Origin of the sequence: Jeotgalibacillus campisalis (assembly GCF_000829515.1) — a bacterium.
Taxonomy (GTDB): Bacteria; Bacillota; Bacilli; order Bacillales; family Jeotgalibacillaceae; genus Jeotgalibacillus; species Jeotgalibacillus campisalis.
The window spans coordinates 1-115,343 of sequence record NZ_JXRR01000021.1; the positions used below are offsets into that span (position 1 = coordinate 1).

The 115,343-nt window shown below is 41.8% G+C and carries 116 protein-coding genes and 2 riboswitches; of the genes, 33 read left to right on the forward strand and 83 right to left on the reverse strand.

The window, feature by feature from the left end; genetic code table 11:
- Positions 1-446: 446 nt before the first annotated feature.
- Positions 447-701, reverse strand: a complete 255-nt coding sequence (locus KR50_RS15245) for a DUF1871 family protein (RefSeq protein ID WP_041060653.1) — start codon at positions 699-701, stop codon at positions 447-449.
- Positions 702-779: 78 nt separating this feature from the next.
- Here KR50_RS15245 and KR50_RS15250 point away from each other — a divergent pair, with 78 nt between their 5' ends.
- Positions 780-1,937: a MalY/PatB family protein gene (locus KR50_RS15250; RefSeq protein ID WP_041060656.1), complete on the forward strand. Its 1,158-nt coding sequence runs from the start codon at positions 780-782 to the stop codon at positions 1,935-1,937.
- 46 nt (positions 1,938-1,983) lie between these two features.
- Here KR50_RS15250 and gntK read toward each other — a convergent pair whose 3' ends face one another.
- From gntK to gnd, 3 genes are all read right to left on the reverse strand, one after another.
- On the reverse strand, positions 1,984-3,519 hold the full coding sequence (gene gntK / locus KR50_RS15255) for a gluconokinase (protein ID WP_041060925.1): 1,536 nt from the start codon (positions 3,517-3,519) through the stop codon (positions 1,984-1,986).
- Between the two features lie 200 nt (positions 3,520-3,719).
- Positions 3,720-5,060 (reverse strand): GntT/GntP/DsdX family permease, encoded by a 1,341-nt coding sequence (locus KR50_RS15260; RefSeq protein WP_041060658.1) that lies wholly within the window; start codon positions 5,058-5,060, stop codon positions 3,720-3,722.
- Positions 5,061-5,072: 12 nt separating this feature from the next.
- The gene (gene gnd, locus KR50_RS15265) at positions 5,073-5,972 is read right to left on the reverse strand and encodes a phosphogluconate dehydrogenase (NAD(+)-dependent, decarboxylating) (RefSeq protein WP_041060660.1); all 900 of its coding nucleotides are present in this window, start codon (positions 5,970-5,972) and stop codon (positions 5,073-5,075) included.
- A gap of 165 nt (positions 5,973-6,137) precedes the next feature.
- Here gnd and KR50_RS15270 point away from each other — a divergent pair, with 165 nt between their 5' ends.
- Positions 6,138-6,992, forward strand: coding sequence for a MurR/RpiR family transcriptional regulator (locus KR50_RS15270; RefSeq protein ID WP_198134265.1), 855 nt, complete (start codon positions 6,138-6,140; stop codon positions 6,990-6,992).
- Between the two features lie 67 nt (positions 6,993-7,059).
- Here KR50_RS15270 and KR50_RS15275 read toward each other — a convergent pair whose 3' ends face one another.
- From KR50_RS15275 to KR50_RS15285, 3 genes are all read right to left on the reverse strand, one after another.
- Entirely contained in the window at positions 7,060-7,266 is a 207-nt protein-coding gene (locus tag KR50_RS15275; RefSeq protein WP_041060663.1) for a hypothetical protein, read from the reverse strand.
- 206 nt (positions 7,267-7,472) lie between these two features.
- The gene (locus KR50_RS15280) at positions 7,473-8,711 is read right to left on the reverse strand and encodes an aminopeptidase (RefSeq protein ID WP_041060666.1); all 1,239 of its coding nucleotides are present in this window, start codon (positions 8,709-8,711) and stop codon (positions 7,473-7,475) included.
- Between the two features lie 115 nt (positions 8,712-8,826).
- Entirely contained in the window at positions 8,827-9,606 is a 780-nt protein-coding gene (locus KR50_RS15285) for a peptidylprolyl isomerase (protein ID WP_084215631.1), read from the reverse strand.
- 94 nt (positions 9,607-9,700) lie between these two features.
- Here KR50_RS15285 and kapB point away from each other — a divergent pair, with 94 nt between their 5' ends.
- Complete coding sequence (gene kapB, locus KR50_RS15290) at positions 9,701-10,099, forward strand: sporulation phosphorelay system protein KapB (protein ID WP_198134266.1); 399 nt, start codon at positions 9,701-9,703, stop codon at positions 10,097-10,099.
- Positions 10,100-10,206: 107 nt separating this feature from the next.
- On the opposite strand, the gene kapD is transcribed toward kapB, so the two are convergent.
- Positions 10,207-10,827 carry a 3'-5' exonuclease KapD gene (gene kapD, locus KR50_RS15295; RefSeq protein WP_041060672.1) on the reverse strand — a complete coding sequence of 207 codons (621 nt, stop codon included), beginning with the start codon at positions 10,825-10,827 and terminating at the stop codon, positions 10,207-10,209.
- A gap of 396 nt (positions 10,828-11,223) precedes the next feature.
- On the opposite strand from kapD, the gene KR50_RS15300 reads away from it, so the two are divergent.
- On the forward strand, positions 11,224-12,426 hold the full coding sequence (locus tag KR50_RS15300) for an MFS transporter (RefSeq protein WP_041060675.1): 1,203 nt from the start codon (positions 11,224-11,226) through the stop codon (positions 12,424-12,426).
- 22 nt (positions 12,427-12,448) lie between these two features.
- Positions 12,449-14,305 (forward strand): transglycosylase domain-containing protein, encoded by a 1,857-nt coding sequence (locus tag KR50_RS15305; protein ID WP_052477153.1) that lies wholly within the window; start codon positions 12,449-12,451, stop codon positions 14,303-14,305.
- Positions 14,306-14,671: 366 nt separating this feature from the next.
- On the opposite strand, the gene KR50_RS15310 is transcribed toward KR50_RS15305, so the two are convergent.
- The gene (locus KR50_RS15310) at positions 14,672-15,241 is read right to left on the reverse strand and encodes a DUF5366 family protein (RefSeq protein WP_041060678.1); all 570 of its coding nucleotides are present in this window, start codon (positions 15,239-15,241) and stop codon (positions 14,672-14,674) included.
- A 705-nt stretch (positions 15,242-15,946) separates the two neighbouring features.
- On the opposite strand from KR50_RS15310, the gene KR50_RS15315 reads away from it, so the two are divergent.
- The 8 genes from KR50_RS15315 to mnhG all read left to right on the forward strand — a co-directional run bounded on the left by KR50_RS15315 (position 15,947) and on the right by mnhG (position 22,780).
- Positions 15,947-16,432: a C1q-like domain-containing protein gene (locus KR50_RS15315; protein WP_052477154.1), complete on the forward strand. Its 486-nt coding sequence runs from the start codon at positions 15,947-15,949 to the stop codon at positions 16,430-16,432.
- Positions 16,433-17,012: 580 nt separating this feature from the next.
- Positions 17,013-19,418 carry a Na+/H+ antiporter subunit A gene (locus KR50_RS15320; protein WP_041060681.1) on the forward strand — a complete coding sequence of 802 codons (2,406 nt, stop codon included), beginning with the start codon at positions 17,013-17,015 and terminating at the stop codon, positions 19,416-19,418.
- Positions 19,415-19,840: a Na(+)/H(+) antiporter subunit B gene (locus tag KR50_RS15325; RefSeq protein ID WP_041060684.1), complete on the forward strand. Its 426-nt coding sequence runs from the start codon at positions 19,415-19,417 to the stop codon at positions 19,838-19,840. Before KR50_RS15320 ends, KR50_RS15325 begins: the two co-directional genes overlap by 4 nt.
- Positions 19,840-20,181: a Na(+)/H(+) antiporter subunit C gene (locus KR50_RS15330; RefSeq protein WP_041060687.1), complete on the forward strand. Its 342-nt coding sequence runs from the start codon at positions 19,840-19,842 to the stop codon at positions 20,179-20,181. The genes KR50_RS15325 and KR50_RS15330 overlap by 1 nt, the downstream gene beginning before the upstream one ends.
- Positions 20,174-21,655, forward strand: coding sequence for a Na+/H+ antiporter subunit D (locus KR50_RS15335; protein WP_041060690.1), 1,482 nt, complete (start codon positions 20,174-20,176; stop codon positions 21,653-21,655). Before KR50_RS15330 ends, KR50_RS15335 begins: the two co-directional genes overlap by 8 nt.
- A gap of 6 nt (positions 21,656-21,661) precedes the next feature.
- Complete coding sequence (locus KR50_RS15340; protein ID WP_041060693.1) at positions 21,662-22,138, forward strand: Na+/H+ antiporter subunit E; 477 nt, start codon at positions 21,662-21,664, stop codon at positions 22,136-22,138.
- Complete coding sequence (locus tag KR50_RS15345; RefSeq protein ID WP_041060696.1) at positions 22,138-22,422, forward strand: Na(+)/H(+) antiporter subunit F1; 285 nt, start codon at positions 22,138-22,140, stop codon at positions 22,420-22,422. The genes KR50_RS15340 and KR50_RS15345 overlap by 1 nt, the downstream gene beginning before the upstream one ends.
- Positions 22,406-22,780 (forward strand): monovalent cation/H(+) antiporter subunit G, encoded by a 375-nt coding sequence (gene mnhG / locus KR50_RS15350; protein ID WP_084215633.1) that lies wholly within the window; start codon positions 22,406-22,408, stop codon positions 22,778-22,780. The genes KR50_RS15345 and mnhG overlap by 17 nt, the downstream gene beginning before the upstream one ends.
- A gap of 16 nt (positions 22,781-22,796) precedes the next feature.
- Here mnhG and KR50_RS15355 read toward each other — a convergent pair whose 3' ends face one another.
- The 5 genes from KR50_RS15355 to KR50_RS15375 all read right to left on the reverse strand — a co-directional run bounded on the left by KR50_RS15355 (position 22,797) and on the right by KR50_RS15375 (position 27,127).
- Complete coding sequence (locus tag KR50_RS15355; protein ID WP_041060699.1) at positions 22,797-23,168, reverse strand: DUF2188 domain-containing protein; 372 nt, start codon at positions 23,166-23,168, stop codon at positions 22,797-22,799.
- 57 nt (positions 23,169-23,225) lie between these two features.
- Complete coding sequence (locus KR50_RS15360; protein ID WP_041060938.1) at positions 23,226-23,609, reverse strand: hotdog fold thioesterase; 384 nt, start codon at positions 23,607-23,609, stop codon at positions 23,226-23,228.
- A gap of 135 nt (positions 23,610-23,744) precedes the next feature.
- The gene (locus tag KR50_RS15365) at positions 23,745-23,987 is read right to left on the reverse strand and encodes a hypothetical protein (RefSeq protein WP_052477155.1); all 243 of its coding nucleotides are present in this window, start codon (positions 23,985-23,987) and stop codon (positions 23,745-23,747) included.
- A 90-nt stretch (positions 23,988-24,077) separates the two neighbouring features.
- Positions 24,078-25,400 carry a Na+/H+ antiporter family protein gene (locus tag KR50_RS15370; protein WP_041060702.1) on the reverse strand — a complete coding sequence of 441 codons (1,323 nt, stop codon included), beginning with the start codon at positions 25,398-25,400 and terminating at the stop codon, positions 24,078-24,080.
- Positions 25,401-25,618: 218 nt separating this feature from the next.
- A complete protein-coding gene (locus KR50_RS15375; protein WP_041060705.1) occupies positions 25,619-27,127 on the reverse strand; it encodes a leucyl aminopeptidase in 1,509 nt (502 codons plus the stop codon).
- A 144-nt stretch (positions 27,128-27,271) separates the two neighbouring features.
- Here KR50_RS15375 and KR50_RS15380 point away from each other — a divergent pair, with 144 nt between their 5' ends.
- The gene (locus KR50_RS15380; protein ID WP_041060707.1) at positions 27,272-27,751 is read left to right on the forward strand and encodes a divergent PAP2 family protein; all 480 of its coding nucleotides are present in this window, start codon (positions 27,272-27,274) and stop codon (positions 27,749-27,751) included.
- A gap of 26 nt (positions 27,752-27,777) precedes the next feature.
- Positions 27,778-28,587, forward strand: coding sequence for a cobalamin-binding protein (locus KR50_RS15385; RefSeq protein ID WP_041060711.1), 810 nt, complete (start codon positions 27,778-27,780; stop codon positions 28,585-28,587).
- A gap of 34 nt (positions 28,588-28,621) precedes the next feature.
- On the opposite strand, the gene KR50_RS18830 is transcribed toward KR50_RS15385, so the two are convergent.
- From KR50_RS18830 to KR50_RS15405, 5 genes are all read right to left on the reverse strand, one after another.
- Positions 28,622-29,278 (reverse strand): 3D domain-containing protein, encoded by a 657-nt coding sequence (locus tag KR50_RS18830; protein WP_269746101.1) that lies wholly within the window; start codon positions 29,276-29,278, stop codon positions 28,622-28,624.
- Between the two features lie 168 nt (positions 29,279-29,446).
- Positions 29,447-29,773 (reverse strand): YuiB family protein, encoded by a 327-nt coding sequence (locus tag KR50_RS15395; protein WP_041060712.1) that lies wholly within the window; start codon positions 29,771-29,773, stop codon positions 29,447-29,449.
- A 255-nt stretch (positions 29,774-30,028) separates the two neighbouring features.
- Entirely contained in the window at positions 30,029-30,151 is a 123-nt protein-coding gene (locus tag KR50_RS18655) for a YuiA family protein (RefSeq protein WP_198134267.1), read from the reverse strand.
- Positions 30,152-30,343: 192 nt separating this feature from the next.
- The gene (locus tag KR50_RS15400; RefSeq protein ID WP_052477156.1) at positions 30,344-30,835 is read right to left on the reverse strand and encodes an NUDIX domain-containing protein; all 492 of its coding nucleotides are present in this window, start codon (positions 30,833-30,835) and stop codon (positions 30,344-30,346) included.
- 126 nt (positions 30,836-30,961) lie between these two features.
- The gene (locus KR50_RS15405) at positions 30,962-32,176 is read right to left on the reverse strand and encodes an NAD(P)/FAD-dependent oxidoreductase (protein WP_041060718.1); all 1,215 of its coding nucleotides are present in this window, start codon (positions 32,174-32,176) and stop codon (positions 30,962-30,964) included.
- A gap of 364 nt (positions 32,177-32,540) precedes the next feature.
- On the opposite strand from KR50_RS15405, the gene KR50_RS15410 reads away from it, so the two are divergent.
- Both KR50_RS15410 and KR50_RS15415 read left to right on the forward strand, forming a co-directional pair.
- Positions 32,541-33,536, forward strand: coding sequence for an NAD(P)/FAD-dependent oxidoreductase (locus KR50_RS15410; RefSeq protein ID WP_041060721.1), 996 nt, complete (start codon positions 32,541-32,543; stop codon positions 33,534-33,536).
- Positions 33,537-33,605: 69 nt separating this feature from the next.
- Positions 33,606-34,256, forward strand: a complete 651-nt coding sequence (locus tag KR50_RS15415; protein WP_041060723.1) for an SDR family oxidoreductase — start codon at positions 33,606-33,608, stop codon at positions 34,254-34,256.
- A 107-nt stretch (positions 34,257-34,363) separates the two neighbouring features.
- On the opposite strand, the gene KR50_RS15420 is transcribed toward KR50_RS15415, so the two are convergent.
- The 3 genes from KR50_RS15420 to KR50_RS15430 form a co-directional block, all read right to left on the reverse strand.
- Entirely contained in the window at positions 34,364-34,609 is a 246-nt protein-coding gene (locus KR50_RS15420; protein ID WP_041060726.1) for a type B 50S ribosomal protein L31, read from the reverse strand.
- A 286-nt stretch (positions 34,610-34,895) separates the two neighbouring features.
- On the reverse strand, positions 34,896-35,258 hold the full coding sequence (locus KR50_RS15425; protein ID WP_041060729.1) for a HesB/IscA family protein: 363 nt from the start codon (positions 35,256-35,258) through the stop codon (positions 34,896-34,898).
- Between the two features lie 164 nt (positions 35,259-35,422).
- The gene (locus tag KR50_RS15430; RefSeq protein ID WP_041060732.1) at positions 35,423-35,659 is read right to left on the reverse strand and encodes a YuzB family protein; all 237 of its coding nucleotides are present in this window, start codon (positions 35,657-35,659) and stop codon (positions 35,423-35,425) included.
- A 253-nt stretch (positions 35,660-35,912) separates the two neighbouring features.
- Between KR50_RS15430 and KR50_RS15435 the strand changes: the two genes are divergently transcribed.
- Positions 35,913-36,980: an NAD(P)/FAD-dependent oxidoreductase gene (locus KR50_RS15435; protein ID WP_041060735.1), complete on the forward strand. Its 1,068-nt coding sequence runs from the start codon at positions 35,913-35,915 to the stop codon at positions 36,978-36,980.
- A 252-nt stretch (positions 36,981-37,232) separates the two neighbouring features.
- Here KR50_RS15435 and KR50_RS15440 read toward each other — a convergent pair whose 3' ends face one another.
- The 4 genes from KR50_RS15440 to KR50_RS15450 all read right to left on the reverse strand — a co-directional run bounded on the left by KR50_RS15440 (position 37,233) and on the right by KR50_RS15450 (position 39,394).
- Positions 37,233-37,610 carry a spore coat protein gene (locus tag KR50_RS15440; protein WP_041060738.1) on the reverse strand — a complete coding sequence of 126 codons (378 nt, stop codon included), beginning with the start codon at positions 37,608-37,610 and terminating at the stop codon, positions 37,233-37,235.
- A gap of 814 nt (positions 37,611-38,424) precedes the next feature.
- Positions 38,425-38,652, reverse strand: coding sequence for a hypothetical protein (locus tag KR50_RS15445; RefSeq protein ID WP_041060741.1), 228 nt, complete (start codon positions 38,650-38,652; stop codon positions 38,425-38,427).
- 165 nt (positions 38,653-38,817) lie between these two features.
- Positions 38,818-38,961, reverse strand: coding sequence for a hypothetical protein (locus KR50_RS18575; protein ID WP_156969542.1), 144 nt, complete (start codon positions 38,959-38,961; stop codon positions 38,818-38,820).
- Positions 38,962-39,040: 79 nt separating this feature from the next.
- A complete protein-coding gene (locus KR50_RS15450; RefSeq protein ID WP_041060744.1) occupies positions 39,041-39,394 on the reverse strand; it encodes a YuzD family protein in 354 nt (117 codons plus the stop codon).
- A 98-nt stretch (positions 39,395-39,492) separates the two neighbouring features.
- Between KR50_RS15450 and KR50_RS15455 the strand changes: the two genes are divergently transcribed.
- On the forward strand, positions 39,493-39,729 hold the full coding sequence (locus KR50_RS15455) for a NifU family protein (protein WP_039810717.1): 237 nt from the start codon (positions 39,493-39,495) through the stop codon (positions 39,727-39,729).
- A 97-nt stretch (positions 39,730-39,826) separates the two neighbouring features.
- Here KR50_RS15455 and KR50_RS15460 read toward each other — a convergent pair whose 3' ends face one another.
- The 3 genes from KR50_RS15460 to KR50_RS15470 all read right to left on the reverse strand — a co-directional run bounded on the left by KR50_RS15460 (position 39,827) and on the right by KR50_RS15470 (position 42,082).
- Positions 39,827-40,786: a 2-hydroxyacid dehydrogenase gene (locus KR50_RS15460; protein WP_041060747.1), complete on the reverse strand. Its 960-nt coding sequence runs from the start codon at positions 40,784-40,786 to the stop codon at positions 39,827-39,829.
- Positions 40,787-40,802: 16 nt separating this feature from the next.
- Positions 40,803-41,570 carry a TIGR01457 family HAD-type hydrolase gene (locus KR50_RS15465; protein WP_041060749.1) on the reverse strand — a complete coding sequence of 256 codons (768 nt, stop codon included), beginning with the start codon at positions 41,568-41,570 and terminating at the stop codon, positions 40,803-40,805.
- A 74-nt stretch (positions 41,571-41,644) separates the two neighbouring features.
- Entirely contained in the window at positions 41,645-42,082 is a 438-nt protein-coding gene (locus tag KR50_RS15470) for a DUF86 domain-containing protein (protein ID WP_041060751.1), read from the reverse strand.
- A gap of 136 nt (positions 42,083-42,218) precedes the next feature.
- Here KR50_RS15470 and KR50_RS15475 point away from each other — a divergent pair, with 136 nt between their 5' ends.
- A complete protein-coding gene (locus KR50_RS15475; protein WP_041060944.1) occupies positions 42,219-42,455 on the forward strand; it encodes a hypothetical protein in 237 nt (78 codons plus the stop codon).
- Between the two features lie 33 nt (positions 42,456-42,488).
- Here the strand turns inward: KR50_RS15475 and KR50_RS15480 are convergent, their stop codons facing one another.
- Complete coding sequence (locus KR50_RS15480) at positions 42,489-42,770, reverse strand: YutD family protein (RefSeq protein ID WP_041060753.1); 282 nt, start codon at positions 42,768-42,770, stop codon at positions 42,489-42,491.
- Positions 42,771-42,886: 116 nt separating this feature from the next.
- On the opposite strand from KR50_RS15480, the gene KR50_RS18055 reads away from it, so the two are divergent.
- A complete protein-coding gene (locus KR50_RS18055) occupies positions 42,887-43,564 on the forward strand; it encodes a YhcN/YlaJ family sporulation lipoprotein (protein WP_052477157.1) in 678 nt (225 codons plus the stop codon).
- A 60-nt stretch (positions 43,565-43,624) separates the two neighbouring features.
- Here the strand turns inward: KR50_RS18055 and lipA are convergent, their stop codons facing one another.
- The 28 genes from lipA to KR50_RS15615 all read right to left on the reverse strand — a co-directional run bounded on the left by lipA (position 43,625) and on the right by KR50_RS15615 (position 73,767).
- Positions 43,625-44,548 carry a lipoyl synthase gene (gene lipA, locus KR50_RS15490; protein WP_041060755.1) on the reverse strand — a complete coding sequence of 308 codons (924 nt, stop codon included), beginning with the start codon at positions 44,546-44,548 and terminating at the stop codon, positions 43,625-43,627.
- Positions 44,549-44,866: 318 nt separating this feature from the next.
- The gene (locus tag KR50_RS18580; protein WP_156969543.1) at positions 44,867-44,974 is read right to left on the reverse strand and encodes a MetS family NSS transporter small subunit; all 108 of its coding nucleotides are present in this window, start codon (positions 44,972-44,974) and stop codon (positions 44,867-44,869) included.
- A gap of 14 nt (positions 44,975-44,988) precedes the next feature.
- Entirely contained in the window at positions 44,989-46,512 is a 1,524-nt protein-coding gene (locus KR50_RS15495) for a sodium-dependent transporter (RefSeq protein WP_041060756.1), read from the reverse strand.
- Positions 46,513-46,849: 337 nt separating this feature from the next.
- Positions 46,850-48,451: a Na+/H+ antiporter NhaC family protein gene (locus KR50_RS15500; RefSeq protein ID WP_041060758.1), complete on the reverse strand. Its 1,602-nt coding sequence runs from the start codon at positions 48,449-48,451 to the stop codon at positions 46,850-46,852.
- A 118-nt stretch (positions 48,452-48,569) separates the two neighbouring features.
- Positions 48,570-48,756, reverse strand: a riboswitch (Lysine riboswitch).
- 67 nt (positions 48,757-48,823) lie between these two features.
- On the reverse strand, positions 48,824-49,582 hold the full coding sequence (yunB, locus tag KR50_RS15505) for a sporulation protein YunB (RefSeq protein WP_232304297.1): 759 nt from the start codon (positions 49,580-49,582) through the stop codon (positions 48,824-48,826).
- Positions 49,583-49,670: 88 nt separating this feature from the next.
- Positions 49,671-51,038, reverse strand: a complete 1,368-nt coding sequence (locus tag KR50_RS15510; RefSeq protein ID WP_041060762.1) for a bifunctional metallophosphatase/5'-nucleotidase — start codon at positions 51,036-51,038, stop codon at positions 49,671-49,673.
- Positions 51,039-51,060: 22 nt separating this feature from the next.
- Positions 51,061-51,885, reverse strand: a complete 825-nt coding sequence (locus KR50_RS15515; RefSeq protein ID WP_041060764.1) for a sulfite exporter TauE/SafE family protein — start codon at positions 51,883-51,885, stop codon at positions 51,061-51,063.
- Positions 51,886-51,962: 77 nt separating this feature from the next.
- A complete protein-coding gene (locus KR50_RS15520; protein WP_041060766.1) occupies positions 51,963-52,811 on the reverse strand; it encodes a DUF72 domain-containing protein in 849 nt (282 codons plus the stop codon).
- Between the two features lie 244 nt (positions 52,812-53,055).
- Complete coding sequence (sufB, locus tag KR50_RS15525) at positions 53,056-54,453, reverse strand: Fe-S cluster assembly protein SufB (protein ID WP_041060768.1); 1,398 nt, start codon at positions 54,451-54,453, stop codon at positions 53,056-53,058.
- A gap of 96 nt (positions 54,454-54,549) precedes the next feature.
- Positions 54,550-54,987 carry a Fe-S cluster assembly sulfur transfer protein SufU gene (gene sufU, locus KR50_RS15530; protein ID WP_041060770.1) on the reverse strand — a complete coding sequence of 146 codons (438 nt, stop codon included), beginning with the start codon at positions 54,985-54,987 and terminating at the stop codon, positions 54,550-54,552.
- The gene (locus tag KR50_RS15535) at positions 54,977-56,206 is read right to left on the reverse strand and encodes a cysteine desulfurase (RefSeq protein WP_041060771.1); all 1,230 of its coding nucleotides are present in this window, start codon (positions 56,204-56,206) and stop codon (positions 54,977-54,979) included. The genes sufU and KR50_RS15535 overlap by 11 nt, the downstream gene beginning before the upstream one ends.
- Positions 56,206-57,513, reverse strand: coding sequence for a Fe-S cluster assembly protein SufD (gene sufD, locus KR50_RS15540; protein ID WP_041060773.1), 1,308 nt, complete (start codon positions 57,511-57,513; stop codon positions 56,206-56,208). The genes KR50_RS15535 and sufD overlap by 1 nt, the downstream gene beginning before the upstream one ends.
- Before the next feature lie 17 nt (positions 57,514-57,530).
- On the reverse strand, positions 57,531-58,313 hold the full coding sequence (sufC, locus tag KR50_RS15545; protein ID WP_041060775.1) for a Fe-S cluster assembly ATPase SufC: 783 nt from the start codon (positions 58,311-58,313) through the stop codon (positions 57,531-57,533).
- A gap of 182 nt (positions 58,314-58,495) precedes the next feature.
- Positions 58,496-58,654, reverse strand: coding sequence for a hypothetical protein (locus tag KR50_RS18660; RefSeq protein WP_198134269.1), 159 nt, complete (start codon positions 58,652-58,654; stop codon positions 58,496-58,498).
- A gap of 130 nt (positions 58,655-58,784) precedes the next feature.
- Entirely contained in the window at positions 58,785-59,147 is a 363-nt protein-coding gene (locus tag KR50_RS15550) for a carboxymuconolactone decarboxylase family protein (protein WP_052477158.1), read from the reverse strand.
- A 1,829-nt stretch (positions 59,148-60,976) separates the two neighbouring features.
- Positions 60,977-61,828 carry a MetQ/NlpA family ABC transporter substrate-binding protein gene (locus KR50_RS15555; RefSeq protein WP_041060777.1) on the reverse strand — a complete coding sequence of 284 codons (852 nt, stop codon included), beginning with the start codon at positions 61,826-61,828 and terminating at the stop codon, positions 60,977-60,979.
- A gap of 25 nt (positions 61,829-61,853) precedes the next feature.
- Positions 61,854-62,522 carry a methionine ABC transporter permease gene (locus tag KR50_RS15560; protein ID WP_041060779.1) on the reverse strand — a complete coding sequence of 223 codons (669 nt, stop codon included), beginning with the start codon at positions 62,520-62,522 and terminating at the stop codon, positions 61,854-61,856.
- Positions 62,515-63,540 (reverse strand): methionine ABC transporter ATP-binding protein, encoded by a 1,026-nt coding sequence (locus KR50_RS15565; protein WP_041060782.1) that lies wholly within the window; start codon positions 63,538-63,540, stop codon positions 62,515-62,517. Before KR50_RS15565 ends, KR50_RS15560 begins: the two co-directional genes overlap by 8 nt.
- Before the next feature lie 127 nt (positions 63,541-63,667).
- A riboswitch (SAM riboswitch) is annotated at positions 63,668-63,775 on the reverse strand.
- 190 nt (positions 63,776-63,965) lie between these two features.
- Positions 63,966-64,286 (reverse strand): thioredoxin family protein, encoded by a 321-nt coding sequence (locus KR50_RS15570; protein ID WP_332307481.1) that lies wholly within the window; start codon positions 64,284-64,286, stop codon positions 63,966-63,968.
- Positions 64,287-64,649, reverse strand: a complete 363-nt coding sequence (locus KR50_RS15575; protein ID WP_041060785.1) for a toprim domain-containing protein — start codon at positions 64,647-64,649, stop codon at positions 64,287-64,289. It lies immediately after the preceding gene.
- A 280-nt stretch (positions 64,650-64,929) separates the two neighbouring features.
- The gene (gene gcvH / locus KR50_RS15580) at positions 64,930-65,313 is read right to left on the reverse strand and encodes a glycine cleavage system protein GcvH (RefSeq protein WP_041060788.1); all 384 of its coding nucleotides are present in this window, start codon (positions 65,311-65,313) and stop codon (positions 64,930-64,932) included.
- A gap of 87 nt (positions 65,314-65,400) precedes the next feature.
- Positions 65,401-65,757 (reverse strand): arsenate reductase family protein, encoded by a 357-nt coding sequence (locus KR50_RS15585; protein ID WP_041060790.1) that lies wholly within the window; start codon positions 65,755-65,757, stop codon positions 65,401-65,403.
- 30 nt (positions 65,758-65,787) lie between these two features.
- Positions 65,788-66,090, reverse strand: a complete 303-nt coding sequence (locus KR50_RS15590) for an ArsR/SmtB family transcription factor (RefSeq protein ID WP_041060792.1) — start codon at positions 66,088-66,090, stop codon at positions 65,788-65,790.
- Between the two features lie 29 nt (positions 66,091-66,119).
- The gene (locus KR50_RS15595) at positions 66,120-66,890 is read right to left on the reverse strand and encodes an SDR family NAD(P)-dependent oxidoreductase (RefSeq protein ID WP_041060795.1); all 771 of its coding nucleotides are present in this window, start codon (positions 66,888-66,890) and stop codon (positions 66,120-66,122) included.
- 264 nt (positions 66,891-67,154) lie between these two features.
- Positions 67,155-68,939 carry an acyl-CoA dehydrogenase family protein gene (locus KR50_RS15600; protein WP_041060797.1) on the reverse strand — a complete coding sequence of 595 codons (1,785 nt, stop codon included), beginning with the start codon at positions 68,937-68,939 and terminating at the stop codon, positions 67,155-67,157.
- 34 nt (positions 68,940-68,973) lie between these two features.
- Positions 68,974-70,152 (reverse strand): acetyl-CoA C-acetyltransferase, encoded by a 1,179-nt coding sequence (locus tag KR50_RS15605; RefSeq protein ID WP_041060800.1) that lies wholly within the window; start codon positions 70,150-70,152, stop codon positions 68,974-68,976.
- Between the two features lie 137 nt (positions 70,153-70,289).
- Entirely contained in the window at positions 70,290-72,671 is a 2,382-nt protein-coding gene (locus tag KR50_RS15610; protein ID WP_041060954.1) for a 3-hydroxyacyl-CoA dehydrogenase/enoyl-CoA hydratase family protein, read from the reverse strand.
- 178 nt (positions 72,672-72,849) lie between these two features.
- Complete coding sequence (locus KR50_RS15615; RefSeq protein WP_041060803.1) at positions 72,850-73,767, reverse strand: proline dehydrogenase family protein; 918 nt, start codon at positions 73,765-73,767, stop codon at positions 72,850-72,852.
- 186 nt (positions 73,768-73,953) lie between these two features.
- Between KR50_RS15615 and KR50_RS15620 the strand changes: the two genes are divergently transcribed.
- Complete coding sequence (locus tag KR50_RS15620) at positions 73,954-74,175, forward strand: hypothetical protein (RefSeq protein ID WP_052477160.1); 222 nt, start codon at positions 73,954-73,956, stop codon at positions 74,173-74,175.
- A gap of 15 nt (positions 74,176-74,190) precedes the next feature.
- Positions 74,191-74,508 (forward strand): spore coat protein, encoded by a 318-nt coding sequence (locus KR50_RS15625; protein WP_041060958.1) that lies wholly within the window; start codon positions 74,191-74,193, stop codon positions 74,506-74,508.
- Between the two features lie 39 nt (positions 74,509-74,547).
- On the opposite strand, the gene KR50_RS15630 is transcribed toward KR50_RS15625, so the two are convergent.
- Both KR50_RS15630 and KR50_RS15635 read right to left on the reverse strand, forming a co-directional pair.
- Positions 74,548-74,820, reverse strand: a complete 273-nt coding sequence (locus tag KR50_RS15630) for a DUF2573 family protein (RefSeq protein WP_041060805.1) — start codon at positions 74,818-74,820, stop codon at positions 74,548-74,550.
- An 84-nt stretch (positions 74,821-74,904) separates the two neighbouring features.
- Entirely contained in the window at positions 74,905-75,732 is an 828-nt protein-coding gene (locus KR50_RS15635; RefSeq protein WP_041060807.1) for an ABC transporter ATP-binding protein, read from the reverse strand.
- Between the two features lie 294 nt (positions 75,733-76,026).
- Between KR50_RS15635 and KR50_RS15640 the strand changes: the two genes are divergently transcribed.
- The 3 genes from KR50_RS15640 (at position 76,027) to KR50_RS15650 (ending at position 80,757) form a co-directional block, all read left to right on the forward strand.
- Entirely contained in the window at positions 76,027-76,347 is a 321-nt protein-coding gene (locus tag KR50_RS15640; protein ID WP_041060809.1) for a thioredoxin family protein, read from the forward strand.
- A gap of 349 nt (positions 76,348-76,696) precedes the next feature.
- On the forward strand, positions 76,697-77,452 hold the full coding sequence (locus KR50_RS15645; protein ID WP_041060811.1) for an HAD family hydrolase: 756 nt from the start codon (positions 76,697-76,699) through the stop codon (positions 77,450-77,452).
- A 221-nt stretch (positions 77,453-77,673) separates the two neighbouring features.
- Positions 77,674-80,757, forward strand: coding sequence for an efflux RND transporter permease subunit (locus KR50_RS15650; RefSeq protein WP_041060813.1), 3,084 nt, complete (start codon positions 77,674-77,676; stop codon positions 80,755-80,757).
- Between the two features lie 157 nt (positions 80,758-80,914).
- Here the strand turns inward: KR50_RS15650 and KR50_RS15655 are convergent, their stop codons facing one another.
- Complete coding sequence (locus KR50_RS15655) at positions 80,915-81,901, reverse strand: class F sortase (RefSeq protein ID WP_052477162.1); 987 nt, start codon at positions 81,899-81,901, stop codon at positions 80,915-80,917.
- A gap of 235 nt (positions 81,902-82,136) precedes the next feature.
- On the opposite strand from KR50_RS15655, the gene KR50_RS18665 reads away from it, so the two are divergent.
- Positions 82,137-82,310 carry a hypothetical protein gene (locus KR50_RS18665; RefSeq protein WP_198134268.1) on the forward strand — a complete coding sequence of 58 codons (174 nt, stop codon included), beginning with the start codon at positions 82,137-82,139 and terminating at the stop codon, positions 82,308-82,310.
- Between the two features lie 95 nt (positions 82,311-82,405).
- Here the strand turns inward: KR50_RS18665 and KR50_RS15660 are convergent, their stop codons facing one another.
- Positions 82,406-83,698: a DEAD/DEAH box helicase gene (locus KR50_RS15660; protein ID WP_408606161.1), complete on the reverse strand. Its 1,293-nt coding sequence runs from the start codon at positions 83,696-83,698 to the stop codon at positions 82,406-82,408.
- A gap of 120 nt (positions 83,699-83,818) precedes the next feature.
- Here KR50_RS15660 and KR50_RS15665 point away from each other — a divergent pair, with 120 nt between their 5' ends.
- Together KR50_RS15665 and KR50_RS15670 are read left to right on the forward strand one after the other, a co-directional pair.
- Entirely contained in the window at positions 83,819-84,862 is a 1,044-nt protein-coding gene (locus tag KR50_RS15665; RefSeq protein ID WP_041060816.1) for an SDR family NAD(P)-dependent oxidoreductase, read from the forward strand.
- Between the two features lie 309 nt (positions 84,863-85,171).
- Positions 85,172-86,584, forward strand: coding sequence for an alanine/glycine:cation symporter family protein (locus KR50_RS15670; RefSeq protein ID WP_041060819.1), 1,413 nt, complete (start codon positions 85,172-85,174; stop codon positions 86,582-86,584).
- An 81-nt stretch (positions 86,585-86,665) separates the two neighbouring features.
- Here the strand turns inward: KR50_RS15670 and KR50_RS15675 are convergent, their stop codons facing one another.
- The 3 genes from KR50_RS15675 to KR50_RS15685 form a co-directional block, all read right to left on the reverse strand.
- Complete coding sequence (locus KR50_RS15675) at positions 86,666-87,379, reverse strand: DsbA family oxidoreductase (RefSeq protein WP_041060821.1); 714 nt, start codon at positions 87,377-87,379, stop codon at positions 86,666-86,668.
- 207 nt (positions 87,380-87,586) lie between these two features.
- The gene (gene ilvD / locus KR50_RS15680) at positions 87,587-89,278 is read right to left on the reverse strand and encodes a dihydroxy-acid dehydratase (protein ID WP_041060823.1); all 1,692 of its coding nucleotides are present in this window, start codon (positions 89,276-89,278) and stop codon (positions 87,587-87,589) included.
- A 291-nt stretch (positions 89,279-89,569) separates the two neighbouring features.
- Entirely contained in the window at positions 89,570-93,799 is a 4,230-nt protein-coding gene (locus tag KR50_RS15685; RefSeq protein ID WP_041060825.1) for a phosphodiester glycosidase family protein, read from the reverse strand.
- A gap of 508 nt (positions 93,800-94,307) precedes the next feature.
- Between KR50_RS15685 and KR50_RS15690 the strand changes: the two genes are divergently transcribed.
- Complete coding sequence (locus KR50_RS15690; protein ID WP_041060827.1) at positions 94,308-96,161, forward strand: polysaccharide biosynthesis protein; 1,854 nt, start codon at positions 94,308-94,310, stop codon at positions 96,159-96,161.
- A gap of 98 nt (positions 96,162-96,259) precedes the next feature.
- Here the strand turns inward: KR50_RS15690 and KR50_RS15695 are convergent, their stop codons facing one another.
- From KR50_RS15695 to KR50_RS15735, 9 genes are all read right to left on the reverse strand, one after another.
- Positions 96,260-97,279, reverse strand: a complete 1,020-nt coding sequence (locus tag KR50_RS15695) for a Rossmann-fold NAD(P)-binding domain-containing protein (RefSeq protein WP_041060830.1) — start codon at positions 97,277-97,279, stop codon at positions 96,260-96,262.
- Between the two features lie 79 nt (positions 97,280-97,358).
- Positions 97,359-98,513 carry a DegT/DnrJ/EryC1/StrS family aminotransferase gene (locus KR50_RS15700; RefSeq protein WP_041060833.1) on the reverse strand — a complete coding sequence of 385 codons (1,155 nt, stop codon included), beginning with the start codon at positions 98,511-98,513 and terminating at the stop codon, positions 97,359-97,361.
- 12 nt (positions 98,514-98,525) lie between these two features.
- Positions 98,526-99,464 carry a glycosyltransferase gene (locus KR50_RS18065; RefSeq protein ID WP_052477164.1) on the reverse strand — a complete coding sequence of 313 codons (939 nt, stop codon included), beginning with the start codon at positions 99,462-99,464 and terminating at the stop codon, positions 98,526-98,528.
- A gap of 22 nt (positions 99,465-99,486) precedes the next feature.
- Positions 99,487-100,146: an acetyltransferase gene (locus tag KR50_RS15710; protein WP_041060970.1), complete on the reverse strand. Its 660-nt coding sequence runs from the start codon at positions 100,144-100,146 to the stop codon at positions 99,487-99,489.
- Positions 100,147-100,179: 33 nt separating this feature from the next.
- On the reverse strand, positions 100,180-101,313 hold the full coding sequence (locus KR50_RS15715) for a glycosyltransferase family 4 protein (protein WP_041060835.1): 1,134 nt from the start codon (positions 101,311-101,313) through the stop codon (positions 100,180-100,182).
- Positions 101,310-102,602: a hypothetical protein gene (locus KR50_RS15720; RefSeq protein WP_041060838.1), complete on the reverse strand. Its 1,293-nt coding sequence runs from the start codon at positions 102,600-102,602 to the stop codon at positions 101,310-101,312. Before KR50_RS15720 ends, KR50_RS15715 begins: the two co-directional genes overlap by 4 nt.
- A gap of 62 nt (positions 102,603-102,664) precedes the next feature.
- Complete coding sequence (locus KR50_RS15725; protein WP_041060841.1) at positions 102,665-104,134, reverse strand: oligosaccharide flippase family protein; 1,470 nt, start codon at positions 104,132-104,134, stop codon at positions 102,665-102,667.
- Between the two features lie 70 nt (positions 104,135-104,204).
- Positions 104,205-104,819 carry a YveK family protein gene (locus KR50_RS15730; protein ID WP_041060844.1) on the reverse strand — a complete coding sequence of 205 codons (615 nt, stop codon included), beginning with the start codon at positions 104,817-104,819 and terminating at the stop codon, positions 104,205-104,207.
- Between the two features lie 53 nt (positions 104,820-104,872).
- Entirely contained in the window at positions 104,873-105,481 is a 609-nt protein-coding gene (locus tag KR50_RS15735) for a sugar transferase (RefSeq protein ID WP_041060847.1), read from the reverse strand.
- Between the two features lie 375 nt (positions 105,482-105,856).
- Here KR50_RS15735 and KR50_RS15740 point away from each other — a divergent pair, with 375 nt between their 5' ends.
- A complete protein-coding gene (locus KR50_RS15740) occupies positions 105,857-106,258 on the forward strand; it encodes a secondary thiamine-phosphate synthase enzyme YjbQ (protein WP_041060849.1) in 402 nt (133 codons plus the stop codon).
- Between the two features lie 53 nt (positions 106,259-106,311).
- Here KR50_RS15740 and KR50_RS15745 read toward each other — a convergent pair whose 3' ends face one another.
- Both KR50_RS15745 and KR50_RS15750 read right to left on the reverse strand, forming a co-directional pair.
- Positions 106,312-106,680 (reverse strand): PilZ domain-containing protein, encoded by a 369-nt coding sequence (locus tag KR50_RS15745; RefSeq protein WP_041060852.1) that lies wholly within the window; start codon positions 106,678-106,680, stop codon positions 106,312-106,314.
- A gap of 107 nt (positions 106,681-106,787) precedes the next feature.
- Positions 106,788-107,150, reverse strand: coding sequence for a winged helix-turn-helix transcriptional regulator (locus tag KR50_RS15750; RefSeq protein WP_041060855.1), 363 nt, complete (start codon positions 107,148-107,150; stop codon positions 106,788-106,790).
- A 161-nt stretch (positions 107,151-107,311) separates the two neighbouring features.
- Between KR50_RS15750 and hxlA the strand changes: the two genes are divergently transcribed.
- Positions 107,312-107,944, forward strand: a complete 633-nt coding sequence (gene hxlA, locus KR50_RS15755; RefSeq protein WP_041060857.1) for a 3-hexulose-6-phosphate synthase — start codon at positions 107,312-107,314, stop codon at positions 107,942-107,944.
- A gap of 6 nt (positions 107,945-107,950) precedes the next feature.
- A complete protein-coding gene (hxlB, locus tag KR50_RS15760; RefSeq protein WP_041060859.1) occupies positions 107,951-108,508 on the forward strand; it encodes a 6-phospho-3-hexuloisomerase in 558 nt (185 codons plus the stop codon).
- 60 nt (positions 108,509-108,568) lie between these two features.
- Here the strand turns inward: hxlB and KR50_RS15765 are convergent, their stop codons facing one another.
- From KR50_RS15765 to KR50_RS15800, 7 genes are all read right to left on the reverse strand, one after another.
- Complete coding sequence (locus tag KR50_RS15765) at positions 108,569-109,339, reverse strand: arylamine N-acetyltransferase family protein (RefSeq protein WP_041060861.1); 771 nt, start codon at positions 109,337-109,339, stop codon at positions 108,569-108,571.
- A 209-nt stretch (positions 109,340-109,548) separates the two neighbouring features.
- Positions 109,549-110,619 (reverse strand): 23S rRNA (adenine(2503)-C(2))-methyltransferase RlmN, encoded by a 1,071-nt coding sequence (gene rlmN, locus KR50_RS15770; RefSeq protein ID WP_041060862.1) that lies wholly within the window; start codon positions 110,617-110,619, stop codon positions 109,549-109,551.
- A 215-nt stretch (positions 110,620-110,834) separates the two neighbouring features.
- Positions 110,835-111,461 carry a class I SAM-dependent methyltransferase gene (locus tag KR50_RS15780; protein ID WP_041060866.1) on the reverse strand — a complete coding sequence of 209 codons (627 nt, stop codon included), beginning with the start codon at positions 111,459-111,461 and terminating at the stop codon, positions 110,835-110,837.
- Between the two features lie 164 nt (positions 111,462-111,625).
- The gene (locus tag KR50_RS15785) at positions 111,626-112,492 is read right to left on the reverse strand and encodes an alpha/beta fold hydrolase (RefSeq protein ID WP_041060869.1); all 867 of its coding nucleotides are present in this window, start codon (positions 112,490-112,492) and stop codon (positions 111,626-111,628) included.
- 599 nt (positions 112,493-113,091) lie between these two features.
- On the reverse strand, positions 113,092-113,757 hold the full coding sequence (locus tag KR50_RS15790; RefSeq protein WP_041060872.1) for a PIG-L deacetylase family protein: 666 nt from the start codon (positions 113,755-113,757) through the stop codon (positions 113,092-113,094).
- Positions 113,754-114,677: a methionyl-tRNA formyltransferase gene (locus tag KR50_RS15795; RefSeq protein WP_084215639.1), complete on the reverse strand. Its 924-nt coding sequence runs from the start codon at positions 114,675-114,677 to the stop codon at positions 113,754-113,756. Before KR50_RS15795 ends, KR50_RS15790 begins: the two co-directional genes overlap by 4 nt.
- Positions 114,674-115,342, reverse strand: a complete 669-nt coding sequence (locus KR50_RS15800) for a sugar transferase (RefSeq protein ID WP_052477165.1) — start codon at positions 115,340-115,342, stop codon at positions 114,674-114,676. Before KR50_RS15800 ends, KR50_RS15795 begins: the two co-directional genes overlap by 4 nt.
- Position 115,343: the final 1 nt, after the last annotated feature.

Here is a 115,343-nt window from a genome sequence, read left to right on the forward strand (position 1 = left end):
GTAAAAAAGAATAGGTTCATTGCAGTGGAAGGCGGGGACTCCAGCGGGATTAAGCGGGAAGGGTGAGACCATGCAGATGCGACAGCATCAAAGGGGCTCACCTCCCGCCCCGCGGAAAGCCTCCGCCTGTAGCGGAAATGAACCGGTCTTCTTCTAATTCTATAAAAGAAGAACAATTGCTAGTCAGAAGTTTTGGGTTAAGAAGACCTGAAGGTATCTGATAAGCTTTAAAAAGAATAGGTTCATTGCAGTGGAAGGCGGGGACTCCAGCGGGATAAAGCGGGAAGGGTGAGACCATACAGATGCGACAGCATCAAAGGGGCTCACCTCCCGCCCCGCGGAAAGCCTCCGCCTGAAACGGAAATGAACCGGTCCCCTTTTAAATATAAAAAACGATCCGCCTGACGATTGTTCGTTCGTCAGGCGGATCGTTTTGAGCTTGCTTACTATACGCCCGCTTCCATTTTAACTGCTAAAAGCTTATAGGATATTTTCGTGCAATCCTGAAGGGGAATCCACTGTTTATAGGAGTATTCATATATGGCTTGAATGCGTTTAGCTAAGTCTGAGGGGTGGTGATGGTCGTCAACAGCTTGAAGTACATCGTCTATTTCTGTTTCATATTCTTCTTCCCCTATTTTAAACGGATCCCACTCTTGTAATAGGGCAACTAATTTATAATTCATCTCTTTTGTAATCATATGTCCCACCTAATCATTTTGAAAATATGTGAATCTATCATACCATAGAAGAGAGAAATGAAAAGGATGTGATTTATAGTGGAACAATTTGATCAACCGATTAACCGTGCAGGTACTTCTTCTGTGAAGTGGGATATGCTGAAAACGGTTTTTGGCAGCGAGGATCTGCTTCCAATGTGGGTGGCAGATATGGATTTCAAACCGCCTCAAGCAGTACTGGACAAATTGGAAAAGCGACTGAAGCTGCCTCCTTATGGCTATACCTTCGTTCCGGATTCGACCGGAAGAGCAGTTGCAGGATGGATGGAGCGAAGACATGGGTGGAACGTGAAACCAGGTTGGATCATGTATTCAAATGGCGTTGTTCCTTCAATTTCAACCGTCATACGGGCTTTGACCAAGCCAGGGGATCAGGTGCTGACGCTTACACCGGTTTATACCCCCTTTTTTCAAATGATTGAATTGAATGACCGTAAACTGGCTTCCTCTCTATTAGTTGAGGAGAAGGGCCGTTATGAAATAAACTGGACTGATTTTGAGGAAAAAATAAAGAATTCCTCACTATTTCTTTTGTGCAGTCCGCATAATCCTTCAGGGCGAGTTTGGTCTGAAGATGAATTAAGCCGAATCAGCGAACTGTGCAGAAAGCATGATGTTACGCTCGTTTCTGATGAAATTCATTCTGATTTGCTTTACAGCCACGCTGAGCATATACCTGCGGCCCACGCGGCAAAGACTCAGTCAGATCACATTGTCACGTTGGCAGCACCGAGTAAAACATTTAATTTAGCCGGTCTGCAGGCATCCGTTATCATTGCTGAGAGTGAAGAAATGAGAGAGAAAATTCAAGCAGAGCAAACGAAGCAGGGATTTTTCACTTTAAACACATTTGGCATAGCAGCGATGGAAGCGGCGTATGAAGAAGGCGAAGAATGGCTTCAATCGCTCATGGTTTATTTAGAGGGCAATCTGAAACTCGTTCGAGAAGCCGTTCAAGAGATCCAAGGCGTAACGTTAATGGAGCCTGATAGCACGTATTTATTATGGCTGGATTTTCGCAAAACGGGTAAAAGTGATGAAGACGTGCAGGAAGCCCTGCTGAAAAAAGCCAAGCTGGCATTAGAGCCTGGTGAAAAGTATGGAGAAGGCGGAGAAGGACATGTTCGGATGAATATCGCCTGTTCAAGAGATCTCGTCAAAGAAGGCATTAAACGACTAAAGCTTGCATTTGAGTAATTACTACTAAAACAGCCGCACTCGGGATTCCTTGTGCGGCTGTTTTTTATTCCAACTCTTTTTGCAAGCGTGCAATTTCCTCATATTCTTGTGAAAACAATCGGGACAAACGGATAAACATCGGCAGTACTCTGTGATAAGTAGAGACAGCTTCCTGATTTGGCTGATGAGTGTGCACGGAACCGACAAGAGTGCTTACCTCTTCAAGGCTCTTCATTTCACCTGTTGCGTATAAACCAAGTACACATGCTCCAAAACAAGAGCTTTCAAAGCTTTCAGGAACAACAACTTCCTGATCAAAGATATCTGCGATCATTTGTCTTAAAATAGCTGACTGAGCAAACCCTCCTGTTGCCTGAATGCGTTTTGGTTCTCCAATCAGTTCTTCTAATGCCAAAAGCACACTGTAAAGATTAAACAAAATTCCTTCCAATACAGATCGTACCATGTCTTCTTTTTTATGATTTAAGCCTAATCCAAAGAAAGACCCTCTTGCATTGGCATCCCAAATCGGAGCTCGTTCGCCCGCCATATACGGATGAAAGATCAACCCGTGAGAACCTGGAGGTACACTGTCTGCTATCTTGGTAAGCGTGTCATAAGGATTCGATCCATTAACAGCTGATTCCTGTACAATGTCCTGGCATAATTCGTCCCGCAGCCACCTGAAGATCATGCCGCCGTTATTAACAGGCCCTCCAATTACCCAGTGATCCTCCGTTAATGCATAGCAGAATATACGGCCTTTGGGATCGGTTACCGGCCGGTCGGTTACCGTTCTGATTGCTCCGCTTGTTCCTATCGTAATAGCGACCGAACCTTTATCCATTGCATTTACACCTAAATTAGACAAAACTCCGTCGCTCGCTCCAAGATAAAAACGAGTATCAGCGTGCACACCCATTGTTTGGGCATGCTCAGGGGACAATCCTGACATAAAATGAGTGGTGGAGACAGGGGTGGATAATTGATCACGTGACACACCCGCTACTTCAAGCGCTTCCTTATCCCATTCCAAAGAAGCAAGATTAAAAAGTCCGGTTGCAGAAGCGATGGAATAATCAATTTCGTAACGGCCGAAAAGCTTGAAAAATACATATTCTTTTATTGAAATAAACTTTGCTGTCTTCCGGCACAGCTCCGGATGTTCTCCATTAAGCCACGCAAGTTTGGATAATGGAGACATTGGATGAATCGGCGTTCCTGTGCGGAGATAGATCGCATGACCATTGTTTTCTTTAATTTTCTTTGTATATTCATTGCTCCTGTTATCCGCCCAGGTAATTGAGTTTGTCAGCGGCTTGCCTAATGCATCCACAGCAATGACGCTGTGCATGGCAGAACTAAAGGAAATAAAGGCGATCGCATCAGCCGTTAATCCGCTTTTTTCAATGCTTGAACCGATTGCTTTTAAAACAGCGATGAAAATTTCTTCCGGATCCTGCTCTGCTGTCCCCGGCTGAGGTGTGTAAAGAGGATATTCAATGTTTTCTTTAGAGACAAACTCTCCTTGTTTAGTGAATACCACGGCTTTTGTGCTCGTGGTACCGATATCTACCCCAATCATATGCGTATGCTGCATCATGCTTGTCCTCCTGTCTTTTCAACTGTTTCGATAAAACAATATGCAATAATCAATGTCTGCAAATAAAGACTCATTAACCTGTATAGTTTCTGTTTATTCTACTACAAACCGGTCAGAACAAATAAGTAAGAGCTGACAAAGTAACTGTCAGCTCTCTTAAGTTTCATGTCTATAAGACTAGTATACTTCTTCTACTATTATATAAACAGACTGATAATGAATACAACTGTGAAGCCTACTACCCCGATAATGGTTTCCATTACCGTCCAGGTTTTAAGCGTGTCTTTCACGTCCAGTCCAAAATACCGGTTTACCAGCCAGAAGCCTGAGTCATTTACATGGGATACTGCTGTTGCACCTGCTGCAATCGCAATAACGATAAGTCCAAGAATCGGGCCCGCATAACCCACTGTTTCAATAACTGGTGAAATGAGTCCCGCTGCTGTAACCATTGCAACGGTTGCAGAACCTTGCGCTACACGAACGAGCAATGCAATCGCAAATGCCATTAAGATGGGAGGAAGTGAAGAGTTTGCCATCATTTCACCCAGCACTGCCCCTACGCCGGAGTCGATGAGAATTTGCTTGAATACACCACCGGCACCCGTCACAAGAATAATAATACCGGCTGGCTCCAGAGCTTTTGTTGCAATGCTTTGAACCTCATCACGCGTATAGCCGCGGCGGGTTCCAAGCAAAATGAAGGTTAATAGAGTTGCAATTGTTAACGCCACAAACGGATGTCCAAGGAATGTTAAGAAAGAACGCACTGTATTCCCTTCATCCAATAAAACGCCTGACAAAGTGTTTGCTAAAATTAAAATTAATGGAATAAATACTAGAAAAGCAATTAACCCAAAGCTTGGCAGATCACGGTCAGGATCCGCTTCTTCTACTTCCATATATTCCGGTACAACAACATGAATTTTGTTGGCTATATACTTACCAAAGATCGGTCCCGCAATGATCATTGAAGGGATACCGGCTAAGGCACCAAACAGGATAACCCATCCAAGGTCCGCTTGAATAATCGAGGCCACAGCGATTGGGCCAGGTGTTGGCGGAATATAAGCATGCGTTACGGCTAATCCAGCTAACAAAGGAATTCCATAGAATAATAGAGACTTACCTGTTTTTCTTGCCAGGCCATAAATAATTGGAACTAATATGATAAAACCAACATCAAAAAAGACGGGTATAGCTACGATAAAACCTGTAATTCCAAGCGCCCACTGGGAATTTTTTTCACCAAATTTCCCGATCAGCGTTTGCGCCAGACGCTCTGCTCCGCCTGAAACTTCAAGCATTCTACCGAACATCGCTCCTAAACCGACGACAACTGCCACAAATCCAAGGGTACCGCCCATCCCTGCTTCTACTGACGCAAGAACATCGCCAAGCGGCATTCCCGCTGCTACACCAACCAATAAACTGACAAGCAAAAGTGCCACAAACGCGTGAAGTTTTACGCCCATTACCAGGTAAAGCAATAAGAATATCCCGGCAACTGCAATTAAAATTAACATTGAACCATCCATTTTACGTTCCTCCTATTCGCTTTTTTCTACAGCGTGACCGCCAAATTCATTTCGCAAAGCTGCAACGACTTTTCCTGAGAATGTATCTGTTTCAAGAGACCGATAGCGCATCATTAAAGATAAAGCAATAATCGGAGTAGCTGTTTGAAGATTCAACGCTTCTTCAATGGTCCACTTTCCTTCACCTGATGAATGCATAATTCCTTTTATTGAAGATAAGTCCTTGTCTTTTGAAAAAGCCGATTGTGTCAGCTCCATCAGCCACGAACGGATAACGGATCCATGATTAAATACGCCAGCTACTTCTTCAAACTGATAAGGAAAAGGGCTTTTATCGAGAACTTCAAACCCTTCTGCAATCGCCTGCATCATGCCATATTCAATCCCGTTATGAACCATTTTTAAATAATGACCACTGCCAGCAGGCCCCGTATGTAAGTAACCGTTATCAACAGAAAGTTCTTTAAAGATCTCTTCTATTTCTGCGAATTTTTCTTTGTCTCCTCCTACCATCAGGCAGGCTCCATTACGTGCACCTTCTGTTCCCCCGCTCGTTCCGCAGTCAAAGAAGGAAATGCCTTTTTGAGAGGCCTGTTCATCTCTGCGCATTGAATCCTTATAGTGAGCATTGCCTCCATCGATAATAATGTCACCTTCTCCGCACTCTTTGAGCAGCTGCTCGAAAACAGATTCTGTTGCATCGCCCGCCGGAACCATCATCCACAAAATCTTTTTGCCTTCAAAAGCCTGTACCAATGACGAAATTGAACGATGTGCTGAAATACCTTGTGAAGAAATTTTTTCGATAGCGTTTTCATTTAAGTCAAACGCTTCTACCTCAAATTTTCGTTCATGTAATTGCAATGCTAAATTAAAGCCCATTTTTCCTAACCCGATCATACCGATTTTCATATAAAGCACCTGCCTATTTCGAAATATTTTTCATCTACTAGTCATTATAAAGAAAAAAATTCTTTTTGCAATCGCTTTCAATGAAAAAAAATTTATTTTATAATGAAAGTGGAGAATAACGGCGTACGAAGATGCAAAATCCATTAAAGATCTGAGGTACTCAAAATGATTACAGACAACAGACTATGCTTAGCTAAGATCCGATCTTTATATCCAAGCTTCAGTACAAAAGAATTAAAAATAGCTGACTTCATCTTAAATGATCCACAAAACATTATTCATTTAACGATTACCCAATTTGCTGAAGAACTTAACGTAGCTGATTCCACGGTTTTTCGTTTTTGTAAGCGAATTGGCTTCACCGGCTATCAATCCATGAAAATCTCATTGGCTTCAGAAGTGGTCACACCGATAAAAAATATCCATGACGAAATTACTGAAGCGGATGATATGAAAACACTGGCTGAAAAAGTATTTCGTTCGAACATGAAAACCCTTGAAGATACCATGCAAATCATTGATGCGGCTCAGCTGGAAAAAGCGGCTCAATTTATCTTGGAAGCTAACAAAATTGAATTTTACGGAAGCGGCGGTTCCTCTATTCTGGCAATGGATGCGTACCATAAATTTATCCGGACTGGATTGTTTGTCTCAGCACCTCCGGATTCCCATATTCAGCTGATGAGTGCGTCACAGCTTCAAAAAGGCGATTGCGCGATTTTCCTGTCTCATTCCGGTTCCACTAAAGATATGTTGAAAACCTGTCAGATCGCTAAAAAGTCCGGAGCTAAAACGATTGCCATTACAAACCTTGCTAAGTCGCCACTCAGCACACTGGCCGACCTGTCCCTTTACACGCTGTCCGATGAAACAGATCACCGCTCAGAGGCATTGTCATCCCGCATCGCTCAGCTCAGCTACATTGATGCGTTATATGTCAGCGTAATGCGTTCATTAAAAGAGAATGGGCAGACTGCTCTTGAAAAGATGCGAAACGCCATTTCAACTAAAAGAATCTAAAAAAACCGAATTACGGACTCTATTCGAGCTTTGTAATTCGGTTTATCTTAAATTTATGGCTTTAAAATCATTGCTTTTGCTGCTGTCTTTCGCGATTAATTTCTTCTTCAAATTCTTTTGTTTTTTCTTCCTGCCTTTTGGAGACACGCACAATCCATCTAAATGTAAGAACGGTTAACACAAGAAACAACAGCATCCAAAAAGTTGCTGGAATGTATTCACTTTTATCTTCCGGGAAATACAAAAATAATTGCAGTAAAAATAAGCCAGTCATGCCTTATCATCCTCTCAACGCATGTTTGGCTCCATTATAACAACACATCTCCATTCATACCACTTCAGGAGAGTGAACGTTTCGTGACACACTGCGGGCTAGGAACCACTTAATTACGATGCCGTAACCAGAATACTTCCTGGTCATTCCCTTTATACAATCCACTGACACCTTATCCCGCTAACCGGTCTGTTTTAGCAGTCTTTTTAAAAGGCCCAGTTTCCTTTTCTGAATACCGGCTCAATGGTCCCATCCCTATGAATTCCATCAATATCCATTTCTTCTGATCCGATCATAAAGTCTTCATGCACCACACTGTCATTTAAGCCGTGAACTTCCCTTTCCAAATCATTCATGAAAATTCCGCCTTTTACACATGTAGGGTAGCAGGAACCGAGCGCAAAATGATTTGAGGCGTTTTCATCAAATAACGTATTGTAAAATAGAATGCCAGTGCTGGAAATAGGTGATTGATGGGGGACGAGAGCAATTTCTCCCAAATAGTCGGATCCATCATCCATATAAACGATTTTCTCAAGCAGTTCAAGGCCAATTTCAGCTTTGATGTCCACTACCCTGCCTTCTTCAAACGTTAAGGAGAAACCATCAATTATATTCCCCTGGTAAGCTAACGGTTTGGTGTTTGAAACTACCCCATTTACCCCGAGACGATGAGGAACTGTATACACTTCCTCTGTTGGGAGATTTGCAATAAATGGGTGGCCCTGCTCATTTTTACTGGCACCTGTCAGCCAAATATGATCTTCAGGCAGTTCTACAGTAATGTCCGTCCCTTTACCCTTATAATGCAGCTTGGCGAAATTTTTCTCCGTCAGCTGAGCGGCTCTTTTTTGAAGCAATTCTATATGGCTGTTCCAAGCTTCCACAGGATTTTTCTGGTCAATCCGCACTGTTCGGGAAATTGCCTGCCATAACTTTTCAACCCGCTCATTTTGGGAAACATCAGGAAACACCTTATCTGCCCATTTTTGAGAAGGAAGAGCTACAATTGACCAGCTGATTCCATCTTTTTCAAGCACTTCGTAAAAATAGTCCAGCGATTCTGCTTTCACTTTAGCATATGAAGTAATGCGGTCTGTTGAAATTCCCGCAAGTAAATCAGGGTTTTCTGATTCAATGCTGAGAATTGCTCCTTTTTTGTCGATCACTTCTTTATGAGCTTCCACAAGCCATGGAGGGTAAAAATTAAATTCATCCTCAGGGGCGTGTTCATAAAAGCTGCGCGTCACTTCCTCGTCACTCCACTGCACATGTACGTTTCCGGCACCGGCTTCATATGCCTTTTTCACGACTAAGCGTACAAAATCCTCGGTTCCAATTGAAGCTGCTACCCATAGGTACTGACCAGGCTGAATGTTAACACCGACTTTCACGGCCAGCTCTGCGTATTTTTCCAGAGAATGATCATATTGCGCTGTATTCATTTCGTTTCCCCTTTCTTTAAATAAATTGTCTAGATAAAAATTAAAAAACGGCGAAGCTTCCGTTAAGACGAAAGTTCCACCGCTTGATTAAATCAGGATTGGCTTCTCGCCATTTTTACTCTTGAATAATCTCAATCGATTCGATGATAACATCTTCTTCCGGTTTATCACTTTCATCTTTTTCTACCGAAGCGATTTCATCCACGATTTCCATGCCTTCAATCACTTGTCCAAAAACGGTATGTACGCCATCAAGCTGAGGCGTTCCGCCATTTTCATCATAAGCGGCAATCACATCTTCCGGGAAATCCGCCTCTTCCATTTGACCCGTGAATCCTTCGGGTAATTCTTTATTTTGTACGATGAAGAATTGACTGCCGTTCGTATTCGGTCCGGAATTGGCCATCGAAAGAGCACCGCGGACATGGATTAAAGAAGGGGTAAATTCATCTTCAAAAGCCTCACCATAAATGCTTTCTCCGCCTCTTCCTGTTCCTTCAGGGTCTCCACCCTGGATCATAAATTCATCGATCACACGATGAAACGTAACACCATCATAATATCCATCTTTACTGTGCGTCAGAAAATTTTCAACCGCTTTAGGTGCATATTCCGGGAAAAACTTAATCGTGATTTCTCCTTTATTTGTCACCATTTTTGCAACGGGTTCCTCATCAGTTGCCTCTTCATTCAACTGCGGGTACTCAACCGGTTCATTTGACCCAGCTTCTGCTGATTCATCTGCCTCTGTTGATTCATCTGTTTCTTCAGTTTCAGTGGTTTCTTCTGTTTGTTCTTCTTCTGACCCACCTGTGACTGCCTCTTCTTCATTTGAACCGCAAGCTGAGAGCATCAGGATAAAAATCAGGAAAATTCCAAGTAATTTAATTTTCATATTATTCGCCTCCATCCTTACTTTAACCTAAAAAGAACAAAAAATCATCCGTTTGTTTTACAATAGAAGGAAGTAAAGATGGGAGTGATTCATGATGTCACAGATTGAAGTCGGACAGATGGTTAAGGCATTTTACAAAACAGGTGCTTATATTGGAAAATTGACCGAAAACAAGGGCAGCCACGCAGTTGTTCAAATTAAAGAAGTCCTAAAGCATCCAAAACAAGGTGATCTTCATCATCCTAATGAGACAGACGTACCGCTGTTTCATGAACGCAAGGCACTTGCATTTAATGAACGGGCAAATATTCCGCTCAATATGATTAAGCCATTTGAAGAAGTGCCAGGCGAATATTTCGATAGCTTAAGAGCCTCCGTTGCAGCGCTGGAACAAGAACTGAAAAGCAGCCCCGGTCCTTTTGAGGAAAAAAGCTATGAAGCACTCATGGAAGTAAAAAAAGAATATGAGCTTATGTATTCAATAACGTTCTAATGAGTGTAAGCTGATCGCATCATTATATTAGTTAAAGTAAATACGCTTTAATCAGCGTAGGATAAAAAGAAGGAGAACAAGCCCCCGACCGGCTGTTCTCCTTCTTTTTATTGTACAAGCTGCTGGAGCTTCGTAAAATCGACCCTGTCTCCGATCGTCGTTGGTTCCACTTTATTTAAATAGCTCTTGTCCTTTTCTACAAGCTGATAAATATGATAGGTGGTCATCGCGTCATCAAGTGCTTTATGATGATTCCCTACACCATCGCGCCCGTACTCCTGCACAGCCTTCCATAAGCCTGTCTGATTTCGATCACCAAAAAACCGTTTATATTCCATCGACAGGTCAATAAATTCGCCGCTGAACGGAAAAGGAAGACGTGCCCGTTCACAGTTTTGCCGAAGGACTCTCATGTCCATGTTGCCCCATGTGACGACCTTGTTGTGTCCACCATTATTTAATGCAGCAAGCTTTTTTACCAGCGCCGCAAGTGTAATGCCCTGATCTACATCTTCTTGAGTAATGGATAAAAATGAGCGGCAGCGTCTAGACAGCCGTTTAAACACTCTTGGTTTTACATAACTTGAAAATTGATTGGATTCCTTCCGCTCGAAGACGCTGATCAATCCAACTTCTATAATTTCCGGAAAAAAACCCTTAGGTCCCCGGCCTTCAGGCATAGAAAATTCAAAATCAATAAAGATAAGTGCTGGTTCTTTTCCCTTCATCTCTTTATCTCCCTTCTATATGGCTATGTTTACGCAAGGTTGAGGTCGTCAGCTGCTAAAAAATGGAGAGATAAGCTTCTGGCAGTATTCAAAAAACACCCGCTTTCTCCAGCTCTTTTTTCTAAAAAGTAATGCTTGTCCTTTTTCATTCCGCTATTCATAAGACTGCGAAGTAAACCTTGCTGCTATAGCGGCTGATCAATTTATGCAAAATTATTATGATTGATTATACCATGTTAAAGGGAAGAGGAGACACAGAAGTCTGAATTTTCTTACGACAATTAACGCTCTCTTTCTCCAGTTGCACACACGAACCGATCCTGTATACTTATTTAGAAAGACGAAATATAAAGTAATGTATTCTCAAGTAATTGTCCAAAAAAGAAGGTGTTTGCTTTGACGATTGAAAAGAAGAACCTGGTGATCATGTGGATAGCGAATTTTTTAGTTGCTGCAAGTGCTACGATGATTTTGCCGTTTTTATCACTTTATATCGAGACTATGGGGAATTTTTCGTCCGACTACGTGCAAAAATGGTCTGGACTGGTTTTTGGCATCACATTTCTTACTGCATTTTTTGTTTCTCCTATATGGGGCAGATTCGGAGACCGCTTTGGCTATAAGCCGATTCTGTTAATTACAGGGTACGGCATTGCTCTTTGCATATTTTTAATGGGGTTTATTCAGTCCGTTGAAGGATTATTTATTCTTCGATTATGTATGGGATTAGTTACTGGTTTTATCCCTACGTCTCTCGCGTTCATTTCTTCTCAAACGCCTCGCCATATTGCAGGACGAACACTCGGCACTCTTCAAATGGGAACGGTGTCCGGCAGTTTATTTGGTCCTCTCATTGGAGGGATCCTGGCAGATACCTTTGGCTTTAATTATACCTTTCTTATTACAGCTGCTTCGATTACAATTGCTGCCACCGTTGTACTAATTGGCATTTCAGAAAAGAAAAAATCAGCCGATAATAAAGATGAGACCGTTTATACAAGAAAAGAAGTCTTCAAACATATTACAGGACATCGCCTTTTGTTAACGGTTATGTTTCTATCATTTTTAGTTCAGATGGCCAACTTCAGCATCCAGCCGCTTCTTGCCCTGTACGTTGGAGGGTTAACGTCTGCTTCCAATATCGCATTTTTATCGGGTCTGGCATTTTCAGCAACAGGCTTTGGAAACTTGATTGCTACTCGTTCGTGGGGCAGGCTCGGTGACAAAATCGGGTACGAAAAAGTACTTACTTTGCTGCTGGTTCTGTCAACAGTATTTATCATCCCTCAGGCACTTGTCACAGAACTCTGGCAGCTTGTTATTTTGCGCTTTTTGTTCGGGATGGCCATTGGGGGCATTATTCCAAGCGTGACAGCTTTTATCAGACACGCCGCCCCCGTCTCCATGCAGGGGGAAGTCCTTGGATACAATCAAAGCTTCCGATTTTTAGGAAATGTAATCGGCCCGGTTTTTGGCGGAATTGTTTCTGGTTTTATTGGTATTTCAGCTGTATTTTACGTAACCGGCGGCTTATTTCTATGCGCCTTTAGTTTATTATGGTGGAGCCGAAAACAAATAACCTCTGCCAGTCAACTGTAAGTTTAAAAGAAGAAACGAGTGAATGAAGATGCGCATGACCATCGGATATATAGCCATTGGGCTGCTGCTTCCTTTGTGTTTATTTTTCTGGATTGGGACAAATAAAGAGTACAAAAGTGTTTTAACCTTTAATGAAGCACTTTCAGCAACGATTGATGTGAACCAGTCTTTTCCAAGCCAGACCAGCTTTCTGGTGGATAAAAACGGAGACCGGTACGCTCAAGGATCTTCTGAAATGCGCTATTATGCAGAGGAAGATCAGCTGCCTGAGTTTTTAAAGGACATTATCATTTATTCTGAAGACCGCAATTTTTACGATCATATCGGATTTGATGCAGGAGCGATTATTCGGGCTGTCGTAAAAAACCTTGTATTTACTCACATTCAACAGGGTGGCAGCACGATCACGCAGCAGCTTGCCCGAAATTTATATCTGACTCAGGAAAAAACATATAACCGTAAATTGACCGAGCTGGTCTATGCGTATGAGCTTGAACAATCTCTGACGAAAGAGGAGATTTTACAGGGATATTTTAATATTATTTATTTCAGCAACGGTGTATATGGCATTCGTTCTGCTTCCCTTTACTACTTTCAGCAGGAACTCGAGGATTTATCATCCGCACAGCTTGCTTTCCTGGCTGCGATACCGAATAATCCAGGAAAATACGATCCAGTTGATCACTTTAATGCGGCAAAAGAACGGCAGGAACGACTCATTGATTTAATGGTGCTTGAAAACAAGATACCAGCAGAAGAAGGAGAAAACATAAAGGCAGAGAAAATAAATCTCAACTTATTCGAAAGTATTGATCATTATCCGGATTATGCGGTCTATGTGGAGCACGAATTAATGGAGTTAATCGCTGAAAGTGAAGGCTATGCAAAAAAAATTAAGCAGGCTGATTCAAAAGAAAAAGCAGAACGAATTCAAAAAGCCCTGACCAAACGCACGGATCAAATTTTGCAGTCAGGTGTAACCATTCACACTGCCCTTGATCCAGCGCTTCAACGAGAAAACGTCCGCACCTTGCAGAATCATCTCCCCTATGAAGGAGTTGAAGGCGCGAGCGTTATGATTCGGAACGAGACAAGAGAAATCGTTTCGGTAGTGGGAGGAAAGGATTACAAAAAATATAATTTTAACCGTTCATTTCAGGCGCTCAGGCAGCCGGGATCCACTATAAAACCGCTGCTCGTATATGGCCCTTACATCGAACAGTTCCAGCCGGCTCTTTCTCAGAAGATAGACGCAAGCGACTATTGCAAAGAAGATTACTGTCCTGAAAATTACGGGGGTGCCCGCTATAAAGACGTATCCTTAGCAAGAGCATTTCTCCTCTCTCTTAACACACCTGCTATTCGTTTACTCGAAAAGACTGGCGTGGAGCAAGCACATGACTACCTAACGCCCTTTTCATTCAATCATACAGAAAAAAGTGACGAAACACTTGCTTCTGCAGTTGGAGGATTTACGTATGGGATGTCTCCACTGGAAATGACAGATGCTTATACGAGCTTTATTGATGGGGGTTACTCACGGTCACATGCCATTGTAAAGGTGACAGATGACCAGGGGAATTTGCTTTATGAATGGCCTAAAAATTCTGTTACAGTCTGGTCCCCAAAGACTACCTCTAAAATGAGAGAACTGCTGTCACAAGCAGCTCTGTCCGGAACCGGAAAACCAGCTTATGTAACTAAGCCTTACGTAGGAATCAAAACCGGCACGACCAACCAGTACTTTGATTACTGGACCATTGGATTAACGGATGAATACACAACTGGCGTATGGGTAGGACATGATCTGCCGAAAAGTATGGAAACGATTGAACTTGATCGGCCGGCTCATGCTATTTGGCGGGATATGATGCAATAAGCAGGATTAAGATGCTCGTCAAAATAGTGATATTGAACATGATCTTTAAATGGAAACCGATTAGAAAAGGCTGAGACAAAAATGTCTCAGCCTTTTTGACCGGTTCACTGCGTTTCAGGCGAACGCTTTCCGCAGGGACGGCGCTGAGCCTCCTTAGGGCTTTGCCCTGCGGAATCTCAGCTTGCCGTCATATCCTACTGGAGTCGCCACCTTCCGCTCCGTTCACCTCTTACTATTTATAAATACTACCTCGTTTTTTAAACTTTTTGGAGTTTTGTCCCGACCTCTTTTTACTATGTTAGTCCCAGGTATTGTTATCCAGCCTAAATGACGATGCAATAGCTCTCACCTAGAGCAGTGTGCGGTTTAAAGCTGATCGAGAATTGGCAGACTTGCCATAAGGCTGTTGTAAAGTTTAACCATCACATAAAGAATACCTGAAACGAGAACCGACCAGATTAATACTTCAAATAAAATAACTCCCATGGTTCCGGCAAGAGTCAGCGTTGAGCTTGTTTTAATGACAAAATAAACAAAATAGATGAAAGATGTAACTAAAAAAATGCTGACTAAGCCGATAAAGGATTTTAAGCTCGCAACACTTGCTAAAGAACCCGCGAAATAAATAATTGAGCCTGATCTGACCAGCTGAAGGACTTTTCCTTCCCGATCACGCGAAAAAAAGAGCAATGCTGCTTCATTGATCGTTTCTGCTATAAGTTTCAATGCAGCAAAAACCATAAAGAACAAAATCATTAGCAGGATTAAGATGAATAATTTAAGTTGAATATCAGATAAAAATTCGCGCATACCGGCATAAATTCCAATTCCCTTAAACAGATCTACACTTACCCCAACTCCGTATACAGAGAAAGTTAAGCTGAACATCAGAATTGAAAAAAACGGAAGATAGCCAGTTAAGTAAGTATTTTTCATGATTCTCTCCTAAGTTATAACATACAGTTGTCTCTTACATATTAATAGTTTGGGATAGGAATGAAAAGGAAATGTAAACTTAACCTTCATTATCAGCCCCTTAATTTAATTAAACTTAATGTACCATTCTAACGGATATGGAAAAAGACTTAGCATGAGTTTTACGGTAAAATCTTGGAACTACGCCTTACTACTTAATTATTCTGAAGTTTAACAGGAAACCAAAGAGCTAGGGAATATTGTGTCTCAAGCTCTTAGACCGGTTCACTTCGCTTCAGGTGGATGCTTTCCTTCCGCAGGGACGGCGCTGAGCCTTTTCAGGGCGTTGCCCTGTAAAGGCTCAGCTTGCCGTCATATCCTGCAGGAGTCACCACCTTCCGCTCCGATCACCTCATGCTAATCATATATACTGCCTCATTTTTAACCCTAACCTTTTTTAATTTTAGCTATTTAATAGATTGGTTTCTACATGCAAATAATATACCCCTATTAATAGAAGACGATCTATAAGTAGTTTTCTTATGGTTATATGTAGAAAGCACTTAGATCATTTTATTAAACAGATTTCAATTTTAGTGTTAATTGCATCCAGTTTAAGCACTTTTTTGTCCCATAAACAAATATAAATTGACATCCTAGGACTAGCAATTATTCGTTTTGGTAATTTTTTGAATATGATAGTTAATAGATTAGGAGGTGATCTTTTTGAATAACAATCACTCTAGTAATGTGAACCCAAGAAAGTGTTGTGGGAGGATAAAGCCTAAAGAAGTTAAATCTGCTTTTAGGGCACTTAAAAATGCAGAAACTCCAATTCCAACAGCACGTGTTAATTTTAAAGTTTCCTTTAATGACGAACAGTTTGATCTAAGCAACGAATACAATAATTCCACATCTTCATTTATTGCAAAAGAGGCAGGTATATATTTATTTACTGCAACACTATCATTTAATCCTACTGATGATAACGTTGATTACGAATTTGGGATGAACTTAGTTATCAATGGGGACAGTCAAGATGTGGAAGCAGATTATACAGGATTCAACGCTGTATTTTTTAATGTCGTAGACCTTAGTGAGATAGTTAAGTTAAATAAAGGGGACAAAGTAGAAATTTTCGCATTAAGTACCACTCCAGGTACGGTCACAATTGACCAGCGATCAAGTTTCGCAGGAGCTAAACTTTTTTAAAATCCCTTATTGGAAAGGCTTAGGTAATTCTATAATGAAACATCAGAAGCTACTGATATAAAGCCTATTAATAGTCTTTATACCAGTAGTCTTTTTTTCACAAAATTAAGACCAAAAGTCTTATTAAGTGGATTCATGGATTGTAATTTAATAAGATATTTACCTTGACGCGGTCCTCTTCGTTATCTCTGGTTACAGTCTTCCCTTTAATCCATCTGTATGCAGACCAGGGAATAGCAATACACCGCAGCACATTCTAGTTCATTAATAAAAAACCAATAAAACATTTCAAAGGATAATAACCGACAGCAAAATTCGACAAATTTATTAATTTATACTCTTTTTCGTTCTCTTTCTTCATATATATAAGTGGTTTAGAACACCGCTGAACGCAGACTTTCAAGCATGCATAGAAAGTTTTTTTACGTTATACTTCTATTTACACAAACAAAATTGGACAAATCACGAAGGACTGCGTATGCAGATAAGAGCTGCTTACTAAAGTAGTCCTTATTTACATGTGTAGCCTCTTGTATTATGGGGATTCTAATGTGATGGATGTATTAAGGAGGGATTTTCGTTGTCGTTGCTTCACCTAGCCATTGTCCTGCCTTTTTTGGCGGCAGTTTTCATCCCTTTTTTATTTAAGGGCTTGAAAAGCATTCATACGGGATGGTTTGTATTACTTGTTCCGCTGTTCCTTTTTATTTACTTTATTCAATACCTCCCTGTTACCGGGGACGGAGAAACAGTAACCAAGACATTCGAGTGGATTCCTTCTCTCGGCATTAATTTTATCGCGCATGTAGATGGTCTTGGTTTATTATTCGCCATGCTCATCACAGGAATTGGCGCGCTCGTCGTCCTCTATTCCATTTATTATTTGGCAAAAGAGAAAGAAGCATTGCATAATTTTTACGTCTATCTTCTAATGTTTATGGGCGCGATGCTTGGTGTCGTTCTCTCAGATAACTTGATTGTGCTCTATATGTTCTGGGAATTCACCTCCATTTCTTCTTTCCTTTTAATTGGTTATTGGTATGACCGGGAAAGATCCCGATACGGTGCTCAAAAGTCCATGCTCATTACTGTTTTTGGCGGACTATCCATGCTTGGAGGAATTGTTCTCCTTTATCTCATGGGTGGAACCTTCAGTATTCAGGAGCTTATAGGCCTGTCGGATGTGCTGATTACCGATCCTTTATTTGTTCCGGCACTCCTTTTAATTTTACTTGGAGCATTTACAAAATCTGCACAGTTCCCATTTCACATCTGGCTTCCTGATGCGATGGAAGCTCCAACACCAGTAAGTGCATATCTGCACTCTGCGACGATGGTAAAAGCAGGGATCTACCTTGTGGCCAGAATGAGTCCGGTATTTGCAGAATCAGGGCTCTGGCTTTGGCTTGTGGCCGGATTCGGTATTTTCACCTTGTTCTGGGGATCCTTTAACGCTGTTAAACAAACTGATTTAAAAGCGTTATTGGCCTATTCTACAATCAGCCAGCTTGGATTGATTATGTCACTTCTTGGAGTCGGTGCAGCAGCCCTGCATTATGATTATCTCGACGACAATATTTACATGATTGCCACGATTGCTGCTGTCTTTCATTTAATAAACCATGCAACGTTTAAAGGAAGCTTATTTATGATGGCTGGGATTGTTGACCACGAAACCGGCACAAGGGATATAAGAAAGCTTGGCGGTTTGGTTAATTTGATGCCTATTACATTTACAATTGCCATTATCGGGTCATTTTCAATGGCAGGCCTTCCTCCATTTAACGGGTTCTTAAGTAAAGAAATGTTCTTAACTGGAATGCTTTCGGTTCTTGAGCTTGATCTCTTTAATTTAAGCACATGGGGCGTACTGTTTCCTGTTATCGCCTGGATTGCCAGTGTGTTTACGTTTGTGTACAGCATCAAGCTGGTATTCAAAACGTTCCTTGGCAAGCCGCAATTTGATAAACTTCCAAAAAAACCACATGAAGCGCCAATTGGCATGCTTATATCGCCGCTTGTGCTCATTACATTGGTTGTCGTATTTGGATTTTTCCCGAATCTGCTTTCCAATAGTTTGATTAAGCCGGCTGTTGAAGCCATTTTGCCAAGTCTTGTTGAGTCCGGACAGGAAGTAGATGTTCATATTTATTTCTGGCATGGATTCCAGCCTGAATTATTTATGACACTCGGCATTATTCTCTTCGGAATTGTATTGTATTCGACCCTTGCAAAATGGCAGGGTGTGTATAACCGCATACCGGAGCGATTTACATTAAATGGCCTGTATGACCGCGGACTTTCGGGAAGTGAATCAGGCGGCTACCGCTTAACCAGCGGAGTCATGACTGGATTTATGAGAACCTATTTAGTGTATATTTTCTCATTCTTTGTTGCGATTTTGATGTCCACTCTCATCATTAAGCAAGGATTCGTTTATGATACATCGGGGCTTGCAGCGATTAAGAGCTATGAAGTGATTCTGGCGCTTGTTCTTGTAGCTGGAGCAGTAACGATCCTGTTTGCAAAATCACGCCTTACTTCTATAGTAGCACTGGGCGTTGTCGGTTATTCTGTTGCTTTGTTCTTTGTTTTATTCAGAGCACCTGACTTAGCGCTTACTCAGCTGGTCATAGAAACGGTAACCGTTGCGTTGTTCCTGCTTTGTTTTTACCATTTGCCTGAAATCAGCAGAAAAGAAGAGCGGATGCGATTCCGTTTTGGAAATGCTGTTCTTTCCGTGCTGGTAGGAATTACAATTACCTTAATTGCCATGTCTGCTTTCAGTCAGCGCTCATCTGAATCCATCTCTCAATATCATATTGACAATGTGTATGAGCTTGCAGCGGGTGGAAATATGGTAAACGTTATACTCGTGGATTTCCGTGGCTTTGATACACTGTTTGAAATCTGCGTGCTTGGAGTTGCGGCACTTGGAATTTACGCGATGATCCGTTATCGTTCAGCAAGGAGTGAAAATGAATGAGAAAAACCAATGACCTGATCTTACAAACCGTTACGAAAGTCATTTCGTTTATCATCATCTTATTCTCCATTCATTTGTTCTTTGCCGGCCACTATACACCTGGAGGCGGATTTATCGGAGGATTGATGACAGCAGCAGCACTGGTTCTGCTATTGCTTGCTTATGACATTAAAACACTGGACAATATTCTGCCGTTTGATTACAAATTGATGACGGCAGCTGGATTATTAATCGCTGTCCTTACAGCAGCTGGTTCATTGTTATTCAACGTTCCTTTTTTCACACATGCTTATGACTATTTTGATCTTCCTTTGTTAGGTGAAACGTCGCTTCATACGGCTGTTTTATTTGATATAGGTGTTTACATGGTTGTAATTGGTATAACAATGACCATTATTCAAACGATAGGGGAGAGTGAATAATGGAATTTCTAATGTGCATTGTAGTCGGAATTCTGTTTGCCAGTGCCGTCTATCTGATGCTATCTAAAAGCTTATTAAGAATTATCATTGGGACAGGTCTTTTAAGTCACGGGGCTCACTTGCTGCTCCTTACCATGAGTGGTTTGAAAACCGGTGCTGCACCTATTCTAAATGACAATATATCATCATATACAGATCCGCTGCCGCAGGCTCTTGTCCTGACAGCTATCGTTATTAGTTTCGGGGTCACCGCCTTCTTCCTGGTACTTGCTTATAGAACATATCAGGAATTAGGAACAGATAATATGGAAGAAATGAGAGGTACAGAAAGTCATGATTAATTTACCTTTGCTTCCTATATTAATTCCACTGCTGGCTGGCGTAATCCTAATGTTTTTCCCGAAACGCATTAAGGCCCAGCGCACAATTTCAATTATTTCAACCGTTGCCACTATAGCGGCGGCAGTAGTACTAATAGCTGAAATCAGACAAAATGGCATACAAACACTAAACCTGGGAAGCTGGCCGGCACCATTTGGTATACCTTTAGTATCTGATATGCTGTCTGCACTTCTTGTGCTTACTACGGGCATCGTAACGCTGGCCGTGATCTGGTACTCTATTTACTATCTTGAGGACGAATACGAACGATATTTTTATTACATCGCCGTTCAGTTCTTAATGGTTGGATTAAATGGAGCATTTACCACAGGTGATATCTTCAACATGTTCGTATTTTTTGAAGTGTTCTTAATTTCCTCTTACCTCTTAATTGTTTTGGGAGGAAAAAAAGCACAGCTGCGTGAGTCCGTTAAATATGTACTGATTAATGTTATATCCTCTGCATTATTCGTATCAGCGGTTGCTTATTTGTACGGTGTAGTCGGAACGCTAAATATGGCTGATATTTCGGTCAAAATCGCCGAATTAAATGACCCGGGAATTATTACGGTTATCGCCATATTCTTTTTGCTTGTGTTCGGCCTTAAAGGTGCGATCTTTCCGTTATATTTCTGGCTCCCGGGTTCTTATCATGCCCCGCCAATACCGGTACTTGCTTTATTTGGCGCATTATTAACCAAGGTCGGCGTATACGCCATCATGCGTACCTATACCTTGTTCTTTTATCACGATACAGGTTACACCCATATGATCTTAGGCGTGCTTGCCCTGTTATCAATCGTAATAGGTTCAATAGGCGCACTGGCGTACAGAGATGTTAAAATGATCATTATTTACAACATCATTATCGCTGTCGGCGTCATTTTATACGGCGTTGCAGTTATGACACCGGATGGTCTTGAAGGAGCTGTCTTTTATCTTCTTCATGATATGATTATAAAAACCGCGCTCTTCCTTTTAGTTGGGATTATGATGGCCATTGCAGGTTCAAGTCATTTAAAATCCATGGGCGGTATGATCAAAGACTACCCATTGATTGGCTGGACTTACTTTGTGGCAACACTCTCTCTTGCCGGCATTCCTCCACTCAGCGGATTTATCGGAAAACTGCTGATAGTTCGTGGCGGGTTTGGAGCAGGAGAAATGATTGGACCTCTAATAATTTTGGGATCAAGTTTAATTGTTTTGTATTCCGCAATGAAAATCTTCACCAATGGCTTTTGGGGAACGCCAAAAGAGTATACAGGAGCAAAAGCACATCTTGCTTCACGTCTGTGGATCCCTGCAGCAGTGCTGATGGTGATCGCTATCTCATACGGTGTAGGAGCAGAAGCAGTTAGACCGTTTATCACACAGGCTGTCGAACCGCTCATAGACCCTGCAATCTATATAGAAGCCGTGCTAAAGGAGTAATGTGAAATGGCATTTCAACTTTTATTAAATTTCTTTTTGGCGTTCCTGTGGATGTTTTTAGAAGGTTCGTTTACAGTATCAAGCTTCATCATTGGTTTTTTTCTCAGTATGATCGTGGTTTTTGGAATGAGGCGTTTTCTTAGCGGACGTTTTTATATGTTCAGAGTTGTCGCGATTATTAAATTAACAGTCATGTTTATCTGGGAACTTATTAAAGCGAATTTTGAGGTTTTAGCCATTGTATTAAAACCTAAAATGGATATGAAACCTGGTATTTTCAAATATGATACCGCACTAAAGAAGGATTGGGAAATAACGCTTCTTTCTTTATTAATTACGTTGACTCCCGGCACGCTTGTCATGGATATCTCAGATGATAATGAAACGCTCTATATCCACGCACTCAACATACCAGACGTGAAGAGTGCCGTTTCATCTATTAAAGAAGGCTTTGAGAAAGCAATCATGGAGGTGAGCCGGTAATGTTAAATATTGTCGTATCGATCTCCCTAATTGCTGTCGCTTTATCCATGATTGGCATCGTTTACCGTGTGATTAAAGGACCTACCACTCCTGACCGGGTCATAGCGCTTGATTCACTTGGAATCAGTTTAATTTCAGTTATTGGACTTATTTCTGTTTTGATGCGGACCAGCGTCTTCCTCGAGGTCATTTTGCTATTGGGGATTTTAGCTTTTATTGGAACAGTCGCCTTTTCCAAATACTTAGAGAAAGGGGAGATTATCCAACGTGAGCGAGATCAATGAGTATATCATCATGTTCTTTATCCTTGTCGGCGCTTTTTTCAGTGTCGTAACTGCTATCGGGTTAATCAGGCTTCCTGATATCTACTCGCGAACGCATGCTGCTTCTAAAAGCGCCACACTTGGGGTTATGTGTATCTTAATAGGCACACTTCTCTTCTTTTGGACGGAAGAAGGACTCTTCAATTCCCGCGTAATCCTTGGCATCTTTTTTGTCCTGATTACAGCACCGGTTGGAGGACATCTAATCGCAAGAGCCGCATACAGCAGCGGAGTCAAGCTATGGGACAAGTCCATTCAGGACGACCTGGCAGATAAAGATGTTAAATTTGAAACGAAAAAAGAAGGATCCCGCCAATAAGCGGAATCCTTCTTTTTTAATGGTCATAAAGCATCTGTTCGACTGAACCATCACCCGTGTAAATAATCAGCTTGCCGTTATGTTTAGAAACATATGGCTTGGCTTTATCTTCTAACTTGCTTTTCGTGCTTTCCACAAAGATGGCCCGGTCTTTTCCTTTTTGCTTTAACTGCCAGCCATCTTTATGAGTGATAATCTCATACTCTGTTTGTTCTTGATCTGAACCCTGTACAGATTTTTCAGCACGATCTGTTGCAATCGCAATTACTCTGCTTTCGTCGTAATCTTCTTCTCTTAAAAGAGCATTGCCAATTTCAATCGCTTTACTGCGCACTTCAGAGTCTAAGTTTTTCCACGAATCCGGATAATCGTTTTTCGTCCAAGGCATGAAAATCACCCTTTCGATAAGATCGTTTTATATTTCCACGAAATGATCATTCTAAACTTATTTTTTCTCAACAACCGCGACCGTGCATCTCGATACACAAAGCAATTGTTCCTTCTCATCCACGATCTTAATTTCCCACACCATCGTCGTTCTTCCTTGATGAATCGTTTTGGCTCTCGCAGTAACGATGCCATCTTTTTTCGCTTTAATATGATTTGCATTAATTTCAAGACCAAAACAAGTATGTGTATCCAAATTTATCAAAGCGACAGAACCATAGCTTGCCACAGTCTCTGCAAGTGCAACTGAAGCACCGCCATGAAGATAGCCAAAAGGCTGTCTCGTTCTCTCATTTACTGGCATTGTTGCTACAACTTCTCCTTTACCAATAGAGACGATTTCAATGCCCAATGCTTCTAATAGTGTTCCCTTTGCATGAATATTTTCCACTGGCTTTCCCCTCTCCCTTACACTTTGTCTCCTTCATCTTGACAATTTGGATACAAAAAATCAAGAACTATACAAAAAAACCTGAGCGCATAGTGAGCGCTCAGGTCATGCAGATGAAAAATACTTTTATCGGTAGTAAGGATTATATGGACCTGGTCCAAAGCCTCCAGGCGGATATCCCGGTTGAAAACCAGGCTGAAAATATGGAGGCGGATATGGAGGATAATAAGGACGAGGGCGTACAAGTGCACCGCCAAGAGCCCCGCCAAGCAAGCCGCCTAAAAATGGAGCCACAAAAAATGGTGCTCCAATAAAACGGCCGCCCCCATAACCTGAACGATTATAGTTGTAAATAGGATAATTCGGCATTCTTCTCCCTCCTTCTTCTTTCCTTATATAAATATGTGTATAAAGAAAGAAGAGGTTGGGCATACGCTTGAATTGAGAAATCTGCCTACACTATAGAACCAAGGCTGCTATCCAGCCAAAAATAATGAGCGGAATATTAAAATGCATAAAGGTCGGAACACATGTATCCCAGATATGGTTATGCTGGCCATCTGCATTCAGTCCTGCTGTTGGTCCAAGTGTGCTGTCAGAAGCGGGAGAACCTGCGTCGCCCAGTGCACCAGCTGTTCCGATCAATGCGATGGTAGCAAGCGAACTGAATCCAAGCTGCGCCGCCAATGGAACAAAGATAACCGCAATAATCGGAATGGTGGCGAAAGACGATCCGATTCCCATCGTTACTACAAGACCGACCAACAGCATTAGAATCGCGGCGAGCGAACGGCTGTCGCCAATTATATTGGAAGCACCATTTACGAGATTTTCAACATCACCTGTCTCTGTTAAAATGGCAGCAAATCCATTTGATGCAATCATGACAAAGCCAATAAAAGCCATCATTTTCATGCCATCAGTCATCAACTGATCCTGATCCTTCACCTTTACGGTTCCGAAAATAAATAAAACAGCCAGCCCGACAACTGCTGCAAACACCATCGATTCAATGAAGGTCTGAACAGCCAGTGCGGCGATAATAGCAAGAACCGTTACTGCCAGGTCCTTGGTGCTGATCGCTGTTTCACCCACATGGTCCGTTGAACTGATAACCTTTTCCTCATATTGTCTTGGTTTACGGTAGGTCACAAAAACAGCAATCACTAGTCCGATCACCATTCCCGCTGTCGGAATAAGCATCGCTTGTGGGATCGTTGAAGCATCAATAGCAAGCCCGCTTAGTTCCATATTTTCTGCAATCGTATTATGAAAAATCTGTCCAAATCCGTACGGCAGCAAAATATAGGGAGCCGTCAATCCGAAAGTAATCACCGTTGCAATGAGTCGGCGGTCCAATTCAAGTTCATTCATCACCAAGAGAAGCGGCGGAATTAAAAGAGGAATAAAAGCAATATGAACGGGCACAACATTTTGTGATAAACAAGATATAAATAAAATGGCAAGTACAATTAAAACTTTAGGCAGTGCCTGTTTTCTTGATTCATCGTTTTTGCCTACAATTTTTACAATTTTATCAACCAGCAGCTTTGGCAGTCCCGTATACGAAATCGCCACTGCAAAACCGCCCAGCAAAGCATAGCTTAGCGCAATATTTGCCCCTGCACCTGCACCTTCAGAAAAAACGGTGACAAGCTCATCAATAGTAAGCCCCCCGATTAAACCACCTGCCAACCCTCCAATTACCAACGCAATCACAACATTAATCCGGAGCAGACTCAATACAAGCATAATTAAAACAGCAATAATAACTGCATTCAACTCAATCAACCTCACGATCTATTAAGGTACTCTTTACCATACTAAACAAGTAACGTGTTAAACCCTCCCATACATTATCAAACCCCATTGTATGTGTCAACGAAACCGTAAAAAGTCGGAATGTTTCTTCACATTCCCGAACAAAAGGGGCCAGACCCCTTTTGTTCGGGAATGTGAAAAAGGCTCCTAACAGGAGCCTTTTTCATCCATCATTCAACTTATTTATGTTTAAGCGAAAATTGTTCAATTAAAAGTGCCAGTGTGCGTGTCATAGCACCTGTTGCGCCTGCTGGCCCCAGGTGGTGAGCAGATTTTGTGGTAGCTGTTCCGGCAATATCAAGATGAACCCAAGGGGTCCCTTCTGCAAACTCACCAATAAATGCTCCTGCAAAAAGGGCATGGCCGTCTCTGCCTGGTGAATTATTGAGATCTGCTACTGGTGATTTCCGAACCCGCTTTTTATCTCCTTCTGTATAAGGCAGCTGCCAGATAAATTCCCCAGCTTCAGCAGATGCTTCAAGCACCTGTTCAAACAGTTCTTCGTTATTCGTCAGTGCCCCTGTTTTATCCAGTCCGAGTGCTACGATTACACCGCCTGTCAGTGTAGCAACATCGATAATATAGTTTGCACCGTGCTGCTTTGCGTAGGTTACCCCGTCAGCCAGAGCAAGACGGCCTTCAGCGTCTGTGTTTAAAATCTCAATCGTCTTGCCGCTTAAAGAAGTAATGACATCGTCCGGTTTAAAGGCTTTTGAACTGACCATATTGTCCGTAGCAGGAATGACAGCGACAACATTTTGTTCCGGCTGAAGACGTCCGATCACTTCCATCGCTCCAAGTACGGCTGCTGCACCACCCATGTCTGCCTTCATCCCAACGATTCCGTCTTTCGGTTTAATAGAATAACCGCCTGTATCAAACGTGATGCCTTTTCCGACAAGACCTAAGACATCTGTCCACTCTTCTCTTCCTTTATGCTTCAGCACGATCATTCTTGGCGGTTCAGCCGATCCCTGATTAACAGCGAGCAGTGCCCCCATTCCCACTGATTCCATTTCCTCTTTGCCAAGAATTTCACTTTCAAATCCGTATTTCTCGGCTAATTCAACTGCATAGTCTGCCATTTTGGTTGCAGTTAGCATATTCGCAGGCATATTTACTAAGGTACGGGCGGAGTTTGTTCCTTCTGCCAAAACAAATCCTACTTCTAAAGCAGCAGTCATTTCCTGAGCGTCTGCCTGAGTCCAAACAGCGAGAGTCTCGAGAGTCACTTCCGGTAAGTTGGACTTTTTACGATACCCTTCAAATTCATAGCTGGATAAGGTAATGCCTTCTGTTAACGCCTGACCTGCATCAGAAGCATCGATTCCTTCAGATAGGAAGGTATCCAGTGCTACAGAAACATTTTTAACCCGGCTTTCTTTTAACACTTTCCCAAGTACACCAAAGCTTTCACGCAAATCGTCTATTGTCAGCTCTTTTTGTTTGCCAAGCCCTACAAAAATAATGCGTTTTGCCATGCTTTTACCAAGCATCGGAAGCTTGGTAATTGTTTTTGCTTTCGTTGAAAGATCGCCTTCTTTTACAAGTGAAGTTAATTCTCCATCAAGCTCTTTGTTCAGCTCTTCATGCATTCCCTCAAATTGAGATGATTTATCCCATAATCCTACAACCAAATAATCATGTGAAGACTGAAGCGGACTTTCATTATGTACGAACCATTTCATTTCAAAACACCTCCACTATTTAGTATACCTAAAAATTCACACGATTTCGATTCACAGACCCCCCTCGAATAAATAACTGCTTGAAATATGTTATAATTATTCCAAAAGATTGAGTATTTGGAGTAGAGAGGGTGCAGTCATTTCATGGATTTATTTACAAACTTTCCGCTTTGGGCATCATTGTTTGCCATTATATTTGCTCAGGTAGTAAAAGTCCCTATTCAATTTATTGCATTAAGAAAACTTGACTGGTCACTCGTAACTTCGACCGGCAGCATGCCGAGTTCACACTCTGCCGCAGTGACAGCACTGGCAACAGCTATTGCGCTCGAGTCCGGATTGTCTTCCCCAGTCTTTGCATTGGCAACTGTTTTTGCCATTATCACCATGTTTGATGCAACAGGGGTACGGTTTCAAGCGGGCGAACAGGCTGTGGTAATTAACCAGCTGCTAAAGGACTTCAACAAATTTGTTTCTGAAGCAAAAGGATGGACTGAAAAAGATGAAGAAGAAAAAAGAAAAGAGCTGAAAGAGCTTTTAGGACATAAACCAGTTGAAGTATTTTTTGGTGGATTAACCGGCGTTCTTCTTACCTTATTGATTCACTTTATCTTAAACAGCTAATATTCCTGAATGGCAGGTGGATTTAGATGAGAATTGCATCACTTTGTCCAAGCAACACAGAGCTTTTGCATTATCTTGGATTAACTTCTTCTCTAGTTGGAGTTGATGATTTTTCTGACTGGCCAAAAAGCATCACACATCTGCCCAGACTTGGACCGGATCTGTCGATTAACATAGATCAGCTCGAAGCCTTGGAGCCTGACCTGATTGTAGCTTCACTGAGTGTTCCCGGTATGGAAAAAAATATAGAAGAACTGCAAAAAAGAAATCTTCCTCATATTGTTTTAAATCCCCAAAGCCTCGCTGAAATCGGGCAGGACCTGATGACACTGGGTAAAGCTGCTCATTGTGAAGATACGGCGGCACAGGTCCATTCACAATATGTTGATATACTGGAAGAATTCACAACTGCATCCCGTCTTGTCAACGATAATCCGAGTTTGTACTGGGAGTGGTGGCCAAAACCAGTTTTCACTCCCGGCTCTGTAAATTGGCTGACAGAAGTAAGCTTATTGGCGGGCGGTACTAATCTATTTAGTGACATCGAACTTGCAAGCATTCAAACAGATTGGCAGGATGTATTTGATCGCAATCCTGATCATATATGTCTGGCATGGGTAGGAGTCAGAAAAGAGAAAATTAAACCTGAACTCATTTTCAAACGGCCTCGTTGGTCGGAACTTACAGCAGTAAAAGAAAATCGGATTCATATTCTGGAGGAAGATCTTTACTGCCGGCCGTCGCCACGTTTAATAGAGGGGATCTGGAAGCTTGGAAGCCTGCTTCATCCTCAGCACTACAAGACGATTCAACTGCCTGAAATTTTTACATCATAATAAAACGAAGTGCAGCATTACGCCGCACTTCGTTTTATTTTGGTTCATTTAAAGAAAGGAGCTCTTTTTCACTAAAAGTACCTTCGCCTTCTTTAATCACATAAACTTCAACTTTTTGTTTGCCCCATTCATCAAATACTTCATCTACAGTGTCGTAATACAGATCAATGATGTTACCCTTAATGGCACTGCCGGTATCTGCTACCACTCCATAACCATAGCCCGGTATGAACAAAATTGAGCCGATTGGAAAAACTTCAGGGTCTGCTGCAATCGTGGAATACGTGTCTCTTACTACCTCCACGCCGGAAAATGTAATGCCGTATAGCTCGTCCCCAGGATTTTTACCTGTCGACTCTTCTCCGGCTGTATAACCTGTAGCGGTTACCTTTTTAGAAGGATAGTTTTCCATATAATTTGGCACTGTTTCAGGATCGCTTGTGCGTAATCGTTCGGCAATATAATTATGGGTGAAATCATTTTCCACCATCGTTTTTGTTTCAAGCATAAGATCCCGTTCTTCCAGCATTAATTCGGTTAATACGTCCACACGTTGCATCTTTTCATTCGGATGCTCGATCGCATAAGACTCTACCGGCTCTGCTGCAGCACTTGATGGAATATTGAGGATAACCATTGCTACTGCAAAAATCGTTACTAAGTGCGGGGCAAAATGAGTCCATTTAGTCAATTTGCTTTCACTCCTTCAAAACTAGTATTTCCCTAAATAGTAGAGTGCTAACCCTTTTTTGTGAAAATTATCCCATATGACATAATCTAAGATTGCAGATTTATTGTGCGAGCAGAGTAGCTATGCGGTTTTTAGGCATTAAAAAAAGCTCCACCTGTTTGGGGAGCTTTAAAACATTCGGTAACCATTGGCGCGCAGCCATCTCATTACTAGTCCTGCAATGATGGCACCTGCCATACCAGCAGACAATATTAAAATGTCAGCAGTAGCTAGAGATGTAAATCGATTTCCCAGTCCTGAAAAGGACTCACCAGGAGAACGAAAATATTGAATAAATCGAACTTCATCTACAATCAATATGGTAATAACCGGATAGATTACAGCCATAATCCATGTCATACGCAGCAGCATATTTAATAAAAATCCGATGCCAAAAAACAGCACCAGGAAAAGAAGCATCGAAATTAATAATTGAGCAATTCCAAATGTCCCCAAACGACACACCTCCACATTCACTTCAACAGTCTACCTTATTTAAACGACAGGTGCAATAAACCAAAGGGATAATTCATTCAGTTGTCACAATAATTGCCAATACCTTGTCCCTCAATGCTTTGAATCGAGTAAATCCAAGCTGCATTCAATCGTTTGTCCTCATCCAAATAACAGACCTTTATGATATTTTTCACACAAAAAAACCCAGATCAGTAAACCGGTCCGGGTTGTGCATTTTTACTTGTTGTCACTGCGCTATTTTTTTCCGTTGCCTCCACATGACGGGCATGTTTCTGAACCGCCTAATCTTAATTGAAAGTAGCCTAGTCCAGAACAATATTCACATGATTTATTAGTATTGCGTTTTGTTTTATCCATAAGGAGCATCCCCTCTCTGATGTGGTTGAGAGTAACTATAGCATGCACCTGCAAAAAGTGAAAAGCGCCAAATAAGGCAGAATTCGTTCATGTAAGCGAATACATATAGCCTTTTACTCTGATTTTCTTTAATTATCAGAAAATTTAGAACTGTGAGGATATTTCATTATTTGTTCACATCTTTTGGTGAAATCATCCTAAAAAAAGATGATAAGCGGTGTAGTTAAAGTGATCTCCCGGATTTGTCAGAGAGCATTTTTTCAAGCCTTGTGAGCGCATATGCTGAATCATGGAAGGGATCATTTGTGATACGTAAGTTTCTTTTTCCAGCTCAGCAGTCGTCATCCATTGAACTGCCGCGATTTCCCCCTCTTGTGCTTGAAGAGGGTTATTTTCTTTCTTGCAGAACAGGGAAAAAATAATCAAATTATCACTGATGTCCCCTCCAATGACCCCGCTTCTAAGGCCAATGACTTCTCCGATTTCTGCAGTCACACCCGTTTCTTCAAAAACTTCCCGCTGAGCTGCCTGATCCGCCGTTTCACCAGCTTCTAAAAATCCTGCCGGTAAAGACCAAACACCCCTTAGGCCTCCGTATTTCTTTTTCACGACCAGCCATTCCCCTTCATCGTTTACCACCAGTCCGGCTGCTGCAAGCCAGACATTTCCTCTGTTTTTTTTCATATAATTAAACTCCCTACCCATCATCTTTTATATTTTTATCTGAGCCCGTTCTTTTGTGATCCAGGTCCAAGTGCCAGGTCCTTCTTTTTTCTAGAAAAAAAAGAGCTGCAGAAGCAGCTCTCTATATTATAATATATTAAGTTTTCCTTTTTTGAAGACAAGTCCAGGTCCGCCAAGGATCAGCAGTGCGCGGTTATCAATCACTTTTTTCATAATAGCTGCGCGTTTACCTGTAATTTTTCTGCCGAATACTTCTCCGATTGCTTCGTTTCCGCCTAAAGAACACACTGTTCCTTTTAAGTCAGGTGCAAACGGCTCAAGTTCTTCCCCTTTTAGCAGTGCAGTAAGGTTATGAGCAATATGTGCTCCCTGCTGCATAGCAATTTGAGCAGTTGGAGGGAACGGGCGGTCATTTTCAGGGTTGATCATCAATGCACAGTCACCAACGATAAACACATTGTTATGGCCAGGTGCGCGAAGATCTGGATCGACTTTTATACGAGCACGCATATTTTCAAATCCAGCTTTTTCAATAATCGGGTTCCCTCTGACACCGGCAGCCCATACAACAGTATGCGATTTGATTTCTTCAAACAAATCTTCATCTTTTTTAATTTTTACGCCTTCTGGAGTTGCTTCAACTACAGGCGTTCCAATTGAAAACTCAATGCCTTTGCTTTCAAGATGTGATACTGCATAATCCACAAGCTCTTTATCGAATCCAGGAAGGACCATTGGAGCTGCTTCTACGCATAAAATACGAACAGCTTTTGGATCGATATCGTATTCAGCACAAAGTTCAGGAACACGCTCTCCAAGCTCGCCAAGGAATTCGATTCCTGTAAAACCTGCTCCGCCAACGACAATGGTCAATCTCGATGGATCTTTAACTTCTTCCATGCTGTAAGTTGCAAATTGATATTCAATATGCTCACGGATTTGACGCGCTGCTTTAACATTCGCAATAGAGAAAGCATGTTCTTTTAAACCAGGAATGCCGAATGTTTCGCCTTCAAATCCTAAGCCTACTACCAAATAGTCGTAAGCAATTTCAGATTTGTCTGTAATGACTTTTTGAGCAGCTGTATCAATGTTTTCAACGCTTGCTTTAATAAAGTTTACCTTCCCTTTATCCAAAACACCGTCAATATCATATCTTACTTTATCATGGTGCATTGTTCCTGCTGACGCTTCGTGCAACCAGGTTGTTTCATAATGGTAATCATTTTTATTTACTAAAATAATATCTGCATTGTCTGCACTCACCAGTTTTTGCAGCTTTGTAATTACGGATAATCCTCCGTATCCTGCTCCTAGTACGACTACTGTAGGTCTCTTCACTTGGATCACTTCCACCTTTACATTATATTGCGATGGTGTTTGAGGCGCCATCGCGAAGCCCGTATTTATAAAGTTTGTGATAATATTCACGAATGAGAATAGCAAACTACTCTCGTGTTTCTATGGTTCGCATAGTATCTTACACAATCATAGTCCTTTTTTGTCAAGTTTTCAAGGTTTATGATGGAAATCAGAATACTTAATCAGGCTTTTTTGTATCGTATAGACGGAAATTTTTCAAAGTACAGCGGTAAAGTAGGCTTTAAAAAAAGAGTATGGTAAAATACTCTAAGTGTAAAAGTTAATTCAACGCAAGAAATCAGCCCTTTAAAGAAGCTGATTTCATTTAATGGAGGGATTAAGAATGAAAGAAGATACGAAGATTTATGATATTACCGTAATTGGCGGGGGCCCAGTTGGTCTGTTTACAGCTTTTTACGGCGGCATGCGCCAAGCCAGCGTTAAAATAATTGAAAGCCTTCCTCAATTAGGCGGACAGCTTTCAACTTTATATCCGGATAAATATATTTATGATGTAGCAGGATTTCCAAAAGTCCGCGCTCAGGAGCTGGTAGATAATCTTGAAGAACAGATGTCACGGTTCGAAACAACAGTCTGCTTAAACCAGGAAGTTGTTAATGTAGAGAAACTGGAAGATGGAACATTCACATTGACGACAAATGGTGAGATTCATCACACACGCACCATCATCATTACAGCAGGAAATGGTGCATTCCAGCCAAGAAAACTGGATCTGGATGGGCTTACAGATTTTGAAAATAATAATCTTCATTACTTTGTGCCAAATCTGGACGAATTTAAAGGCCGTAACGTCGTTCTATGCGGCGGCGGAGATTCTGCAGTAGACTGGGCACTTATGCTAGAACCAATTGCTGCTTCTGTCACACTTGTCCACAGAAGAGACAAATTCCGTGCACACGAGCATAGCGTAGAACAGCTGATGAATTCCGGTGTCAATATTATGACGCCTTACACACCAATAGGCTTTGAAACACTTGAAGATCAAATTAAATCATTAACTCTTCAAAAAGGTCGCGAAGAAGAAACCGTTACAATAGACCTTGATGATCTTCTAGTTAACTATGGCTTCATTTCATCACTGGGTCCAATCAAAAACTGGAGCCTGGATATAGAAAAGAATTCAATTGTGGTTAATTCACGTATGGAAACCAATGTACCAGGAATTTATGCAGCAGGCGATATCTGCACATATGATGGTAAAGTTAAGCTGATTGCCTCTGGTTTTGGTGAAGCACCGACTGCTGTAAATAATGCAAAAGCTTCAATTGATCCAAAAGCACGTGTTCAGCCAATGCACAGTACGTCCATGTTTGAGTAATCATCTAGTTTAGGACATCACATGTCGGGTAAATAATAATAAATATATTTATTTGAAAGGTGATGTCCTATGCATGTATTAGTAATTGGAGCAAACGGAACAACCGGTACAATGGTTGTTGAAAAGCTTGCAAAAAGCGAGCAGCATTTAGTGAAAGCCATGATTCGCAAAACGGAACAGGCCTCTAAAATGGAAGAGCTCGGGGCAAGACCCATCATTGCAGATTTGGAGAGTGAATTTGACTACGCCCTTGAGGATGTAAACGCAGTAATCTTTGCTGCAGGCTCAGGTCCTGACACCGGTGCAGACAAGACCACTGCAGTTGATGAAGAAGGAGCAAAAAAAGCGGTTGATTATGCAAAAGAAAAAGGAATCGAACGCTTTATCATGCTAAGCTCTGTAGGAGCGGATGACCCATCTGTTGCCTCAGACAATGAAACGTTCCACCACTATCTGCAGGCCAAGCACAATGCCGATGAGCATTTGAAGCAAAGCGGTCTCGATTATACCATTGTTCGTCCGGTGGGACTTGAAGATGAGCCTGCTAAAGGAAAAATTACGGCAAGTAAAAGTCTTGCAAACAAAAAAGGAACCATTACGCGTGAAGATGTGGCCACTGTGCTGGTTGAATCCCTTTTGATCGACGGACTGAAAAACATGTCCATTGAAATTGAGAACAGTGACGAAAGTGACATTGTTCCTGCTTTGGAAAAATTATAAGTTAAATAAAATGTAAAAACCCAGGACTGAAACGAATTTCAGTTCTGGGTTTTTATCTTCTCTGCTTTTTTACTTAATCAGCTAACTCTTTTTAAAACCAAGGGAATTTATTTCCTATTGTATTTTTTGTTAAAACGTTCCACTCTGCCGCCCTTATCAGCAAATTTCTGTTTACCTGTATAAAAGGGATGGGTATCTGAGCTGACTTCCACCTTTAATAGCGGATACGTATTTCCATCCTTCCACTCGATAGTTTCTTCAGATCTTTTTGTAGAACCAGTTAAAAATGAAAAGCCGCTATTTGTGTCAAGAAAAACGACTTTTTGGTAATCGGGATGAAGACTTTTTTTCATGATAAATTCCTCCAATTCAAATCGTAATAATTACGATTTATAAATTATTCATTTATTAAATCATATCTCTATTTTTTTGGCAAGAATAATGCGTAGGAAAAACTCATTCATTTATAATGTGATTTTAAAATTAAAGTAGAAACCAGGAAAATAACTTCATTAGAGTCCGAAAGCTGTTCAGCTTACACCAAAAAATTAACCCTTGCCCCACTATAAGGTATATAGTTGAAAAAAAACCTGAGACGCATTCAATACGTCGCAGGTCTTTTAAGCGTTAAGCGTTCATTTAGCAGTTTTCCGGTGTACCTTTTTTAGTAGCTGTTGTAAAGGATGAGCCGCATCCGCAAGAAGCAATCGCATTCGGATTTTCAATTGTAAATCCGCCGCCCATTAAAGATTGTTTATAGTCAATTTGGGTACCTCTTAAGATGTCTGCATCTTCTGCTTTTACCAGCACTCGAATGCCGTGATGCTGTTCTTCGCGATCGTCGGAAGCAACATCATGCTCAAAGCCCATGCCATAAGAAAGGCCGCTGCAGCCGCCGCCTTTAACCGCTACCCGAAGAAAGGCGTTTTCTTCTTCAGCTTCTTTCATCATATCTTTCACCTGAAGCGCAGCAGCTTCGGACATTGTAATTACCTGTTCCATTTTAGCACCTCCGTAAATTGATTCGTATATGTAGTATAGCTTCTTCACCCTCGAGTCTCAACCATTTGGATTTTTTCTTCCTTTAAAATAAAAAAACACCCTGAAGATAGACTGGTTTACCGGTCTGTTTTTCAGGGTGCCTATAAAATCAGAATTAATTAGTATTAAAACATTGGGTTTTCTTCTAAATAAACATAAATTTCTTCAACAAGCGCTTTAGGAGTATCCGCTTCAACAATGTCTCCATTTACCAGAGCAAAATGAGACGCTGCACATTTTCCGCAGTAACCAAGACAGCCGTACTCAATGACATCAAGATTGGGATCACGCTCTAATTCTTCGAGGGCTTCCTGTGAACCGCTTGCTAAGTTGCTTATGCAAAATTCTATAATTGGTTTCATTAATTGTCTCACCTCACACTACCTATTCATGCTACCTTTTTTCAGTTAAACCGTCAATCATTTGAATTCAGGCTTTAATAAACACTCATTACAAAGTTTGTGAAGGAATTCTCTTATTATTATTGTACAATCGTCCTTATTCCGCTATACTTTTTTTATAAATACAAACGTTATGTACACGTTAATGAAGCGAATAAGCCTCATATTGAAAGTGCTTACGCTGACAAATGCTGATTGCAAAGAGAGGGTTACTATGAAACAGTTAGTTCTGCTTGGCGGAGGATACGGCAACATGAGAGTGCTGCTGCGTTTACTGCCTAACCAATTGCCCAATGATGTGGAAATCACTTTAATTGATCGTACGCCTTATCACTGTTTAAAAACTGAATATTATGCCTTAGCTTCCGGAACCATATCGGATCAGGAAGTTCGTGTATCGTTTCCTGAACATGAAAGGCTCAATATGAAATACGGCAATGTAACAAAAATAGATACGAAAAAAAAGCATGTTTTATTAGAGGATGGTTCCTTTGTCGATTATGATGATTTAGTCATAGGGCTTGGATGTGAAGATAAGTACCATAACGTACCTGGAGCAGACGAATATACTCACAGTATCCAATCCATTTCCAAGGCAAGAGCCACCTATGAAAAACTGTCTAACCTTCCATCCGGTTCTGTAGTCGGAGTCGTAGGTGCGGGATTAAGCGGCATCGAGCTGGCAAGTGAATTAAGAGAAAGCAGAAGTGATCTTACGATTAAGCTCTTTGACAGAGGCGAACGCATTCTTCCTGCTTTCCCTGTAAGGTTAAGCAATTATGTTCAAAAGTGGTTTGATGCCAATAATGTAGAAATTGTCAGCAACTCCAATATTACAAAAGTTGAACCCAATAAGCTGTTTAACCACGAAGAGACCATCCCTGTAGATGTTTGTGTATGGACAGCAGGTATTCAGCCTGTAGAAGTTGTCCGCAGTCTTCCAGCTGAAAAAGATGCCTCCAACCGGATTGTCCTGACACAATATCACAATCTCCCTGCGGATGAACATGTCTATGTAGTTGGCGATTGCGCAAGCCTTCCATTTGCGCCAAGCGCCCAGCTTTCTGAGGAGCAGGCAGAGCAGATCGTCAAAGTCCTGCTGATGCGCTGGAAAGGTGAACAGCTCCCTGCTCAGATGCCAAAAATCAGTTTGAAGGGTTTTATGGGCTCCCTCGGCAAAAAGCATGGCTTCGCCTATCTTGGTGACCGGACAATTACCGGAAGAATTGCCCGACTCATGAAATCAGGCGTTTTATGGATGTATAAATACCATAATGGCTAAATTTATCACGCTCATATATTTGAGCGTGTTTTTTCATATTTTTTGTGTTGACAGCTTTAGGCAATGTCACCTTATTGGACATCTAACATAGACTAGAAGGAACCGGGTAGGAATTCTTAACCCTATGTTTTAGCGTAGAATATGACAAAACCCTTACCACATTTAAGCAGTAAGGGTTAGCTAGTCGATCGTATTGAATAGCACCAATTTCAGGCGAAATTAGCTTAATTCAGATGAAATGATCAATTTTCATCATCCTAATTTCAGCATAAGTTGTGCCAAAAGTTGAATGGCAGCTTGAACCACAACATCAATCTGTACTTCTGTTTGTCTGACAGTAATGCCATCAGAATCTACGATAGCAACAGTTTGTGCTTGGTATTGGCTAACATCCAGTGACTGAGCTATTTTTTCCAGCTTTTTCAGATCTCCTGAGTTTTCACCTGATCCAAGTATAACGATCGCAGCTTCAATAGCAGCTTGCAGGGAAGCTTGCACCAGCAACAATCCCTGAACTTCAGTTTGTGTCACATCTACATTGTGAGAATCACGAATATATAAACCTTGGTATTCTGACTGAGAAACATCAATAGTATTACTAGGTTTACTTGTATATTTTTCCTTTTCCATTATTCCACCCCCTCATAAAAAATTGCCTTACCCTTTAAAATATTCATTTAAGAGAGGGTTGGTATAGACAGATAGATTAGTTATTTATTTTTAATAGAATAGTGTATTAAGAATACTTTTTTTACTGTCATTTGGATTCCGCATCTTCCAGCAGGCAGACGAGGATTTTTTAATTGCTCGTTTCATCGTGATCAGCAATCTGACCAATGGTTGATAAAGGGTATTAAAAGTGAGATTTGTCTTAAAACTTTTTGAACGGGGACGTACTTGATCAGTTTCTTGATAAGTTTAATTCCTCTGAGGTTTAGATGATGACTGCGAAGTATATACATAGAAACATGTATTTTCGGGATGTATACCATAATGAAGAAGACGCTTCCGGCCACAGCCGGTCTATATGAAGATATTGAGTAGACTTGATACGCGTAGAGGTATAAGAAGTGTAAAGCTTTTAAAATAATCTGCAATAATCAAAAGCATAGGATCTACTATTTATAATAGGTTTTTCAAAATTAAACTTGCTTTCATTTTAATTGATCTGAAATCGATCCGATACAAGGTGTGGAACGGGTGGTATGAATATACAAGTGCCAATTAACCTGCCGCCAAACGTCATGAAGCATATTATGTATTCTAAAGGATAAAATCTACCCGTAAAGGATCATACTATTTATGTAAATGACAGCAAACAAAAGGTACTTGACCATCCCGCATTGACTGCTTGCTGTGGTTTTAAATGATTCGTCTTTTATAGGCAAACAAGCAGGAATGGTCTTTTCATTTTACTCTTTTTTTCATTTGTTTTTTTCTCAAGCTATTGCACGGCTCTTTCCTTTTTGCTGACTAAGGGAACGGAAGAAAGAATATTTCGGTAAGAAAACGTTCGGCGGGTTTTTCTGAGGTAGCAATAAGCGACCATGGAATACTCATTCAGTTCAAGAATTCTTATTTTTCTGTGACTGATCTCATTGCGGTCTGAAAGATAAATCATTTCAACAACAAGATTTTGTTCCATTGCCCTTAAAAAATGATGCTTTTTCATCTTCTTCCCCCCTTTACTCTATTATAGAACAAATGTTCTCTTTTTATAACTGAAAATTACTTCCTTTTTATCCTCAATTATTTTTTCGTATTTATTATATCCTCGAGCAGGAGCGGACAAAATAAAAAAGAACAATCATGATTCCCGATTGTTCTTCTGATTCCTTTATTCTTTTGAAATGTAATGAACAAACTGATTAAGCAGTTCCGCCTCCCCGGTAATGACGATAGCTGGCAGCAGGATTAAAGTGGCGACGACCGCCAAATTGGATAAAAAAATAATTTTAAACGTTTTTTTAAGCACTTTCATTGAGTCATCACCTTTTCTTATTGAAAAATAGACGATCTCAACATGATATGCTCACTTTTTTAAAACATTCCACTACTATTTACTTAGTGGAATGTTCTTTATTTTCATCCGGAGCTTTATAGCCATACTTTTCAAATTCACCAAAAACAGCTTTTAGCCTTGGATTCCCCTCTCCCACAATGCGGTCCTCGATCAGAACAACCGGATAAAATAAATCCTCTTCTTCCATTTTTTCAATGAACGCAGTTTTTTTCTTATCCTCATGTACTTGATTTATATCCACATATTCCATTATGAAGGCCTGATTGGGAAATTTCCGTCCAAGCGCGGCCTCAAGCCATTCGTATGTTTCTTTTGATGACGGAGCACCGACACAGCTTGGACAAATCGTTTCGGCACCATAGACAGTGACAGTAACAGGTTTAACTAACATACAGACACTTCCTTTCAATTTTAAACAAATGAATCAATCTGGATGGATTTTTTTCTTCATCCTTATTATAATAGAAGGTAGGAAAGGAGTCGATTCGAATGACAGAAGTTGAAATGAAAGATTCGGTTCAGGAAGTTCTTGATAAACTTCGTCCATTCCTTCTTCGCGATGGCGGAGACTGTGAATTGGTAGACGTAGAAGATGGTATTGTGAAACTCAGACTTCTTGGTGCTTGCGGCACATGCCCAAGTTCGACGATTACTCTTAAAGCAGGGATTGAACGTGCTTTGCTTGAAGAAGTTCCCGGCGTCGTTGAGGTAGAACAAGTATTTTAATTTGAACGGCATATAATGCAAGTGGCACTTATTCCACTTCTTATACACTTAAAGCCCCTCGCGCTGATGCGGGGGGCTTTAAGTCGGTTTCTAATCGTTATTGAACTTTCGTTACCGGTTCACTGCCTGTCAGAACGCGGGCTATATTTGTTGCACAAAGTTCCATCATCGTTCTTCTTGTTTCGACTGAAGAGCTTCCGATATGCGGTACAGCCGTAACATTTTTCATGGATAACAACGGATGCGAAACATCAATGGGTTCTTTTTCAAAAACATCAAGTCCCGCTCCTGCAATCTCTCCATCCTGAAGTGCTTGAATCAATGCTTCTTCATCTACGACGGGTCCTCTGCCTGCATTAATTAAATAAGCTGAATTCTTCATGCGGGAAAATTCTGCCGTTCCAATCATCCCTCTTGTTTCCTCAGTTAAAGGAGTCAGACAAACAATAAAGTCAGACTCTGCCACTAGCTCGTCAAGTGTACGATAAGATGCATGCAGCTTGTCTTCCGCTTCCTGGTTTCGGGAGCGGTTATGATACAGGATATTCATATCAAAGCCCCTGGCTCTTTTGGCGACGGCTTCTCCGATTTCGCCCATGCCAATTATACCAATCGTTTTATGATGAACATCACTGCCTGCCAGTAAATACGGAGACCAGGACTGCCAGTTTCCCTGCTTTATGTAGTCTGCTGATTCAACGATCCTTCTTGCTGTAGCCAACAAAAGAGAAAAAGCAAGATCAGCCGTTGTATCCGTCAGGACGTCAGGGGTGTTGGAAATAATAATGCCTCTTTCAGCTGCTGATTTAACATCAATATTATCGTAGCCAACAGCAAGATTTGCCACGATTTCAAGCTCAGGAGCCTGTTCAAAAAGCTCTTCATCTACCTGGTCAGATAACATCGTTAAAAGAGCGTGACTATCTGCCGCATGTTTCAGCAGTTCCTCCCGTGGACAGACCTGATCTTCATAAGGCCAAACCTCCACTCGAAACTTAGAAGACAGTTCACGTATCACTTCTTCTTCAATTTTTCGAGTAATAAATACTTTTTTCATCACGCTTCGCCTCTTCCTAAAGAATGTCCCACTCTGATAAAGAAGTGATTGAAAAAGTAGGCTGTTTTTCCATCGTCATCAGAATATCTTTCGTTGTTACGCCAGTATGCACAATAATGGTGTCCATTCCAACGTTTAGACCAGCTGTGATGTCGGTATCATAATTATCTCCGATCATGGCAACCTCTTCTTTAGGAAGGCCGAGCACCGCTAAAGCCTGTTCCATAATGATGGCTTCAGGCTTGCCGATAAATATTGGCTCTGTCTGTGTAGAAACAGTAATGACTGAAGTAAGTGATCCGTTCCCGGGCAGTAACCCCCGCTCTGTTGGTATGGCGATATCTCCATTCGTTGAGATGAATTTTGCACCGCCGCGGACAGCCAGACAACCAAGAGCCAGCTTTTCATACGTAATGTCCCGGTCGAGGCCGACTACCACATAGTCTGGAGATTCTGTTACAAGCTCCATCCCTTTTTCCTCTAGGGCCTGTCGGATTCCCTCGCCGCCAATCACGTAGATGGAAGCATCCATCTTTTCCTGGGAAATAAATGCCGCGGTTGCCATAGAAGTCGTAAATACCTGATCATTTGTCACCGGAACATCGAATTTTGTCAAATGGTCTGCTACTTGATCAGGTGTTTTTGAAGAATTATTTGTAACGAATAAATACGGAATTCCACGCTCATGGAGTTTTTTTACAAAATCGACTGCCTCCTCAATGGGCTCAGTCCCTCTGTACATTGTTCCATCCAAATCGATTAAATATCCTTTATAAGCTTTCAATTTCAAACATCCTTTCTACCGTCAAACCCCAAATAATTTTAAATAATGCGTGTTTATTTGTACGTTTCGTCCTATTAATTTTTAAAGGCGGAAACAGGTCCCAATTCCGTTTCTAAATACTTTCTGATACTTCCGGGAAAGTGGTTTACAGCCGGCATTGAGTCTTCAAGTGACAGGATTACTTTCCCATGATCCACTTTCATATATTCCTGTACCAGCTGTTTTCTTACCTGGATCAGATTTTTTAATAGCGGGGTCATTTCCTTTGCTACTACTTTTTCATCATCAAGAATATCAATAATATCATCGTAGCTGCCTGGATCACGCATGATAAACCCATCAATCATGCTGTTGCCAACATCCAGAATGCTTTCAATGATCATGTGGACGGTTCGCTCAAGAGCTAACTTTTCTGTTTCGGTTTCCCAGGAAAGCTGATGATTAAAAAAGGCGGTCTTTTCTTCCAGATAGACAAGCGTCTGCTCAATTTTTTCACGATCAACAAAATACATTGGCTTTCACTCCCCATGCACAATTTATCCTTCATTAGTTTAACACAACTTTCACGATCCTCTAAAAAGGATCCATACTGCGGCAATAGTAAAACAGCTTTTTTGGGACAAACTATAAAAAAAGGAGGGTGCGAACGTGACAAAAAACGAAGAATACAGTGACTTTTCCAACGTTGAAGTCGGACGGGAATATCTTATACCTGAAACCTTGCCCGAAGGTCCCTACGGTTCACCACGCGGCAAATATACATTGGTCCGCAATAAATCAACACCTTGGCGGAAAGGTCAGCGCTATTACAGTGCGTTTAATTATGAAAACAAGGGTCTGCACGAAGACATTCCAAGAGCAGTACCGGGCTCGCATATCCCTTAATGTTAGAAAACGAAAAAATGACCCAGCTGCAGGTCATTTTTTTATCTCTACCTTCTTGATAACAAAGTAAGGACAACCAAAATTACAATATTCGAACAAATAATCCTTAACGGTCGAAATTTTTGTGTCAAACGATGATTTTTGATTTTGATCATCAAAAAATCCTTTTAATCGGAGCTGTCCATATCCCCAATCCCCTACAATAAAATCATATTTATGGAGAATTTCGCTATACCTTCCCTCAAACGCTTCCTGGTCAAAGGCCTCGCGAAAATCATCGACTATTTCATAGGACTGATTTTGAACAGTAATCATTTTTCACACCACCCTTGCTTTTCAAACTGATACATTCATTATACCGTAAAAACCATCATTTACTATGATAAAATACCGCCTCCTTTGGAGAACCTATACATAAGGAGGCGATGTGGATGAAAAAGCATGCTGCATTTTTACTGGCAGGGGCGTTTACACTTGGTGCTTGTTCAATGCCAGATACCCCATCAGTTGAAACAGACATTGAACAATCTGCAGCAGCAGACACAGTTGATGAAATAGATACTACGGAAAATAATTTTGGTTTTTCAACAAAAGTGGCAAACCCTAATGACGGGGAAGGCGAAAACGATAATATCGCCTATAAAATGAATCTTCAGGTAGCTGCAGATGCCATAAGCAGATTCAGCGCATCATTGCCCGGCATTGAAAATGTTTCAACCGTTGTCACGGATGAAGAAGTTCTCATATCTTATCAGGTAGCCCAGGATTATGACCATGAGATGGACCCAAATGAAATGGCAGATCAAGTTAAGAAAAACGCTTTATCCGTCATTCCAAGATGGTATCACGTTTATGTTACAGATGACCCAAATCTCCGCGTAAATGTAGAGAGCATAGGCGAAACGAATTTAAATGATGGTGATATGGAGGACGCTATTGCTTCAACCATAAAATTGATGAGAGAAGCTTCTCCACAAGGCTATCCTATTGATGAAGGCGAAAATGCAAATGGAGAAACAAAAGATGAAGAAAACGATATGGCGGAAGAAGAAATTGACCTAGCTCCAGCAGCTATGGATGTTCCGTCAGCAAAATCAATGAATGCTTAATGGTGTTTTATTGACTTAAAGACAAAGTGAAAGCAGCAGAGTTTATTCTGCTGCTTTTCATTATTTTGCCTGTTCTGCTTTTTCACCCTGTGCCTGACGCTCACGTGATGCCGCGTTCACCTGCTCGTCCGCATGATAAGAAGAGCGTACTAGAGGGCCTGCTTCACAATGCTTAAAGCCTTTGCCCATCGCGATTTTTCGCAATTCTCCAAATTCAAGCGGCGTATAATACTTAATAACAGGAAGATGTTTTTTGGTTGGCTGCAGATACTGACCGATCGTCATAATGTCCACATCATTCGCACGAAGATCATCCATCGTTTGAATAATTTCTTCTTTTGTTTCTCCAAGTCCAATCATAAGACTCGACTTTGTGGGAATATCAGGCTGAAGTTCTTTTGAACGCTTTAACAGTTCCAGCGAGCGGGCGTATTTTGCTCTTGCCCGAACTCTTGGCGTTAAACGTTCAACTGTTTCGATGTTGTGATTTAAAATATCAGGACGGGCATCCATCAAGGTTTTGATGTTTTCATAAATACCTCCCATATCAGACGGAAGAACTTCTACAGTGGTAAAAGGATTTTTTCTTTTAATCGCGCGTACGGTTTCAGCGAAAACCTCTGCTCCTCCATCCTTCAAGTCATCTCTGGCTACTGCTGTTATAACAGCGTGCTTTAAATTCATCATGGCAACAGAATCTGCTACTCTTTCCGGCTCAGCCAAGTCAAGTTCCGTTGGAAGACCCGTTTTAATAGCACAAAAACGGCAGGCGCGTGTACAGACATCTCCAAGTATCATAAAAGTAGCTGTTCTTCTGATTCCCCAACATTCATGAATATTCGGACATTTTGCTTCTTCGCAAACCGTATGAAGATTATTCTCCCTCATCATTTTCTTAAGGCCAGTATAATTTTCGTTCGTGTTTAATTTAATTTTAAGCCACTCAGGCTTTCTTAAATAACCATCTTTGGTTTTTGTACTCATTTAATTCTCTCCCATCTAATAGGTTCAAGGGTCCTAACCCGTTCGAAGAATTCGACAAAAAAATGAAAATATGTAAATCATTCTGACAATGTCACTTTACCACACTAACTGGCTGAAAACAAGGGAACTTAAGGGTTTCCGGCACTTCGCAAACCTTGTTAAGGAAGTTCTGTGACAAAAAGAATCAGGCAATATACAACAATTTCACAGAGGAATTTTAGGGGCATCAGAGCACATATAAAAACCAGAACTGAAAAACAATATCGTTTTTCAGCCCTGGTTGCAGATGAACAAGTTATTGATCAGCCTTTGCATAATTCACGCTGACTTTTTGGACACTTTAACGGCATTTGCAATACTAGCCGCCAGACCTCCCCATAAGAGGGTGATTCCCACAATCATCATAAAGATTGCACTAGCTGTCATTGTATAATCCCCCTTTAATCTTTCTCGTTAAATGTCGCATGGTGTTTGCTCCATTTTCCTAAAGAGAACAAAATTCCTGCTATTAGTGCTGCGGCCGCAACCGCTACACCGCCATATAGAATAAATTCTGTGGCATACCCTTCATAGTTTCCGGTATCATTATCAAATTCCTGCAGAATATTCTGTTTCAGCAGTCCAAACATCATGAAACCAAGAACAATTGGTGTCACAACGCCGAGACAGATTTTCCACCAAAGACCGAGACGAATGTCTGAAGTCAGATTAGCATGAGACTGCAATGTATCCGCTTTTCTAAGAATCCACACTACCATAATGACTTCAACCAGTCCGACAGCTGCCACACCAAATTGGTTAATGTAGTAATCTGCTACATCTAAGAAGAACAGGCCTCCCTGTGTCGCAAACAAGATCGAAATCGTTGCTGCAAGTCCCCCACCAATAATAACTGCTTTGTTCCGGCTGACACCGAATTTTTCTGTCACACCTGCTACGTAGGTTTCCGTAATAGACATTAGGGAAGTTAATCCGGCAAGTGTTAAAGAAAGGAAGAACAGCACGCCGAAGAATCCGTTAAAGCCAGGAAACTGGTTAATAATTTGAGGGAAAACTACAAATGCAAGACCAACGCCTGCATCTGCTACTTCCGCAACCGGTACTGAAAGCTGTGTCGCCATAAAGCCCAACGCTGCAAAAACCCCGATTCCTGCAAGAAGCTCAAAGCCGGAATTTGCAAATCCTGTAATAAAGGCATTGTTCGTAATATCTGATTTCTTAGGCAAATAGCTTGAGTACGTAATCATGATGGCAAAGGCTATTGATAAACTAAAGAAAATATGACCATAAGCCGCTACCCATACAGCCGGGTTCATAATCTGATCAAAATCAGGCTGGAAAAATGCATTTAAACCTGTAGCAGCACCCTCAAGTGTTACAGCACGCACCACGATGATCAAAAATAAGATGACAAGAGTAGGAATGAAAATCCTGTTTGCAATTTCAATTCCTTTTTTAACTCCTTTAAGAAGAATTCCAAGAGTAATGACCCAGACAAGAACTAATGGAATAAAAACGCCCCATACGATTCCTCCTGTTTCACCAGGCGCAACTTCAGTCAGCTGAAGGAAATCAGCTTGAAGAAAGCTCCCGGTGTCTTCCCCCCACGCCTGGTCAAAGGAAAAAATGGTATACCGCATGGCCCATGCGATAATGACCGCATAGTAGGTAGAGATAACAAAGGCGACAAATACTCCCCACCAGCCGAGCCATTCTGCTTTTTTTCCCCCTGCTCTGAAAAAGGACAGCGGGGCAGATCCACGGTACTTATGACCGATCGTAAATTCCATGATTAAAATAGGGATACCAGCTGTTAAAAGTGCAAATAAATATGGAATTAAAAAAGCTCCGCCACCATTTTCGTAAGCTACATATGGAAAACGCCAAATATTTCCTAAACCAACTGCAGATCCAACTGCGGCTAAAATAAATCCTGCACGTGTTCCCCATTGTTGACGACCCATTTTTATCCCTCCCGTTAAACTTCCATTGAGACTAGGAAGTTTTTGTATATTCAGATTATTGCTCCTAATCTAAAAATAGTATAGCACTTGATGCCTAAATGTAAAAGAACTATTTATTTTTATTTAATTAGTATATTGATATACAGAAAATTAATAAGTAAACACTATTTCTAAAGGAATCTTTTAAATGTAACAGTATTCTTTACATACTTTATACATAGATGAATATAAGAATGACAGCATCAAAAGTCCCTTCTTCATACACTGCCTAAATTTGCACAAACTGCAAAAAAAACCTGCCGGAAGACTCCGGCAGGTTCTTTTTACTTAACTAGATTTAAGCTTCTGTTTCATTCGCTGAAACTACTCTTTTCTTATCAGGATTGCGTCCCATGATCAGGCCAAATGCAGCGAGAAGCAGAATCACAAGTCCAAGCGCCATCCAGGTATTTCCTGTAAAACCAAGCAGAATATACCCGGCAGCAGCAATTACTGCCCCCGTTACTGCATAAGGAACCTGTGTAATAACATGATCAATATGGTTACTTCCTGCACCAGTTGAAGACAGGATTGTCGTATCTGAAATAGGAGAGCAATGATCTCCAAACACAGAACCAGCAAGAACCGCAGCAAGGGCAGGGAGAAGAAGTGAACTATCCGTGCTCACAGCAATGGTCCCTGCAATCGGAAGAAGAATACCGAACGATCCCCAAGATGTTCCTGTAGAAAATGCCATGACGCCTGCAACTAAAAAGAGCAGCACGGGAAGCCAGGCAATATCCATATTAGATTCTGTAACAGCGTTGGCGAGAAATTCACCTGTTTCAAGTTCTCCGATGAGTCCTACAATCATCCAGGCAAAAACAAGAATATAGATGGCAGGCAGCATGGATTTGACGCCCTCTTTTAAGGCCATAAAAAACTCAGCACCGCCAATTTTAGTTGATCGCTTCATTTGGCGTATAAAGAAGCCAATCGAAACAATGAGACCTACTGAAGCACCCCACACAAGGGATTTTGCAACATCGGTGTATTCAAACATTTGCAGAAGTGAAGCTGAGCCGCCATTTTCTTCGCTATACAGCTGACTGCCTGTCCACATCATGGATGCTACTGTTCCAATTACCAATGCAATGATCGGCCAAATTAGGTCTCCCACTGTGCCGTGGCTGCTTGTGGGCAGATCATTTTTTAATTCTCCAGGGATATCTTTCGTTTCATCGTACACTTTGCCTGTTTCGATCGCACGATTTTCATGCTTTCTCATTTGGCCAAAATCAACCCCGCGGAATGCCACAATAAAGACGATTCCAAGAGCCGCCCAGACGTAAAGGTTCATCGGCACCATCTGCATAAAAGCAGAGAATGCTGTGTATTCTGTGATCGCATGTTCTGATAATATTCCACCGATAACAGCGATAATATAAGCACCCCAGCTTGATATAGGGGAAATCACACATACCGGCGCGGCAGTCGAATCAATTAGGTACGCAAGCTTCGCGCGGGATACACGGTGACGGTCTGTAAGCGGCCGTGCCACCTGACCTACCGCGAGCGAGTTAAAGTAGTCATCGATAAAAATGATTACGCCTAAGCATGCGGTCAACACCTGTGCACCTGAGCGTGTTTTTACCCGCTTCATAGCCCACTCCCCAAATGCTCTTGCTCCTCCTGAAATATTAATAAATGCGGTTATGACTCCAAGAATTAATAAGAATAAAATGATAAAAATATTCCAGAGATTTAATTCTCCGTCTGACCAAAATACACCGCTGAATGACGCCCATAGTTTTTCAAACGTACCTAAAAACGAAAAATCAACGAGCAGCAGCGCAGCTGTAATGATTCCTGCTCCTAAAGAGAGCAGTACTCTTCTTGTAAGTACCACCATTGCAATCGCAATAATTGGCGGCAAAATCGAAAACCATGTTCCTTCCATAATGTCCTCCTTGTTCTTGACAGGGTATCTTGAGGGCAATCGTTCCAAAAACGCAAAAAAGAGCAATGATAGAGGTCTCTACCATTACTCTTATAGGTTTAGTAATGTATGCTCCATCACGATCTGTAGCTCCTCATAACGTAAAAGTAAATTTACGCAATGAGAGTGTTATCCTTGTTTAAGATAACCCCAATAGCGACGCCTTTGACATACATTCGCTATTTCGGCAGCTTTTCCTTTCAACTGTGATCTTTGTTGTCATCCTCACACAGCGTACTTTTAAAAACTGCTCCTCTACCCCATCGGATTATGATGTGGTGATATTCTTTTTACTTTTCTATAGTACCAGTCCTGAGGTTGTTTTTCAAGCCTTTATGGAGCAGGAAGCGGAACCTCCATAGAAGGTGACATGCCTTCCCCAACATTATAAATTTCTGGAACTTTTCCTCTTATCAGTCCCATGGCAACGGGTATATCCTGTTCAATCGTTGTAACGCGTGTAGCGAAAGGAACAATAATTTGAACATTGACAATTAAATGGATGTTCACTTCCACAAAAGCATTATTGATGCCAAATTCTCTTATATTTGAAGTGATGTTTGAAGTAACATCGCCTACTGCATGAAATCGTATTGGAACTTCCGGCCCGAGATTTCCCAATAGAACATTATTTGTAGCTTGTCCTAAAGGAACCGTGTAAACAATCCCTTCCATATCACCCGAATCCTCTACCTCAAGATCGAGATCCGTCAGTGAACGCAGTACGCTTGTGTCCCCGCGTTCAATTGCCCGCAGATGCTCCTGAACTAACTGCGTCGTTTCTGCTTGCACCCGATTAATAATTTCGGTGTTAAATTGAGTGGTCACCATTTCAGCGGAATCGGTAGGAACATTTTCAATGATTTCATTTATATCCATGATATTCGCGATTTCTCTGTTTACTGCTTTACTAATAACAAGAGCGCCAATTTTTTTTGTCTGTGATTCTGCGTAGTTCATTAATGTCGGTTTAATTCCTACGTTAATGGTCCATAATGCCAACAAGGTAAATCCAATAAAGAGAACGATGGAAATAAACCAAACATATCGAAGCGGCAACGGCCCATATGGTCGCGCTGATTTAAATTTCACATAAAACGCCCTCCTTCGCTTCATTGTATGCGAAGAAGTGGACGAGTTGCCTATAATCTGAACTTCCTTACACCTGAACTGGCAGAAGTTAACCTGCACCCATATTTTTAAGCTTGTGCTTTAAAACATCACGCAAAAATTCAGGCATAAAATACTCTTTTTTTGCTCTTTGCATTTCAGGGAAAAAGTAACCAAAGGTAAACATATCAACAGTAGCCACCCGGTACACTTTATCCGGTTGAATAACTTCTCCGCCTATTTTAAAAGTGTAGGAATGAGACAAGATATTTTTATAAATAAAGGTTCCAAGAATGCTTCCCCGAAAACCAAGACCTTTTACGACTGTTGTCGGCCAATCCTGATTCTGCGCCTGTCTCAACACCTCTTTCAGCTCACTTCCTTCAAGCTCGACAACACAAGGGTTAATGGGATGGGGCAAAATCCGGTGCAAATCAAATGCTGTTACCGGTCCTGCTGACAGTGAATCCAGGAGAAGTCCTCCTGTTATAATGGAACAATCTGCCTCACACCACTCAAGCAATGCATCTGCAAGCAGAGAGGATAGAACAGAATCAGGGTCCAGCGGATGATGCGGGAGCGGATCTTTAAGAGAGGTTTCCACAGTAGACAGCAACTCTTTTCCCCGGTCCATCCACCTTTGAATTTCCTGCTTTTCTTTAGGCGACTCCTTAAGCCCGCTTGTCTCGATAAGCGAAGCACTTTTTCGAGTGACTGAGCTGGTTTGATGATCGAAATCAATTTCCACTTTCCCGGTGTACGCACCATGCTTTCCTGCAGCAGCAAGCAGTGTTTGATTTTGAAGCTTTCCCTGTTGGAATGTATGGTGAGTATGCCCTCCCATGATGACGTCTATTTCCGGACATTCTTGTGCTACCCATTCATCTTCCCGGATGCCGAGATGGGAAAGAAAAATAACAATGTCCACTTTCTGCTTCAGCACCCGCACCTGAGCCTTCAGTTCATCTTTTGCAGGAGTAACAAGCCAGCCGAGTCTTTCGTAAAACGCGGGATATTCTGCTGTAACAGCTACAATGCCAATTTTTGTTCCTTTTTCAGTAGAGGTAATATACGTCGGGTAAACCCAGTGCGGGCGCTCTCCTTCACTGGTAAAAAGATTAGCCAGAACAACCGGAAATTGAGCTTCGTCATAAAGATGATGCAAATCTTCATGGGAAAACGTAATCCCTTCATTATTTCCAATTGTAACAGCATCGTAGCCTGCTTCATTCAACAGCCTTATGTTTTCTTTTCCCTTAGACCCTTCTGTCAGTGGATGCCAGCGGTCCGCATGATCGCCAATATCAAATAAAAAGACAGCTTCACCCTTATCCTGATGAAATTGCTTTCTTTCGATCAGGAGATCCCGGATCCTCGGCCAGTTCTCAAAATGACTGTGAAGATCATTTGTATGATAAAAATGGATGGTTTCTTTCACGGGAGAATCGCCTCCTTCTTTGCTATCCCAATAGCCCCTCCACAATGGAACGGATTCCAATTAAAATCAGAATGAAACGAAGGACTAACACAAGCTTGTCCGAGCGCAGCCGGTGATTCAGCCAGGCACCCAGTTTCGCACCAACCCATGCTCCAGGAGCCAATGCGAGAACGTAAAGCCAATTTACATTTCCTAATGCTATATGAGAGGCAGAACCTGTAAGAGATGATAAAAACACCATCAGCATGGAGGTGCCCACCGCTACATGAGGAGGAAATAAAAAAGCGATGATCATAACCGGAACCATAACAGAACCGCCGCCGATTCCAAACAAACCTGAAGCGAACCCTACTGCGAAAGCAGCCAATACTCCAATGAATGGAGGGAATCCATACTGAAACTCCACACCCTGCGGATCGGTGAAGTGACGCTGATATGAAGCGGTTTTAAAACGTTTGATTGGTTTTATTCTATTCCGCACCATGAGAATGAAAGATAAAAAAATCATAAAAAATCCAAAAGATAAATGAAATGAATCCAGTGTAAGCCGCTGATTCACCCAGGATCCAAGAATCGTACCTGGACCGCTTCCTATAAAAAACAACAGACCGCTTTTAATATCGACCGTATTCTTTTTTAAATAGGAAAGTGTAGAAGAAAGGCCTGTGAAGATCATGACGACAAGTGATATCCCTACTGCTGTCTGAGGCGTAATACCGGCAATCCAGCCTAATGAAGAACCAAAAAACAAAAGGGCAGGTACCACAATAACTCCGCCGCCCAGTCCAATCAAGGAGCCGAGCGCGCCTGCTGCTAAACCAATTCCAAGTAATAAAAGCCATTCCATTCTATTTCATCTCCAGCTTCTTGATCTGAGGTTGTTCTCCGCCCGCAGTTTCCATCCTATTAAATGAAAAAAGCCGCTTAAAATAAATCCAGCTGTCGCGGGGCGAGAGTTGTATATTCTATATTCATTAAACGCATAAAATGCTTTGCATTTTTTACGGCATGCCCGCCTGAATTATTATTAAAAAGCACGTAAACATCACCCGTCTTTTGATGCAGTGAATGAATTCGTGTCGTCCACTCAATAAGTTCTTTTTCATTATAATCATATAAATAGCGTACCTCACGCCAATTATCTTCATTTCCTTTTCGGGTCCAGCCATGTACATTGCGTCCATGAAACCGAACGAGTACAGCTTCTTCATGTGTCACGATAGGTACAATCGGAATGGATCCTTCACCAGCCTGTGGTTCATCACAAACACTGTGAATCCATTTTTCTGCCTTTAAAAATGAGATTGTTTGATCTTTAAATGCTGGCTCATACCAAGTTTGATTGCGGAACTCAATCGCTAAAGGCAGATCAATGAGCTGCTCCTTGCAGTAACGGATATAATCTACATTCTCTTTTCGGCAGTCAAACCACGGAGGAAACTGCAAGAGCACCATTGCGAGCTTTTGTGCCTTTTGGAATGGCAGAACAGATTGTTTAAACGCACCGAACATACCCTTAATGGAATCAAAAGGGATGTCACCGCGCTGATGCCCTGTCATACCCTGATAGGCTTTCACAACAAACCCAAAATTATCAGGGGTCTCCCTGATCCATTTCTCTACATTACGCTCAGGCTGGATTGCATAAAATGAAGCATCAAGCTCCACAATGGGAAAATGGCCGGAATAATCCTTCAGTTTTTCCCGAACACTGGAACTTTCCTGATACACATCAGGATGATCGCCCCAACCTGTTAATCCAACATAAATCATGACATCACCTGCTACTATGTAAGCTTTCTTTTATTGTACCATAACAAAAAAAAGAATAACCTCATCCTATTCTTACTATACGCAGACTTAACATTTATCTATTCGTTTCGTCCGGTATTATTTAAATGAGTGGTTTGGATGCAGCTTGCGCTTGAGAAATTTGTGAATGAAAGACTGTGGATAGCTGATGTTGAAATGAAAAACACACATCCTGTAAAAAGGATGTGTGCAATAAACTATTGTCTTAACCGATTGAACCTTCCATCTCGAACTTGATGAGACGGTTCATTTCAACTGCATATTCCATTGGAAGCTCTTTTGTAAATGGCTCGATGAAGCCCATTACGATCATCTCTGTTGCTTCTTCTTCAGAAATTCCGCGGCTCATTAGATAGAACAGCTGCTCTTCAGATACTTTTGATACTTTTGCTTCATGCTCCAATGAAATATTATCGTTTAAGATTTCATTGTAAGGAATTGTATCGGAAGTGGACTGATTATCCATGATCAGTGTATCGCACTCGATATTTGAACGTGCTCCGTGAGCTTTTCGTCCAAAATGAACGATTCCGCGATACGTAACTTTACCGCCTTGCTTTGAAATGGATTTCGAAACAATCGTAGAAGAGGTATTAGGTGCCAGGTGATGCATTTTTGCTCCTGCATCCTGATGCTGTCCTTTACCCGCTAATGCGATTGACAAGGTCATACCGCGTGCGCCTTCACCGCGAAGGATAACCGCTGGGTATTTCATTGTCAGTTTGGATCCGATGTTGCCATCTACCCATTCCATCGTTGCGTTTGCATCACATACCGCACGTTTCGTTACCAGGTTGAATACATTGTTGGCCCAGTTTTGAATCGTTGTATATCGGCAATACGCATCTTTTTTAATAATGATTTCAACAACCGCACTATGAAGTGAGTTGGTTGTGTAAACAGGTGCTGTACACCCTTCCACATAGTGAACGCTTGAGCCTTCGTCCGCAATGATAAGCGTTCGCTCAAACTGCCCCATGTTTTCAGAGTTAATTCGGAAATAAGCCTGAAGCGGAGTATCTACTTTTACGCCTTTTGGCACATAGATGAAAGATCCGCCTGACCATACTGCCGAGTTAAGAGCAGAAAACTTGTTGTCACGTGATGGGATAACAGTTCCAAAATGTTCTTTAAACAGCTCTTCGTCTTCACGGAGAGCAGAATCAGTGTCTTTAAACACGATTCCCATATCTGTAAGTTCTTGCTTCATATTATGGTAAACAACTTCAGATTCATACTGGGCAGATACACCTGCCAGATACTTTTGCTCCGCCTCAGGAATACCAAGTTTATCAAACGTATTTTTGATTTCTTCCGGTACCTCATCCCAGCTGCGTTCACTTCTTTCAGAAGGTTTAACATAGTAGGTGATTTCATCGAAATTCAACCCGCTCATGTCGCCTCCCCATTGTGGCATCGGCATGCTGTAGAACTGCTCAAGCGCTTTAAGACGATAGTCAAGCATCCATTGCGGCTCACTCTTCATACGTGAAATTTCTACAACAATATCTTTTGTTAATCCACGCTTCGAGCGAAAAATGGAAACATCTTCGTCGTGGAAGCCATATTTATAATCGCCCACATCCGGCATTTTCTTCGCCATGGTGATTCCTCCTTTTTTACTTACCTGCTACGCTACGGATTCCCTTAGAACCCATTTTTAGCGAGCATAAACTGATTTAGTACGTAAAAACAGCTTTTAAGATTGATTTTCGTCAATTCCTTTTTCCATCGCTTTCCAGGCAAGTGTGGCACATTTGATTCGTGCCGGAAATTTCGCCACTCCCTGCAATGCTTCAATGTCGCCAAGATCGATCGAATCATCGTACTCCTTGCCGAGCATCATGTCGGAAAAAATCCCTGACATCTTCAGAGCTGTTTCAACTTGCTGACCCTTGACTGCCTGCGTCATCATGGAAGCGGAAGCCATAGAAATTGAACACCCTTCGCCATCAAACTTGGCTTGTTTTACGATTCCGTTATCCACATCAAGTGTTAAATGTATACGGTCACCGCAAGTAGGATTGTTCATCTCTATTGTAACACTTCCATCTTCAATTGCACCCTTGTTGCGAGGGTTTTTATAATGGTCCATGATTACTTGCCGATATAATGTATCCAAGTTATTAAAAGACATCGCTAAAATACTCCTTTGTTTTCACAAGTCCAGCGACAAGCTTATCAATGTCCTCTTCTGTGTTGTACAGATAAAAGCTTGCACGCGCTGTAGATGAAACATTAAGCCATTTCATCAGCGGCTGGGCACAATGATGGCCTGCACGGATGGCGATTCCTTCTGCATCAAGCACTGTGGCAAGATCATGAGGGTGCACATCCGCTAAATTAAAGGTAACAAGACCTGCACGCTCTTTTGGATCTGCCGGGCCGTATATAGTCATGTCTTCAATCTGTGACATCTTATCCATCGCATAAGCTGCTAGATGGTGTTCGTGCTTTTCAATTTCATCAAGGCCTACCTCTTCAAGAAAATCAATTGCAGCACCTAAGCCGATCGCGCCTGCAATAATCGGTGTGCCCCCTTCAAATTTCCACGGCAGTTCTTTCCATGTCGACTCCTGCAAGCCGACAAAGTCGATCATTTCACCGCCAAATTCGATCGGTTCCATCTTATTTAAGATATCCTTTTTGCCGTAAAGAACACCAATGCCGGTTGGCCCGCCCATTTTGTGTCCGGAAAAAGCAAAGAAATCACAATCAAGATCCTGAACATCCACCTTCATATGAGGGGCTGCCTGAGCACCGTCCACCACCATAATCGCACCATTTTCATGCGCGATTTTCGTAATTTCTTTAATGGGGTTCATCGTGCCAAGCACGTTTGAAACCATCATGATCGAAACAATTTTCGTATTCTTTGTTACAGTTTCACGAACATCATCCAGTGACAGTGTTCCGTCTTCCTGTAAAGGAACGTATTTAAGCTCAGCACCTGTTGCTTTAGCCAGCTGCTGCCAGGGAATAATATTGCTGTGATGTTCCATGTGGGTGATAACAATCTCATCGCCTTTACCCACCTTTTCACGGCCATACCCCTGCGCAATCGTATTAATGGCAGTAGTGGTACCCCGCATGAAAATGACTTCCTGCATAGAAGAGGCGTTAATGAATTTCTTCACCTTTTCACGGGCGCCTTCATACCGGTCTGTAGCTCTCGTTCCTAATGTATGAACACCACGGTGTACATTGGAATTGTACCCTCTGTAGTATTCATCTAATGTTTGGATCACAGACAGCGGCTTTTGAGAAGTCGCTGCGCTATCCAAATAAACAAGTGGATGTCCATTAACTTCTTGATCAAGAATTGGGAACTGTCTGCGAATCTCATTTACATTCATTATTGAACTTTCCTTTCAATTACCTCGCTCAGCTGTCTTCTGACTCCCTCAATTGGAAGCTTTGATACAACAGGTGCAAGGAAGCCATGTATAACAAGACGTTCTGCCTCATGCTGCGAGATCCCGCGGCTCATTAAATAAAAGAGCTGCATTGGGTCGACCCGTCCAACAGAAGCTGCGTGACCGGCTGTTACATCATCTTCGTCGATCAATAGGATCGGGTTGGCATCTCCGCGTGCTTTTTCACTCAGCATCAGCACACGAGATTCCTGTTCAGCATTCGCTTTTGTCGCACCATGCTCAATTTTACCGATGCCATTAAAGATGGAAGAAGCTGCATCCTTCATAACGCCATGCTTCAAGATATATCCTTCTGAGTTTTTACCCCAGTGAGTAATGTTCGTTGTGAAATTCTGTTTTTGATTTCCACGGCCGACTACAACCATCTTCGTATCGCCGAATGAATTGTCGCCAATTAATTTAGTCGTGTTTTCAGAGATGGTATCTCCATCATTCATCATGCCAAGCGCCCAATCAATACGGGAGTCGCGTCCTGCAATTCCCCGGCGGTTCACGTATGTTGTGGTGCCTGCTGATAAATTATCAACCGCTCCATATACAACGCGTGCATTTTGTTTAGCAATAACCTCTGACACGATATTGACAACAGATTCTTTTACATCATCAGTTGCCAGATACGATTCCACGTATGTCACAGAGCTGTTATCATCTGCTACGACTAGCACGTGATTGAATAAAGCAGCACCTGGGTGGTCATGTACATAAACAGCCTGAATCGGCTCAGCGATTTCAACATTTTTCGGTACATACAAAAACGCCCCGCCGTTAACCAAAGCTGCATGCAATGCTGTCAGTTTGTGTTCATCCACTTTTACAGCGTCTGTCATAAAGTATTTTTCTACTAGTTCAGGGTGTTCTTTCGCTGCTGTTAAAATATCAGTGAAAATAACTCCCTGTGCTTTAAGGTCTTCAGAAAGAGTCAGAAGCGCTGGTGTATTGTTGCGCTGAATATAGAGATTCCCCTGCTTTTCTACATCGATTAATGATTTAATGCTTTCTGGCAGCTCTTCTAATGAGCCATATGCTGTGCTGTCAACAGTGTGATTTGCAAATTGAGTAAAATTCCACTTTGCAATTTTTGTTTTGTCCGGCTTCGGTAATGGAAGATCAACTGCTTTCGCAAGAGCATCCAATCGAAGGGACGACAGCCAATTCGGTTCACCGTTACGCTGCGAAAAAGCCTCTACCGTTTGCTGATCAACCGGTAATTTAATTTGTGTCGTCATTTTAATCCTCCTATCGGTTACGCTTCTTGACCTACAGTTTCGTCTTCAATTCCAAGTTCTTGTTTAATCCAGTCGTAGCCTTCTGCTTCCAGACGGTGTGCAAGTTCAGGACCGCCGGATTTTACAACGCGTCCCTGCATCATTACATGAACTGCGTCAGGTGTAATGTAGTTCAATAAACGCTGATAATGTGTGATAATCAGGCAGCCAAAGTCTTCTCCGCGCATTTGATTGATCCCTTTTGAAACAACTTTAAGTGCATCGATATCAAGACCTGAATCAATTTCATCAAGAATCCCGAAATCAGGTTTGATCATCATCAGCTGAAGGATTTCATTTCGTTTCTTTTCTCCGCCTGAAAATCCTTCGTTTAAATAACGCTGAGCCATGTTTAAATCCATTTCTAGGAATTCCATGTTTTTATCAAGCTCTTTAATGAATTTCATAAGAGAAATTTCCTGTCCTTCTTCACGACGGGAATTGATTGCTGAACGAAGGAAGTCTGCGTTTGTAACACCTGTAATTTCGCTCGGGTACTGCATCGCCAGGAATAGTCCTGCTTGCGCACGCTCATCTACTTCCATTTCCAACACGTTTTCTCCATTTAAAAGGACTTCACCTTTAGTTATGTCAAATTTAGGGTGACCCATGATGGCAGATGCAAGAGTTGACTTACCCGTACCATTTGGCCCCATAATAACATGTATTTTACCGCTATCAAGTTCAAGGTTTACACCTTTTAATATCTCCTTGCCTTCAATTTCAACATGAAGATCTTTAATAATTAATGTTGAAGCCATAGCTTTATTACCTCCGTTTGAGCAATTTTATGGAATATCCATTCTCACTTTATTCTCATTCTAATCTTATAACAAATTAAAATAAGAATCAAATCCTATCGACTGTCCGACAGATTGTGATATGGATTATCTTTAAGCAGAAAAAAGCCAGTGTAATGAACACTGACTCTTTCTACTACCTATTATAGATGATTGTGAAGTTTACTATCAAGTTCTGCAATCAATTCTTGACTCTTTTTGTAGTCTTCTTCTCTTTTCATTTCAACTTCCATGCGAACCTCATGTTGTGTCATGTAGGTTTCGTAACCTACTCCATGAGAGCTTTGCATTGCTTTTTCCATTTCGCCTGTGTACTCCATATTAATCTTATGGATAATGAATCATTCCTTTTCGGTTTTTTCCGTGGCTTATGTTCATGTACACAGCATATTTACCCGGCTTCAATATAAATAAACCAATTATTTGTATTTTTTATTGCTGCATTTGTCCTTCTTCAAATAAATTTAATGTCCACTCCACTTCAGTAGCTCCTTGTGACATGACAGCGCCTGCCTGAACCGCTGCACTTACTGCTGTAACTTCACGGATCTGAGAAGGCGTAAGTCCGTGGTCAATGCAGCCGGTGACATGATAATGAACACAATATTCATCCTGAGTTGCCAGGCTTACGCCTAATGCTATAAGTTGCTTCTCCTTTTGAGTAAGTTCGCCTTCTTTAAAACATTCTTCGGTGAAGGAGTGATATGTTTTCATAATCGCAGGCATTTTATTGCTTAATTCTCCAATTGCTTCTTTTAATGTAAATACATCTTCATCCTGAATATGTTGATCCATATTGCCACCTCTTTTAATTAGAATAAACTTAATATGTGCAGGATTGGATTGATCATTCGTTATTTTAATAAGATCGGCAAAAGAGACCGGGGCATTTCCGTTTCAGGCGTACGCTTTCCGCGGGGCGGGAGGTGAGCCCCTTCAATGCTGCCGCATTTTCATGGTCTCACCCTTCCCGCTTTATCCCGCAGGAGTCGACGCCTTCCACTGCAATGCCCCTATTCTTTTTAACTTTTTGCTTAAAAATAGGGGACTGAGATGGCTCAAAGATAAAGTATTGAGACCTTTCACGTCTGCGATATGGAGTGAATTGAAAAGCAACTGGAATCTACTTTAAAGGAGACCGGGGCATTTCCGTTTCAGGCGTACGCTTTTTAGCGGGGCGGGAGGTGACGCCTTCCACTGCAATGCCCCTATTCTTTTTAACTTTTGCTTAAAAATAGGGGACTGAGATAGCTCAAAGATAAAGTATTGAGACCTTTCACGTCTGGGATATGGAGTGAATTGAAAAGCAACTGCAATTAACTTCTTAAGAGTATGAGGGTTTTAAATCTGGAATCTACTTTAAAGGAGACCGGGGTATTTCCGTTTCAGGCGTGCGCTTTTTAGCGGGGCGGGAGGTGAGCCCCTTCAATGCTGTCGCATTTTCATGGTCTCACCCTTCCCGCTTCATCCCGCAGGAGTCGACGCCTTCCACTGCAATGCCCCTATTCTTTTTAACTTTTTGCTTAAAAATAGGGGACTGAGATAGCTCAAAGATAAAGTATTGAGACCTTTCACGTCTGCGATATGGAGTGAATTGAAAAGCAACTGGAATCTACTTTAAAGGAGACCGGGGCATTTCCGTTTCAGGCGTACGCTTTCCGCGGGGCGGGAGGTGAGCCGGTTCGATGCTTTGCATCTTCACAGTCTCACCCTTCCCGCTTCGTCCCGCTGGAGTCGACGCCTTCCACTGCAATGACCCTATTCTTTATAACTTTGTGTTTTAAAAGGGGAACTGACTTACCGCAACTGTAAAGTATTTATTTCCTTTTACGCCTGTGATATAGAGTCGCTTGAAAAGCAGGTGAAATCCTATTTTTACAGATACTTTTCATAACAACTAATCACTAAATTATGACTGTCTGGGTTTCTTAATTGAGATACAATAGCTATAGTGTGAAAATGTCTGAAGAATCTTCAGTGGGGCTGAAACCTGAGCATATGAATTTTTACATATAAAATTTGAATAGCTATTGATGAAGAATAAATGAAGAGATATTGTTTTAAATTTGAAAACAGGGGTGATTATGTGGGAACTTTCGAAATTTTGGGTTTTGTTTTTGGAATGACGGGATTCACATTCGGTATTGTTGCTTTTACAACTAGTACGATTACTAGTAACAGTGTAAAAGAACTTGAAAAAAGAATTAATGATCTAGAGAATAAATTATAAACAATGTCTCAAGATGAGTGCAAAATCTCATTCTAAGTGACGTGCTGGAAGCTGTCTTAATCTTACCAACTATCTACATATAAAAAGAGGCTGGGACAATTCTGAAAAAAGTTTAACGAATGAGGTAATATTTTTTAATAGTATGAGGAGAGCGGAGCGGAAGGTGGCGACTCCAGCAGGATATGACGGCAAGCTGAGACTTTACAGGGCATCGCCCTGGAAGGCTCAGCGCCGTCCCTGCGGAAAGCGTCCGCCTGAAGCGCAGCGAACCGTTCAAAAAGGCTGAGACATTTTTTGTCCCAGCCTTTTTATGTTTGATATGAGTTCTTATGATCAAGCCTATTTAGCACCTCTACAATTCCACGTTAGGCAAGACTGACCACACATTCTATTGTTATTCTCCACTTACAGGAACAACAGAACCTTCCCATTCTTCAAGAATAAAGTCCTGGATTTCTTCTGAAGTTAGAACTTCTACAAGTTTTTGAATGGCTTCATTTTCTTCGTCTCCGCTGTTAACAGCTATTACGTTTACGTAAGGAGAATCTTCATCTTCACGTGCAATTGAATCTTCAATAGGATTTAGTCCGGCATCAATTGCATAATTTGAGTTGATTAGAACAGCGTCGCCTTCGTCGTTTTCATATAGCTGAACTAGAAGGGATGCTTCTACATCTGCTACAAATTCAAGATTTTTCGGGTTATCCTGAACATCTGAGATTTCAGCGACTGTTTTATCTACTTCAGGGTCAAGCTTAATCAGGCCTTCTGCTTCAAGCATCGTTAAAATCCGTCCATGGTCCGCAACAGAGTTACTCATAATAATTTCAGCGCCATCTGGCAATTCGTCTAGCGAGTCATATTTTTGAGAATAAACACCGATTGGTTCGATGTGAACTCCGCCTGCGTTCGCTAAATCATACCCAAGCTCCTCATCTGCATTCTGCGACTCAAGATAAGGTACATGCTGGAAATAGTTCGCATGAATTTCACCTGCATCTAAATCTTGATTCGGTAGAACATAGTCCTGGTAAGTTTCAATGACAAGATCTACCCCTTCTTCTTCAAGAATCGGCTTTGCCTGTTCTAAAATTTCCGCGTGTGGAATATTTGAAGCTCCAACGATCAGTTCAACTGGTTCGCCGTCTTCACTTTCTTCAATTTCACCTGCTGAATTATCTGACCCGCATGCTGTTAAAGCAAAAATACTAGTTGCTGCAAATGTTCCTGTTAGCCACTTTTTCATCTACATTCTCTCCCTTTTTTATCATTTATCTTTTATCCAATTTCCGTGTGAAGAAATCACCTAGAAATTGAATGACAAATACGATAACTAAAATAATTATGGTTGCTGCTAGTGTTACATCATCACGGCTGCGCTGAAATCCTTCAAGGAAAGCCAGGTTTCCTAGTCCGCCTGCTCCAATTACACCAGCCATGGCTGTATACCCAACAAGTGCAATGGCGGTTACTGTAATACCTGAGACAAGTGCAGGCAGCGATTCTCTAATCAGTACTTTGCTTATAATTGTTGAAACCCTTGCTCCCATTGACCGCGCAGCTTCAATGACTCCTTTATCGATTTCACGGAGTGCGATTTCAACCATTCTGGCATAAAATGGAGCTGCCCCGATAATTAAGGCGGGCAATGCCGCATCTGCTCCCCTGATCGTGCCAAGCATAGCCCGGGTAAACGGGATGAGGAGAACAATTAAAATAATAAACGGGATGGACCTGAATACATTTACGATGATGCTTGTGATCAGGTAAACAGCCCGATTTTCCCAAATATTATTTTTAGAAGTCAGAAAAAGCAGTAAACCGAGTAAAAGACCGATGATAAACGTAAAGATAACTGAGATCACAGTCATATAAATGGTTTCGTAGGTAGCCTCCCACATATTAGGCCATTCTACATTTGGAAATATTTGTTCAATCATATGTGATCACCTCCACTCCAACTTTTGCGGAATGAAGAAAATCTACTGCTTTGTTTACTTCAGAAGCCGAGCCATTGACATGAATAAACAATGAACCGTAAGCCCCGTTTCGTGTCTGTGAGATTTTCCCCTGCAAAATATTGACTTGCAGGTCAAACGAACGAATAAGACTGGTGATGACTGGCTGCTCAGCAGATTCTCCGACAAATGTCAGCTTGATTACTTTGCCGGCCTTAAATTCTCTTACAAGCTGCTCAATTGTTTCTTTTGTTTCTTCAGGCTCTGTCACCTGCTGTACAAAGCGCTTTGTGATTGATTCTTTCGGCTGCTTGAAAACGTCAAGTACATCTCCGAGTTCAACTACACGGCCTTCTTCCATCACAGCAACCCGGTGACAAATTTTCCGAATGACATGCATTTCATGTGTAATCAAGACGATGGTTAGCCCCATTCGCTTGTTGATATCCACCAGTAATTCCAAAATGGCATCGGTCGTCTGGGGATCGAGTGCGGAGGTTGCCTCATCACATAAAAGCACTTCCGGCTCATTTGCGAGTGCGCGGGCAATTCCTACTCTCTGCTTTTGCCCGCCGCTCAGTTGAGACGGGTACGCATCCCCGCGGCCATCCAGGCCGACCAGCTCGATTAATTCATCGACGCGTTTATCACGTTCTCTCTTTCCTACTCCGGCTATTTCAAGTGGAAACGAAATATTCTCCCGGACCGTTCTCGACCATAATAAATTAAAATGTTGAAAGATCATGCTGATTTTTTGGCGTGCTCTTCGCAGGTCGCTGCCCTTACTATTCGAGATGACCTTGCCGTTAACATCGACCATTCCTGATGTTGGCGACTCGAGTCCGTTCAGCATGCGGATTAAAGTGCTTTTTCCTGCTCCGCTGTACCCGATAACGCCGAAAATCTCTCCTTCATTTATTTGAAGGTTTACGTCATCTACAGCTGTTAACGTCCCGCTTTTTGTATTAAATAACTTTTTAACATTTGAGATGGTAATCACGCCATCACCCTCTTTCTTTTTTAGCATCCTGATGCACTAACTAAGCTTTGACTGATTATGTCATCAGGTAAAACAAAAACGCCCTTCTGCAATAAGAGCAGAAAGGCGCAAAAAATTAATGTCCCTTCTCTCATATCCCAGGTTTAACCTGTGTGAATTGGCACCTTTCCAGTCACGTTTGACTGCTGGTTGCCGGGTTTCATCGGGCACATCCCTCCACCGCTCTATATAAGAGTGTTCGTCATATTCAATTCATAACACCTGATGTCGAATCATGGCGTTTTCAGTACGAGAATCATATTATCACGAATTCGAAATAAGTGTCAACAAAAAGTATTCGCCTAAAATTCAGTATTTTCACTTATACGTCAAAAGCGGAGTAATGCAAGGGGAAGAAGGGAAACGAATTTTTCCATAAGAAAAAGTCATCCCTCTTTCAGATGACTTTGCATGATTTCAAATATATTCGGGACGGATTCGAATTTGTAAAGCTTTTCTTCGAACTCTCCATTTTTCCAAATCAGCAGACATGGTACACTTTCAATTTGATACGTGTCAGCAAGTGATTCAACGTAGTTCAGATCCGCTTTCCCAATTTTATAATCAGGAAGAGTGGCTGCTGTAATATCAAGCATACGCCCTGCCAGCTTGCAGGTTCCACACATTGGCGTGTAAAGATAAAGAGCGGTGTGGGCTGTTTCATCCAGCTTAGCCTGCAGCTGCTCGAGATTCCATTCTTGTATCATTTATAAATTCATCCTTTTTTCCAAATACTCTGTATTAATATCGATATTTGCACTTAGCAGCAAGGAAGCTAAAAAATTTGAAGGTGTGGTGGCCACTTCTCTGTAAGCACGGTCAATATATAGATGTTCTGCATCGGGAAATTCACGCTTAAATTGCTTGCGAAGCTTTTCTCCGGCTTCATCTGCATCCACTAAAATATAAACATCCCGATTGGTAAGCTGGTCAATTAGTTCATCCATTCGTGAAAAACTGATTGTTCCATTTGTACAAATAATGTCTACCGGTTCGCGAATAATCGGCAGCACCTTTCGTTTATCAGACGTACCCTCGACAATGATGACCTTGTCATACCCATCATCCATCCTGCCTCACACCCTATCATCCATAATTGGCCAGTTCATAACACAATTAATTGATTACAGCAGTATATGATGCTTCTTTTATTTTCGCTTGTTTCTTTGTGAAATGCAAACAGCAGCAACTAAAAAAAGGCGCCTGATCAACTATTCATTGCCAGCTGTCCTTCACTTAAAAAATTAATGACGGATAGTCGAAAGAGAAAAACCTTGTGCCTGCAGACAAAAATATAAATAAAGCCGCTGTACGTTAACGTGCACGTCCAGCGGCTTACTTATGTATTGCTTAACCTTCATTAGTCATTTCATCATATTTTTCAGCCGTCATTAGCTCGTCAACTTCGCTTGGATTGTCCAGTTCAACAACAACCATCCATGCTTTTTCAAACGGAGACTCATTTACAAATTCAGGGCTGTCGCTTAATTCTTCGTTTACTTCTACGACTTTTCCGCTCACAGGGGCATAAAGCTCTGAAACCGTCTTAACTGATTCCACACTGCCAAATGGCTCGTCTGATTTAAGCACATCTCCTACTTCAGGAAGCTCAACAAATACAATATCACCAAGTTCAGATTGCGCAAATGAAGTGATGCCAATACGTGCTTTATTATCTTCTACTTTTACCCACTCATGTTCTTCTGAATAACGTAATTCTTTAGGTGAACTCATTTTATTCCCTCCACTTTCGATCTACTTTCTACTCTTTAATTTTTGCATACTCAAAGCCGTAACACAAGAAATGTTTACCCGCATTTGTTACTTCCAGAATTGCTCAAATTCAGCTTCTTTAAATCCTGTTGTAACATGGGTGCCGTCTGTCGTAAGAGGACGTTTAATCAGCATGCCGTCAGAAGCCAAAAGTTCAAGTTTTTCATCCTCACTCATCTCGCCAAGCCGGTCTTTAAGTCCAAGTTCTCTGTACTTCATTCCGCTTGTATTAAAAAACTTTTTAAGATCCAGACCGCTTTTTTCATAAAGCTCTTTCAGCTTGTCTTTAGAAGGAGGAGACTCCACTAAATGAATTTCCTCAAAAGAAGTTCCCGCTTCTTCAAGCCATTTTTTTGCTTTTCTGCAAGTTCCGCACTTCGGATACGTATAAAATGCAATGGTCAATGATTTCACCTCATTCAAATGATTAAAAAATTAATAACAGCGGTCTTCCACTGTAATAATTAATTGCTTCAGCTGATCAATTGCGTTTTCAAAAGCAAGTGAATAATAACGCTGTGTGCCTTGCTGCTCCATTTTCAGTATCCCCTGCTCTCGCAATATCTTCAAATGATGAGATACCGCAGGACGTGATAACGTAAGCTCTGATGTAATTTCATTTACTGTCAGCGTATCATTCTTTGTCAGCAGCAAGATAATGTCCTGGCGGCACGTATCACTTAATGCTTGAAATAAAGGAATACACGCACGTAATTTCTCCAGCGCTTGTTCACCCATGGCATGTTCACCTCAATTCTTCTCTCCTATTATACTCGTTCTTGTGTTTTTCTTACAATCGAAGCAGCCGTTTTGCTTGATACAAGGGAACCAAAACGCGTTTGGATACGGTTCATTGCACCAGGGATGATTTCCTCTTTCCCTTTATGAAACTGCTCAAAAGCTTCGTTTGCCACTTCTTCAGCTGACATAATCTTATTTTTAAATAACTTGGATTCGTCCAGTTCAGCTGCATCCTTAAATCCGGTGCTTGTCGGTCCCGGACAGAGAACGGATACCTGAACGCCAAGGTCTCTCCATTCATTAGACAGAGCCAGGCTGAACGATTTCACGTACGCTTTAGAAGCATAATAGACAGCCATTAAAGGACCCGGAAAATAGGCGGCAATAGATGCTACATTTAAAATTCTGCCCTCCCCCCTCTGAATCATATCTTTCCCAAACAGCTTTGTGAGAGCGGTTAATGAAGTGATGTTAAGCTGAATCATCGCTTCTTCTTTAACAAGCTCTGTTTTATGGAACTCGCCAAATAATCCAACACCTGCATTATTGATCAGCGTATGAACCTTTAACCCCTTTTCAGTCAGTTGCTGATAGAGTTTCTGGGCAGCTCCCTCTTGAGACAGGTCGCTCTCAAAGACCGTGATTTCTCCCCCGTATTTTTGAGATAGTTCGTCTTTAAGCTGGTTCAAACGCTCAACGTTTCTTGCAGCCAAGGCAATATTTTCTCCTGCTTCAGCGTATTTCATTGCGAGCGATTTTCCAATTCCACTAGATGCACCTGTAATTAAAACTGTCATTTTATATTCCTCTTTTCTGTTATTCTCGTTCCAAGTATACGTTTCTACAACGATTTAGGCCTGTCTTATTTGATAGGCAATTTCCGTTTAAATGTATAAACGTTTAAACTATTAAACATTTAAACCAATGATACCGCGTGTGTTTATGATTTGTCAATTGCTTCGAATACTTACCCTTCAATATATACAGTCATTAAAAAACACCCCGCTAATGCCGGCAGCTGCCGGACAGTAACGAAGTGTTTCAAAAGCCCTCTTTTTTAATTAAACGACAAATTTCTCAACATCAATTAACTTTGCTGCAGCTTCACGTTTTACCGGAATTAAATTAACCGGTGTGTAACGAGTGAATTTACGAAGAGCGGAAAGCATCATGCGCAATGTATCGCCGCTTTCAACAGCAATAACGGTTTCTTTCGCATGTCCTTCTATCTCATTGAATGCTTCCTGACAGAAGATCTGGGTGTATAGAACTTTTTGCTTATTCTTTTCCAAACCTGTTTTTTCAACCGCTTTTTGCGTGCGCAATAAAGCAGATTCCATTGCATAAGCAAGAGATACGATGTCAGCAATATTAACCAAAACTTCTTGTTCTGCTTCAAGGGCCTTGCCATATTTTTGTGCAGCCAGACCAGCAGCCAGCAAACCGATTTTTTTAGCATTTTTCACAAGATAAACTTCTTGCGCTAATGGCTCATCACTGATTTCTTCAGGCATCATCGTCATTAATTCTTCCTGCAGTGCCTGTGCTTTTTGGAAGAGCGGCAATTCACCTTTCATCGCTTTTCGCAAATACGTTCCAGGAACGAGAAGTCGGTTGATTTCGTTCGTGCCTTCAAAAATCCGGTTGATTCTAGAGTCACGATAAATGCGCTCAACTTCGTATTCCTGCATGAATCCGTATCCGCCGTGCAGCTGAACGGCTTCATCTGCAATATAATCAAGTGTTTCAGTGCCAAATACTTTATTTAATGAACATTCAATCGCGTACTCGGCAATTGAATTGGCTACTTCAGTCCCATTCTTGATTTCTTCGTCAGTCAGCTGGCTCATGCGGTCTTCAAAAAGACCCACCGTCCGGTATACAGAGCTTTCAGTTGCATATAGTTTTGCACCCATTGTCGCAAGCTTTTCTTTCGTTAAGTTAAAAGATGAAATAGGCGTTTTAAATTGCTGGCGCTCATTTGTATATTTAACTGCCAGTTCAAGTGCGCGTTTTGAAGCGCCAACTGTTCCGACTCCAAGCTTGTAACGGCCAATATTCAGGATATTAAAGGCAATGACATGACCTTTTCCTGCATCGCCTAACAGATTTTCCACCGGAACTTCTGCGTCAGATAAAATCAATGTGCGGGTTGAAGAACTTTTGATGCCCATTTTCTTTTCTTCTGCACCAACCGAAACCCCTGGGAAATCACGGTCTATTATAAAGGTTGAGAAATGCTCTCCATCGATTTTAGCGTACACGACAAACACATCAGCGAAGCCGGCATTCGTAATCCATTGTTTTTCACCATTTAAAACATAATGTGTACCCGCTTCATTTAACTTTGCGACTGTTTTGGCTCCCAGTGCATCAGACCCGGATCCTGGTTCAGTCAACGCATACGCTGCGATTTTTTCCCCTGTTGCCAGTGCAGGAAGATACTTTTGCTTTTGCTCTTCATTTCCGAAAAGAACGATTGGAAGTGAACCGATTCCTACATGTGCACCGTGAGTAATTGAAAAACCGCCTGCACGGGACATTCTTTCAGCGATTAAAGCTGAGCTTACTTTATCAAGACCCAGACCTCCGTATTCTTCCGGCACGTCTGCTCCTAAAAGACCCAGGTCACCTGCTGATTTCAACAGCTTAACCGAACGGTCAAATTCATGATTTTCGATATGTTCGACTTGAGGCACCACTTCATTTAAAACATAATCTTCTGTCGTTTTCGCAATCATTTTCTGCTCATCTGTATAATCTTCAGGTGTGAACATACGGCTTGCCTCTATATCCTCAAGTAAAAAACTGCCGCCTTTAATCATTGATTTCGTTTCGTTTGTCATGATTGGTTCCTCCCTTTTCCCCTTTTATTCGTTCTTACTGAATCATTTCAAATACGCCCGCTGCACCCATTCCTCCGCCAATACACATGGTAACGACGCCGAATTGCTGGTTTCTGCGTTTTAACTCATGAAGCAAGGATAATGTAAGCTTCGCTCCTGTACAGCCGAGCGGATGCCCCAGTGCAATCCCCCCGCCGTTAACATTTACGATCTCTTCATTTAAACCAAGCTGTCTGATCACCTGAATGGCCTGGGAAGCGAATGCTTCATTTAATTCGAAAAGATCAATGTCTGATAGTGATAAACCTGCAAGTTTCAGTGCTTTAGGGACAGCTTCTACTGGACCGATGCCCATAATTTCAGGTGGAACTCCTCCAACTGCAAAAGACCTGAACTTTGCGATCGGCGTTAAGCCGAGGGATTCTGCTTTTTCACGATCCATTACCATGACAGCTGCAGCTCCGTCACTTGTCTGTGAAGCATTTCCTGCTGTTACTGTACCAGTGCGGGAGAATGCCGGACGCAGTCTGCTCAATGATTCTACAGTCGAATCAGGCCGGACTCCTTCGTCCTGGGAAAATGAAAATGTTCGTTCGTTCAGCTGATGCTTTCCATCGATATTTCTAAGCGTCACTTCAACCGGCACGATCTCATCATTATATTTCCCTTCTGCAAGTGCTCTTGCGGCTTTTTGATGGCTTCTTACAGCAAAGGCATCCTGCTCTTCCCGTGTAATTCCATATTTTTTCGCAACCTCTTCAGCTGTATGCCCCATGCCCATATAATATTCAGGCATTTCTTCAGCGAGACGTATATTCGGGCGGACTGTGTGCCCCATCATCGGCACCAGACTCATGGATTCTGCACCGCCTGCGATAACGGTCGTTGAGTGGCCCAGCATGATTCTTTCAGCTCCATAAGCAATGGACTGAAGCCCTGATGAACAGTAGCGGTTGATCGTAATGGCCGGAACAGTGTGGGAAAGACCCGCCAATGCACCGATATTTCTTGCCATATTCATCCCCTGCTCGGCTTCTGGCATCGCACATCCAATGATCAGATCATCAATATCCCCATCATAATTTCCTGCCCGCTTAAGTGTTTCTCTTACAGCAAGTGCTCCTAGATCATCCGGACGCACAGTTGCCAACGATCCCTTTTTTGCTTTTCCTACTGGTGTTCTTGCACCAGCAACAATCACTGCCTCACGCATTGTGCTCCCCCTTTACGTTTAGACTCTGTCAGGCCTGCTGCTAAAAAAATCAATTGATAAAATCCTTACATGAAGGGCTATCGTTTATCTCTTTTCATGTCAGCGGCCTTGTGCAGAGCGAATTTTTTTGTAAATTATCAGTTGCGCAGCGGTTTGCCTTTCACAAGCATATGCTGCATTCTCATTTGTGACTTTGGTTCCTGGACTAAGCTGAGAAATGCTTCCCGTTCAAGCTTAAGCAGATACTCTTCGTCGACTTCAGTTCCAAACGGCACTTTTCCTCCAGCAATCACGTAAGCAAGCTTTCTAGCAATCTTCAAATCATGCTCGGAAATAAAGCCGGAATGAAACATCGTTTGAGCTCCCAGCAGCAAAGTAGCATACCCTGTTTCCCCTACAACTGGCACCTTCCGTTTTACTGGAGCTTTGTAGTTTTGGGATAAATGCAGCACCGCCTGTTTGGCGTCATGCAGCTGGTGGTCACCATTTGAGCTGATTGCATCTGCTGAAGTCAGGAAATGATTGTCTCTCGCTTCTGCGGCTGATGTGGACACTTTGGCCATGGCGATCATTTCAAAAACGGAATTAGCGACCTTCTGCAAATCAAAATCTACGCCTTTAGGCAGACTGTTTAAGTAGTTTAAATAAAGCTCTTTGTTGCCGCCTCCTCCAGGGATAAGACCGACGCCTACTTCCACAAGCCCCATATATGTTTCAGGGGATGCCTGGATGTGGTCGGCAGGAAGACAAACCTCTGCACCACCGCCAAGCGTCATGCCAAATGGAGCTGCTACAACCGGGAATGAACTGTATTTTAATCGCATCATCGCCTGCTGGAACTGCTTAACAACCATTTCAATTTCAAATACGTTATCGTCCTGCGCCTCCATTAAGATCATTCCGAGATTTGCGCCGACGCAGAAATTTTTGCCCTGATTCCCAATCACAAGTCCTTTATAATTCTTTGAAACTTCATCTACTGCAAAATTGATTATTTGGATAATATCCATGCCGATCGCATTGCTCGGGGAGTGGAATTCAAGCAGCGCAACACCGTCTCCCATATCAATCAAACTCGCACCAGTATTTTTCTTTATGACGCCATTTTTCTTTTTCCAGCACTTCAGGTTGATGGCTTTTTCATTTTCTTCTACAAGGCTGTAGGTGCCATTATGATAGTAGAACAAGTCGCCTTCTTCTTCTTTATAAAAAGCAGTATGGCCTTGTGACAGCATTTCTTCGATCCATTCAGGAACCGCCTTCCCCTCTTCTTTCAGACGGGAGACTGAGCGCTCGATGCCGATCTCATCCCACGTTTCAAACGGACCCTTTTCCCAGCCGAACCCCCACTTCATTGCACGGTCGATAGAGACAATATCATCTGCTATTTCCCCGTGGAGCCGGGCTGAATAAAGAAGAACAGGGGATAAGATTGACCATAAAAGCTCTCCAGCACGGTCATTTGCATATACAAGCGCTTTCATTTTATTGCTTGAACCTTTTTCCTGCTTCGCCATTTCTACAGAAGACGCCTTCAGCTTGCCACGCTCCTGATATTCCATAGTGGATGGATTTAATTCCAGGATCGCTTTGCCTTCTTTTCGGAAAAAGCCCTGTCCTGATTTGCTTCCGAGCCAGCCTTTATCACGCATTTGCAGCATGAAGTCAGGCACATCGAATACCGCCTGTTCTTCTCCATCTACCTGGTCGTAGACGTTTTTCGCTACATGAATAAATGTATCAAGACCCACAACATCGAGCGTTCGGAAGGTTGCGCTTTTCGGTCTTCCAATAAGCGGGCCTGTAACAGAGTCAACTTCGCCAACTGTATAGTTTCCTTTAAGCATCTCCTGGACCGTCACAAGCAGACCGTATGTGCCGATTCGGTTTGCGATAAAATTTGGTGTGTCTTTGGCCAGCACAACGCCTTTACCGAGTGTGTTTTCACCAAACTCCTTCATAAAGTCCACGACTTTTTCATCGGTATGGGAAGTTGGAATCACTTCTAAAAGTTTCAAATAGCGGGGAGGATTGAAAAAATGGGTTCCCAGAAAATTTCTTTTAAACTCTTCTGAACGTCCCTCCACCATGGCTTCGATCGAAATCCCGGATGTATTGGAACTTACGATGCTGCCTTCTTTTCTGTGCTGCTCCACTTGTGCGAAAACCTGTTTCTTTACATCCAGGTTTTCAACAACGACTTCTATAATCCAGTCAACCTCTTGTAAACGGGAAAGATCATCCTCAAGATTTCCTGCTTCTATTAAGGCAGCATTTTCTTTTGTAGAAAGAGGTGCCGGCTTTTGCTTAAACAGCTTTTGAATTGCTGAGGCACTAAGCCGGTTGCGTACCGCTTTATCTTCTAAAGACAGCCCTTTTGCCTTCTCCTGTTCCGACAGCTCCTTTGGAACGATATCGAGCAAAATTGAGGGAATTCCAATATTCGCTAAGTGAGCTGCAATTCCAGATCCCATGACACCGGAACCAATCACTGCAGCTTTCTGAATTTGTCTGACCAAATCAGTTTCCTCCTTATGAAGACGTTTTTCTTTTTTGAATGAATCCTCATTCATTTTTAAGATAAAAAAATAGATGAAATTGTTTACTCTTTTATAATACGGGATTTACCAACTTTTCGCAATAAGAGAACTTGAAATTTTCAAAAAATTATCGGCTGACATCATCAGCCGATTAAACTTATTTATTAAAGATTCCTCTGGCAACAAAAGCTACATTTGCCGGACGCTCCGCTAAACGTCTCATAAAATACCCGTACCAGTCCGTTCCAAATGGCATGTACACACGCATTTTATATCCTTGATTATGAAGGTCACGCTGACGTTCTTCACAAATGCCGTATAACATTTGAAATTCAAATTGATCATTTGAAATAGCATGTTCCTTCACGAGGTTTTTTGTATACTCAATAATCTGATCATCATGAGTGGCAATGGCTGTATAGTTGCCATTTAGCAAATGTGCTTTGATGATTTTCTTGAAATTATCATCTACTTCCTTTTTCTCAGGAAACGCAACTTCATGAGATTCCTTGTACGCTCCCTTTACAAGTCGCAAGTTTGGAGAATAGCTGTTTAAGTCAGCAATATCTCCTTCCGTTCGATATAAATAGGCCTGAATTACTGTTCCTATATTTTCATACTCGCCTTTAAGCTGTTTAAACAGATTCAGCGTTTTTTGGCAGCGTTCATAATCTTCCATATCAATCGTCACAAATACATTGTTTTCAACAGCAGCGTCCATAATTCTTCTCATATTCTCAAGGGCGACTTCTTCAGACAAATCAAGCCCCATTGAAGTCAGCTTTAATGAAAGCTGCGAATCAAGTTTATGAGCACCAATTGCTTGAACGGCTTCTATGCAAAGCTCTGTCATCTCACCTGCTTCTTTTTCATTGTCCACAAATTCCCCCAGACAATCCAGTGTGACGCAAAGCCCTTCTTTATTAAGGAACTGAATCGATTCTACCGCTTGCTCTACTGTCTCACCTGCAACAAATCTCGCAGCCCCAAAACGAAGGCCGTATTGCTTGGCAACCTTTGTCATTGGCCTGTTTTTAGACAGGAATAAAAAGAAATCACGCATCACTCGTTCCATGATCGACATACCTCCTGATAGCATAAATCATCCTGCAAGCGCTCTCTATATTCAGAAAATAAGAAATCGTTACACGAATCCTCCTTATTCTATCATTACTAATAAGATTTGAATATAATATCGTGCGTATAATTTGTCGGTTTAAGGAGAACGTAAGAGTGACGATTAAAGGAGGTTTTTATCATCATGCAAAATCAGTCTCTGTCCACAAAAGACGCATTGTACATTGAAGACATTTTAGCCTGGAATCTGCTCGCAGCTAAAAAAACACATTACGCTGCATCGCAATGCCAGACACCGCAAGTAAAAGCGGAATTAGAAGCTGCCTGCCAACTGCATTCAAAGCATTTTGAAGCCATTACAAATTTCTTATCATCCAATACGCAGGCCACTGGCCAAATGCAATAAAGGAGGACGTACATGATGCAGCAAACCACTACACAATCCGGCGGCGGCATGCAAACGCCGGCAAACATGACAGAACAGGATTGGGCCACGGATGTTCTTATTTTAGAAAAGCATTTAAGTGTTGCCTACAGCACTGCTCTAAACGAAGCAAGTACACAGCCCCTGTTTAACCTGGTCTCAACTATTTGCCGTGAAACGCAGGAACAACAGCATAAACTGTACGAAATGATGAAGCAGCAAGGCTGGTATAACCCAACGCCTGAGACCCCGCAGGCACTGCAGCAGACTGCTCAAAAAGCGAAAAGCGATCTGACAAAGCTTCCCGTCCATTAATGTGAAAGCAGCCAATAGAAAAAAGAGCTGAGGTTATTCTCAGCTCTTTTCTTCATTTGACTCAGCTTCTTTCGCTTTCAGCTCTTTATTTTTCTTTTGAATGCCCAGCACGACTTTTTTCATTTCTTCTTTCCCTTCCGGATAAAGAGAGTTCCAATGCTTAGCGAGAGCAGGCATTTGCTTGGCAATATGGTTATAAATAATCCACTGTTGAACCTTTTCCACCGATTCATTTGAATTTTCACCTGTTAACAGCTCGGTGTATTTATCAATCATCGCTTGAAGCTGTTCGCTCAATTCCTTTGTTTCCATGATAACCCCTCCATTCTCTCCTTAGTTATTTTCTGGCTTTATAAAAATAAAAACCGTCCACGAATAGACGGTTTGCGTTATACATTACTGGCCAACCGCTTCTACAGCAGCGACTTTCGCCTGCTGGACGATGCAGCGTCCTTTGCCGTGAGGAATGCATAAAGGCGTGCCAAACAAAGGATCTGTTGTTACCTGGCAATGCATTTGAAAAACATGCTTAACCATGTCACAGCTGATGACTTCCTCCGGTTTTCCCTGCTTAAAAACAGTCCGGTCTTTAACAGCAATCAGGTTATGTGCGTATCGGCACGCAAGATTTAAGTCATGAAGCACCATCACGATCGTACGGTTCTCATTCTCATTTAATTCAAACAGCAAATCTAAAATTTCAATTTGATGGGTCATATCCAAATAAGTAGTTGGTTCATCGAGTAAAATAATGTCTGTATCCTGGGCAAGCGTCATCGCAATCCATGCACGCTGGCGCTGTCCTCCCGAAAGTTCATCAACAAAACGGTCCTGAAGTTCCTCCATACGAGTTGCTTGAAGTGCACGCTGAACGCTGTCTTCGTCTTCTTTGGACCATTGCTGAAGAAAACCTTGATACGGATATCTTCCTTGTTTTACAAGCTGCAATACGGTTAATCCTTCCGGTGCTGTCGGGGATTGCGGCAAAATTGCCATCTCCTGGGCTACCTTTCGGGTTGAGTAACGGTTAATTTCTTTGCCGTTTAACATAACCTCTCCATTTTGCGGCTTCAGCAATCGAGCCATTGAACGAAGCAATGTGGATTTCCCGCATCCATTTCCGCCGATTAAAACAGAAATTTCACCCTTGGGAATCGTTAAATCTAATTCTTCTATTATAATGGAATCTCCATAACCTAACGTTAACGTTTGAGTCTTAAGCATACTCTATTATCTCCTTTGTCTCTCCTATAAAAGTGCTGGACTTTTTTTAGGAAGTTCCTTCGCAAATCGGACGACTGTTACCGTTTCTCTTTCAGTCTAGAGTACAAATGAGATTTCGTCAATGACTTTGAGAATCATTATCATCAAAAAGTTTTAAAGTGACACAATTTTGATACGTTTTCATATTACCTCTGTCATCCTATGAATAGGCTGCTTTAAATATTTCTTTACCGGTGCCTGAGTTTTGATCTTTTCTGCTAAACAGATTATGATCAGTAGTATGGAGGGATGAACATGCAAGGAATTAAAAATACCGATACATTTCAACAAGTCATAGCAGGTGATGAACCTGTAATTGTGAAATTCACGGCGGACTGGTGTCCGGACTGCCGCAGAATGGATATGTTTATTGATGAAATTGTCGAAGAATACAATCAATATACTTGGTATACCTTAAATAAAGACGAACTGCCTGAAATAGCAGAGTCCCAAGACGTGATGGGGATCCCAAGCCTGCTGATCTTCCAAAACGGAGAAAAGAAAGCTCATCTGCATTCCGCAAATGCCAAATCACCGGAGCAAGTAAAAAGTTTTCTGCAAGAACAAAAGAGGTAGGGACATAACTGAAATTAAGTTAATAAATGAGACAGTATCTATCATTAGTATGAGGTGATCGGAGCGGAAGGTGGCGACTCCTGCAGGATATGACGGCTGCTTGAGACCCCGCAAGGCAAAGCCTGAGGAGGGCTCAAGCGTCTGTCCCTGCGGAAAGCGTCCGCCTGAAGCGAAGTGAACCGGTCAAAGAGCTTGAGACACACTTTTGTCCTAAGCTCTTTTTTCCTTTATACACGAAAGGACGAAAGGGACCTGGCCCCTTTCGTCCTTTTCCATATCTTATTATTAGCAAACTGTTCAAATTGCGTACATAATAGAATTATATTGTTTGGATGGGAGTGGTTCTGAGATGAAGGAAAGAACGATTAAGGTTAACGGGGAAGTTGTTTCTTCTTCTGTTATAGCGTTTGATAAGGATGGGACTTTGTTTCAGGCAGAGCCCTTTTGGCTGGCATTGAATGAAGAGAGAAAAAAACGTTTTATCCATATAGCAGGAGCTGAGCATGGTGATGCATGGGACCAGATGATGGGCGTCGAAAATGACACGGTTGATCATCAGGGACTACTTGCCATTGCAGGAGAGCAGGAAGAACGCATTGCAATAGCAGCACTGCTTTATCAGCTTACAAAAAACCCGTGGGTTACGTCCATGGCTCTTGCTGTCAAATTGATGGAAGAAAGTAATGAGGCTTTAGATATCTCAACTTGCTTTATTCCTACTCCAGGCGCTGTGGAGCTGCTGAATGATTTAAAGCGTGCAGGCTATGTAGTCGGCATCGTAACATCTGATCTGCAGGAACGCACAGTTGAATGTCTGAAGCTGCTTGATTTTAATCAGAAAATTGATTTTCTCGTTACCCCTGCTTCGGTTAAACATGGCAAACCTTCTCCTGATATGCTTGAAAAGGTGTGCCGCAACTTTACGATCCCTCCTTCTGAATTACTCATGATTGGAGACAGTATTGTGGATTCAATGATGGCGCGTTCTGCCGGGTGTAAAAGTGTATCAGTTCATGAGCATGAAAGCATGAGGGAAACGCTCGCTTCTACCTCGGATCATTTTATCTCCTCTCTATCTCATATTCAGGTGGAGTGGAAGGAATAGTCCCTCCTTTTCTTCTTAACCAAAAGAAATACTTATACTGAAATACGTTTTTAGAAAACATCGCTGCTTGGCGGTGTTTTTTTATTTGGATGAAAAGTCAGCTCAGCCGGTTCATTCTTGACACAACTGTCGAAAACATGAAGAATAGTAGATGAAGGACTTATTTATTCCGCATTTTAAAGAAATAACTTCTTTTATAATTGTGCTGAGGAGGCTGCAGGATGTTTGAATGGATGTTAAAGAGAACGAAAATATTTATGGTACTTTTTGTTTTATGTATTATTGTCGGAGTTATGGTGTTTTTGCAGCTGCCTCAAAGAGAAATACCTGAGACTTCTATAAATGTAGGAACGATTTCCACCGTTTATCCTGGTGCGACCCCGGAAGTAGTGGAGCGGACGGTTACGAACCCGATCGAACGAAATGTGGCTGGGATTGAAGGAATAGAAGAAATTTCTTCAGCATCTGCCGCCGGATTCTCATCGGTTGTCGTTACTCTTGAGGATGGAGCAAATTCTCAGGAAGTGTTTGCATCAATCCAGCAGCAGGTGTCCGATGCTGAGGCTTCTTTTCCTGAGGAAGTTGTATCCACTTCTGTCGAGGAAGCACAGGCGAATTTCCCTATTGTTTCCTATATGTTAACCAGTGATGACCGGGAGGCTTTTACGGATCTGCAGCCACTACTGGATGAGTGGGATGAAGAAGTGTCCGCTGTGTCTGGCGTTTCAGGTACCACTGTAAAAGGGGTTCAGCCTACTGAAATCATCCTTTCCATTGATTCTGAAGAACTCGGGGAAAATGGTCTTGCCTTCCCGGATGTCATGACTGCCATTGAAAGTGAATTCAATCCAGTTCCTCTTGGAAAACAGGAAACGGATGAAACCATTTACCAGCTTTCCATAGAAACCTATCAAACGGTTGAAGATATGGAGCAAGTGGTTGTAGGACAATCTCAGGATGGTGAAGCAGTTTCGATTGCAGACATTGGATCTGTTGAGCTTACACCTAAAGAGACAGAGGATTTAATCACCTATGAGGGTGTTCCTGCTGTTTCATTTACGGCCTATTTAGACGAAGGACAAGATATACCAAGTGTAGATGAAGCCGTGGTATCAAAAATAAATGAATTAGAAGAAACACTGCCGGAAACGATTGAACTGGTGCCTTATTATTCTCAGGCTGACCTGGTAAACACAATTTTTGATGGACTGTATTTTTCACTTGCGATTGCCGTTTTGGCTGTTATTGTGACCAGTGCGCTCGGGTTAACTCCTGGCGGGGCGATTGTCGTGGCGATTGCCGTTCCTCTTTCGGTGGTGATTGGGATTATTCCTCTTCCTTTTGCCGGAGTTGATTTAAACCAGATTTCTGTTATTGGTGTCATCATTGCACTAGGTATTTTAGTAGATGATTCCATCGTGGTAAATGATAATATTCAGCGCAGATTTAAAATGGGAGACAAAGCACTTCCAGGCGTTGTAAATGGGGTAAAAGAAGTTTGGATTTCGATTGTGACTTCTTCTCTTGCGATCGTTTTTACCTTTTTGCCGCTTGTCTTTTTATCTGGTGGAAATGGTGCATTTATACGGGCGCTGCCAACCGTTTTAATTACTACCATACTGGCGTCAACCATCGTTGCACTCGTATTTGTTCCGATGATGCGCTTCACCTTTTACCGCAAGTCCAATAAAAAAATGTCGGATTCTCCAGGTTTATTAGGAAAGCCGCTTAATTGGATTTCAAATTTTTACGCTGATAAAATTTTAGTGAAAACATCGAAAAAACCTTTATTAACTGGGTTGATCGGTTTGGCTGTTACGACAGCACTGTTTGGACTTGTGGTCCTGACTCCTTTCGAATTTTTCCCGGATGCCGATCGGGAAGAAGTGACAATCGATGTCACGCTGCCTATTGGAACGCCGCTTGAAGAGACACTGTCGACTCTTCAGGAAATGGAAAGCACCTTAAAAGAGGATGATGGTGTGACAGAAACATCCATTTTCGCAGGTACCGGCCTGCCAAACCTTTTTAATAGTTCGCTTGATACAACAGGTGAATATACGGGGCAACTGGTAGCGAGAGTGGATCGTGAAAACCAAACCGCTCAAGGACTGATTGACGATTGGACTGATGAGCTTCGCAGTCAGTATCCAGATGCTATTATTTTCATGGAAACGATTCAGCAGGGGCCTCCGGCAGGTGCACCGGTAACGGTTACCGTGAAAGGACCTGAGCTTGATGAATTAATTTCAATACGTGATACGGTCATGAGCGAAATTGACGAACTTGGTGTTGATTTAGTTCTGGACAATATCGGAGAAGAAGAGCCCACGATTCAATATATTCCAGATCGTGATGCGCTGAGTGAAAATGGAATTACGATTCAGCAAATCAGCCAGCAAATCAGAGTAGTGACCGAAGGAATTCCGATGGAAAGCTTTGATGATGGCGTGACAGAACGGGATATGACCTTGCTTGTAGATCCTGTAGAAGCGGGTGAAGAAATTGATTTATCGCAGATCGAACTGCCTGCCTCCGCTCAGGGTGGGGAACAAGGTCCTCCTGTTCTTGTCTCTCTTGATGAGCTTGTGACAGCAGAAGAAACCGAACAGCTGCAGCGAATTCCTCATAATGAAGGAGAACGTGCAATTACGATTCGGGCGTTCCCAGGTGAAGTTGAAGATCTCGAAACAAAAGTAACCGCAATCACAGATGAGGTCCGGGGAGATCTTTCAGAAGAATACAGTCTGACACTAGGCGGAGAAAATGAAGCACAGGATGACTTCTTCTCTGAGATCATCATTTTATTTACAATTGTGATATTCCTTGTGTATGTGCTGATTGCATTCCAATTTAATTCACTGTCTCTGCCGCTGCTTGTATTAGTCGCAGTTTACCTGGCAATTGCAGGAGCCATTCTAGGTTTATTTGTGACACAAACACCAATCAGTTTCCTAGCAGTGATGGGAATGGTCTCCTTAACGGGGATCGTAGTCCGAAACTCCGTCGTACTGATTGACTTTATTGAACAGGGCATCAACAATGGCATGAAAGTGAAAGACGCCGTAATTGAATCAGGACGTGTTCGTATACGCCCGATTCTTCTTACAGCCTTTACGTCAATTGTGGCATTGATTCCTGTAGCTGTAAGCGGAGATGCACTATTCACACCTCTTGCCGTTACGATTATTTCAGGAATCATGTTTTCAACCGTGCTGACACTTGTAATCGTTCCAATGCTCTATATCGTATTCCTGAAATTTAGAAGACGAGGAAAAGAGCTTCGTAAAACAGGTCAGTTTTAATTCAGGCAAAAAAACAGCCCCTTCTCCTAATCATCATAGATTAGCTGGAGGGGTTTTTTATGCGGATATGCTACTCCCTTCTTTACTTCGCACAAAAAAACAGAAGGCATACTAGCTCACCTTCCGTCTTTGAATAATTTTTCTTATTTGCCCTGCTCTATTCTTCATCAAGATAAGCAGGATCTGATTCTTTTCCGTCAATGGAAACAGATGTGACAGAATAAACAGCTTCAGAATCTTCAACAATCAGGCTTTTTCGTTCATAATAGCTGACACTTTCTACTTTTTCTTTCGTTCCGTCTTCAAGTTCCTTGTAAATGCGGTAGCCTACTACTTCCTGATCACGTACAGCATGCCATGAAAACTGATTTCCTGCTAAAGAAACATTGGTCGGCACAGTCGGTTCATATGCCAATTCTTCCGGCTCTTCTTCAATCAGCTCAGTATAAACGACTAATCGGTCCGGATACTGGCCGCTTTCCCGGTCAAATGGGCCTGTACAAGTAATCAAGTTAAGATTTCTTCCATCAGTTGGACCAAAAATCTCCTGGATCGGAGCACCATCAGACGGATACGATTCCATTGACTTAACAGTAAAAGTCAGCGGCTCTCCGTCTTCTCCTGTAACGATGATTTCATCACCTTCTGTCAGGTTGCGAAGTTCAAAAAAGATAGCTGGTCCTTCATAGCTGTCCACATGTCCTGCTAGTACCGAGTTTCCTATAGCTCCTGGCTTAGTTCCAGGTTCGAACCAGCCGACCTCATTCACATTTTCCGGTACCTCCATTGCTCCGTCCTCTTCCATTCCCACTTGGATAATGTCCGCTTCAATGTCAAGAGACGGAATGGCAATGTTCACTGGAATTAAAGGGGTTATCTCCTGCTCTTGAACAGCCAGCAATTCCTCAAATTTTTCCTGATCTTTCTCAAGAACAGGAAACTCTTCTTCTTCTTCTTCAGGATTCGTTTTAATTTGTTCACCGAGAGATCCAAGATCGTCTTCTTCATTAGCTTGAACAGCAGGGGAAATCTCATCTGTGACAGCCTCTGATCCCGTATATTTTTGTGCAGCCATCATTACGCCGTATGTAACCATAAATACCGCTATTCCAACCAAAATAGATAAGGCCAATTTCTTCGCCATACCCTGCACCTCCCTATACCCGTTTATTGTCTAGAAAGATAACGGTTAAAATTTCACTTTAGATCATATTTTCGATCAATTTAACGCATTACGAATCGAAAGGGGTCTGATTCTATTTTCTATTATTATACCTCATCTTTTTTACCATTTGCGAATTTGAAATGCTTGTTTATCTTTCCTTAGAGGGCGGCATGGATTATAATTATTATTACTTGTTACAGAAAGGAACGATACGATGAGCGATCAAAAGAAGGTAAGTTTACAGGATCTTGTTAAGCAGCAGCTGGCAAATAAGAAAAAGCAGTCCAAAGATAATGCCGCTTCTCAAGGGCCGGGTCATGAAAAGAAAATGAAAAGCCAGCAAGCAAAAAAAGTGGCTAACACGAGAAGAAAAGCCGGCGGATCTTAAGCTGGAATCTGCATCGTAGTTTTTTAGAAAATTGCCTAACGCGTCAAAGGCATTAAAATACCCCGCAGCCTGGTGGCTGCGGGGTATTTTTTTGATTATCTTTCTCTTCTTTTGCTTGGAGAAGGTTTTGGCGCAGTATGGCTGCCGCTGTAGCGCTGCTGCCTTTTTTTATTTTTCTCGATTTTCTCTTCTTTTCTTTCTTTTGCACTACTCAATTCTTTTTTTGATGAGGTAGCTGAAGAATGGCGGTCATAGTCTGCCGCATTAACCTCGACTTTTTTTCTTGGAATATCGTATTGAATGCCCTGCTCGATATCGCGCATCAAATCTTTATCTTTCGGAGCCGACAGCGTATAGGCCGCCCCGTCTTCTCCGGCACGTCCGGTACGTCCAATCCGGTGGATGTAGCCTTCTACGTCCTCCGGAACATCGTAATTAAAGACATGAGTAACACCTTCTATGTCAATTCCCCTTGATGCAACATCCGTCGCCACCAGCAGCTGAAGCTTAGCGGTGCGAAACTGCTTCATTACATTTTCTCTTTTTGATTGAGATAAATCACCATGCAATTCCCCAACAAGATACCCTTGTGAGCGCAATTCTCCATAAAGCTTGCTTACTCGGCGGATCGTTCGACAGAAAATGATGCCTAAAAATGGTCTGACTTCATCAATAGTCTGACATAATGCCCCAAGCTTCTCTCTGTCGCTGACTTCGATGACATAGTGCTGAATTTCTTCAACCATGCTTGACTGATCACGGATCTGAACGGTTTCAGGCTTATTCATATACCGCTTCGCAAGCTTGCGGATGTCCTTGGAAAGTGTTGCAGAAAATAAGCCCATTTGCTTTTCTTCGCTCGTCAATTCAATAATATGCTCCACTTCTTCAAGGAAGCCAAAATGAAGCATCTGATCTGCCTCATCAATGATCAGGGTCGAAACGGTCGACAAATCGATGGTTTCCCGTCTGACATGATCAAGGAGCCTTCCTGGGGTAGCAACGGCAATCTGGACTCCGCGGGCGAGCCGCTTAATCTGTTTATCTAGATCCTGACCTCCATAAATGGACAAAACAGAAGGGTCACTGTCGTTATTCTGCAGCTTTTTCAACTCTTCTGTTACTTGTATGGCCAGTTCTCTTGTAGGTGCTAAAATGAGTGCTTGAAGCGCAGGATTCTGCTGATCAATTTTTTCCAGGACAGGAAGCAAAAAAGCAAGCGTCTTTCCAGTACCTGTTTTAGCCTGCACCAATATATCTTTATTTTCCAACAGGATAGGGATCGCTTTTTCCTGCACATCCGTCGGGGTTAGAATCATTTGCTTTTCTAATTGAAAGCCGGCCGATTCGGAAAGGCCTAATGATAAAAATTCTTTCAATTCATTCACCTCTTCTGCTCTATTATACCTTTTTTTCTCCTCTTCGCAGTGTTTGTCTTTTCTTCGGTTAAGATTCGGACCTCAAGTCTGCTATACTAAAGAAATCTTGCATATATAAAGGAGACACCTATGAAGATCATGATAACAGGTGCTACTGGATTTGTAGGCACTAAATTAGTTAAATCTCTTATAAAAGATGGACATACCCTCTTTCCACTCGTTCGAAGTGAGAAAAAAAAGAGTGAGATTCTGTCTTCTCTTTCAAGTGAAGAAGCGCAGCGGGTTCACCCGATTCTGGGAGACGTGACACAAAAAATGCTCGGAGTGGATCCTTTAGAGCAGGAGAAGTTAGCAGGACAGGTTCATATCTTATATCATACAGCGGCATTCTTATCGTTTGATCCTGCTGATCGTGACAAAACGTTCTTTGTAAACGTTGAAGGCACGAAACATGCGCTTGAATTTGCCCGGAAAACAAAGATCCCTTCTTTTTTTCACATCAGCACCGCCTATACCCTTGGGCTTGAGCAGCATGGAGAGGAAACACTGCACTCTTTATCCCGAACATTTGTTAATGATTATGAAGAAAGCAAATGCCACGCAGAGCATCTTGTCTGGCAGGAGCGGGAGAATTTGAATGTATCGATCTTCCGGCCTGCAATTATTGTTGGAGATTCCAATACAGGCGAAGCCGATACGACATTTGCTTTATATGGTCTGTTAAAAGCTGTTGCTCTTGTAAAAAAACTGATTCAGCGCGGAAGAATTCCATCTGAACATAAGATCCGGCTTTTATGTAACGAAGAAGCCTCAAATAACGTTGTGCCTGTCAATTACGTCGTGGACGTATTAAGTGCAGGTGCTTTACATGCACAGCCATCCGCCATTTACCATATCGCAAACAACCATGCACCAAAAAACAAGAAGGTTATCAGCTGGATCAAGGAAATCAGCGGAGTTGAACAATTGGAACTTGTCAGCGATTCTGATGGATTAACTGAAAGCGACAAAATAATTAACGAACCGATGAACGTATTCCGGTCCTATTTATCCCGTTCAGTCACGTTTGAAGACAAAAACACGCAGGAACTACTAAAAAAAAGCGGCAGACCAACGCTTAATCTGACAGATGAAAAATACCGCATGCTGATCCAAACTTATTATAATTCTTGATTTTTTCTGCGAAACTTAATCTGTTTCGCAGTTTTTTTTATTCTTCTAAATGACAGAATATTTCGACTTCCTAATGGTAATTTCAAGTAGAAAAAAGAGTTAAAAAAGATTGATTCCATTATGTTTGTGCATTGTCATCACTGGAAATAATTGTGCAAAAGATTGCAGGTTTTCATTCCTTTTGCTTCAGAACCCTTGATAGAAAAGGTTTTCATTTTTTTTCACTGTTTAAATTTACTATTTACTTAATTAAAATTTGTGTGTATATTATTCCATATTCAGATAATTCAAATAAAAGGGGATGAAAAAATGCAGGGAATCATCGACAGTGCCAATAATTTTTTATGGAGTTATGTTCTAATTGCTGCCTTACTTGGTGCAGGCCTTTATTTTACAATTACTACACGCTTCGTTCAGTTTCGCTATTTAAAAGAAATGGTACGTGTTCTTGGTGACAAGTCAGTTGTGGTCGACGGCATGAAGAGTATCAGCTCATTTAAGTCGTTTTCCATTGGTGCTGCAACGCGTATCGGTACAGGAAACTTAGCTGGTGTTGCGGTTGCAATTGTTGTCGGAGGTCCAGGTGCTGTGTTTTGGATGTGGGTTGTGGCACTATTGGGGGGTGCGACAAGCTTTATTGAAAGCACGCTCGCCCAAATCTATAAGGTTCGGGATGGCTCGGCTTATCGAGGCGGACCTGCTTATTACATTGAAAAAGGATTGAATAAGCGCTGGCTTGGCATTATCTTTGCCGTTTTAATTGCCATTACATTCGGATTAATTTTCAACTCCGTTCAAAGTAATACAATTGCCCTTGCATTTGAGAGCGCATTTGGAATTGACCGTTTGATTGTCGGCGCAGCTGTTACACTTCTGACAGGACTTATTATCTTTGGCGGAGTTCACCGAATTGCAAATTTCTCAAGCGTCATCGTCCCGGTAATGGCCGTTTTGTATGTCGGAATTGCCTTGGTCGTAATTGCCATGAACTTCTCGCAGATCCCTGCTGTATTTTCTACGATCATCAGCAGCGCATTTGGTTTTGAACAGGCGCTTGGCGGCGGGATTGGGGCTGCTATTATGCAGGGTGTGCGACGCGGTTTATTCTCCAACGAAGCCGGTATGGGTAGTGCGCCGAATGCTGCTGCGACAGCAAACGTCAGCCACCCGGCTAAGCAGGGCTTCATTCAAACTTTGGGCGTTTATGTTGATACCTTGATCGTTTGTTCGGCTACTGCTTTTATTATTCTGGTAAATACAGATTATCAATCAAGCGGACTGGAAGGAATCCAGCTTCTGCAAAGCTCACTGAGTCTTCAAATCGGTGACTGGGCCGGAATCTTTGTGGCTGCTGCGATCTTTATGTTCGCGTTCAGTTCTATTGTAGGAAGCTACTATTACGGAGAAACGAATATTGAATTTATTAAGAAAAGCAAGGTCGCTCTTAATGTCTACCGATTCCTGACAATGGGACTTGTTATGTTTGGATCTTATGCAGGTCTTGGTCTTGTCTGGGCCCTTGCCGATGTATTCATGGCACTCATGACATTGATTAATATTATAGGAATCGTGCTGTTAGGCAAAATTGCTATCATTGCACTGAAAGATTATGAAACGCAGAAAAATCAGGGCCTTGATCCAACCTTCTCCCCTGGGAAGCTTGGCATAAAAGGAACTGAATGCTGGGATGCTATCCGGAAAGAGCATGATAAGGTTTCTTAACAAGGCTGCCACTGCATGACCATACTAATTAAAATATAGTGAAAAATCGCCCGGGAAGCTGTCTAAGCTCCCGGGCGATTTTTAGATACCGCAAGAATCATCCTTGCATGCCTGATCCCCTGATCCTTCTTTACTTGTCATGTGAATCAGACCTGATCCCTGCTGTTCCTCCCAAACCTTGTTTAATACTTCTTCAAACGCTTCTACTGGCTGTGCACCAGAAACAGCCCATTTTTCTTCAAAAACAAAAAACGGTACACCTGTTACGCCAATCTGAGAAGCTTTTCTTATATCTTTTTCCACATCTGCTGTAAAAGCATCAGATGATAAAATTTCACGGGCTTCTTCTTTATTTAAACCCGCTTCCTCTGCTATGCGTTCAAGCGTTTCATGCTCTCCAATATGCTTGGATTCAATAAAGTAGGCCTGGAGTAAACGTTCTGTTATTTCTTCCATTTTCCCCTGTGAGGCAGCCCAATGAGTCAGTCTGTGAGCGTCCCGTGTATTCGTGCGCTTCATTTTATCAAAATCATACGCAAGTCCGACTTCCTTCGCCTGCTGTGTGACTCCTCTGGTCATTTCTCTCGCCTGCTCAAGGCTTGTGCCGTATTTGCCTGCAAGTGTTTCAATCATATCCTGGTCAGCATGCAATGGGGCGTTGGGATCTAATTCAAAGCTTTTATATACAATTTGAACCTGATCTTTATGATCAAAATTTTCCAGCGCCTTTTCAAATTTCCTTTTTCCTATATAACAAAACGGACAAACATAATCCGACCAAATCTGTACATTCATGATCATCACTCCCGGCTGATAAATTTCTTTTCTTCATTTTATCTAACCATAAGTGAGGAAGAGAATCGAGAAAATTGCCTGTGCTGTTTTCAAAAAACTATAAAAAGTAAGACGACCACTGTGCGATACAGTAGTCGTCTTCTTCAAGCATAATAATCTCGTCTCGCGGAATGAGTCCGCCTGTAACCGGTATGAACGGGTATCTTATTATTCCTCTAGATCTGTTACCGCTCCCTTTGAAGAAGAAGAAACAAGACGCGTGTATTTTGAGAGCATACCTTTTCGGAATTTCGGAGCGGGCTTCACCCATGCTTTCGCACGTTCTTCCAGCTCGCTTTCGGTTAGATTGAAATTAATTTCCTGTGTATCACTGTCGATTGTAATCGTATCTCCTTCTTTCAGGAGTCCAATTGGTCCTCCTACATGCGCTTCAGGAGACACATGACCAATTACAAAGCCATGGGAACCGCCTGAGAACCGGCCGTCTGTCATAAGCGCCACCTTGCCGCCAAGTCCGCGGCCGACAATCATCGCAGTAATCGACAGCATTTCCGGCATTCCAGGTCCGCCTTTTGGGCCGACATGTCGGATCACCAGAACGTCTCCTTCTTTGATCAGGTTGTCTTCTATGGCTTTTGTTGCCTCATCTTCGCTGTCGTATACGCGGGCAGGTCCTTCAAACCGGCTGATTTTCTGCCCGGACATTTTCGCTACTGCTCCTTCTGGTGCCAAATTCCCTTTTAACACCACAAGCGGTCCGGTCTTTTTGAATGGCTCACTGAAGGGCCTAATGACTTGCTGTCCGTCTTTCAACGGGGAAACGCTCTCAAGGTTTTGTGCAATGGTTTTGCCTGTTACCGTTATGCAATCCCCGTGAAGCAGCCCTTGTTCATGAAGAAGCTTCATCACAGCAGGAACACCGCCTACTTCAAATAAGTCCTGCATCACATATTTTCCACTTGGTTTTAAATCAGCTAAGTGCGGCACATTTTGCCGTACACGTTCAAAGTCATCAAGGGTTAAATCCACGTCTGCTGAATGAGCCATGGCCAGCAAATGTAAAATGGCATTTGTTGATCCGCCCAAAACCATGACGACTGTGATGGCATTTTCAAACGCTTTTTTCGTCATAATATCGCGGGGATAGATATCATTTTCAAGTAAAGATACAACAAGCTCGCCTGCTTGACGGCATTCTGATTCTTTGTATTTATTGATTGCCGGAGTGGAAGAAGATCCCGGGATGCTCATGCCAAGTGCCTCGACTGCTGCGGCCATCGTATTGGCCGTATACATTCCCCCGCACGCGCCTGCCCCAGGACATGCATGGCATTCAACTTTGTAGAGCTGTTCATCATCAATAATGCCTTCCTGATATTGACCGACCGCTTCAAAAGATGACACGATATCAATGTCTTTCCCGTCTAATTTTCCCGGTTGAATCGTTCCACCGTATACGTATACAGAAGGAACATTCATACGGGCAATTGCCATGACGCATGCAGGTGTAGTTTTGTCGCAGCCTCCAATCGCGACGATTCCGTCAAGACGCTCTGCATTGGCTACCGTTTCAATTGAGTCCGCAATAACTTCACGGCTGGGCAAAGAATAAAACATTCCTTCATGTCCCATAGCGATCCCATCAGAAACAGTGATCGTATTAAAAATCATTGGGGCTCCGCCGCCATCTTTTGCGCCAGCTTTCGCCTGCTTTGCTAATTCATCGATATGTATATTACAAGGCGTTACCTCACTCCATGTGCTTGCTATACCGATCATCGGCTTCTTAAAATCATCGTCTGTAAAACCAACTGCCCTAAGCATGGAGCGGTTTGGCACCCGATTCACACCTTCACTGATGACTTTGCTGCGGATTCGCATGTCTTTCTTTTTATCCATCGTATCCATCCTTTCTGTACATCTATCTCTGCCAGACGATTTAGCTAAATCGAAACTGTGTATGTCATATCATACTAACTTGCGACACCAATCGCAATAAGTTTTCAGAATATATTAATATTTTCATATATTAAAGCGTTTTCATTCTGCAATGATCACTAAAAAGGCCCTGAGACGGTCTCAAGCCTTTGAACACCGCGAATTGGAGCCACCGTTTAGCGCTGGCAGTCAGAAAAGAAAATCTATTGGAACAAAAAACCGCCCGGTCAATGACCGGGCAGCATCTGTCTGCTACTTCTGCTTTTTAGGGAGAATTTCTATCTCCAGACTTTTCTTTATCTCCAGGTATTGATAAGAAATGGTTAAAGTTCCGCTTTTCTTCGTTTTGATTTTTCCCTTTTTCCATTCTGCAAGGTCCGGAGGAGTCAGCTCCATAAAGAGCTTGTCCGGGTCCATGGCAAATCGGTTTCCATCCTTATCAATAGCTGTTGCTGTGAGGCGGATGTTCTTTCCTTCTATGACTGCTTCGTTATTTGGACTAAGCTCAACGTTGACAGGCTTAATGTTGAGCGAATCAACCACAGTCACTTTAATTGTGCTGCTTTTTCCTCCGGACACTGCTGTAATGTTGGCTTTGCCCGGTTTTATTGTTTGAATGGTTCCATCGGCCAGTACTTTTACTGCTTTTTCATTATCAGAAGTCCACACGGTATGAACCTCTTCAAAAGAGCTTAAGTTAACAAGATAGTTTCCGGAAATCTCTCTAAAATCGCCGAAAAGATTGAGGGTGCGCTTTGCTCCCGCTGCCATTTTCATTTCGCGTTTTTCATTTAGGGCATCGTCTATGATCGATACATCTGTCAGCAATGGATTAAATCTGTAATCCATTCCTGCTTTTGTAACGGCAAGAATTCCGCTGCCCAGGATATTTCCTTTATCATTTGATACATATCCTTTGCTTGCTCCGTTACCTGTAATGGTATAGTTCACTCCGTCTACTTCCCATGTTTGAAGAAGATGAAGGTGACCGAACAGCACTTGGATATTAACATTTTTATTTTTTTTCTTATAGGATCCGAGAATATCTTCAAACTGCTTAGCATCTGCCGGGTTCATTTCATGCTTTGTGCCGAAATCGTCTTTTGTCGTGTTATGGGTCACGACAAGGACATTCTTCTTTTTATTTTCCTTAAGAAGTTTTTGAAGGTAATGAAACTGAGTCGGATCAGAGGCAGAAATGCTCTGTCCAAACGCACTGTTCAAGCTAATGATAAGCGTGTTTCCATATTCAAAATGATACGTTGGGGATCCAACGATGGCTGAATAGAAATCGATGTTTCCCTGGAACGATTCATGATTTCCCGGCGTTGCGAAAAACGGTTTATCCCCTAGTAATGCAAGATCACTCCCGGCTCTGTCCCATTCTGACTGAGACGAGGTATCCACCATGTCACCGACATGCATAACAAAGTCTGTTTCTTCTTTTGCAGCCCGGTCAAACAGGCGTTTTGAGTACATAAATCCTTGTGTATCCGGCAAAATAGAAATGGCAAATTGATTGGCCTTTTTCGGCTGTTGAAGCTGTTTTGTATCAAAGTGCTTTACATACGGAGTCATGACATTTCCGCTTTTGTCTTTGGCTTCAATGATAAAAGAATGCTGTCCATCTTTTAACGGCTTTTCAGGTACGGCATATGCCCAGCCTGATTTTTCATCATAGTGAACAGGTGCCTGCCTGCCGTCTATTTTCACAGCAATGCTGCTTTTCTTTACGCCGCTCTTTTCATCTTTAAGCTTGAATGTAATTCGGGGTTCTGCTGTTTTCTCAACTGCTTTCCCCGCTGGCGTCACATTAGAAAGAACCGGTTTTTCGTTATCTTCACTTAAATCCACTTCGATTCTTTTATCAACAGAGGGAACAGACAGATTTCCATTCGTGTCACGGGCTGAAGCTGTCAGATGATAGGTTCCTTCTGCCAAATTGTCAGCAGCAGCTTCTACTCTGCCTGTATCAGTATCATATGTGTGGGGAATCTTTTCACCGTTTATTTTCACTTCAATTGATTCAGCATCCACGCCTGATTCTTCGTCAATCAGAAGAGAAGAAAAATCGATTTTATTTTCGTAAACGGTATTACCTGCAGGTGTAATCTCTTTAAATTCAGGACCGTTAAAGTCTTCTGTTTCATTTGAATAGATATATCTCATGTGATCGAGATAAACACTTCCGCTGTAGTCAGGAATGCTCTTACTTGTTTCGACAAAATACAGATAGTTGAAAACAATCGGCAATTCCCAGTCCTGAGGAAGCTCAACTTCAAGGTATTTCCAGCCAATCCAATCTACTTTAGGAGCAAGATCAAGCGTTTTGTTTACATTGTTTGCTTTGAAAATCAAGCGTGCCCACGGCGCTTTACCGTCTCCGTACACCCACATGCCGAATTTCTTCGGTCTGATGTCTGTTTTGTAGGTTTCATACATAGAATCAGCAAGCTCGTCGGACCATGCTCCAGATGCTGATTTGTACCAGTGGGGAACCACATTAATCGTACCATTGTACTTACGTTCCCATTTCTTTGAATCATAATCAATGCGCAGGCTGCTTTCACCGAATTTCGCTTGTTCGTTTGACAGCTGATGGGTTCCGCCCATAAATCCCGTTACCCCATAGCCTTCGGTTGGAAAGGTTTCATAGTCATCGAGTACTTGTTCTTTAAGACCTATTAATAGCTCAACCTGTCTCTCAAGCGAGCCAAGCTTTGCAGTTACTGTTGTCCTCGTTCCTTCAGGTACATCTTCTCTAACTTGAATGGTGCCGTCTGCAGTAATTTCTCCGTACTGCTGATCCATCTCCCAGTCAATAGCATCTCCTGAAAGGATCACGTCTTTGCCGTCTTTCACGGCTTCTGCATCAAGTTTTCCCTCTTCACCGGGCTGAAGAATGATAGGACCCTTATCTGTGAACTGAAAATCATCGACCTGATCAATGACTGTCACGGATGCCCCGCCGCTTACACCGTTAATGACGGCCTGCACCTTATCTGTTCCTTCCTGATCAGGTGCCTTATACAATCCAGTTTTATCAATTGTTCCTTTAGATGCTTCCCATTTGATGGAGCGACTGGCAATCATGACAGGGTTGCCGTTGCTGTCTGTTGCTTTTACACCGAATGGAAAAGAAGCATTTTTGAAAATCGTGAGATCCTTTTCAACGATGACTTCTCCGATATCATCTGTTTTGCTTGAATGATTTACAAAAAGAATTCCGTTTGTAATAGATCTTGATTGCCCGTCACTCGGGTGGTTGGCCGTTTCAAGTGCACTCTTCCCTTTTGGCTGGACGATCATTTCAGTTGATCCTCCGCCATCAAGGCCAAGTGCAGAGACTGCACCATGCTCCTCCATGATTTCGGCCATTTCTACCAGCGTTACCCCTTGGCTTTTATCAAAAAGCGTACTTGGTTTGTCGATGGTCATTGTAATGACCTTTTGCTCTGCTGTAATTCCAATCGCAGTTCTGGCACTTTTCAGCAGCACGTGACTGCCGTATTTGGATTCCAGTTCGTCTTTTGAAAGAGCCTTTCCATCCTTAACTAGCCAGTTGTAGCCGCCTGTGGCTTCTGTTATATCATTCTTTAAGACTCTGTCTTGTCCAGTAAAAAGATCAAACTGGAAGGAGATCTCCATGCCTTCTTTTAATTCATTTCGGATTATCTCCGCTTTTGAACCAAATCCGGTTATGATCACACTGTCTGATGGAATGTCAATGCTCTCATAAGAGGAGTAGATTTTTTCTATTTTTCCGGAGTAGGCCTGTCCTGCTTTTATGGCAGAAGCATCTTGTACCTTCTTAACGACTGCCATGGCTCCATTCTTAATGAATGTCTCATTGCGGTCATCAAAGGTAAGCACGCCCTTTTGATTTAGCTTTGGTGTGAAAATGCCAAGCTTTTCTCCAGCATTTTCACTGCGGTTCAATGTATCAATTTTTACATTTTTGCCGCTATAGGTCAGTGAACCTCTCATTTCAACTTCGCCGATAAAAGGTTTCTTATCTTGATCAATGGCAAAAACAGGATGATGAGAAACGCCTGAAGGATAGCTGTGATTGATTAGAAGATTGCGGTTTTGGACTTGGAGCGTCATATTGATGCCGGTCTGCATATTAAACATATCTGCATTAACACCTGCAACAATGTCTTTCCCTTTAAATTCCTCTCTCGCAGCTTGTGACGGAAGTGGCTCTGCAGCAACGACTCTTTCAAGTGCCTTGGATGTGACAATAGATACATTTGGGTTGGTAAGATCCGCTTCCAGCACATTTACTCTTTGGCTTTTGCCCGCTGTTCCGCCGAAATTTACGATTTCCTTTTCCGTGTGTGTAATACCTGAAGAAATTTGTTCCGTTTTTAATACTCTGATTTTCTCTGAAGACTCTGTTTCTTCTCCAAGAACAGCAGATGACATAGTCAGCAGCGTACAGGCAATCAAAATAGCCGCAACATTCTTTTTCCCTTTCATCTTGCACCTCCCAATAGTTGTAAGTACTTCTTTATTATAGAAGGCAATTGTTAATAGAATTTGTTATTCTTTTTAATGCTTGTAAACTTTAAAGTTCTAAAAATACCATTAGTTCCTCTTTGTAATAAAGTAAAATACACTTTTTCTTAATGTATATATGAGTTTACTTGATGAGATAAAGCTGTCGAACGAAGATTTGCTTCCCCTTTTACGTGTGTCGAAATTTCCAATGGGTTTTGGGATAGTTTTGGTTTACCATTTCTTATTTGGATGTGATTTCAGATGCTCGTCTCATAGCTTGTCCCGAGCCTTTCCATGTGAAAAACAGCAACCTCTAAAAAAATGGAGTAAACCCTTATCCCACCTGCCCTTTTTGCTCTTTGCCCATCACCATTTTCCGGTTTTTATCATATAAAGAGAGTAGCTTACTAGATTTTTCTCTGGGCAGTTGAACCAGATAAAAAAGTCGGGCAGGCTGCGAATGAAAAATAAAAATGGAGGAGTTAAGTTGAAGAGAAATAAACGGATTTTATTTTCCAGTTTGACAGATATCTTCATCATTTTTGCTTCAGTTGCCGGAAGCTGCTACTTGCTGCTTGGACCTTATTTTAGTGATTTCCTGCTTGAAGCTGTTTATCTGACATTGCTCTACTCCCTCACATTCATCGGAGCATTTTTATACTTTAATGTGTACAAAAATTTCTGGCGGTATGTGAGTCATTATGAGTTTTATCTCATTTCAAAAACGGCAATCCTGTCGATTTTAGTTTGCTGGAGCGCGCAGGTTTTACTTGAAAAGATTAACGGATATGCGATTCCATTTGCTTTATTTTTGCTTAGCTGGGTTTTTATTGTTGGCGGAGTATCATTTATCAGGATTCTCACAAAAATACGCTACAGTCTTAGAGAGACCGGAAATGAGAACGGACGGCGCACGCTGATTATTGGCGCAGGCAATGCAGGACGGCTTGTGCTGAATGAATTAAGAAAATCACATAACTCCCCTCTTTATCCTGTAGCCTTCATCGATGATGCGCTGGATAAGCTGGATGCAGAAATAAGCGGCATTCCAATCGTTGGGTCCCGTCACGACATTCATAAAGTGATTAAGGAGTACGCCATTGAAACTGTTATTATCGCGATTCCTTCCGCCTCTGGGCCTGAGATTTCTGCAATTGTTACGATTTGCAAGGACCATCAGATTGATGTGAAAATTCTCCCGAGAATTAACGATATTATTAACGGGCGGATTGCGACAACCATCCGGGAAGTAAAAGTAGAGGATTTACTGGGGAGAGCTCCAATTAAGCTCGATCTTGATTTAATCGCAAGCTACTTAACCGATAAAGTTGTTCTTGTCAGCGGGGCAGGCGGGTCAATCGGCAGCGAGCTGTGCAGGCAGATTGCTCAATTCAGTCCATCCACCCTCCTTCTTCTTGGTCATGGTGAAAACAGTATTTACTTGATTGAAAGAGAACTGAGAAGCCGTTTTCCTCAGTTGGAAATTGAGCCGATCATTGGTGACGTACAGGACCGGAAAAGGATTCAGCGTGTTTTCCGCGACTTCCATCCACAGGTTATTTTCCATGCTGCTGCCCACAAACATGTTCCCCTCATGGAATACAATCCGACAGAAGCCATTAAAAATAATGTATTTGGGACACGTATCATGGCTGAGTGCGCTCATGAAAGCGGGGCAGAAAAATTTGTTCTCGTTTCTACGGATAAAGCGGTTAACCCGACGAGCGTCATGGGAGTTACCAAACGAATTGCCGAGCTTTACATTCAGCACATCAACTCCTTCAGCTCCACCCGTTTTGCTGCTGTGCGCTTTGGAAATGTTCTGGGAAGCAGAGGAAGCGTGATTCCTTTATTTAAACAGCAAATTCTTGAAGGCGGCCCCATTACGGTCACTCACCCTGATATGACCCGGTATTTTATGACCATTCCTGAAGCAGTTCAGCTTGTGATCCAGGCAGGAGGCCTATCAACAGGAGGCGAGACATTCGTACTTGATATGGGAGAGCCGGTAAAAATCAGCGACCTAGCAAGAAATCTAATTACCCTATCCGGTCTCACGCCAGGTAAAGACATTGAAATAAAGTACTCCGGAATGAGGCCTGGTGAAAAGCTTTATGAAGAGCTGCTGTCAGCTGAGGAAGGCAATCGGTCCTCAAAGCATGAACTGATTTTTATTGCGCAGCCTGTGCAGATAGAAACTTACAATATGCCGGAGAAAATCCAAAGACTGAAAGAATTGATTAAAAATAATGAAAAAGAAGAACAAACAGAAGATCTTAAAATGTGTTTAAAAGAAATTGTCCCGTCCTATTTGCTATCAGCCGATGAAAACGGACAATAATTCGCTTCTGTTCAGTCTCCTGATGCATGCTCAGAAAAAACCTCCAGAAAATGATTCAGGAATCGATCATCGAATTCGTGAATCTCTCTGAAGGTTTTTTATCGTTTTTCCTGCTGAAGCGATTTCCTGAAGACAGTAAGCTGCGCCTGATCTTTTGCTGTATAATCCTGCTCATCCTTCAAGCCGCCCACTCCATTTGCAATCCCGACAATCTGGGTAGGCTGCTGAATGCGGTCCACCACAATATCCCCGTCATTGCCAATGATTCCTCCCGCCACCACTCTAATGCCGTTGTCCCATTTCACTTCTCCTTGAATATTTGTATAAAATTCCCGTATATACTGAATCAAATATAAAAGCGTATGAGGAAAAGCCGCTCTTACATCCAGCCGGTAGCAGGTAATCTCCTTACCGCTCGCTTCTAAAATAAATTTGGGGGTAAAGTTATTAATTCCTCCATCCAGTGCCACGCTCTTTGTTTTCATAATGACGGCCATTTCAGGTGGAATGACATGAGAGGATGAGGTAAACGAAATCAGACAATCCAACTCCAGAGGCTCATAGGTGCCGGTTTTAAGATAGTGAATCTTATTCTTCGCAAATTTAGGAAGAAGATAGTTCAATACCTTCACAATCTCTTTTGTTTTTTCATCATTTCTGGAGCTTAAATAAATGCTGCAGCCCCTTTCAGCTAATCGCAGGGCGAGCTTGGAACCCAGATTTCCTGCTCCATAAATAAGCATTTTTTTGTTTTCGAGCTCATCTTTAAAGGAATGCCGGAGAAACAAATCGGCTGCTTCAAGCGTTGTATCATTTGGTTTATATGCGATGATTCGGGCGTTTTTCACAACGGTTTTTGCAATTTGCAGTAAATCAATCTCTTTTTTTGATTCGATATCGATAAATAAATAGGCGACATGGGGATCTACTAATGAAAATAATTCCCTGGCGGCGTCAGGTGAAACGACCAGGAAATTGATCGCTTCATATCCAAGTGCCGTTCTTCTTGGCAGAACAGCAAATGGCAGGGAATCTCTGGCAGTGGTGCCGACTGTTGCAATCCGCTGCTCAAAGGGACATGTAAAGCTGTTTATCTCACTTACTATTCGATTTTCCACAGTATCACCTATCCTTCCCTGAGGTGGAGGGAATGCATGTGTGTAAATGCTGGCTTAACAGGAAGGGCATTGTGCATTTTCAGCACTGAACAAAAAACGGGAGCAGAGCATCAATGACTTTATTTTGCTGAGATGGGGTCAAATTTGAGCCGGAAGGGAGACAAATTCCAGATGCAAACAGCGAATCACATACACTGGTTTGTTCGTCGTGAGGATAATAATCGCAGTGAGCATATAACGGCTGTCTGTGCATGGGCTTCCATAATCTTCGGGTTTCAATGTTCTGTACTTCTAGGGCCTCTATAATTTTCTCAGGAGGAGCGGTGATCACAGAGGAATCAAGTGTTAAGGCAGTAAGCCAGCGGGTTGACCGTCCATGCTGTGTTTCGGGCATAAAGTGAATCCCTCTTAAGCCGCTGAATGCTTCCTGATAGCGGTTAAAAACTCTTCTGCGTGCTTCCACCCGATCGTCCAACACCATAAGCTGCCCGCGGCCAATTCCAGCAAGGACATTGCTCAGGCGGTAGTTATACCCTGTTTCGCTGTGCTGATAGTATTTCGCAATGTCTTTTGCCTGTGTGGACCAGAAACGGATTTTTTGCAGCGCATCCATATTATCTGAGACTATCATGCCGCCATTTGAAGTGGTGATGATTTTATTTCCGTTAAATGAAAAAATGCCAAATTCACCAAATGTTCCACTGGCTTTGCCTTTATAGGTGGCGCCAAGGGACTCAGCCGCATCCTCGACAATCGGCACTTGATACGGCTCACAGATTTTTTTTAGTTCATCATAATCTGCACTCTGTCCGTATAAATTTACTGCAACAATGGCTTTCGGCAGCTGTCCACTTTTTTCAGCTTCCTCTAAAGCCCGTTTCAGCGCCTTAGGACTCATATTCCAGCTCTCCGGTTCCGAATCGATGAACACCGGTTTTGCCCCCTGGTAGAGGATCGGATTTGCACTTGCTACGAATGTAAAGGAAGAACAAAAAACAACATCTCCGGGACCTATCCCGAGAGCTCTAAGCGCTAAATGAATAGCTGCTGTTCCGGAAGTGACCGCAACGGCCCCTTTTGTCCCTGAGTAAGCCGCTACTTCTTCTTCAAATTTGGTCAGATGCGGGCCTACAGGAGCAATCCAATTTGTATCGAAGGCGTCATTGATAAACAATTGCTCGGCTGAACCCATATGTGGTGAAGATAGAAAAATCCTTTCCGGTTTAGCGCCCATCCCGTCTTCACATCACTTTCCTGAAAGGTTTTTATACTGGCTAAACAGATCATTCATACGTTGTTCAAGGCCTGATTTTTTGATGACATTGGACCAGGATAAGGATTCCAAAAATTCCTTTTGTATGGACTGAGGGGGGTGGCTGATCAGTTTCTTTTCCAAATCCTGCAAGGAAGCATCCACGGTAATAAAAGACAGATTGTGTTTTTCTTTAAAGTAGTTGACCCACTTATATTCCGTTGAGATAATCCTCAGGTTCATGGCTAAATACTCCAGCAGCTTTGTGGAAGTTTGAAGGTTATAGGGGTATTTATCCGGCATATAATTAATGCCGTAAACAGCTTGAGAGGCGTATTTTGGCACGTCTTTGTACGGGATGCTGCCTGTAAAAATAATATGATCATCTGCTTTAAATTCTTCATAAATATCATCCGGTACAGATCCAATCATTAACAGGGTGCGTTTTTCCTTCAGCTGTTTAAACTGTCTGAGAAAACGATCGATTCCCCTGGCTTTTGTAATCGCGCCAATATAAACACAATCATATTGCTTCACCCTGTCCTGATAACAAAAAAAAAGATCATCTACTCCCATGTCCCGCTGAAGAGAAACGACCTCATCTTTAAACTGCATTCCATTTTCAACAAACTCATTTAAAAAAATCCGGAGGTCCGGCTTTTGATTCAGTTTACGTTTAATCATATTTTTCCCCTTTGGAAATATGCCTGTAGATAACGATGCGTATTCATGAATAAGCGGCATTCCATCGGGTGCTGACCGATCAATTCCTGGAAAAGTCCACAGGGCATCGAAGTCAGAAAACGAAAAAGAGCCGATTTGAGCAGAGTCGAAAAATTTAAAACCGCTGTCTTTTATATCAAAATATTGAATGGTGGCATCTATTTGAGGCAAATAAGCTTTAGTAGAGTTCATCATGAGAATTTTTTTCATTTTGCTCCCTCCTTCTGCCGCTTTATAAATACGTTTCTTCCTGAAGACGCGGTCTGATCCATTTTGCCGGCGCTCCGTACACGACACCCAGATCGCCAAAATCCTTGGTTACCGTTGCGCCTGCCCCCACCACCGTATGATCTCCAATGGTTCTTCCATGAAGGATCCTGGCGCCAAGTGAAACCGCAGAATTGTCTCCAATCACAACGTTTCCGCCTAAATGTGCGCCAGGTCCAACGCTTGAATAATCTCCAATTACACAATCATGAGCAACAGACCCAAGAGTATTTACAATACAGTGCTCCCCAATACTTACATCACTATTAATAATTGCCCCAGCCATGATGGCGGTGCCGGCACCGATGTGACATCTTGGACTTACATAAGCAGTTGGATGAATAATCGTGATAAATGGAAAGTTTGGATTTGATTTTTTAATCACATCCGCTACTTTTTTCCGTGACCAGTTATCGCCAATTCCAATAATTCCGCCAAAAACAGGTTCTTTTATCGTTTTAATCGAAGCTGTGTCACCTAACACAGGATAGCCTTGAAAATGCGATGGCCGCACAGGATCATCATCAATCAACCCTAAAATTCGAAACTGAGGCATGTGCTCAATAATGTCCACAATTACCTTGGAATGACCTCCACAGCCGATGATAATTAAGTTCTTACCCACTCCATCCCGCCCCTTCAAAGGCTTTTCACCTGTTTAATCTTGCTGATTCCAGAGCTTTTTATAGATGGTATCCATTTTCTTAAGAATAATAGGCAATGAATACTGCTCTTCAATTACTTTTTTGCCAAGTATGCCAAATTTCTTTGCTTTTTCCTCGTTTTCAAGCAGTTCCTTGCATTTTTGAGCAATCTGGCCAGGTGACTTCACATCGACTAAATATCCTGTTTTACCATCTTGGACTAAATCCCGGTTGCCGCGTATATTGGTCGCAATGACCGGAATTTCCATTGACATCATTTCCATAATAGACCGTGGAAGGCCTTCTCTCATTGAAACAAGCAGTCCGATCTGTGCAATATTCACGACAGAAGGAACATCTTCAACAAACCCAACGCAGCGAATATGCTTTTCCAGCTTCTTGTTCCAAATCTCCTGCTGGATCTCTTTTTGCAAGCGTCCTTTTCCAATTAATAGAATGACAAAATTACTCATTTCTTTTTGCAGCAAAGACGCCGCTTCAACAACATCTATTTGTCTTTTGTTTTCATTCAGCTCTGCGATATGCACGATTACTTTGGTTCCGGGAAGGAGCCCCAATTTTTTTCTTACCTTCTCAGGTTCTTTCAAGAGGCTACTGTCTCGGTTAAAGCGATCATTATCCACACCTATCCCTTTAACATAGTGAAGTGAGAGGGCTGGGAAAAGTCTTTGAGCTTCTTTTAAATCATCTGTGTTTGTCACAATTAGTTCAGTTGTTTTAAAAGAGGCTATTTTTTCCATAGTTTTAAAAAAAGTATTTTTCCACCTTGATTGATGTTCATTAAAATGAAAACCGTGGGCAGTATAAAGAACCTTTTGTTTTTTCAGGGCAGCCATTCGGCTAATAAAAGAAGAATTGGGTGTATGCAAATGCAAAAGAGTGTAGCCTTTGCACAGACGCCTCATTATAAAATAGGCTTTCACGTTTCCTAAATGAAAAGGGGAACGGCTAAACGGAACATGATGGACCTTTACTCCCAACTTGGTCAGAAATTCATCTGAAGCCCCGTCCGTATTGCAAGCCACTCCTACTTCATAACCCTGATCCAAAAAAGATTGAATATGAGGAATCAAAAAGGCTTCTACCGTCCGGACTATTGTCGTTACAAAAAGAATCTTTTTTTTCATAAAGGCCCAGCTCTCTTATTCTTCTTTCTTGTTGTAAAGAAAATCAGCGGAAGAAGCATCGCCATAGCGGCAAGCCGGTATCGATAAATTGAACCAATATTCGGCAAGCTGAAGGAAACCGCGAAGAAGATAGAACACGCATAAAGGAAAATCATTTTTCCTGTATGATTATCAAAAATGTCTTTTCTGTTTTTCCACATATAGTAGTAGAGGACATACCAGCAAAGCATCTCAAATGCCGACATTAAATAGATTGCTTGGCTGAATGAAAACCATTGCCACGGGAATGGAGCAAATATTGAGAATGGAAGCTGAACTAGCCAGCGGATTTCAGGAGAAAACAGTGTAACGATGTGAATGCCTGAACCTCCGTCGAGCGCAATTTCATTTATTCTCTCCACTCCTTCATTAGAGGTCGATGTATCAAACGTCTGCAAAATGATATCTCCGGCTGAAGTGGCACTAAATACGCCCACTGCTGCGACAATAAGTATACAGTTGCGGAGAAAACTGCTGTTTCCTCTGAAAAATTGAACAGCGAGATAAAGTAGCACAGGTATCGAAATGGCCAATAAAAACTGCGGGCGCATATAAGAAATGATCATGATTCCACTCAGACCTATTAGAAGATCTCCCACCGAAATTTTTGCTTTTGTCAGAGATAAAACCAAAAAACTCGAGAGAACCATTCCAAATACAACAAAGGCATCTTTCAATAGTGAAATGGACCAGAAAACCGCACTTGGAAATAAACTCCATAACAAAGACGCTGTTACCGCTGCTTTTTCCCCTCCCACACGATCGCCAAGTTCATACAGAAGCGGTACAATAATGACAGAAACTCCAAGATTAAATAGCTGAGGTATCATCATATCAATGCCCAGCAGATTATATAAAAAGGCTACGAAAATGGTATAGGACAGATTTCCCTGCAAAGCTTCATACCATGAGTGTGTCGCCAATGCTTTGACTGCATCTCCGTGATAAGCCAGTGCGTCAACATCACCCGGAAAAAAACCGTCTAAACCATTTTGAAAAGAATAGATCTTCAGCAATATCAGCATCACAATACGAACCGATACGGCTAAAAAAATAATCTTCAATACGAGAGGCGGATGGCCAAAGAGTGTAGAAAAAAAGACAGCTGTTAAACATGACACCATAATAATCAGCACATAAATAGCTGCCTCAGTGCCAATAATGGGCACAAAAGCACCAAAAACAAGTGCAAGCCCTGCCCAAAAAAACAGCCATAATACTTTATCCGGTAAATTAATATTAATTTGCATTCGATCACCTACCAGTCTTTAGTGCATAAATTACGTAATGACAATGAAGCAATTAAACGACTTTACTTAGCTGTACATTTCTTTCCCTTTTTTAATTTTTCCCCCGCAATTTTAATCCCTAGACTTTTATAACCAGACAGCAGGGTGATTTTGTTTGATGAAATCAAAAGAAAGATGAGATAGCCCAGTAAGTAAAAGCCGATTTGCATTAAAAAATGAATATGAAGGGATTCAATGATTCCCATCAGACCGATCATCATCCCAAAAGGAAGCAGGATTATGGCGAAATGACGAATATAATCCGCCCACTTCAAGCCCATATCGCGGAAACAGACAAACATAAGAAGAAGCGGGTACATCATGTAGGAAACAGCAGTGCCAATAGCTACACCATTAATGTATAGCCCCGATCGAATCATGATCAGATTGACAATTGCGTTAATCAGCACACCGCAGCACAAAACCTTAAAATAACTCCACTCCTTATGCACTACAGTTAAGTAGTGGGCGTACAGCATCGCCCAGATAAAAAAGAACATGCCCACGATCACAATTCTCGCAGCTGTCGTCCCTGCCACATACTCAGGCATAAAAACCTCTACAAACCAGGGAAACATAAAAAATGCGATACCCAGGAGAACTGGACTGATGTAAGATAACAGAATGGTCGGCTCCAATATGATCGGCATCAGCGCTTTTTTACTTCCCGTGGCCCCGTAATGGTAATTAATTTTCGGATACATCACCTGATGAAAAACTGATGGCAGCACCATAATTCCCTGATAGATAAATGCGATAATGCCATACAATCCTACAGATGAAGAGTCATAGAAAGCAAAAATCAACAATCTGTCCATAGTTGTAAATAAACTGAGCAAAATTCCGATCAATGTTATGCGGAAACCGTACTTCAGCATTTTTTTAAACAAGCCGCTATGCCATTTCAGCTGAATTTTGGTCTTCATTTTTATCCGGCTGTAAATCAGGGCAGCCAGACTTCCGATCAGCACACCAAGAAATAGACCGTATATTCCAAAGAAGATGGCCCAGAAACCCATCACTACATATTGAAGAGAACCAATAATCAACTGAATGACGGCTACTTTATTAAATTGCTGAACCGTTAAATAAAAGTGGTTAAAAAATAAAACCAGATTTTGAAACGGGACCAAAAGCAACGCCACGATCCCCATAATCGTTTCAACGAAGGTCAGCGGGAGGACCAGCAGCACAGTAACCCCTAAAAAAGACATTCCTGAGGACATAAGAATCCACACCAGGGCTGTGCTTCGAATATCATCCGCTTTCTTAAATCTGCCCTGACCAAGCATTCTGGGGACATCGCGGCTGAAACCTTCCAATATGCCAAACTGCATATAATAGCCATACACTAAAAATAATGAATAAATCAGCCAGATCCCATATTCTTCCGGACCCAGTATATTCCGTATCCAAATACCTGTAACAAAGGAAACCGCAGCTGAACAGGCAGAAACGATAAAAAGATTGGATGGATTTTCTTTAGTTGGCATGCTCCTCATGATCTCCTTATGAAGTCGGTGTATTCACCTTGGTTTCGGGGAGGGCAGCTTGATACGAATTTTACTTTTGTTCCTTGAAACGGTGAATGGCAAATGTGAGCCACATTGAAAAGATCAATGCCAGAACAAATGTAATTCCCATAATCAGCTTCGGCTGAGGAAAAACCGGTTCTTTATTTACGGTTCCTTTATTTAATACCTTGGAGTTTTTATCTTCTAAGCTCATAATATGCTGTACTTTTTGATCAAAAGAAGTCGAAATTGCATTGGCTATAAGCGCTGCTTCCGTCGCGTTTGTATATTCCACCCGCAATTCAATTACCTGGGAATCCTGTGTATTGGAAACAGACACGTCTTTTTCTTTAAAGGTAATGTTTTGACCATCCTTTTGAAGCCGGTTTTGTGCGTCTTTCAAAATATAAGGACTTTTTAAAATATCCTGATAGGTTGAGACCAGCTTTAATGAATCATCGATGTGGTTGGTCAAAATTGGACTTTCCTTTGTTTGTTTTCCTGCAACCACGATATTCACCTTAGATTCGTAGGTAGGTTCAATTACCTCATACGATATATAACCGCTCGCTGCCACTGCCACTGCTGTAAAAATAATCACAATCCATAATCTTTTTAAAACAATAGAAAAAAAGCCTGAAAAACTTAATTTTTTGTCATTCATCTGTTTGATCTTCCTTTCTTTCAAAAAAATACAATTCATCTGCCAATCCAGTTCTACTTTGTGCTTTCTTCTGAACCAGTGCCTTTAAATCGCTTCACCGTCGCAGAATCGGGATAGCTGACTCCTTTTGGACGTACGACTCTCATCACCGTCATCCAAATAATTTTCACATCAAGCCAAAGAGAATAATGCTCCACATACCAAACATCCAGCTCAAATTTTTTCTCCCAGGAAATCGCATTCCTGCCATTTACCTGCGCCCATCCTGTTAAACCAGGTTTAATATTCAGTCTCATTGCCTGTTCATGGGTATACAAAGGAAGGTATTCCATCAACAGCGGACGCGGTCCAACAAAACTCATTTCTCCTTTCCACACATTCACCAATTGAGGAAGTTCATCGAGTGAATACTTCCTTAAAAACTGGCCGAAGGGTGTCAATCTGTCTTGATCGGATAATAATTCTCCTGACGCAGAAAGAGCATCCTTCATCGTTCGGAATTTATAAATGGTGAAAGGAATGCCATGAAGCCCTGCACGGATCTGCTTAAACAAAATGGGCGAACCGATTTTCACAAAAATTAAGCACCCAAGAACAGCAGCCAGCGGAAACAGCACTATGAGGAGAATACTTGACAATAAAAAATCAATCAGCCTTTTCATCCTGACACCTCTCTGCATTACTATATGGTTTCAGGCTTAAATCAGTTACACTAAAAAAACAATTCCACCCATCAATAAAAAGTGTTCCAGATCTGCAAAACCAAAGCTTCACGTATAGGCGGAACAACGAAAAAAGCAAACCCGAAATGATACCGGGTCTGCCATAAGATTCATCGAGTACCTGAACAGTTGCCTCCTCACTGTCCATGTACTAAAATAGATGAAAAGTTTCAACAACCTTTAACTATCAAAAACAATGCAGACTAGCTTAACCAATCTCTACTCAGAGCAGAACTTCTTTACGAGCATCTGTGGCGGGATGAGCAACGAAGCATGCGAGCGCTTCTCAGCGGTCTGCCCGAAAGGAAGATGACAATGATTAAAAAATTTACCCTCACCACCACCTCAAGAGATGAAATGATCGACATCACCTCTAATATACAGGACTGGATTGCAGGCCAGGACATTCAAGATGGAATCGCCGTCGTCACTTCGCTCCATACAACAGCAGGAATTACAGTTAATGAAAATGCGGATCCCGACGTAAAAACAGACTTTCTCATGCGACTTGATGAAGTCTACCCGTGGGAGCACCCAAAAGATCGGCACGCTGAAGGAAACACAGCCTCTCACTTAAAAACCAGTACGGTTGGACATGCCCAGACACTGGTGATTGAGGATGGAAAGCTCGTTCTTGGCACCTGGCAGGGAATCTATTTTTGTGAGTTTGACGGCCCGAGACATAATCGGTCCTATCTTGTAAAACTTATGGGTTAAAAAAAAGGACCACCGTAAACACAATAACTGTGTTTACGGTGGTCCTCTTCTTATTAGTTTTTTAAACTTTTAACATGAATTTTAAGCTGTTTAACAATTTCCTGCTGCATATCCTCATTAACAAGAAAAGAGACGCCGTACATAAATCCATCGCTCCATACCTTTTTCCAGACAATTTTGCCCTTGAAATTGTATGTACTTTCATTTAATTGAAAGTGAATCGTAATTTTAACTGAGTTGTTTGCCGTGTAGGGGATGTTTAGCTCCGTGTACGTTTTTGCGCCGCTCGGACTTAAGTCCATAAGCTGAATTTCGCCTTCTGTCGTTTCGACCTCTTTGCCATTCACCTCATAAATGGAGAATCGGGCGTGCAATGGTTCTTTGAATGCGAAGCGAAACGCTTCATTGCGGTTATATCTCATATCGCTCCCCCTTCTTTTGCAAACTATTGAAAGCTCTCTTGATTATATCAATTTAACTAAAAGAAAACGAACCTCTAATTAAATCCAAGAGATTCGTTTGCACCGGTTTATACCGATTTTGGCTCTTCGTTTTCCTTCTGTACCACATTGACGGTATAATCTTTTCCCCATGTATACATAGCGTCCAGTATTGGCATTAAGCTTTCACCATGTTCTGTTAATGAATATTCAACTTTCGGCGGCACGACCGGATAAACCTCACGATGAACAATCTGATCTTCTTCGAGTTCACGAAGCTGATTTACAAGCATTCGCTGGGTTATGCCGGGCATGAGTGATTTTAGTTCACCGAATCGCTTTGTTCCCTCTTTGCCTAAATGCCATAAAATAAGCATCTTCCATTTGCCGCCAATCACAGACAGCGTTAATTCTTTTTCACAATGAAACACTTTATCCTGCATGCGCGTCATTTAATCGCCTCCAAAAGCCTATTATATCAGACAGTATACTTTTTAACACTATGTAAGTAAAAAGTGCGTACTTACATAAAACGATTATAGCATGTATACTTACTCCTATGTTCATTTTTTAATGAACGATTCACTAAAAACACATTAGGAGTGACGCAAAGATGGAATTACAATTAGCACTTGATTTAGTAAACATTCCAGAAGCAATCGAATTGGTTAAGGAAGTTGAAGAGCATATCGATGTAGTTGAAATCGGTACTCCTGTTGTGATAAATGAAGGACTTACAGCAGTAAAACAAATGAAAGAAGCCTATCCTAATCTAAAAGTACTTGCAGACCTTAAGATTATGGATGCTGCAGGCTATGAAGTCGGGCAGGCATCTAAAGCCGGTGCGGATATAGTAACCATTCTTGGAGCAGCAGAAGATGCATCAATCAGAGGTGCTGTTGAAGAGGCGAAAAAACAAGGCAAGAAAATATTAGTAGATATGATGGCTGTTAAAGATCTTGCTACACGTGCAAAAGAAGTGGACGCTTTAGGCGTTGATTATATATGTGTTCATACAGGTTATGACCTTCAGGCTGAAGGAAAAAACTCGTTTGAAGATCTTCAAACCATTAAAGATGTTGTGAAAAATGCGAAAACGGCAATCGCAGGCGGCATTAAATTAGAAACACTTCCAGAAGTCATCAAAGTACAGCCGGATCTAGTCATTGTCGGTGGCGGAATTACCGGGCAAGATGATAAAAAAGCAGCAGCCTCAGCTATGCAAAAACTTATCAAACAAGCATAATCTGCCATGCAGACTGTACAATACGCTTCTCAAATCGTTGCAGAATTAGAAAAGTCTGCTGCGTTACTTTCTGATCAAGAGGCTGAGACGTTAGTAAACAGCATTCTAAAAGCCAAAAAGGTTTTTGTAGCAGGAGGCGGCAGGTCCGGTTTTATGGCAAAATCCTTTGTGATGCGAATGATGCATATGGGAATTGACGCCTATGTCATCGGAGAAACCGTCACCCCTACTTTTGAGGAAGATGATCTGCTCATTATTGGTTCAGGCTCCGGCGAAACAAAAGGGCTGGTTTCGATTGCTGAAAAAGCAAAGAGTATTGGCGGAACGATTGCAGCTGTCACCATTAACCCGGATTCTACCATAGGAAAGCTCTCGACTTTTACTGTCAAACTTCCCGGCGCGCCAAAGGATCAGTCTCAAAGCGACTTTCATACGATCCAGCCGATGGGCTCTCTTTTTGAACAAACCTTATTGGTGTTCTATGATGCATTGATCTTACGGTTCATGGAGAAAAATGGACTCGATAATGATAAAATGTACGGAAAACACGCAAATCTTGAATAAAAAAGCTGACCAGCAAGTCCGTGCAACGACGGACTTCTGGCAGCTTTTTTTCTTTATGTCTTATTCTAAAAAATCAATGTTAAAATGCAGACGTGCCAGCTCATTGAAGTCTTCTTCTCTAATTTCTTCTTTTCTACTTTCTCCATTCGCCCACTCTGTAAACGATTTATCCGTCAACGTTTTATTACCTTCTTTCGTCAGCTGGGTAACCAGGAGCTGTTTATTAAATGGCGAAAGCTCTTCATCGATTAGCAGATCTCTTACTTCATTCCATGATGAAATTTCCACTGGCTCAGGAGTAAATGCATACCCTGTTCTCCAGTCATTATCTTTATGTCTTACGATCATTTCCAGTATAAATTCATCTTCCCACGTTCGAATCCGGAATTTCCCATTAGAAGACTCAACGCTCTCACTATTGAACGGAACTGGAACAAGCGGGATGTTCCCGCCAAATCCTGTGTCAATTAAGTAATCCCGATTCTTATAGGTCAGCTTTATTGCTGCATGCGTCTTGCCAATCGCACTCCATGTCATGGTGTCGGGATTAAAAACCCGCCCTTTTATCATGTTGACCTGAAAACCATTTTCGGCTAAAAATAAGAAAAGGACAGTGCTTAATTCATAGCATAATCCTCCCTGTTTAAGAGTCAGCAGCTTATGAACCATGAATTCTTCGGTCAGTTCATCCTTTTCCTTTTTCATAATCGCCGTATTTTCGAAGGGAATGCTAAACGCCGTTTTTTCAAGTAAAGAAGGTAAGTGAGCAAACTCGAGCGGCTGATCGATTGGAAATCCTGTACGCTGACGGAACAGTTCGTTGATTTTCATTGGTTTCCTCCTTTCACTTCAATGAACCTATTCTTTCAATCTTTTGGTGGATAATATATTCTCATTATAACTTTGCATAATTTTCAGGAGAAAACCGGTTCTTGATTTCCCTTGAGCTACATAAATGAACTATTATCCTAAACCTTAAAAAAGAAAGAATGTTTTCATGAGTGAAATCATGAAAACATTCTTCTTAGTAGTGAAACTAATTAATTTGTAACTTTGTCTTTTTTAATTTGCTTGCTTCGAAGCTGACCGCATGCTGCGTCGATGTCAGAGCCCTGCTCGACACGCACGCCGCAATTGATGCCGCGTTTCAGGAGCGTTTCATAAAATTCAACGATCGCTTTTTTCGTGCTGCGCTCATATTGATTGTGTTCGTCAACCGGGTTGTACGGAATCAGGTTGACATAGGATAGATGGCGCTTGTTGCTGAGAAGATTGGCAAGCTGCACCGCTTCTTCCTTATGGTCGTTGACATCTTTCAGCAGAATATACTCAAAGGTTATTCTGCGGTTTGTTTTTTCCAGATAGTAATCAATGGACGGCATCAGCTTTTCAAGCGGATAGGCACGGTTAATTTTCATGATCTGCGTTCGCAGCTCGTTATTTGGAGCGTGAAGAGAAACAGCGAGATTAATCTGAATATCCTCATCTGCAAAGTCATAAATTTTGTTGGCAAGTCCGCTTGTAGAAACAGTAATATGACGTGCGCCGATTGAAAGACCTTTTTGATCATTCACCACGCGGAAAAAGTCCATCATATTTGAGTAGTTGTCAAATGGTTCGCCAATCCCCATTACAACGATATGGCTTACGCGTTCATCTTTGCCCATGCTGTCTAGATGATGCTGAACATTCATGATCTGCTCGACGATTTCCCCACCTGATAAATCACGGTTCTTCTTCAGCAGTCCGCTGGCACAGAACGTACAGCCGATATTACAGCCAACCTGGGTTGTTACACAAACAGAAAGCCCGTAATTAAATCGCATCAGCACAGTCTCTATCAAGTTGCCATCTTCAAGCTTGAATAAAAACTTAATCGTACCGTCTTCTGATTTTTGTACAACTTCTTCTTTTAGTGACTGAATATAGAAATGCTCATCAAGCAATGCTACACAGTCTGTATTCAAATTTTTCATTTGAGAAAAGTCTGTTACACGTTTTTTATACAGCCAATCCCAGATCTGTGCTGCACGGAATTTCTTTTGGCCCTGTTCCACCAGCCATAGTGTCAATTGCTCTAATGTTAATCCATAAATGGATGTTTTAGTCATGGTAAAACCCTCTTTTCAAAATTCACCTGTAGAAGGTAAATTTGTTTATTTCAGTGACTTGTCCTGTTATTTTCAGTTGCTTATCAAACGTATCTTCATTTACATCACCCGTTATTTTACCACAAGTCAAGCTGAAATTAAAGTGATAAGTTCTCTTCTTTCATTTATACACAATAAGAAGCCAGGTTCATTGAGTAATGAACCTGGCTTCTTTCCTACGCTGTTATAACAAAAATCCCGCCACAATGGGAGACTGACTGATATTCACAATGACCGTAGGGGGTCAGTGCTTCAGTTATTTCATCCGCAGCGAAATAAAATTCATCATGATCCCAGTGAGAGAGATTGTCACTTTTACATTGCTCTAATTGCTGGCGGTTTTTAAAAGAAATGTCACCAATTAAGATTTTCCCTGTTTTTGAAAGGAGCGGAAGCAGGTTATGAATAAACCCCACTTTTTCCCGGTCAGATAAATGATGCAGTGCATAGGTGCTAATTATAAAATCGTACTTTTTTTGTTTTAATGAGTCAGGCAGTCCTTTTGAAAAGTCCCATTCCATTAAGTTCGCGTCAGGCATTTTCATTTGAGCATGCCGGATCATTTCGGATGAAAAGTCGATTCCGTCAATTGCGTGGCCATTCTCATAAAGCTTGCCTGTTAACACGCCTGTACCGAACCCGATATCCAGCACATTTGATTGTGGTTTTTTCATCACTTCATTAAAAATCATATTCAAGATCTTTTTGTAGCCTGCAAATGGGTACTCATTTTTTTCTTCACTTACCTGTACCGTCTTATCATAATCATTTGCCCAAAGATTAAATCCTTTTTGATTCAACATTTATGAATGCTCCTCCTGAATAGAACGTTCATGCATTCGGGTCGAAGCCGATTTTGCTCACACGCTCTATTTCTTTTTCTCTTTTCCTCTTTGGCTAAAAATGCGATATGTGTTTTTCATGTGATCTCCACCTTTCTTGAATGTATTTATTTTACCATAGTTTTCTAAGTATTCAGTACGGTATTTTTCCCCTTCAGAAACGTGGTCATATGATTATTCACTAATTTTGGCTGCTCAATATGCACCCAGTGAGTTGCATCCACAAGCACCGTACTGACGTTTGAGCATTGCTTTTCATTTTCCTCTGCAATGGCAAGTGAGAGGAAGGTATCCTGTATCCCCCATATGATTTGGACGGGAACAGTGATGACAGGTGAGTCCTCCTGTTTTTGTTTTGCTTTAAGTGCACGATACCAATTAATCATCGCGGTAAGAGAACCAGGTCTCGACCAGGCTTCTTCATACAACTCCAGGTCTTTTTCAGTAAATGCATATGGACGGCTTGTCGAGAGAAGTGCCTTTTTCAGCCGCTTAAATTGATTTTTTTGCAGCAGCCATTCAGGCAATTTCGGTATTTGAAAAAAGAACACATATAAACTTTTTAAAAACTGCACAGGTTTTCTTTTCATCGTATCCTTCAAGACAGCTGGATGCGGACTGTTTAAGATCACTAATTTTTCAACCCATTCAGATCGCGTCCCTGCCAAGTGCCATGCTACGACGCCTCCCCAGTCATGACCGATCACAACCGCTTTCTCGTGCCCGAAGCTCTCAATTAACCCAATCACATCATCCCGCAGCTGATCCAGTACATACGCCTGTTCACCCAATGGCTTATCACTTTTATTGTAGCCGCGCTGGTCAGGAACGACTACGCGATACCCCTGCTCCACTAAAGTGTCGATCTGTTCCCGCCAGCTGTACCAGAGCTCAGGAAATCCGTGAAGCAAGACGGCAAGAGGACCATCCTGTTTTCCAGCTGTTCCAACATGCAGCGTGATCCCATTTGTTTGTATGCAGCTGAATTCCATTTTAGTTCCCCCTTATTTAAAATTGGCTATTCTACTGTTTTCTCTTTTATTTAAAAGTCAAACCCAAAAAAGCTTGGGACAATTTTGTCTCAAGCTCTTTGACCGATTCACTTCGCTTCAGGTGGACGCTTTCTTACCTCCAGTCAAGCTTTTTTTAAAAAAATATCTAAACAGTTGATAGTGAAAGTGATGAGCTTAAACAGGCTATGGTTGAAGCGGTAACCTCAGGTCTGAGTTTTCACAGCTGATACTGACCATGCTTGTAATGAAAGTACAGCCTATGCTGCATATTTGATCTGCCAAACATGCAAAATTAAGTAGTGTATAAAAGAAAAGGAATCTTTTCTGTGCTGTGGTTCAACCATTTTTAGTGGAGCACAATTTTGGGAGCTTTAAAACAAGTACTGCAGCCGAATGATCCGGCTGCAAGTGAATCGACACTCGGAAATCGTCTGCCTGCAGGGTAATGAGCTGATCAGAGCGGCTGAGCCACTTTTGTCTCAGCCGCTCTAACTTTTTTGCGATTTAAAGTCAGGATAAATGAATTGGATTGCTGTTCCTTTTGCAGGGAATCGTTATCCCATTTCTTGATTTCTCTGTCAAATAACAATCCTTCTTATCAAACAAAAGGCTTCAGCTGCATTTACCCCAATTGTGGAGCCTCTTAATTTTGCCAGGGAAGTAATGGCTTCAAGAGATCTGGGGTGTGGAAAGGTTGTTAATTGGGTTTTAAAATAGCTCATGGCTTTTATTTTTTTATCCAGATAATTGCTGACATTAACAAACGCATTTGGAATAAATACATTGGTGACATGCGGAACGTTCCACTCTGTCTCTGATAACGTTTCATACGAATATACTTCTAATACTTTATGAACCTTTATTGGCCTAACGCCAACCATGGTGGCTTGAGAAACGATAAAGTGATCCAAATGCATATCTCCATAGTGAGGAATATAAACGATATCCGGTTTTACTTCATCTATTATCGTATTTATTTTTTTATTAATTTCGTGTTTTGGTATTTCACTCAACATAACCGCTGGAAACTCTAAGAAGAACGTCTCTTTGATGCCAAGGCAGTTATGAGATGCCAGGGCTTCGCTGCGAAGCATTTTTAAAAAATCTTCAGGGAACATGGAAGGATGACCGCTGGTTACAACAGCTACATAAACGTCATGACCTTCATCGACATATTTAGCAATTGTGCCTCCTGCACCCAATACTTCATCATCAGCATGTGGAGCTACCACTAAAACGTTCATCTATTTCCCCCCTGGGACCCAAACTTATGTCCTTCAATAAAAAGATTTTCATCCGATAAAACCTCGTAGTGTGTAATCACCAAAATCGAATCCTTTGTCAATACACCGATCTCACCGGATTGGCTGATCCAGGCGATTTGCCCAGGCTGACCAATTATCTTTTGATTCGTTTCTATATGTGCTTTCCATATAATTACCTTATTCCCTTTATAGTAACTAAAGGCGCCAGGGTAAGGTTTACTTGTGGCCCGGATAAGGGTTTGGATTTCTTTGCCTGATTGTTCCCAATCGATTTTTCCATCCTCAGGCCTTCTAACCAATAAAAATGTTGCTTTTTCATGATCCTGTTTACGAAAATCAACTGAATCATTATAAATATCGTAAATGCATTGATTTAGGGCTTCTTTCATCGCCCCACAAACCTTGTGATAGACGTCCATCGCATAGTCGGTTTCTTCAATTGTATATGAAGATTGTTTAATAATATCACCTGAATCCAGCCCCTGATCAAGTCTAAATAAGGAAACTTTTGATTCCGTCTCCCCCAAAATGATCTGCCAGGGGATAGCGGCTCTTCCTCTATGCTTCGGGAGGGGAGTCGGGTGAAAACCAATTGAATACTTTCTCGCCATACCAAGGAGATTCTCGGATAAGATTTGCGATAGACCCATGACATAAATGAAATCAGGGGCAACTTTTTTTATTTGATTTAAAACATCCTGGTGATTAATCTTAGTAAACGTCAAGAAGGGGATATTGTTTGCCAAAGCTATTTTATGGATGGGGAAGTAATCAGACACATTTTTAGCTGCTCCTTCATCAAGAGCACAGACAAGATTAATTTTTACGCCTGTTTCGATTAAAGTTTCCAAGGCGATCTTACTGGAAATAACGGATCCGATAAAGACAGTCCTGCTCATTTTTCACTTCCTTTCTTTACAATCGATTTGGATTTATTAAGAAATTTCTCTTCTCCAAGTAGGACAATCGCGAGGGTTTTTAAAATAATTTTCATATCCACTGCAAAACTGACTTGATTGATATATTTTATGTCGTGAGCACTTTTTTCTTTTCGTTCCAAATAAATATTGCCATTTACCTGTGCCAGTCCAGTAAGGCCTGGTTTTACCTTAAATCGTTCCAGCTCCCATTCCTCATATTGTTCAAGGTACTCCGGCAGATTTGGTCTAGGTCCGACAAAGGACATATCCCCTTTTAGAATATTGATCAGCTGTGCTAATTCATCGATTTTAAATCGCCTTAAAAACGTCCCAATCGGAGTAATCCTGCTGTCACTGCCCCTGATTTCCACTCCAGCCTTTTGAAATAAAACTGCATCCTGCTTCATCGTCCTGAATTTATAAACCATAAATATTTTTCGATCCATACCAGGTCTCTCCTGCATAAAAAAGACCGGTCCTTTTGAATCCAGTTTAATTAGAAGAATGACCACCAGTAAAATTGGGGACAACAGTATTACGGCAGCCAATGCTAGTACAAAATCTATCATTCTTTTATAATACCTGCTATATAAATCCTTTGAGCCTCTTCGTGAAGGTGATTCTCTATTTTGCCCATTCTGCATT

What these genes read in the sequence shown, in the direction of transcription:
- KR50_RS15245 (WP_041060653.1), bottom strand. Translation starts at nt 701, where the DNA reads ATGATTACAAAAGAGATGAATTATAAATTAGTTGCCCTATTACAAGAG.
- gntK (WP_041060925.1), bottom strand. Translation starts at nt 3,519, where the DNA reads ATGCAGCATACGCATATGATTGGGGTAGATATCGGTACCACGAGCACA.
- KR50_RS15260 (WP_041060658.1), bottom strand. Translation starts at nt 5,060, where the DNA reads ATGGATGGTTCAATGTTAATTTTAATTGCAGTTGCCGGGATATTCTTA.
- gnd (WP_041060660.1), bottom strand. Translation starts at nt 5,972, where the DNA reads ATGAAAATCGGTATGATCGGGTTAGGAAAAATGGGCTTTAATTTAGCA.
- KR50_RS15270 (WP_198134265.1), top strand. Translation starts at nt 6,138, where the DNA reads ATGATTACAGACAACAGACTATGCTTAGCTAAGATCCGATCTTTATAT.
- KR50_RS15275 (WP_041060663.1), bottom strand. Translation starts at nt 7,266, where the DNA reads ATGACTGGCTTATTTTTACTGCAATTATTTTTGTATTTCCCGGAAGAT.
- KR50_RS15280 (WP_041060666.1), bottom strand. Translation starts at nt 8,711, where the DNA reads ATGAATACAGCGCAATATGATCATTCTCTGGAAAAATACGCAGAGCTG.
- KR50_RS15285 (WP_084215631.1), bottom strand. Translation starts at nt 9,606, where the DNA reads ATGAAAATTAAATTACTTGGAATTTTCCTGATTTTTATCCTGATGCTC.
- kapB (WP_198134266.1), top strand. Translation starts at nt 9,701, where the DNA reads ATGTCACAGATTGAAGTCGGACAGATGGTTAAGGCATTTTACAAAACA.
- kapD (WP_041060672.1), bottom strand. Translation starts at nt 10,827, where the DNA reads ATGAAGGGAAAAGAACCAGCACTTATCTTTATTGATTTTGAATTTTCT.
- KR50_RS15305 (WP_052477153.1), top strand. Translation starts at nt 12,449, where the DNA reads ATGAAGATGCGCATGACCATCGGATATATAGCCATTGGGCTGCTGCTT.
- KR50_RS15310 (WP_041060678.1), bottom strand. Translation starts at nt 15,241, where the DNA reads ATGAAAAATACTTACTTAACTGGCTATCTTCCGTTTTTTTCAATTCTG.
- KR50_RS15325 (WP_041060684.1), top strand. Translation starts at nt 19,415, where the DNA reads ATGAGAAAAACCAATGACCTGATCTTACAAACCGTTACGAAAGTCATT.
- KR50_RS15330 (WP_041060687.1), top strand. Translation starts at nt 19,840, where the DNA reads ATGGAATTTCTAATGTGCATTGTAGTCGGAATTCTGTTTGCCAGTGCC.
- KR50_RS15335 (WP_041060690.1), top strand. Translation starts at nt 20,174, where the DNA reads ATGATTAATTTACCTTTGCTTCCTATATTAATTCCACTGCTGGCTGGC.
- KR50_RS15340 (WP_041060693.1), top strand. Translation starts at nt 21,662, where the DNA reads ATGGCATTTCAACTTTTATTAAATTTCTTTTTGGCGTTCCTGTGGATG.
- KR50_RS15345 (WP_041060696.1), top strand. Translation starts at nt 22,138, where the DNA reads ATGTTAAATATTGTCGTATCGATCTCCCTAATTGCTGTCGCTTTATCC.
- KR50_RS15355 (WP_041060699.1), bottom strand. Translation starts at nt 23,168, where the DNA reads ATGCCTTGGACGAAAAACGATTATCCGGATTCGTGGAAAAACTTAGAC.
- KR50_RS15365 (WP_052477155.1), bottom strand. Translation starts at nt 23,987, where the DNA reads ATGCCGAATTATCCTATTTACAACTATAATCGTTCAGGTTATGGGGGC.
- KR50_RS15375 (WP_041060705.1), bottom strand. Translation starts at nt 27,127, where the DNA reads ATGAAATGGTTCGTACATAATGAAAGTCCGCTTCAGTCTTCACATGAT.
- KR50_RS15380 (WP_041060707.1), top strand. Translation starts at nt 27,272, where the DNA reads ATGGATTTATTTACAAACTTTCCGCTTTGGGCATCATTGTTTGCCATT.
- KR50_RS15385 (WP_041060711.1), top strand. Translation starts at nt 27,778, where the DNA reads ATGAGAATTGCATCACTTTGTCCAAGCAACACAGAGCTTTTGCATTAT.
- KR50_RS18655 (WP_198134267.1), bottom strand. Translation starts at nt 30,151, where the DNA reads ATGGATAAAACAAAACGCAATACTAATAAATCATGTGAATATTGTTCT.
- KR50_RS15400 (WP_052477156.1), bottom strand. Translation starts at nt 30,835, where the DNA reads ATGAAAAAAAACAGAGGAAATGTCTGGCTTGCAGCAGCCGGACTGGTG.
- KR50_RS15410 (WP_041060721.1), top strand. Translation starts at nt 32,541, where the DNA reads ATGAAAGAAGATACGAAGATTTATGATATTACCGTAATTGGCGGGGGC.
- KR50_RS15415 (WP_041060723.1), top strand. Translation starts at nt 33,606, where the DNA reads ATGCATGTATTAGTAATTGGAGCAAACGGAACAACCGGTACAATGGTT.
- KR50_RS15420 (WP_041060726.1), bottom strand. Translation starts at nt 34,609, where the DNA reads ATGAAAAAAAGTCTTCATCCCGATTACCAAAAAGTCGTTTTTCTTGAC.
- KR50_RS15425 (WP_041060729.1), bottom strand. Translation starts at nt 35,258, where the DNA reads ATGGAACAGGTAATTACAATGTCCGAAGCTGCTGCGCTTCAGGTGAAA.
- KR50_RS15430 (WP_041060732.1), bottom strand. Translation starts at nt 35,659, where the DNA reads ATGAAACCAATTATAGAATTTTGCATAAGCAACTTAGCAAGCGGTTCA.
- KR50_RS15435 (WP_041060735.1), top strand. Translation starts at nt 35,913, where the DNA reads ATGAAACAGTTAGTTCTGCTTGGCGGAGGATACGGCAACATGAGAGTG.
- KR50_RS15440 (WP_041060738.1), bottom strand. Translation starts at nt 37,610, where the DNA reads ATGGAAAAGGAAAAATATACAAGTAAACCTAGTAATACTATTGATGTT.
- KR50_RS15445 (WP_041060741.1), bottom strand. Translation starts at nt 38,652, where the DNA reads ATGAAAAAGCATCATTTTTTAAGGGCAATGGAACAAAATCTTGTTGTT.
- KR50_RS18575 (WP_156969542.1), bottom strand. Translation starts at nt 38,961, where the DNA reads ATGAAAGTGCTTAAAAAAACGTTTAAAATTATTTTTTTATCCAATTTG.
- KR50_RS15450 (WP_041060744.1), bottom strand. Translation starts at nt 39,394, where the DNA reads ATGTTAGTTAAACCTGTTACTGTCACTGTCTATGGTGCCGAAACGATT.
- KR50_RS15455 (WP_039810717.1), top strand. Translation starts at nt 39,493, where the DNA reads ATGACAGAAGTTGAAATGAAAGATTCGGTTCAGGAAGTTCTTGATAAA.
- KR50_RS15460 (WP_041060747.1), bottom strand. Translation starts at nt 40,786, where the DNA reads ATGAAAAAAGTATTTATTACTCGAAAAATTGAAGAAGAAGTGATACGT.
- KR50_RS15470 (WP_041060751.1), bottom strand. Translation starts at nt 42,082, where the DNA reads ATGTATTTTGTTGATCGTGAAAAAATTGAGCAGACGCTTGTCTATCTG.
- KR50_RS15480 (WP_041060753.1), bottom strand. Translation starts at nt 42,770, where the DNA reads ATGATTACTGTTCAAAATCAGTCCTATGAAATAGTCGATGATTTTCGC.
- KR50_RS18055 (WP_052477157.1), top strand. Translation starts at nt 42,887, where the DNA reads ATGAAAAAGCATGCTGCATTTTTACTGGCAGGGGCGTTTACACTTGGT.
- lipA (WP_041060755.1), bottom strand. Translation starts at nt 44,548, where the DNA reads ATGAGTACAAAAACCAAAGATGGTTATTTAAGAAAGCCTGAGTGGCTT.
- KR50_RS18580 (WP_156969543.1), bottom strand. Translation starts at nt 44,974, where the DNA reads ATGACAGCTAGTGCAATCTTTATGATGATTGTGGGAATCACCCTCTTA.
- KR50_RS15495 (WP_041060756.1), bottom strand. Translation starts at nt 46,512, where the DNA reads ATGGGTCGTCAACAATGGGGAACACGTGCAGGATTTATTTTAGCCGCA.
- KR50_RS15500 (WP_041060758.1), bottom strand. Translation starts at nt 48,451, where the DNA reads ATGGAAGGAACATGGTTTTCGATTTTGCCGCCAATTATTGCGATTGCA.
- KR50_RS15515 (WP_041060764.1), bottom strand. Translation starts at nt 51,885, where the DNA reads ATGGAATGGCTTTTATTACTTGGAATTGGTTTAGCAGCAGGCGCGCTC.
- KR50_RS15520 (WP_041060766.1), bottom strand. Translation starts at nt 52,811, where the DNA reads ATGATTTATGTTGGATTAACAGGTTGGGGCGATCATCCTGATGTGTAT.
- sufB (WP_041060768.1), bottom strand. Translation starts at nt 54,453, where the DNA reads ATGGCGAAGAAAATGCCGGATGTGGGCGATTATAAATATGGCTTCCAC.
- sufU (WP_041060770.1), bottom strand. Translation starts at nt 54,987, where the DNA reads ATGTCTTTTAATAACTTGGATACATTATATCGGCAAGTAATCATGGAC.
- KR50_RS15535 (WP_041060771.1), bottom strand. Translation starts at nt 56,206, where the DNA reads ATGAATGTAAATGAGATTCGCAGACAGTTCCCAATTCTTGATCAAGAA.
- sufD (WP_041060773.1), bottom strand. Translation starts at nt 57,513, where the DNA reads ATGACGACACAAATTAAATTACCGGTTGATCAGCAAACGGTAGAGGCT.
- sufC (WP_041060775.1), bottom strand. Translation starts at nt 58,313, where the DNA reads ATGGCTTCAACATTAATTATTAAAGATCTTCATGTTGAAATTGAAGGC.
- KR50_RS18660 (WP_198134269.1), bottom strand. Translation starts at nt 58,654, where the DNA reads ATGGAAAAAGCAATGCAAAGCTCTCATGGAGTAGGTTACGAAACCTAC.
- KR50_RS15550 (WP_052477158.1), bottom strand. Translation starts at nt 59,147, where the DNA reads ATGGATCAACATATTCAGGATGAAGATGTATTTACATTAAAAGAAGCA.
- KR50_RS15555 (WP_041060777.1), bottom strand. Translation starts at nt 61,828, where the DNA reads ATGAAAAAGTGGCTAACAGGAACATTTGCAGCAACTAGTATTTTTGCT.
- KR50_RS15560 (WP_041060779.1), bottom strand. Translation starts at nt 62,522, where the DNA reads ATGATTGAACAAATATTTCCAAATGTAGAATGGCCTAATATGTGGGAG.
- KR50_RS15570 (WP_332307481.1), bottom strand. Translation starts at nt 64,286, where the DNA reads ATGATACAAGAATGGAATCTCGAGCAGCTGCAGGCTAAGCTGGATGAA.
- KR50_RS15575 (WP_041060785.1), bottom strand. Translation starts at nt 64,649, where the DNA reads ATGGATGATGGGTATGACAAGGTCATCATTGTCGAGGGTACGTCTGAT.
- gcvH (WP_041060788.1), bottom strand. Translation starts at nt 65,313, where the DNA reads ATGAGTTCACCTAAAGAATTACGTTATTCAGAAGAACATGAGTGGGTA.
- KR50_RS15590 (WP_041060792.1), bottom strand. Translation starts at nt 66,090, where the DNA reads ATGGGTGAACAAGCGCTGGAGAAATTACGTGCGTGTATTCCTTTATTT.
- KR50_RS15595 (WP_041060795.1), bottom strand. Translation starts at nt 66,890, where the DNA reads ATGACAGTTTTAATTACAGGTGCATCTAGTGGAATTGGAAAATCGCTC.
- KR50_RS15600 (WP_041060797.1), bottom strand. Translation starts at nt 68,939, where the DNA reads ATGACAAACGAAACGAAATCAATGATTAAAGGCGGCAGTTTTTTACTT.
- KR50_RS15605 (WP_041060800.1), bottom strand. Translation starts at nt 70,152, where the DNA reads ATGCGTGAGGCAGTGATTGTTGCTGGTGCAAGAACACCAGTAGGAAAA.
- KR50_RS15615 (WP_041060803.1), bottom strand. Translation starts at nt 73,767, where the DNA reads ATGGAACGAGTGATGCGTGATTTCTTTTTATTCCTGTCTAAAAACAGG.
- KR50_RS15620 (WP_052477160.1), top strand. Translation starts at nt 73,954, where the DNA reads ATGCAAAATCAGTCTCTGTCCACAAAAGACGCATTGTACATTGAAGAC.
- KR50_RS15625 (WP_041060958.1), top strand. Translation starts at nt 74,191, where the DNA reads ATGCAGCAAACCACTACACAATCCGGCGGCGGCATGCAAACGCCGGCA.
- KR50_RS15630 (WP_041060805.1), bottom strand. Translation starts at nt 74,820, where the DNA reads ATGGAAACAAAGGAATTGAGCGAACAGCTTCAAGCGATGATTGATAAA.
- KR50_RS15635 (WP_041060807.1), bottom strand. Translation starts at nt 75,732, where the DNA reads ATGCTTAAGACTCAAACGTTAACGTTAGGTTATGGAGATTCCATTATA.
- KR50_RS15640 (WP_041060809.1), top strand. Translation starts at nt 76,027, where the DNA reads ATGCAAGGAATTAAAAATACCGATACATTTCAACAAGTCATAGCAGGT.
- KR50_RS15645 (WP_041060811.1), top strand. Translation starts at nt 76,697, where the DNA reads ATGAAGGAAAGAACGATTAAGGTTAACGGGGAAGTTGTTTCTTCTTCT.
- KR50_RS15650 (WP_041060813.1), top strand. Translation starts at nt 77,674, where the DNA reads ATGTTTGAATGGATGTTAAAGAGAACGAAAATATTTATGGTACTTTTT.
- KR50_RS15655 (WP_052477162.1), bottom strand. Translation starts at nt 81,901, where the DNA reads ATGGCGAAGAAATTGGCCTTATCTATTTTGGTTGGAATAGCGGTATTT.
- KR50_RS18665 (WP_198134268.1), top strand. Translation starts at nt 82,137, where the DNA reads ATGAGCGATCAAAAGAAGGTAAGTTTACAGGATCTTGTTAAGCAGCAG.
- KR50_RS15665 (WP_041060816.1), top strand. Translation starts at nt 83,819, where the DNA reads ATGAAGATCATGATAACAGGTGCTACTGGATTTGTAGGCACTAAATTA.
- KR50_RS15670 (WP_041060819.1), top strand. Translation starts at nt 85,172, where the DNA reads ATGCAGGGAATCATCGACAGTGCCAATAATTTTTTATGGAGTTATGTT.
- KR50_RS15675 (WP_041060821.1), bottom strand. Translation starts at nt 87,379, where the DNA reads ATGAATGTACAGATTTGGTCGGATTATGTTTGTCCGTTTTGTTATATA.
- ilvD (WP_041060823.1), bottom strand. Translation starts at nt 89,278, where the DNA reads ATGGATAAAAAGAAAGACATGCGAATCCGCAGCAAAGTCATCAGTGAA.
- KR50_RS15685 (WP_041060825.1), bottom strand. Translation starts at nt 93,799, where the DNA reads ATGAAAGGGAAAAAGAATGTTGCGGCTATTTTGATTGCCTGTACGCTG.
- KR50_RS15700 (WP_041060833.1), bottom strand. Translation starts at nt 98,513, where the DNA reads ATGGGCGCTAAACCGGAAAGGATTTTTCTATCTTCACCACATATGGGT.
- KR50_RS18065 (WP_052477164.1), bottom strand. Translation starts at nt 99,464, where the DNA reads ATGAAAAAAATTCTCATGATGAACTCTACTAAAGCTTATTTGCCTCAA.
- KR50_RS15715 (WP_041060835.1), bottom strand. Translation starts at nt 101,313, where the DNA reads ATGAAAAAAAAGATTCTTTTTGTAACGACAATAGTCCGGACGGTAGAA.
- KR50_RS15720 (WP_041060838.1), bottom strand. Translation starts at nt 102,602, where the DNA reads ATGCAAATTAATATTAATTTACCGGATAAAGTATTATGGCTGTTTTTT.
- KR50_RS15725 (WP_041060841.1), bottom strand. Translation starts at nt 104,134, where the DNA reads ATGCCAACTAAAGAAAATCCATCCAATCTTTTTATCGTTTCTGCCTGT.
- KR50_RS15730 (WP_041060844.1), bottom strand. Translation starts at nt 104,819, where the DNA reads ATGAATGACAAAAAATTAAGTTTTTCAGGCTTTTTTTCTATTGTTTTA.
- KR50_RS15735 (WP_041060847.1), bottom strand. Translation starts at nt 105,481, where the DNA reads ATGAAAAGGCTGATTGATTTTTTATTGTCAAGTATTCTCCTCATAGTG.
- KR50_RS15740 (WP_041060849.1), top strand. Translation starts at nt 105,857, where the DNA reads ATGATTAAAAAATTTACCCTCACCACCACCTCAAGAGATGAAATGATC.
- KR50_RS15745 (WP_041060852.1), bottom strand. Translation starts at nt 106,680, where the DNA reads ATGAGATATAACCGCAATGAAGCGTTTCGCTTCGCATTCAAAGAACCA.
- KR50_RS15750 (WP_041060855.1), bottom strand. Translation starts at nt 107,150, where the DNA reads ATGACGCGCATGCAGGATAAAGTGTTTCATTGTGAAAAAGAATTAACG.
- hxlA (WP_041060857.1), top strand. Translation starts at nt 107,312, where the DNA reads ATGGAATTACAATTAGCACTTGATTTAGTAAACATTCCAGAAGCAATC.
- hxlB (WP_041060859.1), top strand. Translation starts at nt 107,951, where the DNA reads ATGCAGACTGTACAATACGCTTCTCAAATCGTTGCAGAATTAGAAAAG.
- KR50_RS15765 (WP_041060861.1), bottom strand. Translation starts at nt 109,339, where the DNA reads ATGAAAATCAACGAACTGTTCCGTCAGCGTACAGGATTTCCAATCGAT.
- rlmN (WP_041060862.1), bottom strand. Translation starts at nt 110,619, where the DNA reads ATGACTAAAACATCCATTTATGGATTAACATTAGAGCAATTGACACTA.
- KR50_RS15780 (WP_041060866.1), bottom strand. Translation starts at nt 111,461, where the DNA reads ATGTTGAATCAAAAAGGATTTAATCTTTGGGCAAATGATTATGATAAG.
- KR50_RS15785 (WP_041060869.1), bottom strand. Translation starts at nt 112,492, where the DNA reads ATGGAATTCAGCTGCATACAAACAAATGGGATCACGCTGCATGTTGGA.
- KR50_RS15790 (WP_041060872.1), bottom strand. Translation starts at nt 113,757, where the DNA reads ATGAACGTTTTAGTGGTAGCTCCACATGCTGATGATGAAGTATTGGGT.
- KR50_RS15795 (WP_084215639.1), bottom strand. Translation starts at nt 114,677, where the DNA reads ATGAGCAGGACTGTCTTTATCGGATCCGTTATTTCCAGTAAGATCGCC.
- KR50_RS15800 (WP_052477165.1), bottom strand. Translation starts at nt 115,342, where the DNA reads ATGCAGAATGGGCAAAATAGAGAATCACCTTCACGAAGAGGCTCAAAG.